We start from the raw sequence: 101,240 nt of genomic DNA, 5'->3' as shown, positions 1-101,240 counted from the left end.
CCGGGTTGGTCGGATTTTCCGGGTCAGTCGGTTTATCTGGATTTTCAGGATCTACCGGGTTGGTCGGATTTTCCGGGTCAGTCGGTTTATCTGGATTTTCAGGATCTACCGGGTTGGTCGGATTTTCCGGGTTACCTATAGAAATTACCTGATCACCAGATTCAGGTATTCCCGTGTTAACGTCAATAATTTGCGCGCTAATTCTCGAACCATCAGTCAAGGTACCAACTTTAATAATGACTTGATTCCCTTTAAAACTCATCAGGTTGGTATAATTTGAATACTTTGCTGCCATTCCGTCAGCAAGTTTCCAACCGCTGCCGTCAGGAACAAGTTCTATTTCAATATTTTTACTAGTAGCGCTGTCGTGAATAATGACATTTGCTTTTTTGTTTGCTGAAGCATCAGGAAAGGTGATCTCAACTGTACCGTGCTCATTAAGCTCTAATTCTGGCTTTGTTGATTTATTATCACCAGTATTACCATATCCCGGCGGTATTTCAGGTGCTTCTCCTTGATCAGGGTCAGTATTTTTATAAATCTCGTCGTGGGATTTGGGTTTATCGTCTTCGCCGTGCGTCTTGATAGCCAAACCACCAACAGCTGCCGCACCCACAGCAAAAGCCAAAGGTGGAACAGAACCCATTGCTGCTGATGCAGTTGTTGCAGCTGGCACCCAATTTGCGCTTACCAATGCCTCATCGGCCAATACTTGCGTTGCCAGTGCGTGCTCAGGTAAAGCCGTCAACGATTGCGCAGCATCAACGCCCGTATAGGCATGAAAAGAACCATCAGCTCCTTGCCCGACTAACTGCCCTTGCATGCCATTTGCGTAATAATTTTGAATAATCAAATCAGGCTGTGCAGCATTGCCGTCAAAACTGACATACAAATTGTCACCATTTCTGATAACGGAAATATTATTAGGACCCAAACCTGTTGCCTGATCGGTTAATTGATAATTAACGCCATTTTCAGCATTAACAACCAAAGGCGAAGCTTGGTTACTATCTAGGGTATAACGCGCCGCTGTTTGTGTAGCGGAGCGAACATTTAATGTAATCACTGCCATGGTAAACCCTTCATATATGAAACCTTATAAGTTAAAGACGTAATTCTTCGAAGAATTAAAGAAAAAAGAGATAGTTTGATCAAACCAACAATTCACTTAATCTTATATCACTACCTCCCGCAACTGATACCGCATCTCTCATCGGATCAAATACTAGCGAGCAATTTTTAAACATAACAGATAAATTACTATACGATTCAATATAATGAGTATTGCGAAATCTTGGCATAAACTACCATATTTCGCGCATTCCTGCGCGTTAAATTTCTAAAAATATGCTTTTACTTTGTAAAAAAACACCAAAAAAATAAGCGATTAGCGCTTAATTGATTATCACCATTTTCCGACGAATCGCCGCATTATTTTTCTGATTACGGTGATATTTATGAAATGAAAAAAAATATTAAAAATACTGCCCCGTTCATTAAAGGGTAGGGCAGCTAAACAACTCACAACTCCGTTCCGCTGCCTGCGCTCATACTTTGCAAAATGCGATGATTATCGCGCCAGTTATCGGCAACTTTAACAAAATTCCGCAGCATCACCTTTTGCTCCAAAATTTGCTCCAATTCCTCGCGTGCCGCTTGCCCAACCGCTTTCAACGTTTTTCCACCCACGCCGATAACAATCCCTTTTTGACTTTCGCGTTCAACCAAAATCGTGGCATCAATATGAACCGTTTTCCCAATTAATTGATATTGTTCAATAATAACACCCAATTCATAAGGCACTTCCTGATGCACATAACGAAATAACTTTTCCCGAACAATTTCCGCCGCCAAAAAACGCATACTGGCAGTTGTCACCTGCGATTGATCATATAAAAACGGCTGTTCCGGCAAAAGTGGCGCCAAAACGCGCAATAATTCCTCCAAATTTTGCGACCGCGCCGCGCTAACGGGCACAATTGCCGCCCAATTTGCAATACTTTGCCGCGCCTGCAATTCTGGAAATAAATCCGCTTTATCTTTTAACCGATCAATTTTATTGACCACATGCACCGCCGGAACCTTCATCTGCGCAATTTCTGCCGCAATCCGCGCATCATCTTCTTCCCAGCGTTTTACCTCGCTGACATGCAAAATTACATCAACATCATGCATCGATTGCCACGCCGCGCGATTCATCTGCCGATTAATCGCTTTTTTACCATCGCGGTGAATTCCTGGCGTATCCACAAAAACCATTTGCACATCATCTTCACTATAAATACCCAACAACGCCTGCCGCGTTGTTTGCGGTTTACGGCTGGTAATAGCGATTTTTTGCCCCAAAAGATGATTAATAAGCGTTGACTTTCCCACATTCGGTCGCCCCACAACAGCGATCATGCCCGCACGCGTATTCATGCTTTTCCTCCCTGATTTTTTCCGTGATAACAAGAAAAAAGTAATTCCGCCGCGGCTTGTTCGGCTTTTTTACGACTACTGGCGGTCGCGGTGGTACAAAAACGTTCACTTTTTGCTGAAATTGTAAATATTTTGGCGTGTTCTGGCCCTTTTTCCTCGACGAGTTCATAAACGGGCAACGGTAAATCGCGGCTTTGTAAATATTCCTGCAAACGCGTTTTAGGATCTTTGAGCGCTTCCACATCAGGCAACGCCGCAATTGCTGGCGCAAATAACGCCAAGGTTATTTGTTCGCAACGATAAAAATCGCTATCTAAATAAACGGCAGCAATAATTGCTTCCACGGCATCAGCTAAAATCGACTCGCGCCGTTTGCCGCCGCTTTTTAATTCGCCGCTGCCCAAACGCAAATAACGTCCTAAATCCAATTGTTTTGCAATCACTGCCAAACTCGAACTTTTCACAATCGCCGCGCGCAACCGCGTTAAATCGCCCTCCGGCGATTCCGGATAACGGCGATATAACGCAACGCTGATGACCGTTTCCAGCAAAGCATCGCCTAAATATTCAAAACGTTCATTATGATCAGCGCTAAAACTGCGGTGCGTCAGCGCGCGCTGCAATAATTCGGGATTTTGGAACGAATAACCAAGCGCGTGTTCTAAAAGTTGCCAATTAATTTTTGGAGCGTGACTCATTAGTAAATTCCTGAACCAATGCGCCGACAAAATCCTTTTCCGGTCACACAATCGCGGTTTAACCAAATAAATAACGCTTTGCCCACCAAATTTTCCTCCGGCACAAAGCCCCAAAAACGGCTATCTTGCGAATTATCGCGATTATCGCCCATCACAAAATAAGCGCGATCGGGTACGGTAAATTCGCCGGATAACATAATGCGTTCGCGCGCATTTTGTCTGAATTGAATGAAATGCGGCTTTTTATCGGGCATTTGTTCTGAAAAAACGTTGTACGATGCGCGATCATCATGTCCGACGGCAGTTTGTTGAATATTTAATGAAAACGCTTGCCCGTTAACCCATAAACGTCCTTCTTTAATGCGCACATGATCGCCGGGCACGGCAACCACGCGTTTAATGTAATTAAGCTTTGGATTTTTAGGATAACGAAAAACGATAACATCACCGCGTTTTACCGCGCCCACATCAAATATTTTTTGATGCGTTACCGGCAAACGAAAACCATAAGAAAATTTTTCCGTCAAAATAAAATCGCCCGTTTGCAACGTTGGCTCCATCGAAGCTGACGGAATTTGAAACGGTTCATATAAAAAGGAACGCACAAACCAAACAATAAACAATATCCAAAACATGCCGCCAAAAAATTCCCGAAATTTCTCGCGCGGATAAACGGGGTGCTTTGCCCAATAAAGTTCATCGCTGCTTAACGGTTGACGGTGATTAATATGCTTAATCGCCGATTGAATAATATCTCTGCGTTTTTGGCGCGTACTGCGATCGGAATCGACCACAAAAGCCAAACGCGCGGCATAGAGATTGCGGTCGTGATCGGTTTCATTGCCGCGTTTAAAAACGCGATAAAGCATATTTCTCACTTTTCTATCCTTAGAATCCAGCAGATAAAACACGAAACACACCACCACCGCCGCGGTTAAAATCAATTCAAAATTTTCCATCAGTGCATTCATTTTTGCTCCTTATTATTTTTCGTTGCCGTCAACTTTTAATACCGCGAGAAAAGCTTCCTGCGGAATTTCCACACTGCCGACTTGTTTCATGCGTTTTTTACCGGCTTTTTGTTTTTCCAATAATTTGCGTTTACGCGAAACGTCGCCGCCGTAACATTTAGCCAAAACGTTTTTACGCAACGCTTTTACCGTTGACCGCGCAATAATACTATTGCCAATTGCCGCTTGAATGGCGACTTCAAACATTTGCCGCGGAATGAGTTCCTTCATTTTGTCAACCAATTCCCGTCCGCGAAATTGTGCTTGTTCTTTGTGGACGATAATCGACAATGAATCAACTTTATCGCCGTTGATTAAAATATCTAAACATTGCAAATTTGCCGCTTCAAAACGTAAAAATTCATAATCCAAAGACGCAAAACCGCGCGAAACCGATTTCAAACGATCAAAAAAATCCAAAACAACTTCACTCATCGGCATTTCAAACGTCAATTGCACTTGCTGACCGGCAAATTGCATATTTTTTTGAACGCCGCGTTTATCAATGCACAATTTCATCACCGCGCCCACGTAATCCTGCGGCAGCAAAATGTGCGCTGCGATAATCGGCTCGCGTATTTCTTCAATATGATTGACCGGCGGCAATTTGCTGGGGTTATCGATGTGCAATAATTCGCCGGCAGTCGTGAGCACTTCATAAACCACGGTCGGCGCGGTCGTAATCAAATCCAAATCGTATTCGCGTTCCAAGCGTTCTTGAATAATTTCCATATGCAGCATGCCCAAAAAGCCGCAACGAAAACCAAAACCCAAAGCTTGCGAAACTTCCGGCTCAAAAAATAAAGAAGCATCGTTTAAACACAATTTTGACAACGCATCGCGTAAATTTTCATAATTATCTGATTCAACGGGGAATAATCCGGAAAACACCCGCGGTTGTACTTTTTTAAATCCGGGTAAACGTTCAGCCGTGGGACGCGCAGCATCGGTGAGCGTATCGCCGACGGGGGCGCCGTTAATATCTTTAATGCCGGCGATGACAAAACCCACATCGCCAGTATTTAATAATTCGCGATCGCAAGGTTTGGGCGTAAAAATGCCCAATTTGGTGATGACGTATTCTTCCCCCGTACTCATCACTTTCATCTTTTGCCGCAAGCGCAATTGTCCATCAAAAACCCGCACCAGCGACACCACGCCCACATAAGCATCAAACCACGAATCAATAATTAACGCGCGCGTTGGTGCATCGGGGTTGCCGCTGGGCGCCGGAATTTTAGCAACAATTTGTTCTAATAATTCCGTAATCCCGACGCCGGTTTTGGCGCTGACGTTTAAGGTTTCTGCGGTATCGAGTCCGATAATTTCCTCAATTTCTTGTTTGACTTTCTCTGGATTGGCAGACGGCAAATCAATTTTATTAAGCACCGGCAATACTTCTAAATTGTGATCAATTGCGGTGTAACAATTGGCAACGGATTGCGCCTCAACACCTTGCGCGGCATCAACCACCAACAAAGCGCCTTCACACGCATATAAAGAACGCGATACTTCATAAGAAAAATCCACGTGCCCCGGCGTATCAATAAAATTGAGTTGATAAGTTTGCCCGTCTTTTGCCGTGTAATTGAGCGAAACGCTTTGCGCTTTGATGGTAATTCCGCGTTCGCGCTCGATATCCATCGAATCTAAAACTTGCTCTGCCATTTCCCGTTCGGAAAGCCCGCCGCAAGTTTGAATAAAACGATCGGAAAGGGTCGATTTTCCATGGTCAATATGGGCAATAATAGAAAAATTTCGAATGTGTTGTTGCATAGTATTAGAAACTCAAAAACGCGAAAAGGCGTAATTATACCGAAAACTTGCCGCAATTTATCGCGCATTTTGCCGGCGTTATCTGTTTTTTTCTGGCGAAGGTATTTTGTATAAAACGCTTTTTATTCAAACTGATTGGGCGAATTGCTGCCAATTAAATTTCTCCCTTTTTTTCGTTATACTGGAAAAGCCGCAATCAGCGGAGGAGTAAAAGAGGAATAATTTATGACAGAACAACAACCTAAAAAAATCAGTATCGGCGCATATATCGCCTTGATATTTGCCATTATTTTCTTTTCGGGCATTACGGTTTCCAAACCCGTGCAAAACGTCGCCACGCAATTTGCTAACAGCATTCATGTGGCGCCGGAGAAAGTCCACAATATATTAAAAGTTTTAGATTTCAATACATTAAACGGTAGTTTTGGTGACGTTACCGCCGCGGTCACCGCAGAAAAAGCACCCGCAAAAACCACGTTCCGCGGTAAAGACGGCACCGGCGCACGCGATGGTTTTTTATTTGCTTTTTCCCTCATTCCCACCACTTTATTTGCTATGGGCATGGTTGCCGTTTTGGAGTTTTACGGCGCATTAGACGCGATGCGGCAATTGTTTAGCAAAATTTTGCGTCCACTTTTGGGCATTCCCGGAGAAGCCGGTTTGGCATTAATCGCCAGCTTGCAATCCACCGATGCCGGCGCAGCATTAACGCGCGCTTTGTATGACGAGAAAAAAATCACGCAACACGAGCGCGAAATCTTTTCCATGTTTCAATTTTCCGCCGGCGCCACGATTACCAATTTCCTCGGTTCCGGCGCGGCATTATTAGCGCTTACTGCCGCCAGCGGTGAAAAAGTGCCGGCAAGCATTGGATTGTGTTTTGCGGTGATGTTTATTTTTAAAATCGTCGGCGCCAATTTAATGCGTTTTTATTTAAAACTGTCCGATCGGAAAGTAGCCGCCGATGGCGCACCTGTTGCTGACGATTCCGCCGATAAAACTACAACTAAAGAGGAGCAATAACATGGCAGAGCAAAAAAAGATGGTGACTGACGTTTTCGTCGAAGGCGTGCGCAAAGGCTGGAATATTGCCGTTAACAGTATGTTGCCTAACGTTTTAATGGCGTTTGTGCTCATTTATATTTTGAATTTAACCGGAATTTTAACTTTGCTGGGAAAAGTGTTTGCGCCACTGATGACAATTTTCGGTTTGCCGGGCGAGGCAATGATGGTATTGCTGGCATCTTGGTTATCGATGGGTGGCGGCGTGGGCGTGGCATCAAGTTTGTTTGCAGCGGGCACGTTATCGCTCAATGATATTGCCATTTTAGCGCCGGCAATGTATTTGATGGGGTCGCAAATTCAATATATCGGACGCCTTTTGGGTGTTGTCGGTGTAGAAAGTCGTCATTACGTTGTCATGATTTTAATTTCTATTATTAATGCCTTTTTATCAATGGCAGTGATGGCTTTATTCGTTTAAGGAGAAAATTATGGATAAAAATACTTTTTTAAAACAATTAGAACCATTAGTAAACGTGGATTGCGGCACGCATTTAACCGCTGGCGTTGCCAAAATCGCAGATTTAATTACCGAAAAATATCAAAATCTTAAAGGCTGGCACATCACGCGCAAAGATTTGGGCGATAAAGTTGGCCCGGGATTGCTGATTACCAATCGCGAAAATCCAACGCATTATGATGTGATGTTAATCGGTCATTTGGATACGGTTTTTCCGGAAGGTACGGTTGCCGCGCGTCCATTCCGCGTTGAAGGCGATCGGGCTTATGGTCCGGGCGTTGCCGATATGAAAGCAGGCGTTTTATTGATGTATGCCGCGGTAAGCGAATTAGACGCGCAAGATTTAGATGCGTTGTCTATCGCTATTTTGCATAATCCCGATGAAGAAACGGGATCGGTTTATTCAGAAGCGTGGATTTTAGAAGAAGCAGCAAAAGCGGATTACGTTTTGGTTTGCGAGGCGGCGCGGGCGGACGGTTCTTTGGTGAAATTACGCAAAGGTTCTGGAAACTTTTTACTGGAATTTCATGGTGTTGCTGCTCATGCTGGCAATGATCCTGCCAGCGGTCGTTCGGCTTTGGTGGAAATGTCGCATTGGATTTTAGATTTGAAAAAATTCAATGAAAACGATATCGGAACCACGTTAACCGTAGGTTTAGCCTCAGGCGGCAACGCAACGAATGTGGTGCCCGATTATGCGCGAGCAACGGTTGATTTTCGTTTTTGGCAAAATGATGAATTACCGCGCTTAGAGCGTTATATGGAAGAACGCGTCAAAAATACTTTTACACCTGATATTAAAGTAAAAATTACGAAAACTTCCGAAAAACTGGCGATGCAAATGAGCCCGAAAACCGAGCAATTGATGGCTTTAGTTGAAAAAGCGGGCAAAGCCGTAAATCATGAAGTACGCTGGCAATCAGTTGGCGGCGGATCAGATGCCAATATTACGTCTGCGCACGGTATTGCTTCTTTAGATGGTTTTGGCCCTATTGGCGCTTGTTTCCACAGCGATAAAGAATATTTGGAAATCAACAGTATTGAACCCTGTTTGGCGTTTTTAAAGAGTGTTTTAAAACACATCGCCGCTCAAAAATAAATCTCGCAACATCAACTTGGGCTTTTTAAGCTCAAGTTGATTTTTACTTCTTCTTTCTTAACGACCGGCAAAGCTTGGAGGAAGCTTTTTTATGCGGAGAAAAGTCAGTTTTATCGCGCACAAAATGCAGATGCTTTTTTACCGTTTAACGCCTATGCGGCATTGGTATCAACGCATTACGCCGAAAAATGTGCAATATGACTTTTGGGCAGGGCTGACGGGCGCCGTGATGGTGTTACCACAAGGTATTGCTTTTTCTTTAATTGCCGGTTTACCGCCAGAATTCGGACTTTATAGCGCGATTGTGGTGCAAATTATCGCGGGATTTTGGGGATCATCTTTGCATATGGTCAGCGGGCCGACGATCGCGCTTTCTATCGTTATTCCCAATATCGTGAGTAATTACGCGGCAATGGGCAGTCCAGAATATATTGGATTATCGTTAACGCTGATGCTGATTGTGGGCGTGATTCAATTAGCGTTTGGATTATTTCGTTTGGGCGGATTGGTAAATTTTATCTCGCATACGGTGATTATTGGCTTTACCGCTGGATCCGGTGTGTTGATTATGTTGAGCCAATTGCCGACTTATTTGGGCATCGATATTGCCCGCGGTTTGAGTTTTATCGATAAATGGGGCGCAATTTATCAACAATTGCCACATATTCATTGGCATAGTTTTATCGTGGCGACGGTGACGCTGATCACGGCGATTTCTTTGCGGATTTATCGTAAAAAATTACCATTTATGTTGTTGGGCATGATTGCCGGCGCGGTCACGGCTTCGTTTTTAGGCGGTGAAGAAGCTGGCATTGCCATGTTAGGCGCGTTACCAGAAAAATTACCGCGATTTATCGCGCCGCCATTTGATATTTTAAAAATTTCGGCAATGATTCCTTCGGCATTTGCTTTGGCGTTATTGGGACTGATTGAAGCGGTTTCAATCGCGCGTTCTTTATCAATTCGTTCCCATCAACGCATTGACGGCAATCAGGAATTTTTTGGACAAGGTTTGTCAAACATCATCGGCAGCTTTTTATCGTGTTACGTGGGATCGGGTTCTTTTAACCGCAGCGCGGTGAATTATGATGCCGGCGCGAAAACGCCGTTTGCTTTATTGTTTTCTTCTTTAATCGTTGCCACGGTGATTATTACCATTCCTTGGATTACGCGCTATTTGCCGATGGCAGCGATGGCAGGCGTGATTATGTTAGCGGGCTACAATCTCTTTGATATTACTCATATTAAAATCATTGCCCGAACCAGTACGAATGAAACGGCAATCATTTTGGTGACGTTTTTATCCACTTTATTTTTAAATTTAGAATTTGCGATTTATGTCGGCGTGATTTTGTCGCTGGTTTTATATTTACAAAAAACGGCGCACCCGGTGATTGTGGAAGTTGATTTTTCCTCGATTACGCCGGCGGTTTTGCATCAAGATAATCCGCCTAAAATATCGGTGGTACAAATCAACGGTTCACTTTTTTTCGGCGCCATCGATCATATTCACCGCACGATGGAACAATACGCCGCTAATCATCAATGGCAACACGTCATCATCATGGCGGAAGGTATTAATTTAATTGATATTTCTGGCATTGAATTTTTGATTTCCGAACGAGAACGTTTGCTTAAATACGGCGGCGATTTATACATCATTGGTTTAAAACCGCATGTGCGCGAGGAATTGAGAAAAAGTCCTTATTGGCGCGATTTAGACGGTGACGAGAAAATTTTTGAAAGTACGTACAGCGCATTTCGTGATATTTGCAAAAAATTAGAAATTCAAAATTATCGCGATTTCATGAGACTTTTGTTTCATGATTACAACAAATTAGGACTCAATTGATACTTGAAAGCAGGGCAGGGCTTCAATAACATACCCGACCTATTTTTCTTGGAGAATTTCATGTTAAGCGGGAAAAAAGGTCAGATGGGTTTGGTTTTGGTGTTATTAAGCGTATTATGCGCGTGCCAAACTGCACCTGACGAGCAACCATCTCATCACAATCAGCAGCAGCGCAAAGCCAATGATTATGCTGCGGTGAAAAATGCGCGGCGAAAAGTGCATTGGGAAGGAACGTATCAAGGCATTTTTCCGTGCAGCGACTGCGAAGGTGTTGCGATGATGTTAACGTTAAATAAAGATTTAACATACAACATGCGCAGCCAATATTTGGGCAAGGAATTAATCGATCGCAAATCTTCCGGTTCCTTTGATTGGTCTGCCGATCAAAGCCACATTCATATTGATAACACGCAACCCAAACATTATTTTCGCGTGGGTAATGGTTTCTTAGAACTGTTAACGCCGGAAGGAAAATCCATCATCAGCCACGGTAAAGACGATTTCTTTTTAGATAAAACCTATTAATGCGCCAAACGTACTGCCGCTTCCAAAGCAATTGTGATCATGTCATGAAAACGCGTTTGCCGTTCCAGCGCCGTGGTGGTTTCTTGTCGCAAAATATGATCGGAAACCGTTAAAATGCAGCCGGCGCGCGCGCCATATTCTGCGGCAACGCCAAATAATCCTGCCGCTTCCATTTCCACGCCCAAGATGTGAAAACGTTTTAATAAATCCATTAATTCAGTATCCGCATGATAAAAAGAATCAGTAGAAAAAACGGTTCCTACTCGCGCGGTGATATTTTGCTGCGCTGCCGCGGCAATTAAAGCGGAAAAAATAGAATAATCGGCAGTGGCAGCAAAATCATAATGACGAAACCGCAGACGGTTCACGTTAGAATCCGTTGCCGCTGATAAAGCAATGATAACGTCATGCAATTTAATCTCATCTAACACGGCGCCACAACTGCCCACGCGAATCAGATTTTTTACGCCGTATTCGGTAATCAATTCTTTAGCATAAATCGAACACGACGGAATACCCATGCCGTGCCCCATCACGGATAATTTGTGCTGTTGATATTCGCCGGTAAAACCCAACATTGCGCGCACATTAGTGATTTCCTGCGCGTTTTTTAAAAAATGATGCGCGATAAATTGCGCACGCAGCGGATCGCCGCAAAATAAAACCGTTTCCGCAAAAGCCCCCGCCGGCGCATTGATATGAGGCGTCATTATCGATTCCTTAAAATGAAAAGATTTATTTTAGACGATCAATGCGTTTGCACGATAGCAGTGACGCGGTAGAATAGTTAACTTTTGTTGATGATAGGTGATTTTTTATGGCGGATATGCTTTCTTTTCAAGATATGATCTTGACATTGCAACGCTTTTGGATAAAACACGGCTGCGCATTAATGCAACCTTATGATATGGAAGTTGGCGCGGGCACTTTCCATGAATCAACTTTTTTGCGCGCGATTGGACCAGAACCGTGGCGCGCGATTTTTGTGCAGGCTTCTCGCCGTCCCAGCGATGGACGTTATGGCGAAAATCCCAATCGTCTTCAGCGTTATTATCAAATGCAAGTGGTGATAAAACCCTCTGCGCCCGATTTACAAGCGCTTTATTTGCAATCGTTATATGCCATTGGCGTTGATCCGGCAACGCAAGATATTCGTTTTGTGGAAGATAATTGGGAATCGCCAACTTTAGGTGCGTGGGGATTGGGTTGGGAAGTTTGGTTAAACGGCATGGAAATTTCCCAATTTACCTATTTTCAACAAGTCGGCGGCATTGAATGCAAACCCGTAACCGGTGAATTAACTTATGGTTTAGAACGCATTGCAATGTATTTGCAAAATGTGAACAGCGTTTACGATTTAATTTGGACGACAACGCCCGACGGTGTTTTAACCTACGGCGATGTTCATCAACAAAACGAGCGTGAGCAATCTTTTTATAATTTTGAATATGCCGATATTGCCGATTTATGCGCCCAATTTGATGCCGCCGAGAAAATGTCTTTATTGCTGGCGCAAAAAAAATTGCCGTTACCCGCATACGAACAGGCGCTAAAAGCATCACATTTATTTAATTTATTAGACGCGCGCCGTGCAATTTCAGTCACCGAACGTCAACGTTATATTTTGCGCGTTCGCGCATTATCAAAAGCTGCGGCGGAAGCTTGGTATGAAACGCGCGCCGCTTTAGATTTTCCGCTTTGCCGTCAACAAGGAATTGAGAAATGAACACCGTTACTTTACTCATTGAAATCGGAACCGAAGAATTACCCACGCGCGCCGTCACCGAACTAGCCAGCGCCGGCGCTCAATTATGGGATAACGTGCTCACAACGGCGTTGATTCCGCACGGCGAAATTGAAGCTTTTGGAACGCCGCGGCGTTTAGCGTGGCGCGTGCGGCAATTAGCCGTTAAACAAACCGATCAAAAAATCGAACGCAAAGGTCCATCACTGCAAGCCGCAAAAGATAAAAATAATGCTTGGACGAAAGCGGCGTTAGGTTTTGCGGCATCATGCGGCGTTGATGTGGAACAACTCGCTATTGAAACCACGGAAAAAGGGCAATGGTTGATTTTTCGGGGTGAAAAAATGGGGGAAAACGTTGCCGATTTGCTGCCGGATTTATTTGCCGAAGTGATGGATAAACTGCCGATTGCTAAACGCATGCGTTGGGGCGATTGCGATCATGCTTTTGTGCGTCCCGTGCATAATTTGTTAGTTTTAGCCGATGATAACGTGTGGGATTTAGAATTTTTTGGCGTTGCCTCGCAACATTTATCGCAAGGTCACCGCGTTCATCACGCCGAACCCGTTGCTATTCGTCATGCAAAAACGTATGAAGCCGATTTGGAAGCGGCGTATGTTATCGTTGATCACGAAACCCGTTGCAATCGTATTCGTGAACAAGTGCAGGCGCTCGCGCGCGATTTGGGCGGCAAAGCATTAATGCCGGAAGCGTTGGTAAAAGAAGTCGCTTCTTTAACGGAATGGCCGATTGCCATTGCCGGCGCTTTTGATCGTTCTTTTTTAAAGATGCCGCCGGAAGTTTTAATCACCACCATGCAAGATCATCAAAAAACGTTTGCCGTGATGGATACGTTGGGCACTTTGCTGCCTTATTTTATTGCCGTTGCCAATTTGGAATCGCGAAATGAAGAAGAAGTGCGCAAAGGTAATGAAAAAGTGATTCGTCCGCGCTTTGCTGACGCCGAATTTTTCTGGCAACAGGATTTAAAACGTCCATTAGAAGATTATTTGCCGCAATTGGAACGCGTGATTTATCAAGAAAAATTGGGAACATTGGCAGAAAAAACCCGCCGCGTGCAAACCATTGCCTGCGAATTAACGGCAATGACCGCCGCCGATAAAAACAGCGTATATACCGCGGCGCGGTTAGCAAAAAGCGATTTGCAAACGGCGATGGTGCAAGAATTTCCAGAATTGCAGGGCGTAATGGGACGTTATTATGCGTTGCATCAAGGTTTATCGGCAGAAGTTGCGCAAGCTTTAGAAGAACAATATTTTCCTACGGCTGCCGGCGATAAATTGCCGCAAACTGCCGTCGGCATTACGTTATCCATCGCGGAAAAACTCGATACACTCATCGGCGGATTCAGTATCGGCGCACAACCAACTGGCAGTAAAGATCCGTATGCATTACGCCGCATGGCAATTGGTTTGATTCGTTTATTAATTGAAAAGAAAGTGCCGTTATTATTGACGCCGTGGTTGGAAAAGGTGGCAGGGCAGTTTCATGATGCTTTGGGCGCCAAAAATTTTGTGATGGACGTGCGCGCTTATATTTTAGAACGTTTGCAAGCGTATTACCGTGAACAAAATATTGCGCCGGAAATCGTGCAGGCGGTCTTGGCATTAAATGGCGATAATTTGGTTGATATTGATCAGCGCGTGCGCGCGTTGGCGCCGTTTTCAAATAGTGATGCTGCTTTGAGCTTTTTTGCCAGCGCCAAACGTATCCGCAATATTTTGAAAAAAAATGGCACACAACAAACCGCGGTGCGAACAGATTTATTGCAAGAATCCGCGGAAAAACATTTGTGGCAACAATGGGAGCAGATGCACAACGCTTTGCTGGCGGCGGTTTCTGCCGGCAACTATGAAACAGCGTTGCAACAATTAGGATCGTTAGCGGAACCTTTGGAAGCGTTTTTTGCGCAAGTGATGGTGATGACGGAAAATCCTGACGTGCAAATCAATCGTCTTGCGTTACTGACGGCTTTACAAAAAGGATTTGAATTGATTGCTGACTTGTCCATCATCAGCAACTTATAAAATTTTTACGCTCGGTAAAAAAGAATAGCGGAAGAAAAGTCTATGCTACACTGCGGACGTTTTTCCAAAATATTGAGTAGCTTGCGTATACGCGCTACAACGAAAATGAGGATAAAATATGATTCATTTAGTGGTTTGTGGACATGGAGAATTTGCAACGGGTTTGCGTTCTGGAGTTCAAGCTTTAGGAAAAGATTTTTCTTTTTGTGAATTTATTAATTTTAAAAAGGAAATGAGCGCCGGACAATTGCGCGAGGCGCTCGATAATGCCGTTGATCACGCCGGCGATACGCCCGTTTTATTTTTGATCGATATTTTATCGGGCACGCCTTTTCGCGAATGCGTCATGATTGCCGAAGAAGGGCGGCGACAAATTGAAGTTGTCAGCGGCGTGAATTTGCAAATGTTGTTAGCCGCGGCAGCGCAATTTCAAGAAACCGATGATCCGCACGAATTAGCCGCTGATTTAATCAATAATACACGCGACGGCATCACGATTTTGTCGAAAAGAATGGTGAAGCAATCAAGCGCAGAACTTGAAATTGAAGTGGAAGAAGTCAACAGCGAAAAGGCTGAAGAAGATCATGGAACTGATTGATTTGCGCGCGCCTTTTCCTTGTTTGGGCAGCGGTGATCGGGTGCGGCAATTTCTTGCGCAACATGATTTGGCGCAAGAATCTGAAGGTTGTTATGAAATTGACGGCAGGAACTTTTTCGTCAACGTTTTTTCTTATGAAACGGCAACCGCCGCACAACGTATTTGGGAAGCGCACCAAGATTATATCGATGTTCATTATTTATTTACGGCAGAAGAGGGCATCAATCATGCTTTTTTAGCCGATTGCCGCTGCGGCAATTATGTTTCTGAACGCGATTTTTTGCCGGTGACACCGCCGGAAACGGTTTCCCAATTTATTTTTCGTCCACAACAATTAGCAGTTTTTTATCCGCAAGATGCTCATCAAACGGGCATTATCGTTGGTAACAGTAAAAAATTGCGCAAAGCTGTTTTTAAAATAAAAATACATCGTAACGCTGATAATCGTTGATTTTTAAAGGTTTTAAACATGAAAAACGTTATTCTCACCGTTGATATTGGTGGCAGTTTTATCAAGGCGGCAATTTATGATGAAGAAGGTCATTGCATTTCGCCGCTGCCGGAAGAACTGACGACGATTGGAAAAAATGGCAATGATATTGCCGGACAAATTGCGCGTATGTATTTTCATTTGTCGGGACGTTATCCCATCAGCGGCATTGCGCTTGCCAGCGCCGGCATTATTGATCCTTATGAAGGCGTTATTGAAATTTCAAACAATATCCCGCATTACAGTGGCACGCCACTCAAAGCGATGACGGAATCGTCTTGCGGTGTGCCATGTAGTTTAGAAAATGATGTGAACGCTTTGGCGTTGGGAGAATATTGGCAGGGCGCGGCGCGCGGTGGAAAAACTGTGTTATGCGTGAGCATTGGAACGGGTTTGGGCGGCGCGGTTTTATCAGACGGAAAAATATTGCACGGCAGCCATTTTACCGCTGGCGAAATCGGTTTATTGCCGCTTGCTGACGGTAAATTTTTAGAAGAAAAAGCTTCAACAACGGCATTGCTCGCAGATTACGCGCAACGCAGCGGTGAAGAAATTGACGGACGGCAATTTTTTGCGCGTTTTAGTGTAGGCGATCATCATGCCATGCTGGCTTTGGATCAAATGTTGGATCATTTAACCGATGGTTTATTGCCGGCGTTATATTTATTGGCGCCGGATATTGTGTTATTGGGCGGCGGCATCGCAGCGGCGGAAATTGTGGAATTGAAATTTCGCCATATGATTGCGGAAAAATTGCCGCTTTCTCGTTTTATGCCGAAAACGATTTGTTGCGCGGCTTTGGGCAGACAAGCAACGATGCTCGGGGCATTACGTTGGTTTTTAGACAGAAAAAAAGATGAGTTGGAATCATGAAAAAATTAGTATTAGTGCGCCACGGGCAAAGTCAGTGGAATTTAGAAAATTTGTTTACCGGTTGGACGGACGTTGATTTAACAGAACAAGGTCAAAAGGAAGCCGCGACAGCCGCGCAATTGTTACAAAAAGAGGGTATTTTTTTTCAAACGGCTTTTACTTCTTATCTAAAACGCGCGATAAAAACGCTCAATATTATTTTAGATGTGATGGATTTGGATTGGATTGATGTCCACAAAACGTGGCGCTTAAATGAAAAACATTATGGCGCGTTGCAAGGACTCAATAAAAAAGAAACCGCGGCGCAATACGGTCAAGAACAAGTATTATTGTGGCGGCGGAGTTTTGACACGGCGCCGGCAGCGCTGGAATATTCTGATGCGCGCGCGCCGCATAATGATCGCCGTTATCAACGCGTTGCGCGGCAGGATTTACCGCTGACGGAATCGTTAAAAGATACGATTGCGCGCATTATGCCTTATTGGGAAGTGGTGATAAAACCGGTTTTAATTGCGGAAAATACGGTTTTAATTGTGGCGCACGGGAACAGTTTGCGCGCGATTATTAAGCATTTAAAAGGCATTTCCGAAACGGAAATTACCGATTTGAATCTGCCAACGGGTATTCCTTATGTTTTTGAATTTGACGATGATATGAATCTTTGCGCGGATTATTTTTTAGGCGATGCCGAAGCGATTAAAAAATTACAAGAATCCGTTGCCAAACAATCGCAATAAATTTGTCGTTTTAAAAGAGATTGCTCTTTGGGCAGTCTCTTTTTGTTTTATAAATGATTTTTATGTTGCCGTTTTATCGGCTTTCTTGATTCCAAAATCCGCAAAAATGCGTTTACGGCATCGGCAAAATGTTATTTTTTATCCTAAAATAAGGAAATTTTTTCATCTGATTAATTTATGAACGATTCAGAAATACAGGCAGTTTTACGCGCCGCGGAAGTACATTGTCAGCAAAAAAAAGCAAAATTAACACCAAGTCGGCGGCTGATTTTATCGCTGGTTTTGCAACATAAAGAAGACGTTATCAAAGCTTACGATATTTTAGACGATTTGCGCAAAATCAAAAAAACGGCAGCGCCGCCAACCGTGTATCGCGCTTTGGATTTTTTGGTCAGCGTTGGCATTTTGCATCGCGCCGATGCGCTTAATGGTTATATTTTTTGTCAACATTTCCATCAAAATCACGTCAGTATCATTGTAAATTGCACGTCTTGCGGTAGAATTGAAGAAATTTTGGCAGAAAATATCCGCGAGCAATTAGTGAATTTTTGCACTAAAAACGGTTTTGCATTAGAAACGGCGGCGCCGGTTGTGTTTTCGGGCATTTGTCGCCACTGTCAATCGTGAGGTTTTTATGCATGTTGCTCTTTTTCACCCTCAAATTCCGCCTAATACCGGAAATATTATTCGTTTATGCGCTAATACGGGCGTAAAACTCCATATTATTCACCCCACGGGTTTCGTTTGGGACGATAAACGATTGCGCCGCGCGGGATTGGATTATGCAGAATTTGCCGAAATCACACATCACGAAAATTGGTCAGATTTTGCGCGTTATTTTCCAAAAGAATCATGTATTTGGGCATTAACGACGCGCGGAAAACGATGCGTTTATGATGCGGCATTTTCTCCAAATGATGTGTTACTTTTTGGCAGCGAAACTTCTGGTTTGACGGAAGAAGTTCATGCCGAAATTGCACCAGAACATAAATTGCGTTTGCCGATGCAAGCCTGTTCCCGCAGTTTGAATTTATCAAATAGCGTTGCGATTGTTTTATACGAAGCGTTACGGCAAACCGGTTTACCGCCCGATCCACAACTTGCTCAAATTTAAGGATAATTCTATGAAATATATTGCTTTATTACGCCCTAAAACCTTGCTGCTTGCTTTTTCCATTGTGGTTTGTGGAAATGCTTTAGCTTTTTATCAAGGAAATTGGCAAAATTCTGTTTTTGTTCTTAATTTATTAACTGCCGTGTTGCTGCAAATTTTGTCAAATATTACCAATGATTACGGCGACGGCATTCGCGGAACGGACGACGTGCGCGAAAATACGGCGCCGAAAAGTTTATTTATACGCGGCGTGCTTTCAAAAAAACAAGTTGAATTGGCAATTTTGATTTGTTTATTATGTTGTTTATGCAGCGGTTTTTTATTATTGATGGTGAGCACGACCACTTGGGCAGAAGCGTTTGGTTTTGCCATTTTGGGATTATTGAGCATTATCGCCGCAATTTTTTATACTTTTGGGCGGTTTGCTTATGGTTATTATGGTTTTGGCGAAATTTCCGTATTTATCTTTTTTGGTTTGATTGGAGTTTACGGAAGTTATGCGTTGCAAGTGGAAGATTTGTATTGGCAAAATATTTTACCGGCGTGCGGTGCAGGCTTTTTAACTGCGGCGATTTTGCATATTAATAATACGCGCGATATTCACGGTGATAAAATTGCCGGCAAAATAACGGTTGCGGTGCGGTTGGGTTTTAAAGGCAGTAAATTTTTTCATTTATTTCTGTTAACCAGTGGTTTTTTATGCTATTTTCTATTTGCGCTGATTGTGGATTGGAAAAGCATGTTGTGGGTGGTGACGCTGCCGTTTTTTACACAACATATTTCTTGTTTTATGCAGGCGCACGATGTAAGTACGATTGGCGCCGAATTTAAACGCGCAGTGTTGTTAATTTTCATTTTTCATTTGTTATTTTCGATCAGTTTAGTTTTTTTATGCTAAACGCAGCACAAAAAATTTGGACGGCAATCATAATAAAATTTTCCTTCCTATTTACACACATTATCTTTTGTAGGGACTGCCGTCTTTCATTTAACATAATATGCATTCTGCGAATATTTACAAACAACAGATAGTCAAAAAAATACTAAAAAACTTGCTAAAATTAATACTCATTTTTCGTAAACAATGAGGTCATTATGTTATTTTTCATACAATTTACCATCGTTTTGGTGTGTATTCTGATTGGCGCTCAAATTGGCGGAATCGGTTTGGGAGTTTTGGGCGGTGTTGGTTTAGCGATTTTATCTTTTGGTTTTGGATTGGAACCAACCAGTCCGCCGATTGATGTTATGTTGATGATTATGGCGGTTGTTTCCGCTGCTGCGGCGATGCAAGCTGCTGGCGGTTTAGATTATATGATTAAAATCGCTACTAAAGTTCTGCGCAAAAATCCCAAATATATTACGTTTATCGCGCCTGCCGTTACTTATACATTTACAATGTTAGCCGGTACCGGACACGTTGCTTATTCTGTATTACCTGTGATTGCTGAAGTAAGCCGTCAAAATGGTATTCGTCCCGAACGCCCGCTTTCTATGGCAGTTATTGCATCTCAATTTGCCATTGTTGCTTCTCCTATTGCAGCAGCAGTCGTCGCGGCAACCGCTTATTTGGAACCGCAACACGTTACTATGGCTGATATTTTGAAAGTCACAATTCCATCAACCATATTAGGTATTGGTTTGGCATGTATTTTCATCAATAAAATGGGTAAAGAATTAAAGGATGATCCTATTTATCAACAACGCATTAAAGAACAAAAGGTCGAATCCGATGCAACTACAGCTACCGAAGTAGAAATTGTTATCGGCAGCAAAGCAAAACTTTCCGTTTATTTATTCCTATCTGCCGCATTATTAGTCGTCATCATGGGCGCATTGCCCAGTTTGCGTCCGATATTTGACGAAAAACCCATGGGCATGGCGCATACAATCGAGATTGTGATGCTAGCTTGTGGCGCTTTGATCATATTATTTTGCAAACCCAATGGCGATAAAATCACCAAAGGATCCGTATTTCATGCGGGAATGCGCGCGGTCATCGCGGTATTTGGTATTGCATGGTTAGGTGATACATTGATGCAAGGTCATCTTGAAGAAGTTAAGGTATTCGTTTCCTCTTTGGTGGAAACAAAACCATGGACATTTGCTTTTGCGCTGTTTTTATTATCTGTTTTAGTGAACAGCCAAGGCGCGACCGTTGCCACCCTATTTCCCGTTGGTATTGCTTTGAACGTTCCCGCTCCGATTATTATTGGAACATTTGTTGCTGTAAACGGTTATTTCTTTATCCCAAACTACGGTCCTATCATTGCCGCTATTGACTTTGATACCACCGGAACTACAAAAATCGGGAAATATATTTTCAACCACAGCTTTATGCTACCTGGATTATTAAGTTTAGGATTTAGTTTAGCATTTGGTTTAACGCTTGCTAAAATTCTCTTATAATTTCAGGTTATTAACTAAAGGTACGGGGATTTTATCCGCTTCAGGATAACGTACCGAATGAAGAAACAATCCCGCAGCCGGTGCTGTTACACCGGCTTTTTTGCGGTCACCAGATTCAAGAACTTCTTTTAACCAAAAAACTGGTTTCCGTCCATCGCCGACCGGCAACAAACTGCCAACAATATTGCGCACCATATGATGCAAAAAAGCATTACCGCAAATATCAACGATAACCCAAGCGCCCTCTCGTTTAATTTGCACACTTTCTATAAAACGAAAAGGCGTTTTCGCCTGACATTCTGCCGAACGAAACGCGCTAAAATCATGTTCTCCCAACAAAAAATTTCCAGCACGCATCATTTTGTCGCAATCCAAAGGATAACGATGCCAATAACAATGGCGCCGAAAAATCGCGCTCGGTTGCGGCGCATTATAAATAAAATAACGATAATACCGCCGCTGTGCATCATGGCGCGCGTGAAAATCATTTCTCACACAAACCATTGTTTGCAAACGAATATCCTCGGGCAAATATCGATTTGCTCCCGTCAACCAAGCATATGTTGAACGAACGGCATGCGTATCAAAATGAATCACCTGCCCATAAGCATGCACGCCGGCATCAGTTCTGCCTGCACAAACCGTTTCTACCGAATGATCCGCAATTTGCGACAAAGCGCGCTCGACATGCTCTTGAATGGTATTACGAAAAAAAGGCTGGAATTGCCAGCCTGAATAAGCGCCGCCGTCGTATTCAACGACAACGGCATATCTTTTTTTCTCTATTTCAAATTACCCCAATTTTTTCAATAAGTTTTGCGCTTGTTCTTTTTGCGCATCAGTACCTTTTTCCAGCACTTCGTTCAACCAAATTCTCGCTTTTTCGGGTTTAACGCCGCTAGCGATATAAGTTGCCGCCAAATCGATATTAATCGCCATCGCTTGTTCATCAACTTCTGGCTCTGGTGCAACAACCGTTTCTGGAACTTCGGGCGCTATTGTTTCTTGAATAGCATCTAAATTAGAATCCAATTCTTCTTTTACTGCTGCATCGCTAAAGAAATCATCAGTCGCAGGCGCGGGCGTTTCTGCTACTTTTTCCGGTGCGGCAGTATCATCTCCAAATCCGAAATCTCCGCTGAAGAAATCATCATCAGTCGCAGGCGCGGGCGTTTCTGCTACTTTTTCCGGTGCGGCAGTATCATCTCCAAATCCGAAATCTCCGCTGAAGAAATCATCATCAGCTGCAGGCGCGGGTGTTTCTGCTACTTTTTCTGGTTCGGCAGTATCATCACCGAATCCAAAATCTTCACCGCTGAAAAAATCATCATCAGCTGCAGGCGCGGGTGTTTCTGCTACTTTTTCTGGTTCGGCAGTATCATCACCGAATCCAAAATCTTCACCGCTGAAAAAATCATCATCAGCTGCAGGCGCGGGTGTTTCCGCCACTTTTTCCGGTTCGGCAGCATCATCGCCAAATCCGAAATCCTCACCGCTGAAGAAATCATCATCAGCTGCAGGCGCGGGTGTTTCCGCCACTTTTTCCGGTGCGGCAGCAGTATCATCACCAAATCCGAAATCTTCGCCACTGAAGAAATCGTCATCAGCTGCGGGCGCGGGTGTTTCCGCCACTTTTTCCGGTTCAGCAGCATCATCACCAAATCCAAAATCTTCGCCACTGAAGAAATCATCATCAGACGCTGCTGGTATTTCTGCGATTTTTTCTGGTTTAGAAGCTTCATCTCCAGAACCGAAATCTTCACCGCTGAAGAAATCATCATCAGACGCTGCTGGTATTTCTGCGATTTTTTCTGGTTTAGAAGCTTCATCTCCAGAACCGAAATCTTCACCGCTGAAGAAATCATCATCAGATGCAGTTTCCACGCGTGCGCTAGAATGATCATCATCAGTGCTGGAAAAATCCTCGCCGCCGAAGAAATCATCATCATCGATCACAGATTCGGCGTCGGTAGATTTATCGTAATTATCAAATGAATGAGTTGATTCATCATCAGAATAGTCTTCATGTTTTTCTTGAAATGACATTTCATCTAAATCAGAAAAATCATCTTCGCCACTACTCACGGAAGCCGTTTTAACTTGCTCCCGTTCTTCCATTTCGGCAACCAATTCCGCGATTTGATCATCATAATCAACGAGTTCGGAATATTGTTCGTCATAATGATTGCCGCGGCGCTTACGAATCAACTTATAACCCACCAATCCGGCAAGTAACAAAGAAACTAATCCGAATCCGCCAAAGAGATACAGCTTCGGAATGCCAAAAATTTTATCCGAATCATCAGTTTTTTGCGCTTCATCAGCTAATTGAACCGGTTGTTTATTGGTTTCTACTCGAGGTGCATCATTTTTGGGTTTTTCAACAATAGCTTCCGGCGGTGCCACAGGCTCTTCCACTGGCGGCGTAATTTCGGGTTCTTCCACCGGTGGTGCCGCTGGTTCCTCAACTGGAATAGTGTGCGGATCATCTAAAGCCAGTTGTTCATCATTGGCTGGCAACGGTTCTTGCAGCGGCACTGCATCAGGTAATTCTGGCGCAATTTCTGCTGGAGCTTCTGGTTCTGTTGTAATTTCCGGCGCTTCGGTTTTCGCAACTTCCGGCTCATTTGGCGCCGGTGGTTCTATTTTTTGTCCGGTTGTCGGCAGTACTTCGGGCGTTTCTTCTGGTTTTAATTGCGCCACTTCCTCGGGTTTCATTTCTACAGGCACAACGGCGCTATTTTCCTCTTCTTCCGGAATATCAATTTGTGACGTAGAAGGAATATCACTCGATTCCGCCGCAGGCGTTTCCGGCGCTTCTTCCGTCGGTTTCGGCGGCTCTTGAACATTATTAACGCTTGGCGCGGTTGAAGTAACTGGTTTTTGCGGTTTTTTAGGAGTGGTTTTTGTTCTACCTGACGATACATTTTCCGCTGGTTTTGCACCGCTTGGCAACGTTAAAACTTCATTTTTCTTTAAACTGCTCAAACTGCTTGATGAAAAAGCATGACGGTTGGCAGAAAAAATCTGTTGCATCCATTCGTTAACGGAAATGCTTTCATTCGGACGCGTTGCAACAGCTATTGAATAAAGCGTTTCCCCTGCTTTAATTGGACCATACGTTCCGCCCTGATAGGCAGGAGCCGCGGGTTGCATTTGACCGCCCCACCCTTGTGTTTTTGGATCTGCCGGTCGAATATTTTTGGGCAAAGCCACCGCCGACATCGATTCAATGGGCGTCGCAATCAATCCCGCTTGCGCTGCCGGATCGGGATTTAAAAATACAGCATACTCACGATTTAACTCACTCGAGCCCGCATGAAAAGACAAAATAAAATTGATAAAAGGTTCATTAACAGCCGTATTTGTACTCACAATAACGCGATACTGATCACCGGTTTTACGAACGTAAAATTGCAATGCGCCTTGTTCTGGAGTTTTCGCGATTCCGCGCGCTTGATACGCAGCATTTTCTGCCAGTCTCACCTTAGCAGATTGGGCTTGGGCATCACTAATATCGGTTAAGATAATACTGGCTCTTAATGGTTGACCCAAATAAGAGTTTACCTGAATTGGACCTAAATTAACCGCTAATGCCGATTGGCTCAAACTCAATCCCATTGCCAATACGATTGCCGAGCGCAAAGAAGCAAGTTGGCGAGTTCCTTTCATGTTTTCTCCTTGAGTATAAGGCTGCATATATGAATACGAATAAACGAGGAAGGATTATATGCTTGCAACCATTTCCTCGCAAGATTAAGCGCCGCGCAAAATAGCGGCATTATTTAGCAAGAGGTGCTTATTTTCCCACAGTTATTGTCATTGATCACGATATCACACCGCATCTTCATTACTGCCGTTTAGTGCGGACATTGGCGCCTCTTCGGGAAGATACAACGCCCCTTTATTACCGCAGCCGTAAATACACATTATCATTATAAAAAATGTTACCCTCATCATTTTTAACAACCTCTGAAAAAACTATGACGCAACCTTTAGAACAAATCATTCATCTCTCCCAAAAACCTGCCACCCACGCCATTATTTGGTTACATGGATTAGGCGCCGATGCCGACGATTTCGCGCCACTTTTGCCGCATCTTGATTTAAAACCTACAACACGCGTTATATTTCCCAACGCTAACGTTATGCCCATCACGATTAATCAAGGAATGCGCATGCGCGCGTGGTACGACATCTCCGATATCGAAATGAAAAATGTTGATACCGTTGGCATTGAACGCTCTGCCGCACAAATAGAACTCATTTATAACGCGCAACGCGCCGACAACATCGCCGCCGAACGCATCATTTTTGCAGGATTTTCTCAAGGCGGCGTCATGTCGCTTCATTTAGGACTCAAAAACCCCTGCCGCGGCATTTTGGCGCTTTCTTGTTATTTGGCTGAAGAAAACAACATACCAGCGCCAACGCCATCATCGCCTAAAATTCTTCATATTCACGGCACGGAAGATAGCATTGTGATGCCGCAAGCCGGTTACCGCGCGCATCAAATATTATCGGCGGCAGGATATGACAGCGAATACATCAGTTATCCGATGGGACATGAGGTCTGCGCCGCGGAAATTGAAAAAATCAAACAATGGTTTCATCAATTAGGATTCTAATTCCATATTTTTCTGATCTTCTGCTGCCGCTGCTTCGAGCGTGGTCAGCAGACGTTCACTGATTTGGTTGACGGTAGAAACTTCGCGCGAAAATGTTTGTTGTTCCTGCAATAAATTAAATGCCATTTGCAATCCGCCGAGCATAAATAACTGTTCCAGCAACAATTTCGGATTTTTCTGCCGTAAATCTTCCAAATGCTGATTAAAAATTTCGGCGGCTTCTTCGAGTAAAAGCCGTTCATGCGGATCGCAAGTCATTTGATAATTTTTATTCAAAATGGTGAGCGTCAACTCAATGCTTTCCCGACTCATACTTCCACTCCTCGAATCCGCGCCATCATGACATTTTTAATCCGCCGTTCTTCTTCCAAATCTGCCTGCAAAGCCGCTACTTTTTGTTGCCAATCGTGTTCAACATTATCCAGCTGCGTTTTTATCGCCACCATATCGGCATCATATTTTTGCTGCCATTCTGTTTTCACGCGTTCTAAAGCGCTTTCATGTTCATCGCAAACGGTTTTTATCTGCATTTCATGGGCTTCTTTTAATTGCGCATAATCGCGAGACAACGCCGCATTTTGTTCATTAAGCGCCAAAAGATCTTTATTCATTTTTCGCCACGATTTTAAAAAAACCGTGATTTGCTTTTCAATTCGCCTTAATTCGTCGATACGTAAACGCTCCACAAAATCCATATTTTTTCACCATAAATCATTGAGATGAGCCAATTTCGCTCGGTCAGAGAAAAATTATTTCGCTATACTAGCATTTTTTTTCGAGATAAAAAGATGAGCACATTAGATTACGACCGTTTATCGCAATTGATTAACCAACAACGTTGGTGGTTTTGCGCTGCTGAATTGCACGGCATACTCACCGCCTTAATCGCCATCGATGCACAAAATCAAAGTTACGCCCTGCTCTCGTTAAACGCTCAAAATAAAATCGCCAGCGAACTCATTTCGCGCTTATCAAAAAACATTGAAGATTCATTAAGCGGCAGCGATCTTGATTTCGAGCTGCTTTTGCCCGAGGAAAAATCATTATCAGAACGCGCGGAAGCGCTCGCTTTTTGGGCGGAAGGATTTTATTTAGCACTGGAATATACGCAAAAAATCAACCAATTAGATGAAGACTGCCAGGATTTCATTCATGACATCAGCGAAATTGCGCGTTTAGATAGCCATTTATTTGCCAGTGAACAAAATGAACAAATGCTTGACACCCTCAAAGAACATTGCCGCATGGGCGCGCTAATGCTTTATGCCGCCTGCCACCGTTTACGATAAATAACGCCAGAAATCGTTTAACAACACAAATCCCATAAAGGTTAAAACAACAAATTGCCCAATTTTAAACACGACATTCATCGTCCGCTCGGATAACGGTTTGCGCCGCAGCATCTCTAAAGCGGTAAACAACATATGACCACCGTCTAACATCGGAATGGGCAATAAATTAATCGCCGCTAACGATAAACTGACGATCCCTAAAAAATTTAAAAAAACCGCCCAACCGATCTGCAAAGTTTGTCCAGCGGCATCGCCAATCGTTAAAGGTCCGCCGATATTTTCCAGCCCAATTTGCCCCGTTAACATGCGTCCAAACATGCTAAAAGTCAGATGAATGTAGTAACCCGTTTTTTGCGCGCCCTTTACCAGCGCGGGTAAAAAATCGTACCGTTCAACAATTTGATATTGTTCAAAAAAATCTTTATTGGGCGCCCGTTTCCATGTGACCCCCAGAAAACCATAAGTTTTTCCGCGAATTTCACGGCTGCCTAAAATGCCCGATAAATGCAGTTCTTTTTCCCCACGCATAACGGTTAAACGAATTTTCTGCTGCGCGCGGTTACTCAATTGTTCTGACAATTCAAAAATAGCGCGATCATCGGCAAGCGACATGCCGTCAATGGCAATAATTTTATCGCCAGATTGCAATCCCAACGCTTCACCAGCAAAAAACTGAACTTCTTTCACGCCTAAATCCGCCGCATTTTCTGCCGTAATCACGCGATCAACAATTGCCGGCCACCAATCATCAGCTAAATAAAGTCCCAAACGGTTAGGCATTTGTTGCTCATCGCCTGCGCGCAATGAAGATAAATTCAAAGTGGTTTGATAAAGCGCATCATCGCGCCGATATTGCACCGAAATGGATTTGCGCGGTGCGCCAACAAATGCAATATGCGCATCGGCAGCGAGCAAAATTTTATGATCATTGATTGCGGTTAATACATCACCGCGCTGCAATCCTGCTTGTGCCGCAAGACTGTGCTCTTGAACGTGTAATACCGTAGGCGAAATACCTTCCACGCCGGTCATAAATAACAGCGCAAAAATCAGCACCGCAAAAATTAAATTAATCGCGGGACCGGCAAAAATAATGAAAAAACGTTGCCACGCCGGTTTTGCCGTAAAAGTACGATGATAATCGAGGGCATTTTCTGACGATTCATGTTCTGATTCGCCATACATTTGCACAAAGCCACCCAACGGAATTGGCGCTAAAGTGTAACGCGTACCGTCTTTTTTGCCCGTCCAACTGATGATCGGCGAACCAAATCCTAAGGAAAAACGCAGAATTTTAACGTCAAAAAAGCGTGCAACAGCAAAATGTCCCCATTCGTGCACGCCGACTAAAATCCCAATCGTGACGATAAAACCTAAAATGCCCCATAAAATATTCATACACCCGTACCACGTATTAGTAACCAACACGCCCACAAAATTAATGTTGGCAACCAGCTATCAATTCTATCTAAAATGCCGCCGTGCCCCGGCAAACACCGTCCACTATTTGAAACGTGCGCCCGCCGTTTTAATACGCTTTCTAATAAATCTCCGAGCGCAGCATAAATCAAAATGATTTCTGTCACCATCAAAAAGGCAAAGTACGATTCAACGCCGCGAAACTCATGAGAAAAAATGAGAAATACCGCGCAAATCACGACGCCAGATAACCAACCGCCAATAAAACCTTCCCATGTTTTATTCGGGCTGATTTTGGGCGCAAAAGGTGTTTTGCCAAAGCGTTTTCCAACAAAATAAGCGCCAATATCGCAAGCCCAAACGGTAATAAATAAACCAAGCAAATGTACGCCGCCAATAAGTTGACGAATAACGGTGGTTGCCATAGAGCAACCCAAAAAAAGCACGATTCCCGCAATGGGCAACACGATATCCGCCCGTGGCACATCTTGAAAGCGGCGGTATTGTGTCAATAAAAACGGCAATGCCAATAACACGGCGAGCCCTAAAAGAAATAAAACGCCCGATAAAAATGCGGAAGCGGTATAACGCGTGGCAAGCATCATTGTTATCAAAGAAAGTCCTGCGACCACGGCGGCAAATTTTTGATTTCTCTCAAAAGAAAAACACAATAGCCGTCCCCATTCCCAAGCAGCGGCAGCAACGCCTGCCGTCCAAGCGAGATAAAAAATGAAGTTGGGCGCAAAACCTACTAACCATATAAAAATCGGCGCTGCGATCAAAACTGATATAATTCGTTGTTTTAACATTATTTTTCCTCTAATTTTTCCTCTGTATTTTGTGGTAATAAACCGCCATAACGGCGTTCTCTTGCCTGATAAGCACAAATGGCTTCGCGAAATAATGATTCATCAAAATCCGGCCATAGTGTATCGGTAAAAAAAAGTTCCGCATATGCAATTTCCCATAAATGAAAATTGCTAATACGCAATTCGCCGCTGCTGCGAATGAGTAAATCAACGGGCGGTAAATCGGGCATGGGTCGGGCGGCTTCAAAAACGGCTTCATCGATTTGCTCGGCGGATAAAGTGCCGGCGGAAACTTGTTTTGCTAAATGACGAACTGTCTCCAAAATGCCCCAATGACCGCTGTAATCAATGGCAAAAATGACTTGCATGCGCTGACAATTTTTTGTCAGCGCTTCTGCCCATTGTAAATTTTCTTGTAATGATGCAGATAATTTATCGCGTCTGCCCAAAAAGCGCAGGCGAATATCTTGACGGCATAATGTTTCTGCTTCATCAACGATACTGCGTTGAATCAATTCCATAATTAAACCGATTTCCATTGAGGGGCGCGACCAATTTTCGGTACTAAACGCAAACAAACTCAAGGTTTCAACGCCAGAATCAGCCGCCGCACGAATCGTTTTTTCAACACTATTTCGTCCTTGTCGATGTCCAAAAACACGCGGTTTCTGGCGCATTTTTGCCCAGCGACCGTTACCGTCCATAATTACGGCAACGTGGCGGGGAACGGGCAAAACGTCCATTTACAATTCCATTAATTCTTTTTCTTTAGCCATTAAAACTTTATCGATCTCGGCAACGAAATGATCGGTAATCTTTTGAATTTCTTCTTCGCTTTTTCGTTGTTCGTCTTCAGAAATTTCTTTTTGTGTTAACAACTTAGACAAAGATTGATTGGCGTCACGGCGAATATTGCGCACGGCAATTTTGGCTTGCTCGCCTTCATTTTTCACCACTTTTACCATTTCTTTGCGGCGTTCTTCAGTCAGCGGCGGCAAATTAATATGAATATTTTGACCAGCGGTATTTGGCGTTAATCCCAAATCAGAATTAATAATCGCCTTTTCAATTTTTGCCACCATATCGCGTTCCCAAATTTGAATGCTCAACGTGCGGTGATCGGTAACGTTAACATTGGCAGCTTGCGATAAAGGCACCATCGCGCCGTAATATTCCACTTCAATATGATCTAATAAACTAACATTCGCGCGTCCAGTGCGGATTTTCGTTAAATCCGCTTCCAACGTTTGAACTGATTTTTTCATTCTCGATTGCGTATCTTTTAAAATTTCTTGAGTCATAACTGCTCCTTATGCATGAACAATGGTGCCTACATCTTCACCAAAAACCGCGCGAATAATTTCGCCGGCTTTCGTCATATCAAAAACAATCAACGGCATATGATTATCGCGACACATTACGATAGATGTGGCGTCCATAACGCCTAAATTATCCGTTAACGCTTTTTGATAACTTAAATCGTGGTATTTTACGGCATCGTCATAACGGTTCGGATCTTTTGTGTAAATTCCATCGACTTTCGTCGCTTTAAACATCGCGTCTACTTCTAATTCAATTGCGCGCAAACTTGCCGCCGAATCCGTAGTAAAAAAGGGATTGCCCGTGCCCGCCGCGCTAATAACAACATTCCCTTTTTCCAAATGACGAATCGCGCGCCGGCGAATGTATGGTTCACAAATTTCATCAACGCGCAACGCCGAAACCGTGCGCACGGGAACGCCAATTTGTTCTAAAGCATCTTGCATTGCCAAAGAATTCATTAAAGTTGCCAACATGCCCATATGATCGCCGGTGACGCGTTCCATGCCGAGTGCTGCCAATTGCGCGCCACGAAATAAATTACCGCCGCCAATCACAATGGCAACTTGTACGCCGGCTTCATGCAATTGCCGCACTTCATCGGCAATCCGATTAACTACTTTAGGATCTAAACCAAATGCTTGATTGCCCATCAATGCTTCGCCACTCATTTTTAATAAAATACGGCGATATCTTGGCTTTGGTTTTGTGCTCATTTAAAACTCCATAAGATAAATATTGCGTGCATTATATCGAGATTTATCGCGGTATTTATGTTTCAAAATACCGAAAATTACCGTTTAATGACTATCATTTTGATGTATTTCTTCTAAAAAAAACCGCCGTCAAGCGGCGGTTTCATCGACGATGAAAAACTATTGTCCTTTTGCTTGCGCCATTACTTCGGCAGCAAAATCAGTTTCTTCTTTTTCAATGCCTTCGCCTAATTCGTAGCGAACATATTGAATAATCGTTGCTTTATGAGATTTGAGTAAATCCTCAATACTTTGTTCAGGATTTTTCACAAATTTTTGATTCAACAACACAACTTCAGAAAATAATTTCTTCATTGCGCCTTCGAGCATCATGTCAATCACATGAGCAGGTTTACCGCTTTGCTCGAATTTTGCGCGATGGATTTCGTTTTCTTTGTCCAGAAAATCTTGGGGCAAAGAAGCCGCATCAAGCGCAATCGGATTAGTTGCTGCAACATGCATTGCAATATCTTTAGCTAATTCAGCATCGCCGCCTTTGAGTTCCACCAAAACGCCAATACGATTGCCGTGAACATAATGCCCAATAATGCCGTCTTGAGAAGATAAAGTCACAAAACGACGCAACGCCATATTTTCACCAATTTTGGCAATCAATTCGCGACGGCGATCGTCTACCGTTTTACCAGCTTCATATTCAGCCGCTAATAATGCATCAACATCTGCAATTGCCTTTGCGCGCACGAGTTCTACCGTTTTACCCGCAAATTCTTGGAATTCATCGCCCATTGCTACGAAATCCGTTTCACAATTGGCTTCTAATAAAGTTGCCTGTTTTTGATCATCAGAGATTGAAACCACCAACGTGCCTTCTGCGGCAACACGGCTTGCTTTTTTATCAGCTTTTGCCATGCCGGTTTTACGCATCAATTCAATGGCTGCATCAATATCGCCGTTTGTTTCAGTTAATGCTTTTTTGCATTCCATCATGCCGGCGCCGGTGCGCTCGCGCAATTGTTTTACTAATTGTGCAGAAACTGCCATCTTCAAACTCCTTACTCAAATTCGTTTTCATTATCTGCCATATCATCTGGCAACTCTTCTGCCGCAGAAGGTTCTTCTTGAGAAATTGCTTCCGCTAATTCTTCTTCCGCATTATCGCCACCGCGCACAGCTGCTGCCGCTTTAGCGTGTTCAATCGTATCGGCTGCCGCATTTACATATAAACGAATCGCGCGCACAGAATCATCATTTCCCGGAATAATGTAGTCAACGCCTTCAATATCGTTATTAGTATCAACCACGCCAACTACCGGAATGCCCAATTTCATCGCTTCTTGAATTGCGATGCGTTCGTGCCCCACGTCAACCACGAATAAAACATCTGGCAAATGTTTCATAGAACGAATGCCGGTTAACGCGCGCGCTAACTTTTCCCGTTCGCGTTCTAAAACGATGACTTCTTTTTTAGATAATTTGTCATACGTACCATCTTCTGCCATTTTTTCAATTTCTTCCAAACGGCGAATGGATTGGCGAATGGTTTTAAAGTTGGTCATCATGCCGCCGAGCCAACGGAAATTTACATAAGGCATACCGCAACGGCTGGCTGCTTCAGAAATGGCATCGCTCGCGCTACGTTTTGTGCCTACAAACATGACGCGTCCGCCATTGCCCACAACAGCGCTTAAAAAGTTCAAAGCATCGTTTAACATCGGAACGGTTTGTTCCAAATTAATGATGTGAATGTCGCCACGTTTGCCATAAATATAAGGCGCCATTTTAGGATTCCAAAAACGGGCGCGGTGACCGAAATGAGCGCCGGCTTCAAACAGATCGCGCATGCTGACTTGTGTCATAAGTTACTCCAAAAAAATAGGGTTGTTCCTCCAAATACCCATGCTTCAACGCCGCAGCGCACCCGAAGCGATGTTTTGGTATTTGTGTGTTTTAATTGCCTTACGGCGGCGTGCTTTATATCATATTTGACCATTTTTACCAAAAAAAGCGCTATCAAGCGCTCAATACGTGCAAACGTTTCATTCAATCTTTCTAAGGAATTTTTTCATGAATATTTTATTAAAAGACGCGGCAGCGCTTGAAAAAATGCGCGTTGCCGGTCAATTGGCTGCCGATGTGCTCGATATGATTACGCCGCACGTTCAAGTCGGCATCACCACCGCGCAATTAGATGAATTGTGCCAACAATATATCGCGCAACGCGGCGCCGTTTCGGCTTGTTTGGGTTACGGTAATCCGCCTTTTCCAAAAGCAACGTGCATTTCGGTTAACCATGTGATTTGTCACGGTATTCCCAGCGATAAAAAACTCAAAAACGGCGATATCGTCAATATTGATGTAACCGTTATCGTCGATGGTTATCACGGCGACAGTAGCCGCATGTATGTTGCAGGAACGGCAGGCGTTTTGGCGCAACGTTTGATTGAAGTAACGTATGATTGTTTGTGGGCGGGCATTTCTGTGGTAAAACCCGGCGCGCGGTTGGGCGATATTGGTCATGCGATTCAAACGATTGCTGAAAAAGAACGTTTTTCCGTGGTACGCGAATTTTGCGGGCACGGCATCGGCGTGGGTTTTCATGAAGATCCGCAAATATTGCATTACGGCAAACCCGATCACGGAATTGTTTTAGAAGAAGGTATGACGTTTACCATCGAGCCGATGATTAATGCCGGACGCGCAGCGTTGAAAATTCTTCCGGACGGTTGGACGGCTGTCACCCGTGACCGCAGTTTATCAGCACAATGGGAACATATGTTGGCAGTGACGAAAACCGGTTATGAAGTTTTTACTTTAAGCGCAAAAGAACGCGCATCGGGAAGAAAAGCGTGCGGTTAAAAAAACGGCTGCACAAAATGCAGCCACTTAAAAAATGATGCGCTACGATTAACGTGCTTTACACATTTTATAAAGGATTTCGTTGCTCGGAGCGGTCAACATCATGAATGAATTGCGGTAAGTATCAACGGTCATTCCGTCGCCGGCGAAAACGTAGCCATCTTTAGTAAAAAATGTGCTGGCTTCGCTGGATTGGTCTAAATCATAAGGCAATTTTAATTTTGTTCCTTTGAAATTAACCAACGCATAAACCGGAATGCCGACTTCATTAAAACCGTATTCCACTTTCATTTTTTTGCCTTGTTGGCAAACGTAATTAGCTTGTTTAACGGAAGTAACAACGTTGGCATCAACAGACGGCGCATCTTCGCTCATCACCGGTTGAATCGTGCTCATCGCTGCAGAACAGTTTTTAAAGAGAATTTCGCTTTTCGGCGACATAATCATAATGCTAGAGCTATGATAATCATCGCGGGTGATAATGTTAGAGCTTAATTCATAACCGGCTTTGTCATTAAAAAAGCTGTCAACGTTATCAGAACGATCCATATTGTAATTTAAAACGCGTTTTTTCCCTTGAATCATCACTTCTGCTTTGGTTGGAACGCCAGCGCTGTTGAAGGAATAAACCACGTCAATTTTACGATCTTGATCGCAGCGGTAACTCATCAATTCCGCGTGCGCTGCAGTGGAAAATCCAAATACGAGCAACGCTGCCGCTAAAAATTGTTCTTTTTTCATCAGTAACTCCCAGATAAAAAAATAGAAAATTCTATTATTCATTAAATAAATCCATCGAAAACAAATATTCGATAGGTGTAATTAATCTTATCGCATCACAAAATTGATGTCTATTTTTTCAAACGACAAAAAACATCAAATCTATTAAACTTCTCCATCAACAAAAATTAAGGAAATCATTATGGATTGGAATAAAATCGCGATCGTTTTCGTAGTCATTTTCATACTTTGGCGACTTTATAAACACCCGCACGCCATCAAACAACTTTTTGACGAAAGCGCCGCCGCGCCGCAACATTGGGGCACGTTCATCATTTTAATGCTGGCGGTGATTTTATTTTGTATCTTTTTGATTAAATTATGAATCCGATCATCGATATTGGCTGCAATCTCACCAGTTCTCGGTTATATCCAGAAATTCCGCGTATTTTGGCAGAAGCACGCGCCGCGGGCGTTGTGCAACAAATCATTACCGGCAGCGATTGGCAAAGCAATGAATTGGGATTACAACTCACCGAACATTATCGCGAACTTTTTACCACCGCCGGCTTTCACCCACATCACGCCAGCCAATGGAATCCACAATATCACCCCGCTTTATTGCAAATGATTTGTCGAGATGAACGCGTAGTTGCCGTTGGTGAAATGGGACTCGATTATTTCCGCAATTTATCAAGCGCGTTGCAACAACAACGCTGTTTTCACGATCAATTAGCTGTTGCCAGCGCTGTACAAAAACCCGTTTTTTTGCATATGCGCGCGGCATTTCCTGATTTTCAACGCATTTTAAGCAGTTATCTGCCGTCCATTCCTAAAGCGGTGTGGCACTGTTTTACGGGAACACGTTCAGAACTGCATTGGGCGCTCGATCACGGTTTATATATTGGCATTACCGGCTGGATTTGCGATCCCAAACGCGGCGACAATTTGCGCGATATTGTTGCCGAAATTCCCGATGATCGCCTGATGATTGAAAGCGATGCACCATATTTAACGCCAAAAACACTGCTGCCCTGCCCGCTCAATAATGAACCCAAATATTTGCCCGAAGTGTTACGCGTGGTTGCCCAATGCCGTCAGCAAACGATGTCCCACGTTGCCGCCATCACAACGAACAACGCCCACGCTTTTTTCAACATAAAAAAGTGAACAAATTGATACGATTGCGCTATGATGCACCGCTTTTGGGAGTTTTTGATGCTCGAAAAACATTTTCAACTGAAGCACTATCAAACGACGGTTAAACAAGAAATTACCGCCGGTATTACTACTTTTTTGACGATGGCATATATCGTTTTTGTCAATCCCAGCTTATTAAGTCAAGCCGGCATGGATTCTGGCGCTGTTTTTGTAGCGACTTGTCTCGCAGCGGCAGCCGGTTGTTTTATCATGGGAATATACGCCAATTTGCCGGTCGCGCTTGCCCCCGGCATGGGATTAAACGCTTTTTTTACGTTTACCGTTGTTATCGGTATGGGACAAACGTGGCAAACCGCGCTCGGCTGCGTTTTTCTCTCTGGTTTATTGTTTATCGTAATCAGTTTATGCCACATTCGCGAATGGGTGATTAACGCAATTCCTAATCCGCTTAAAAAAGCCATCGCTGCTGGAATCGGCGGATTTTTAGCCATTATTGCGATGAAAGAAGCCGGCATTATCGTTGCGCACCCCGTAACGCTGACGCGCATCGGCAATTTAACGCATTATGTGCCCGCGATGACGTTTTTTTGTTTCTTGCTCATCATCATTTTTCAATCTTTTAAAATTTGGGGCGGAACATTATTAGCGATGCTCATCATCACGGTGATCAGTTTATGCACGGGACACAGTTCATATACGGGCATCATTGCGTCGCCGCCTTCATTGATGCCCACTTTTATGCAAATGGATTTAGCCAGCGCTTGTTCAACCAGTATGCTGAGCGTGGTTTTCGCCTTCTTTTTTGTGGATTTATTTGATACGGCAGGCACGTTAATCGGCGTGACGGGACGCGCTGGATTGATGACCGCCGATCAAAAAATTCCTAATTTAAAGAAAGCATTATTAGCAGACAGTACGGCTACCGTCATCGGCGCTGCTTTGGGAACGTCTAACACCACCAGTTATATTGAAAGTGCGGCGGGCGTCACTGCCGGCGGTAGAACTGGATTGATGGCGGTTGTTGTCGGCATATTATTTTTAGCGGCTTTATTTTTTGCACCGCTGGCTCATATGATTCCGGTTGAAGCCACCAGCGGCGTGATTTTATACGTTGCGGTTTTGATGATGTACGCTTTGGGCGATATTCATTGGGAAGATATCGGCGAAGCCGCGCCAGCAATGATCACGATATTGGGCATGCCGCTGACTTATTCTATTGCTGACGGCATTACTTTAGGTTTTATCAGTTATACCTTAATCGCCGCCTGCACCGGCAAAATAAAAACGTTAAATGTCGGCGTTTGGACGGTGACCGCGATTTTATTATTCCGCTTAATTATGGTTGGAATTAATTTTTCTTAAACGTAAAAAACCCCGCCGCGGCGGGGTTTTTAATTGATATTTTATAAAGTTAAATAGTTTTGTATTTCTATTACCGTTGCTTCCGCCTGCGGTTTATTTGAGCAGGCAAAATCAAAACTGGTGCCGTAACGCGTTTTAATAGTGAGCAATTGATTATGTGAACTGACTGATTCGATAATCGGGATTTTAACGTAAAGCACCATTTCGCCGGTATTAATATCAATCCAATGATTCAATGGAATATGAGATTGTTCTTGAATTTGATTAATACGATAAGCGACAACTTTTTGCGGTTTGTCACGGCAAAAATCTTTAGAATTCAAAGTAGAGCCATCGCTCATGCACACTGCCAAATCGTTTTCTTGTTGCACGATAATATCGGCGCGTTCAGGATTAATGGCGATGGTTTGCGAAATCCGAATCAGATTATATTTGCCACACAAAAAATCAAACATCTGATCCGCATCAAATTTATTACTATAATCCTTCTCCGCTTCTCCTTTTGAGGAAACCGCGGTGATTTTGTAAGTATGCCCTAACGCATCATCATTACTAACCCAATACACTCCTTGCGGAACTTCTACTTCAACCACATTCATTCTCCAGTACGCTAAAACTGCACAAAGTTATCATAATTTTACAATACATCACCACTTTCTAACAAAATCCAACGTTCGGTTAAACGATCTAATTCCTGCTGCAACACTTCTAATTGTTGGTAAAAAACATTTTGCTCTTGATGCGGTAAAGTAAAAAAATCGGGTTGATTTAATTGTTCGCTCAAAACGGCAATTTCTTTTTCTAATGCATCGATTTTTGCCGGCAAAGCATCGAGTTCGCGCTGATATTTGTAACTCAATTTCGTGCTAGATTTTGCCGCTGGTTTTGTTGCTTTGGGTTCTGCTGGCGGTAAAACATCTTCTTTAGTTGCTTTAGTAATCGGTGATAATTGTTCCAAACAACCGCCCTGCGCCAACCAATCCGAAAAACCACTGGGAACGTGTTCAATTTTTTGCTGCGCTTGATTAAAAACCCAAGAACGCGTCACCACGCCATCTAAAAAAGCCCGATCGTGGCTGACAATTAACACCGTGCCCTGATAATCAGAAAGCAATTCTTCTAATAATTCCAGCGTTTCAATATCTAAATCATTGGTTGGTTCGTCGAGCACGAGCACGTTTGCCGGTTGCGCAAATAATCTTGCCAACAATAAACGCGCTTTTTCGCCGCCCGATAATGCCGAAACTGGCGTTTGCCAGCGTTCGGGTGGAAATAAAAAATCCTGTAAATAAGCAGCAACATGTTTGCGTTGTCCCGCAATTTCCACGTAATCGCTGCCATCGCCAATACTATCGCGCAATGTTCGCGTTCCATCTAAAGCCGCGCGCAATTGATCAAAATAAGCAACGGTTAAATGCGTTCCCAATTGTACCGTTCCTTTTTCCGGCGCAATTTCGCCTAATAACAAACGGATCAACGTGGTTTTTCCTGCGCCATTTGCGCCAATTAACCCGATTTTTTCGCCGCGTTCAACAATATCGGAAAAATCCGCAATTAACGGCGGGTGTTGTGGATAAGAAAAAGAAACATTTTTCGCGACAATTACTTGTTTTCCCGAACGTTTTCCATCATCTAAATGAAAACGAACCATGCCTTGCTTTTCCACTCTTTTTGCATGTTCCAAACGCATGGCTTTAAGCGCCCGCACCCGACCTTCATTGCGGGTTCGCCGCGCTTTGATGCCCTGACGAATCCAAATTTCTTCTTCAGCTAATTTTTTTTCAAAACGAATTTGCGCTTCTCGTTCGGCATATTCTTTTTCTGCGATCGTTTGCAAAAAACGTTCAAACGTTCCTTTCACATCGGTTAAATCACCGCGATCGAGCGACCAAATGCGATTGGCAACGTGGTGTAAAAATAAACGATCGTGAGTGACGAAAATCACGGCGCCGCGGTAATTGCATAAAAATTGTTCTAACCACGAAATCGCCGCAATATCTAAATGGTTGGTGGGTTCATCAAGCAATAATACTTCTGGACGATCGAGCACTACGCGCGCAAGCCACGCGCGCCGGCGCCAACCGCCCGATAAATCTGCCATTTTTGCGGCGCCGTCTAAATCAAATTGCGTCAAAATGCTGTCGATTCGGTTTTCTAAAGTCCAACCGTCGGCGGCATGAATCAAAGCATCTAATCGCGTGAGTTCTTCGTGATGCTGCTGCGGTTTTGAAGATAAACGCTGATAATTTTCTAAAGCCGCAATTACTTCGGCATTACCCGCACGAATCACTTCGCGCACGGTTTTTTCATCAGCCGCTGGCGGATCTTGGGGTAAATAAGCAACGCGCACGCCTTCGGTAAACGCAATTTCGCCTTCGTCGGCAATTTGTGCGCCGCGAATAACGTTTAATAACGTCGATTTTCCCTCACCATTACGACCCAACAAAGCAATGCGATCGCCAGTCTCTACGCTCAACTGAACTTTATCCAATAATGCGCGCCAACCAAACGCGAGCGATAGTTCGCGGGCAGTAAATAATTGCATGACGACCCCATCAACTGAAAATGATTGTTCTAAAATAAATGCCGGCGGCGGTAAAATGCAAACGGTTTTTATGAAAACCAATAACGACTGACGTTTCTTATTATCGTTTTACAGAAACCATTTTGAAGCGCAAACAACAATTTCACTGTTACTTTTGCGGCGCTCAATCCGATTACCACGACGCACCCAATCCACTGATTCTACTGATTAAAATCAATTTAATTACGCAAAAACGAAAATGCGAGAAGTTTTAAGATTAGGTGGCGTCCCCTAGGGGGTTCGAACCCCTGTTGCCGCCGTGAAAGGGCGATGTCCTAGGCCTCTAGACGAAGGGGACAATAAGAGATATTAGAAATAGTTAAATTAAGTGGCGTCCCCTAGGGGGTTCGAACCCCTGTTGCCGCCGTGAAAGGGCGATGTCCTAGGCCTCTAGACGAAGGGGACGCATTTAAAAAACTCTTGGTGGAGCTAAGCGGGATCGAACCGCTGACCTCTTGCATGCCATGCAAGCGCTCTCCCAGCTGAGCTATAGCCCCGAACTCTGTTCGAGAGCGCGCATTCTAGCAGAGGAAATAATCTTGTCAATTAAAATCCCGCTTTCTTTGTTTTTTTCTTAATTAGCTACTGATTTTGCGTCATAAATTTTATTGCATATTGTAAACGTTGCAACGCATTTTCTTTGCCAATTAAAGCAAAACACAACGCCAAATCTGGTGATGGCAGTCCGCCCGTAATCGCTAAACGCGCAGGTTGCCCCATTTTTCCAAAACCAATATTGAGTTCGCTCACCACTGCCGCTAGCGCATCGTGCACAGTTTTTTCATCAAAATCCTGTAATGCTTGTAATTTGGTGATCAATAACTGCATGATTTGCGCCGTATCATTTTTAAAGGCTTTTTTCGCTGCCGCTTCAGGAAATGTTTCCGGCGCGCAAGCGACCCAACGCATCATTTCTGCCATTTCGCGTAACGTTTTCGCGCGTTCTTGATAATGCGGCACCACGGTTAATAATTGTTCCTGCGTGAGCTGATATCCTTGCGCGGCGCAAAAATCCGGCAATAAACGCGCTAATTCTTTAATATCGGTATGCATCAAATACTGTTGATTGAGCCAGCGTAATTTTTCCGTGTTAAAAGTAGACGGCGCGCTGTGAACGTCATCAATACTAAAATGCGTTAACAATTCTTCAATAGAAAAAATTTCCTGATCGCCGTACGCCCAACCCAAACGCACCAAATAATTAATAATCGCTTCCGGTAAATAGCCTTCTTTTTGGTAATCCAAAACATTCGTCGCGCCATGACGTTTGGATAAACGTTTACCGTCATCGCCTAAAATCATGGGCACGTGCGCAAATTCAGGCACTTGATAACCTAATGCGCGGTATAAATTGATTTGCCGCGGCGTATTGCTGACGTGATCATCGCCGCGAATCACCAAACCGATATCTTGCGCGTGATCATCAATTACCACACAAAAGTTATAAGTCGGCATACCATCGCTGCGACGAATAATAAAATCATCTAATTCACTGTTATCAATGGTCACGACTCCGCGAACGTGATCATGCCAACTGACCGTTCCCTCCAACGGATTTTTAAAACGCACCACCGGCGTGACACCATCAACCGGTTCACCGCCGTTGCGATATTTACCGTTATAACGCGGTTTTTCGCCGCGGGCTTTTTGTGCGGCGCGCATTTCTTCTAATTCTTCCGGCGTACACCAGCAATAATAAGCCAATCCTTGAGCGATCATGTCATCGATAACGGCGTTATAAATATCAGTCCGGCGACTTTGATAAATTACCTCGCCTTGATAATCCAAACCCAACCATTCCATGCCTTTTAAAATCACTTGCGTGGAAGCCTCGGTTGAACGCTCCAAATCAGTATCTTCAATGCGTAAACGAAATTCGCCGCCTTTTTGTTTGGCAACTAACCAAGAAAATAAAGCCGTACGAACACCACCAATATGAAGATCGCCCGTTGGACTGGGCGCAAATCGTGTAATAAGCATCGTATTTTCCTATTCAAAATGGAGCATTTTACGCCTTCTCGCCAATACAGTGAAATATCGCGCGTCTTTCAAAATCAACGAAAGCAAAAGATAATGAAGCGATTTTGTGAAAATCTTGACCCTTTTCCCGTTATTGATTGGAGAACAAAATGAATCAACACTTCCCCGCCCCGCCCGCGCAAACCGCCGGATTTACTCTGGCGCACCAAATGATTCGTGTAAAAAATTTGGAAAAATCGCTGGAATTTTATACGCATATTTTGGGCATGACGGTTGTGCGGCGCGCGGATTATCCAAACTGTCAATTTACTTTATGCTTTTTATGCCATTTAGCGCCCGATGAAAGCATTCCCGAAAAAGATGCCGATTTTAAACGCTGGCTTGCCACGCGCCGCGGCGTTTTAGAACTCACGCATAATTGGGGAACCGAACACGATCCCCATTTTTCATATGATATTGGTAACGGTGAGCGCGGTGGTTATGGGCATATTGCCATCAGCGTGCCGTTTAGAAAACGCCCTGAAGAAGGACGTATGAAAGATATTGCTTTTATTACCGATCCAGACGGTTATTGGATTGAAATTATTCAACAATAAATGTTTTCCTGCCCCGATTTTATCGGGGTTTTCTTTTTATTTACCGCCGTTTTTCATCGCGTAAAAAAATTCTTCATTCGTTTTGGTATTTTTTAAACGTTCCATTAAAAACTCAATGGCTTGCAATTCGTCCATCGGGTGGAGAATTTTGCGCAAAATCCACGTTTTTTGCAGCATATCGGGATCAATCATCAATTCTTCGCGTCGCGTTCCAGAAGGATTAATATCGATCGCAGGGAAAATGCGTTTTTCGGCAATCCGCCGATTGAGATGCACTTCCATGTTGCCAGTGCCTTTAAATTCTTCGTAAATAACCTCGTCCATTTTAGAACCGGTATCAATCAATGCGGTAGCAATAATGGTTAACGATCCCGCTTCTTCAGTATTTCTCGCGGCACCAAAAAAACGTTTCGGACGTTGCAAAGCATTGGCATCAACGCCGCCGGTTAAAATTTTGCCCGATGCCGGCGCAACCGTATTGTAAGCGCGCGCTAAACGCGTAATGGAATCGCACAAAATGACAACATCGCGTTTGTGTTCTACCAAACGTTTGGCTTTTTCCATCACAATTTCAGCCACTTGAACGTGACGTTGCGCAGGTTCGTCAAAAGTAGAAGAAACAACTTCACCGCGTACGGTGCGCTCCATTTCGGTAACTTCTTCTGGACGTTCGTCAATCAACAAAACGATTAAATAACATTCGGGGTGATTGATAGTAATTGATTGCGCAATGTTTTGTAACATCACGGTTTTTCCCGCTTTCGGCGGCGAAACGATCAAGCCGCGTTGTCCTTTACCAATCGGGCTGATTAAATCGATCATGCGCGCGGTAATATCTTCACTGCTGCCGTTGCCTAATTCGAGTTTTAATTGCGATTCAGCGTGCAGCGGTGTTAAATTTTCAAAAGGAATCTTATGCTTAGCAGCAGCGCGCGGATCGAAATTGATGGTATCAATTTTGGTGAGCGCAAAATAACGTTCATTATCTTTTGGCGGACGCAAATGTCCGGAAACGCTATCTCCCGTGCGCAAATTACACCGGCGAATAATGCTGGGGGAAACGTATAAATCATCGGGACCTGCTTGATAGGAATTAATCGCAGAACGGAGAAAACCATAACCGTCCGGCAAAAGCTCGAGCACGCCATCGCCTTCAATTTGTTCGCCATTTTGGGCGTGCGCTTTTAAGATAGAAAAAATCAGGTCTTGCTTACGTTTACGGGAAATATCTTCGAGTCCCATTTCTTCCGCAAGACTTAATAAAGCTTGCGGCGACTTTAGTTTCAAATCGCTTAAATTCATTGCGTATCAATAGATTATGTGAGAATAATTTGAGAGAGAAACCGGAAAAACCGGCGCATTAAAATGAAAACACCCGATAAGTCGGGTGTTTTGGATCATTAGCCCAAATGAGGAGCAACAAAATTACTTAATTGTGCTTTTGAAGCCAAGCCAACGATTCTGTCTACTTGTTGCCCATTCTTAAATAAGATCAAAGTAGGAATGGAACGGATACCAAATTGCGCAGCAATATCGCCGTTGTCGTCAACATTAACTTTAGCAACGGCTAATTTTCCCGCCTGTTCTGCCGCAAATTCTTCTAAAACTGGAGCTAAAGCGCGACAAGGTCCGCACCATTCAGCCCAAAAATCAACTAATACAGGAACATTGGCATCTAATACCTGTGATTGAAAGTCCGCTTCATTTACGGCAAACGGTTTACTCATAAATACTCCAAAGGAAAACCCGAAAAAAATTTAGGGAAAAAAACTGCCGCCAGAGAAGGGGCAACAAGACGCGGCGCAGTATATGCGGATTTTTAATAAATATCAATGTGACTGTTGCGCGCAGTTCGGTATATTTTCCCCGTTTAAAAACACATTTTTCGCCCTTTTTCTCTCTTTAAAGGACACATCATGCACACGGGTAAACTCACTTGTCAGCAACGCGCGAACCTTAATCTTAACGATAAATCGCGCGCTTTTAAACGGCATTTCAAATCACTTCAGGCTTTGTGGCAAATCATCGCGCACCCCGCGCGTTTTGCGCCGCCGCAGCCGTTACCCGTTGCACTTCCTGATTGGAATGATTTTTTTAATGCCCAACACGATATGCGTTTTATTTGGTTGGGACATTCTTCGCTACTATGTAGCAGCGGCAAAACCACTGTGCTCATCGATCCGATTTTTGCGCGTTATGCCGCACCAATTCCGTTTATCATCAAACGCTTCCAAAAACCGCCGCTCGCGATTACGGAACTGCCGCCCATCGATTGGATTTTGATCACGCACAATCATTATGACCATTTGGATAAAAAAACCATTCGCTACTTCAGTAAACACACCACCAAATTTGTCATACCGCGAGGATTAGAAAACTTTTTTATCCGTTTAGGCATTCAACGGCAACGCATTTTCGCGTTAAATCATTGGGAATCTTTAACTTTAAATGATATTACGCTGCACAGCGTACCGGCGCGACATTATTCGGGGCGCCACCTTTTTGATCACAATCGATCATTATGCGCCGCGTATGTATTGCAAACGCCTTTTGAAAAGTTCTTCTTTTCAGGCGACACCGCTTTTGGCAACGGTGATCATTTTCGCGCGATTGCCGCGCGTTTTGGTGCCTTTGATTTCGTTTTTATGGAAAACGGGCAATACCATTGCGCGTGGCATAATCATCATCTAATGCCTGATGAAACCATTGCCGCGGTCAAAATATTACAAGCACGCTGTTGGACGCCCATTCATTGGGGCGCTTACGCCTTATCAACGCATCTTTGGCATGAATCCGTTTCCCAAACGTGGGCGTTAACACAAAAAACCTGCTTAAAAATGTGCACGCCGCGGCTCGGCGCCGTATTCAGCCGCACTCACGAAAGCGATAAATGGTGGTAATCTATATCTTCTTTATTCGTAAAACTTTGAGGACTTTTTCATGAAAATACAATCAAAACAAATTGATAATCTCTGTTTTATCGCAACTAATGACAGCGGTCACGGCGTGGTGATGGAAGGACAACCGCCAGAAGGTCACGCTAAACGCGGCGCTAATCCGATGGAATTGGTGTTAATGGCGGCGGCAGGTTGTTCCAGCATTGATGTTGTCAGTATTTCGCAAAAACAACAACAAAAAGTCCGCGATTGCCAAACCACTGTAACGGCAGAACGCGCGGAAACCGAACCTGCAGTTTTTACTAAAATTCATATTCATTTCACCGTATACGGTCAAGATTTAAAAGAAAGCGCTATTGAACAAGCGATTAATTTATCTGCAGAAAAATATTGTTCTGTAGCAATTATGTTGGGAAAAACGGCAAAAGTGACCCATAGTTTTGAAGTGATCAATGAAGCGTAATTGTCTTTTAAAATACATTAAACATCTCTGATATTTTCGACCCTTCTCCTTTTGGAGAAGGTTTTTTCTAAGGTTTTTTATGGTGCAAGCATTTAAAAATGAACTTCGTCCCACATTGTCATTAGCATTGCCGATGATTTGCACGCAATTGCTCAATTACGGTCAGCAAATTATTGATACCGTGATGGCAGGACGCCACACGCCGCTCACGTTGGCGGGCGTTTCTTTAGCAAATCAATTATTCGCCATTGTTTATTTATTTATGATTGGCATCGGCGTTGGTTTTTCGGCGCTCATTTCACGCCGGCACGGAAATGATAGCCACGTCACCATTCGCCGCGAATTTCAACAAGGATTTTGGCTGTTTAGTCTTTTGGGTATTTTGATGATTTTTGCCGTGATTGGCTGCGCTTATTTGCCCCAAATTATCGGTAGCGAAAAAAGTATTGCCGAAGAAAGTAAACGTTATTTATTGGTTTTAGCGCTGCCGGCAGGTATTTTTTTGTTGGGACAACTCGCCCGCTTTTTTTTAGAAGGTATGGCAAATCCCCGACCTATTAATTACGTTCAAGCCGCATTGTTGCCGGTTAATATCGTTGGTAACTGGTTTTTCTTAACGTTTACCGATTTAGGCGCTGCCGGCATGGCAATTTCTACGGGATTTTGTTATGTCCTTTATACCGGCGCTTTATTATGGATACTGGCAACGCGTCCGCGCTGGCGCCGTTACCGTTTATTCCACAAAATGAGCGCATTTAATTTGCCGATGATTAAAGAATTATTGTGGGTTGGATTGCCCATCGGCGCCGCAATGGTCATGGAAGCGGCAATGTTTTCTTATATCGGTATTATGGCAAGCCGCGAAAATGCCATCATCACCAGCGCCAATCAAATTGCCAGCAATTATTTGAGTATTATTTTTATGGTGCCTTTGGGCATTGCATCGGCGTTAACCATTCGCTGCGCGCACGCTTTGGGACGTAGAGATTGGACGGCAATTCGTTATCGCGCGTATACCGGCATGATTTTTTCCGGTGGATTTATGTTGCTATCGAGCATCGTTTTGATTCTCGCGCGCTATTACATTCCACTTTTTTATACCGATCACCCAGAAATCATTGCCATTGCCGCGAAAATTTTATTTGTGGTGGCATTTTTTGAATTTATTGACGGCATTCAAGTTTCCTGCGCGGGGATTTTGCGCGGCTTGGGCGATACGCGAATTTGTTTGTTGTACGCATTTATCGGTTATTGGATTATCGGCATTCCCACCGGCACGATCATGGCATACGGCTTTGATTGGGGCGTTTATGGACTTTGGGGTGGTTGCGCGTTTGGATTAGGAACTTTTGCTGTGCTCGGCGCGCGCCGCGTTTTTTATCATACGCATCGCAAAAGGACGTTACATGCCGAAGCCTAAAATACATTTAATTGCCGCGCAAACTTTAAACCGCGTCATCGGAAAAGATGGCGGTATGCCGTGGCATTTGCCGCGCGATTTGCAGCATTTCAAACAACGCACCAGCGGACATACCATCATCATGGGGCGCAAAACGTTTCAAAGTTTAAAAAAGCCATTGCCCAATCGCAAAAATATTGTCATCAGCCACAGCGGGCAACCGTTGCATGCTGATGTCGCCGTTTTTCCTGCTATTTCAGAAGCATTGGCTTTTTGTTGCAATGATGAAAAAGTATTTATTATCGGAGGCGGTAGTTTGTATGCGGCAACGATTGATGAAGCGGATTTTTTAACGATAACGTGGATTCATACCGAACTGTTGGGCGATACTTTTTTCCCCCCGATTCGACCTCAAGATTGGCAAGAAACGCACCGCAGCCATTTTGCCGCGGACGCGAAAAACGCATTTGCGCTCGATTTTGTCGATTATCAACGGCGTTAGCGGTTGACATTAGACTTCATCAGCCAATACAAGTTTTTAATAGTAGAAATGGCATTGGTTAAATCCTGTTCGGAAGTTGACGTGCAGTGCTGGGCGATTGCTTGATGATAATTAAGGAAATATTCCTGATGGCATTGCTCGCCCAACGGCGTTAAATGAAGCCAAGTGACGCGTTTATCCATATCGTCAGCACTTTTTTGAATCATGCCCAGCATTGTCAACTCATGAATCAATTTGGTAATTCCAGGTTTGGTCACGCGCAAATTATCGCTGACGTCCGATATTTTCACCGCCCTATTTTTTTGTGATAACTCATGAATTTTATCAAGAATGTAAATATGACGCGGCGTTAAACCAGCAGGTAATTGCGGCATTATTTGGGTCATTTCTTTTGCCAAAAAACACGCATCAAGAAATTCTTTAATTAATGCTGATGAAATCATATAAAACCTTTAAAAAATGATGTATTGATATAATTTCTGAAATAAGAAAACCGATTATCAATTAATTAATTGAGCAGAATCTCATTCCTTTTAACATCAATAAAAAGATGCGCCAACATTTCAATAATTTCTATTATTTTTCTAATAAAAATAATATGCGTTAATTGCTTTTCTGCCGCTAAAATTATTGAATGTTTTTTTAAATAAGAAAAACCGCCCGTTTTATTAAACGTCATACATAATTTCATTGAAATTTATTCCTCTTTTGTTTGGTGAAAAGAAAGATAATTACTCGATTCATCATGCTAAAAACAATAGCGCTTTTATTTGATAATAATCAACAAAATTTTAATCTCCGTAAATAATGAATGAGTAGAATTATCAGAAAATCATTTATTAATCAGTATATTATTTTTATGTATTAAATATTGCGATGATAAAACGAAGAAAAATCTTAAATATTATTTCGCGCTGCCGTCAGATGCATACCATAATAAAATATGAAGAAAAACTCAAATAAATTTAACGATCAAAAATAGCGCCGCGATTTAATTACTCATCTAAATTTTATTACTTATATAATTTTTATTTTGAATATAGGTATAATTAGTTTGTATAAATAACAAAGAATTTAATAATAAATAAAAAATAATACTTATATGGTGACTCAAAAAGGCATTTGTTAAAGAAACCACCATAAAACAACAATTAATCGCAATGCCCTGCCAAGCAATAGATGGAAATTGTGCCAACATCACGAAATATAAAAATAATGCGCCACAATAAATAAATAAAAAATTGAAACAGCCCACAATGCCGTAACGAACGCCGATATCAATATAATCATTATGCAAATGATTAAAAGGCGCAATTGAAAAATGACAATCATTGCGCGCAATTAAACGCGCTTTTTCCGCTTGCATGCCCACGCTGCCCCACCCCATCAACGGCTTTTCCTGCCACATCAATCGGGCGCAGCGCCACATTTCCAAACGCATTCCTTGAGACGTGGCAACGGTTCCTTGGCGATAATGATCGAGATCCGAAAAAACGCCCCGCACGCGCGCGGCAACGCCCGTTTGAGGAATGCAATATAAAGCAGAAAAAAACGACAAGAGTAGAAAAAATCCCAAAGCGGCGTTTTTCAGCGTCACCCGTTTACGCATCATTATGAAAAATAAAACCAATATCGGCGGCACGATTAACCAACTGCCGCGTCCGCCACCCAAAGCTGCCGCGCAAACACCGCAAAACAGCGCTACGATTAAAATAAAACGTTGCCAACGTGTTTTGGCGTACGGCAACCGAAATCCCGAAAATACGGCAAAAATCATCGAAATACCGGAAAATTGAATGTGATGCTGATAGCCGATCGCGCTGTCGCCGCGATATCGCGCCACTAAAACCATCAATAAAGCCGTTAAAGTCCCCGCTAATAACGCCCAACTATAATATTTTTCCGCCGGCGGATAACGGCTTAAACCGTATAAAAGAATAATCGATAAACCATAACGGCTTAAATTATCGTAGGTAGATAAAGGTTCGCCGTGTAACAATCGCAACGTCAGCGAAATTGCGCTAAAAATCAATAAAAACGCAATCCAGCGGCGCTCAAAATACGATAATCGATGCGGCGATTTTTCGGCAATCGCAATGATGCCGGTGATGAGTAACGCCAGCATGCCGTAGTTATAACCGCCGGGAATCAAAAAGGTGCATGAAAAAATGGTGACTATAATGCCGCCTTGTATCGTATTTAATTTCACTTTTTCACCTTGATTTTTAAATCGCCATAACCTGCGGCGTCCATTTTTGACCACGGAATAAAGCGCAAACTGGTTCCATTGATGCAATAACGTTTGCCGCTTGGAGACGGTTCATCAAAAAAAACGTGTCCCAAATGATTATCGGAAACGGCACTTCTCACTTCAATGCGCTTTTGTCCGCCTTTAAAATCAGCATGATAAGTAAGCGCTTCTTCCGTTAACGGTTGCGAAAAACTCGGCCAGCCACAACCGGCATCATATTTATCATTAGAACAAAACAGCGGTTCTCCGCTTAATAAATCAACGTAAATCCCCGCGGCGAATAATTGATCATAACAATGCGAAAAAGGCGCTTCGGTTGATTGTTCTTGCGTGATAGCAAACTCTTCTTCCGAAAGGATTTTTTTCAATTCAGCAAGTTTTGGTTTTTGCCAAAAAGCGTAAAGTAATTGACGTTCTTCAGCGGAAAAAGGTTCATTTGCCTGCCGCGGTGGTTCCAGCGTTGAAAGCGGCGCATTTTCTGCGGCAAAAAAATTATCAAGCGCGGCAATTTCAATTGTGATCGGATTTAAATGGCGTTTTTGCAGCGCCGTAACTGCCGCGCGCGCTAAATCTCGTTCTTCCGAAAAGACGCTATAAATACCGTGGCGTTGGTGATGCGGTTGATATTGAAAAAGAATGGGTTCGAGCAGACGAAAGAAATGCAAAAAGACTGCCGAAAGCGAAAGAATATGCGGTTGATACGTCAACGCAACGGCTTTAACTGCGCCCGTTTTACCGCTACAAACTTGCTGATAACTCGGCGCCGGCAACGCGCTATTAGCGTAACCACAAACCACGCTAACCGCCCCCGTGAGCGCATGAAAATAAGCTGCTACGCTACGCGAATCTCCGCCTGCCAGATATATTTTTCTCATTGTGAAGTGACTGTATTGTGATAAAACTGCCCACAATTATGGCACAAACCCTCAGCGCCACGAGAAACAAATTTAAGATGCGCCCGAGACCAGAATCGAACTGGTAACCTTTCCCTTAGGAGGGGACTGCTCTATCCATTGAGCTACAAGGGCAAAAAGATGAGTTCACCGATAAGCCGGGTTCTGTCGTGGACAATCATTCCTCTGCGACTAACATTACTGCCAGCCTCTAGCGACCTACCCAGAATCACGACGGGCCGCCGCATTGATTCTCTATTTGGTCTTGCTTTAAGCGGGGTTTTCCCTGCCATTTACGTTGCCGCAAATGCGGTGCGCTCTTACCGCACCATTTCACCCTTACCTCAATCGAGGCGGTATCTTTTCTGTGGCACTTTCCGTCAGCTCACGCTGCCTGGGCGTTACCCAGCGCTTTGCCCTATAAAGCCCGGACTTTCCTCCAACTTTCGTCAGCGATTGTCTGGCAAACTCAAGCGGCAAATTGTAGAGAAATTAAGGGGAAATGCAACTATTCCCCGTCGGTAAATAAAATATTTTGCAAGACCAGAAATAAAAACTGATAAAATTCTTTCATTTTAATTTTAGGAGTTTACGATGATATTTATCGCTGTTTTAGCCATCATTGGAATCGCCGCATTATTTTTAATTCGGATTTATAACCAACTCGTTCGCGCACGAAATGAAATCCATAACGCTTTTTCTCAAATTGATGTGCAGCTGCATCGCCGCCACGATTTAATTCCTAATTTAGTTGCCGTTGCTCAAAAATATTTGCAACATGAAGAACAAACCTTAACGCACGTTATTTCCGCCCGAACCACCGCCGTCAATGCCTTAAAATCCACACAAATTGAACAAATTGCCCCAGCCGAAAAAGCGCTCGAGCAAGCCATGAAAGGATTTTATGCCTGCATTGAATCCTATCCCGAATTAAAAGCCAATGAACAAATGCAAACGTTGCAAGAAGAAATCAGCAGCACAGAAAACCGCATCGCGTTTGCGCGGCAATATTTCAATGAAATGGTGACGATTTATAACGCCAGCGTTGAACAATTTCCCCAAAATATCATCAGTCAATTATTTGGATTCCGTACACAATCTTGGTACGAAATTGAAGAATCCGTGCGCGCTTGCCCAACCGTCAGCTTTGATAAAACGCTTTAATCAATCATGAGCGCTACCCATTTTCGTTTTCATCATCAGGAAGCGCAAATTGCCAGCCGGCGTTTGAAAACACAATTTTATACCTGCATTTTATTGAGCAGCGTTATTTATGCGGTCAGCGTTTATTTATTGCTTGTTCTCATTTATGCCTTTTTTAATGGATTTAATTCAGATGCGTATTCGGTCGGATTTTGGTACCACATTTTCAGCGAACACCACGGCGAAATGAGCAAAATCAGCCTAATCACCGCGGCGCTGGTGAGTTTTATTGTTTTAACGGAATACGTTATTGCGTTAAAACATTACCGCCAACACAGCGCCCGTCTTTTAGCCCAAAAAATGGGTGCAAAACCGTTTCCGATGAACGGGTTACCCAGAGAAATGGCAAAATTTAAACAAATGCGCAACGTCGTTGAAGAATTATCCGTAGCCGCGCATATCAAACCGCCGGAATTATTTTATCTACCCAAAGATGACACGATTAACGCGTTTGTTGTTGGCGGACAAGCGCGCAGCACGGTTTTAGTCGTTTCCCAAGGCATGATGAATATTTTGCGCCGCGATGAGCAACAAGCCGTAATCGCGCATGAAATCGCGCATATTGTTGATGAAGATGTTTTTTTATATGCGCAATTAACCGCGATTCTGGAAGGTTTTTGGGTAATGAGTCAATGGCGCGAAGAACCGATTATTAAAGCCGCACCGGAAGGTTTTTTATATCATTCGCTTTCTTATCAATTGTATTTACAACGCTTTTTAGGCGTAATCGGCTGGATTTTGTATTTATTCGGGCGCTATATTCAAAGCGCATTTTCGCGGCAACGCGAATTGATGGCTGACGCCAAAGCGGTGGAATATACGCGTTATCCCGAAGCGCTGGTGAGTGCTTTAAAAAAAGCGCTGGCGCTGCACTATTTGAAAAAACAGTCTTATAAACCGCGTCCGCAAAATGCGCATATTTTATTTATCAATTATTTTAATTCCGTTCATTTTGCCACACACCCGTCATTGGAAGAACGCATTGCGCGCTACGGCGGCAAAATTGATAAACGCGAACTCGATGCTTTAGCTTATGAACTCGATCACAGTCAATATACGCCCAATATTGAAGAGCAACATTTAACCTATCGGCATGCTTTTGAGAAATATACGTTTTATCCCATTAATTTCATTAAAAATAAACAAAATGCAGCAATTACGCTTCCAGATTTAACGCCGGAAACTTTATGCGCGGCAATCAACAGTTTTTTTATTTATCACAGCGGTTTGAGCATTTTTGAACTGCAACAAAGTTATCCCAATTTAGCGGTGATGCCGTCCGCGCCTTTTTTGGAACAATTAGAGCAAACGCACCCGCTGCTTCAACCGTTATGGTTTAACCGTTATACAAATCGCGCGCGCGAACTATTAAACGCCGAACAACAAAAATCGTTAAAACAAACAATTATGCGTATGATTCGCTTGGATAATATGGTTTCTTTTTATGAATGGTGTTATTCGGTGTTACTCGATGATGCATTCGGCGCGCCGCGCGGCGATGCGCCCGATGAAGCAACCGAACGCGCGATATACGTGCGCATCGTGACGTTTATCGCTCAACACGCTTTTGGCGAAATCGGAGAAGATAACGAGCAAATCGCGCTTCAAAAAACGTTATATCGCCAGCTTTTGCGGCAAATTTCGCCCTATTTTTTAAAAAACGATCCACCGCCGTTTGCGCCGCATCATTATCAGCCGTCCACATTTAAGATTTTGTTTCAAGATATGAAAATGCTGCGTTTTCTTTCCTCGGGACGCCGGCAAAATATGCAAACAGCGCTCGATCAAGAATGGGAAAAACGCATGCAAATGAGTTTAAATGAAGTTTATTTGCGCTACACGTTGACGCAGATTTTGCACACCGCGTCGTAAAAATCGCTTCAAACCGCTGAAAAAACTGCCGCAATTAGGGGTTTTATGGCAAGATAGCCCCATTTTTCGCTCAATTTGGAGTGTGGCTGATGAACATTCAAAATAAACTCGATCCACAATTGGTTCTCCACCGCATTCATGATCTGATCAGTCGTCATGAAATCGAACGCAAACTCGCGCTGGCACAAACCGGCGAAAAGCAGGAAGTCATTGAAAGCCTTTTGGCGCGCCAACATCAAAACGATATTCATAAAGCGTTAACGCATTTGCATTACGCCGATATCGCCGACTTATTGGAAGGTCTTCCATTAGAAGAACGGCTTTTTATTTGGAATATGGTCAACAGCGATATTGACGGCAGAGTATTGCTGGAAGTATCGCCATCGGTGCGCGAGTCGTTATTAACGCATTTAAAACACGACGAATTAATCGCCATTTCAACGCAATTAACCTCCGATGAACTCGCGGATATTACGCCCTATTTAAAACCCGAAGATGTGCACGAAATCATCAACGCGCTTGATGAACAAGCCCGACGTGAATATGAAAACGCGCATCTTTATCTCGACAGCCAAATTGGTTCCGTGATGGATTTTGATTTTTTAAAAGTCCGCGGCGATGTTTCTTGCAAAGTGGTTTTTCGTTATTTGCGGCGATTTGAGGAATTGCCCGAGCACGCCGATAAAATTTTTGTGGTTGATGAATACAACACGTTATTAGGCGTTTTGCCGATTCGTAAACTGCTCACCAGCAATACGCGCGATATGGTGCGCGATTTAATGAATCCCGACGTTTTTACGTTTCACCCCACCGACGATTTGGAAGAGGTTGCTAACGCTTTTGAACGCTACGATTTAATCACCGCGCCCGTTTTAGATAATAAACACCGTTTAATCGGCAGAATTACCATTAATGAAATGGTGAACGTGATGCGGCACGCCGGCGCTGAAGATATGTTGAGTTTGGCGGGGGTTAGCATCATGGAAGAATTATTTTCTCCCGTTTGGCAGGCTTTTAAATCGCGCTGTTTGTGGTTAATGATTAATTTGTGCACGGCATTTATTGCATCGCGCGTTATCGGTGCTTTTGAGGAATCGATTTCAAAAATTGTGGCGCTCGCGGCGCTGATGCCAATCGTTGCTGGCATCGGCGGCAATGCTGGCAATCAAACGATTACGATGCTGGTGCGCGCGATGGGACAACAACAATTTTCTTGGCAACAAATCCGCCGTTTACTCATCAAAGAACTAAGCATTGCCATGATTAACGGCATTTTATGGGGCAGCACGCTTGCCGTTATCACCACGCTTTTATATCACAACGCTATGCTGGGTTTCGTCATGCTGATGGCGATGACACTAAATCTGCTATTGGCAGCATTTATGGGCGTTATGATTCCCGCGGTTATGCAAAAACTCAATCGTGATCCTGCTTTAGGATCGAGTGTCCTCATTACGGCTTGCACGGATTCCGGCGGCTTTTTTATTTTTCTGGGACTCGCAAGTTTAATGCTGCTTTAAGCATGCGGCGCGATAAAAGCAAAATTGCTATACTGCCGCCTCGTTAAAATAAGCTTATTTCTCATTATGGTAGATTTTTATCCCCACGCCACGCCGATCCCAACGCATTGGATTGGTCCGGTATCGATCAGTGGCAACGTCATCGAAGAAGAATCTTGTTCGATTCCTTTGGCAACTTATGAAAGCCCGCTGTGGGCATCGTGCAATCGCGGCGCCAAAATTTCGCGTTTAGCGGAAAACGGTATCCGCGTAACGATTACCCACGAAATGATGACGCGCTCAATTTTAGTTTATACCGATAACGCCGCCAGCACGTTTGCCGTTTTACGCTCCATTTATGCGCAAAAAGAAATTTTAAAAAATGTTGTGCGCGACACCAGCCGTTTTGCACAACTTATTGATATTCACGATGAAATCGTTGGAAATTTATTATTTTTACGCTTTTCGTTTCAAACGGGCGATGCCGCTGGACACAATATGGTCACCAAAGCCGCTGATGCTTTGTTGCACTATCTTTTGGAACATTATCCCCAATTGCATTACGGATCTGTTTCCGGAAATTATTGCACGGATAAGAAAGCCAGCGCCGTCAACGGTATTTTAGGACGCGGAAAACACGCTATTGCCGAAATACTGATTCCAGATGCAATATGTGCGCGGCATTTACGCAGCAGCGCGGAAAAAATAAGCACACTCAATCTGCAAAAAAACCTTATCGGCAGTACGCTCGCCGGCAGTATTCGTAGCGCTAACGCGCATTTTGCCAACATGTTGCTTGCTTTTTATTTAGCCACGGGACAAGACGCTGCCAACATTATTGAAGGTTCGCAAGGTATGGTGCACTGCGAAAACCGCGCCGGCGATTTATATTTTTCCTGCACGTTGCCCAATTTAATCATCGGCAGCGTCGGCAATGGAAAAAATGCGGATTTTGCCGTCGTCAACGATCATTTGGAAAAAATGGGCTGCCGCGCGGAACGTTCAACGGGCGAAAATGCGCGCCGTTTAGCGGCATTGTGCGCGGCGGTGGTTTTATGCGGAGAATTATCATTACTTGCCGCGCAAACGAATTTAGGCGAATTAATGCGAGCACATTTAGTATTGGAGCGCAAATCTTGATGGATCGAGAAATCAACGATCGCAAAATCGAACACCTCGCCGCGATCGAACGCGACAACGGCATTGAACGGTACAACAGCGGCTTTGATCGTATTCAATTAATCCACCGCGCGTTACCGGAAATTGATTACGGCGATATCGATACGCGGTGCACCTTTTTGGGGAAAACGCTATCGTTTCCGCTCATTATTTCTTCAATGACCGGCGGCGATAATGAAGTTTTGCGGCGCATTAACCGCAATTTGGCAACAGCAGCGCAGCAATGCCGCGTGGCGATGGCGGTCGGTTCGCAGCGCGTCATGATGCGCAATAAAGACAGCCGCGATAGTTTTGCTTTGCGCCCTTTTGCGCCCGATGCGTTATTACTGGCGAATTTAGGCGCGGTGCAGTTAAACGCGGGTTTTGGGATTAAAGAATGCCGGCAAGCGGTCGATGTTTTGGAAGCCGACGGTTTATATTTTCATTTAAATCCGCTGCAAGAAGCCGTTCAACCGGAAGGCGATACCAATTTCGCGCATTTAACTGAAAAAATGGCAGCGATTAACCGCGAGTTAAGTGTGCCGCTTTTGCTCAAAGAAGTAGGCTGTGGTTTGAGTCCGGAAGATATTGAATTAGGCATCAGCGCAGGCATTCGTATATTTGATATTGCCGGACGCGGCGGCACGTCGTGGAGCCGGATTGAATACCATCGCCGAACGCACCCCGATGATGATTTAGGTTTAGTTTTTCAAGATTGGGGACTTTCTACCGCGCAAGCTTTGAAATTAGCGTATAAAACGCACCCTGAAATGACGTTTGTCGCCAGCGGTGGCATTCGTAGCGGTATTGATATGGTTAAAGCGGTGGTTTTGGGCGCGCAAGTTTGCGGCGTAGCAGCGCCTCTTTTGCCGTTTGCGATGCAATCGGCAGATGCGGTGTGTCGTTATATTCGCCAATTGCAACGCGAATATCGCACGGCAATGTTTTTATTAGGCTGCAGCCAAAACGATCAACTGCGGTGGCAGGAAAAATTTATTATTCGGGATTCATTATGATTGCAGTTGGCATCGATAAAATCGGGTTTTATATTCCAAAATATTATATGGAATTGAGTACGTTAGCACAGCGCGACGGCGTAGAAGCTAAAAAATATCATGAAGGTTTGGGGCAAATGCGTTTTGCGGTGGCGCCGCACGATGAAGATATCGTGACTTTGGCGAGTAATGCCGCTTTTGCGCTGATTGATGAAGACGATCGGCAAGCAATTGATAGCGTTATCGTGGCGACGGAAACGGGCATTGATCAATCAAAATCCGCGGCGGTATACGTGCATCGTTTATTAAATTTATCGCCGCGCTGCCGTGCGGTGGAATTAAAGCAAGCGTGTTATAGCACAACCGCTGGTTTGCAATTCGCGTGCAGTTATGTTGCAGCGCACCCAAACCGTAAAGTTTTATTAATTGCCAGCGACATTGCGCGTTACGATTTACACAGCGCTGCCGAAGTAACGCAAGGTTGTGCGGCGGTTGCGATGGTTATTGCTGCTCATCCGAGAATTGCCGTTTGGCACGGTTTAAGCGGTATTTATACGGAAGAAGTGATGGATTTTTGGCGCCCAAATCATCGTCATACGCCGCTGGTTGATGGCAAATTTTCCACCACGGTTTATCTGCGTGCCGCGCAAAATGCGTTTAACGATTACCAAAATCAAGGCGGCTTGGCGTTTTCTCAATTTTCCCAATATTGCTACCATTTGCCGTTTACCAAAATGGGGCTTAAAACGCATCAACGCTTATGCCGCTTCAATCATATTGATTACGCGCCCGACCGCCTACTTTCCGGCATGATTTATAACCGCGAAATCGGCAACAGTTATACCGCGTCTTTATATTTAAGCTTGTGTTCGGCACTCGATCACCGCGATGATTTAGCCGAAAAAACGCTGGCAATGTTTAGTTACGGTTCGGGTTGCGTGGGGGAATTTTTTGCGCTGACGATTGCGCCGCATTATCAAAATATGCGGCAAAAAGCGCGTCATCAGCAATTACTCGCTCACCGTACGGCATTAAGCGAAGAACAGTATTATCAATTCTGGCACCGCGGTGATATTGGTGCCACTGATATTGAATTTGAACGATACAACACCGCTCAATTCCGTTTTACGGGCATTTCGGCGGCGCAACGCCAATATTGCGCGCAACCATGAATCGTTATTGCGCGCGCGCGCCCGGAAAACTCATTTTAAGCGGCGAACATGCGGTGGTTTACGGGGCACCGGCGATCGTTGTTGCCGTTGCGCGTTATACGCGCGTATGTTTTCAACCCTTTCACCGCGGCAGCAGTTTGTGCACGGCTTTAACGGGCATTACCCGCGGGCGGCGTTTACCGTTATCTGCATTGGATAGATTGCGGCAGAAATTGGATCAACGTTTTGAGGCGTTTTTAGCGGGACAATTATCCGTTAATACGATTTTGCAGCGTCCCGATGATTTGATTTTGTACACTTTGGCGCAGTGTGCAAAACACGTCCCCGTGGTTGGACGCACAAAAACGCAGTCGCCGCTGGCGGCGGGACGTTTAAAAACGTTTTCTGATTTACCGCTGGGAGCGGGCATGGGATCATCAGCGGCAGCGATTGCTGCGACAATGGTTTTGTATGAACATTTATTAAATAGACCGCAAACTTTGGCGCAACGTTTTGAAAAAGTTCGTTTTTGTGAACGTTTGCAGCACGGAAAAGGCAGCGCGATTGATGCCGCGGCGGTGACGTTTGGCGGAATGCAATTTTTGCAGGAACAAAATCCTTGCGCGCTCGATTTGTCGTTAAAAAATTGGTATTGGATTTTATCCGGCATTCCTGAATGCAGCACGGGCGAATGCGTGGCTTTTGTGCGCGAACGGCATAAACAGGATACGGCGTTGTGGCAGGCGTTTTCTGATTGTACGCAAGCATTAAAATCTGTTTTAACTTCCGAGCAATCGCCCGCTGATGTGATGAAAGAAAATCATGATTTATTGACGAAAATCGGCGTTGTTCCCGAAAAAACACGGTTTTTTATTGAGCAAATGAATCGTTGCGGTGGCGCGGCGAAAATTAGTGGCGCGGGCGCGATGCGCGGTCATCACGGCGGTATGATTTTAGTTTGGCACCCCGATTATGAAGCGTTGCATCATTTTCTGATGCAGAATTATCCGGCGCTGGCGTGGGGAAAGATTGAAGTGGCTGATTGCGGCGCGGCGCTTTGCGATGATGAACAATAAAATTGCGGTCAATTAAGTTAGAATAGAGTTTTTTAACAACACAAGGAGTTGCTAATGGCACGTTTAACTGTTCATACTCAAGAAACGGCTCCCGCTGGAGCAAAACCCTATCTTGAAAAAATTCATGAAATGATGGGTATGGTTCCAAATGTTTTTGGTGTTTTTGCAAATGCCCCAGTGGCGCTTCAATGCTATCAAGAGTTGAATCAAATCAATGCGAAAACGCAATTTTCACCAGTAGAAATTGAAGTGATTCAAATTACAACGGCTGCTTATAATCAATGTCAATTTTGCCTCGCGGCGCATAGCGTGATGGCAAAACAAAAATTGGCTTTTGATGATGATTTTTTAACGGCGCTGCAAACCGGAAATCCCGTTGATCATAAAAAATATGCCGCTTTACAAGCGTTTACGCGCGCAATTTTGGAAAATAAAGGCAATATTTCTGATCAAGAATTAGCAAACTTTTTTGCCGCTGGTTATACGCAACAACACGTTTTAGAAGTTTTTGTGGGCGTTTCTTTAGCAACATTAACGAATTACGTCAATAATTTAGCGCACCCCGAAATTAATCCCGAATGGACGGAATTTGCCGCTAATCTCCCTGAAACCGATCCTTCTGCGCCCAAAGCGTATTATCTTTAATTAAAAATAAACTCCCGAAAGGGAGTTTTTTTATCAGCGAATTATTTTAAAATCCGCCGCAATTGTTGATATTCTTGTGATTGTTTGAGCAAAACCGCCGCCGCTTCTTTTAATTGATTGATTTCTGCTGCCGACAATTTAAACGTTGTAGGAATATTCAGCACTTTTTCTCGCAATGCCGAATCTGGCAAATCTTGCAAATTTAAACTCACAAAATGCACCGTAACGGGCTGTCCGCGGCGATTGTATAAAGGTTTTTGATTTAATTCGTCAACCAATTTATGAAATTGCCGCAAAGATTCTTTGGAATAATGATCGATGGGCACATTAATCACCGCATTAATCATTGCAACGGTATCCGGAACGGCTGCCGATAAATCAATATCGCTTTTTAACTGATTTTGCGCATTAACGCTGATGATCACAAGATGGCGCACATTTTCCACTAATGACGATTGCCGCGATAAATCGCCGTACATCTCGCTGATATCCAAAATATGGCGCAACCCGAGATTATCCGTCAGTCCGCCGTCTAACAAATGCAAATAAGGACGTTCATGGCTATTTTCATAATGTTTTGCGGTTTCTTGCAAAGAAATTGGCGGCTGATAATGACAACGTCCACCGTGATTATTTAGGGTGATGGGCGTAAAAATAATTGGCACGGCGCTGGAAGCGGCAACGGCGCGCGCAATCGGCAAATCGCCTAAATTAAGGCACATCACATCAAAAAAATCTTGAGTAAAATCAATTCTAACTCCAGAATTCATTTCTGTTGCCGAAATGACGGCAAAAGGTCCTTTGCGCTTTTTCGCTAATTCGGCAAAAGTAGTTTTACCAAATAATTCCTTTTCAAATTGTTCCTGCAATAAATCGCCGCGCCCAAATTCGGGGGAAAATAACCGCGGCATATTTGCCAAAGAAAAAACGCGGTCGGTGACGGCGCCTTGAAAATTTTGTTTTAAAAATTTGCGCTCAAAATTGGGAATTGTCTCCGCGCCGTACAAAGAAAAATATGCCGCTAAAACTGATCCGCCCGAAACGCCAAATACCACATCAATGCGATCTAATAAAGATTGTCGCCCGATTTTTTCCTGCGCTAATGCGTTTAATACACCGTAACCTAACGCCGCCGCGCGCGTACCACCACCGGAAAAAGCAATCATCATAAAAACGTCGTCTTTGCCGGATTTTTGCACGATTTGCTCGAGACGATACCCTTTATTTTTATTAATCGTATCAATGGGTTCAATCGGTTGATAACGCACTAAAGAGCAAGCGGATAAAATAGAAATTAATCCTAAATTTATTACGAAACGAGAAATATTCATTCCAATCTTTTTCCTTGGCAATGCGCCGTTTTGATTAAAAATCGCGTCAGAATAAACAAAGCAATTGCCGCGTTGCTTTGCTAAAATGACCGCCTTTTGTTCTTTGAAAATTTAAAGGAAATTCCTATGCATCCCATGCTGACTATTGCCCGTCGCGCGGCTGAAGAAGCCGGAAAAGTCGTTAAACGCGGTTATCGAGACGCCAGCCGTCTTCATTTTCGAGAAAAACGCATTGATTTTGCGCGTGCGGTCAATCAAAGTGCAGAACAAGCAATCCGGCAGATATTAAACGAAAAATATCCCGATTACGATATCATCGGTCAGGAATATGATGATCAAAGCGTTCAAACAACGGAAAGTGAATATCAATGGTTGATTACGGCGATCGACGGCGGGGAAAATTTTTTGCGCGGATTACCGCATTTTGCGGTTTCCATTGCCGCCAGCAAACAAGGAAAATTAGAAATTGGTTTGGTTTATAACCCGCTTACGGAAGATTGGTTTTTAGCAGCGCGCGGTCAAGGTTCGCAACTCAATGGGCAAAGAATTCGCACCAATACTATTCGCGAACCCACGCGGGCAATGATTGCTACTCATTTTACTGCGTCAGATTATTCATCGGAGAGCGCACGCACGCATTCAGTTTTACAAAATATTAGTGAGCTTCGTTGTTTAGGCGCGGCTTCTTTGGACTTATGTTTTGTCGCGTGCGGACGATTAGACGGCTATTTTGCCAGCAAATTAAATAACTGGGATATTGCCGCCGCCGTATTAATCGCGCAAGAATCTGGCGTTATCGTCAGCGATTATGAAGGAAATAATGCGATGCTAGAAACTGGAACCGTTATTGCTGCAAACGCACAATTGCACCCGTCATTGAAAAAAATGATTCATGAAACGCAAATAACCGCAACCGCCGCAGAAAATTAAAACTGCGGTTTTAGTGCGGACGGTATATTTTAACGGGCGGTGGAGATGAAGGCGTTTCCTCATTTTTGATTTCATTACGGCAAACATCTGTGCAACCACACGCTCGTTTTACACCCACGGAAGCTAATCCACCGCAACTGCCGCTGATGGGTTTGCGTCCAAATAAAACGCCTACCGCCATCGCCAGTATCACCACGGTAAACATCACAAAAGCAATAATAAAAATTTTAATCATAATTGCCCGTTTCTTTTAAAAATTGTTCGTATTGCATACTTTGACGCACGATAAAAGCGCCGTTATTTTTAGGATCAGCAAAAATAAATAACACGGCGAGTTTGTGTTGTTCTGCAAATACCGGCGCTTTTTCAGCGCCCAAAGACATTAATGCCGTAGCGTAACCATCGGCTAACATAGTGTTTTCCGCTAAAACTGTTACCGATAACAAATGAGAAGAGACGGTTTGCCCCGTTTTGGGGTTAACGGTATGCACCAAATGCCGTCCATTAATATCTTTAAAATTTCGATAATTGCCTGATGTTGCTAAAGATAAAGTGCGATTCTTTATTTTAATGACCGATTGCACGTCGCGTTGTGTGCTTTTCGGCGTTTCAACACCAATGCGCCATTCTTTATCAAAACGGCTACCATTTGCGCGAATTTCGCCACCAATATCAACCAGATAATCATTTAATTGATGTTTTTCCAATAAAGCAGCAATTTGATCGACGGCGTATCCTTTGGCGATGGACGAAAGATCGACAGCGATATCCGGACGCGATTTGATTAATCCAGATGGAGTTAAAGTTAACCGTTGATAGCCTACCCGCGCCAATGCTTTTGCGATTTCAGCATCACTGGGCAAAGTTTCTTGTTTTTTAGGTCCAAATCCCCACAGTTCCACCAAAGGCTCTACGGTTACGTCATACATACCATTGCTTTGCGCGCTGATTTTCAAAGCCGCTGTTAACACGGTGCGCATTTCATCGCTGATGGGAATAGCCTCGGCGCTGGCGTTGCGGTTTAACTGCATCAATTCAGAATCAGGACGATAAGTAGACATCAACTGATTAATGGCTTCCAAGCGATCTTCAATTGCTTTTTGCAACGCGGGAACTGTTTGGCTCGCAATATTGACTTGCCAATAAGTGCCCATCGTTTTTCCGCGCAAAACCGTTGGCTGCAAAGGTTGGCAGGAATTTAAAAAAAATAATGCCACTGCACTCAGCAGTGGCAAAAGTATTTTCTTAACCACCGAAGTCGTCCAACAAAATGTTGCCGTCTTCCACCCCAAGATTATGCAGCATATCAATGACTGATTTCGTCATAATCGGGGGCCCGCACATATAAAATTCACAATCTTCCGGCGCTGGGTGATCTTTTAAATAGTTTTCATAAACGACGTTATGAATAAATCCGGTATATCCCGTCCAATTATCTTCCGGCAAAGCATCAGATAAGGCGATATGCCATGAAAAATTAGGGAATTCTTTAGCTAATTGATCAAAATCTTCAGCATAAAATAATTCCCGTAAAGAACGCGCGCCATACCAAAAAGAGATTTTTCGCGTGCTGTGCAGACGTTTTAACTGATCAAAAATATGCGACCGCATCGGAGCCATACCCGCACCGCCGCCGATAAATACCATTTCGGCATCGGTTTCTTTCGCAAAAAATTCACCAAAAGGTCCGGAAATTGTGACTTTGTCGCCGGCTTTTAAATTGAAAATGTAGCTCGACATTTTACCGGTAGGCGCATCAGGTTTTTGTTGCGGCGGCGTAGCAATCCGCACGTTCAACATAATAATGCCGCGTTCTTCCGGATAATTTGCCATGGAATAAGCGCGCGTTAAATGTCCTTTGTTAACGGATTCGAGTTTAAATAAACCATATTTTTCCCAATCATCACGATATTTTTCGGAAATATCAAAATCGCTGTATTTAATATGGTAATCATCACATTCAATTTGAATATAACCGCCCGCGCGGAAAGGAACAGATTCACCGTCTGGAATTTGCAATACCAGTTCTTTAATGAAAGTTGCTACGTTTTTATTGGAAACAACCGTGCATTCCCATTTTTTTACGCCAAAAACGGATTCATCAACCACAATTTTCATGTTGTTTCTAATTGCAACTTGACAAGAAAGACGTTCGCAAGCGCGCGCTTCACGTTTGGTAATGTGATTGAGTTCTACCGGCAGAATTTCACCGCCGCCTTCAAAAACTTTTACTTTACATTGCCCGCAACTTCCACCGCCTCCGCAGGCAGAAGAAACATAAATGCCATTATCAGATAATGCATTGAGTAATTTACCGCCAGCAGGTACTTCAATTTCTTTTTCGTTATTTACCAAAATTTTGACGTTACCCTGCGCGACCAGCCAACGTCGAGCCACCAAAATAATCACGGATAACAGCAAAACTAAACCGGTAAAAACGCATACACCAAAAAAAATTTCCATTTTTGCCTCGATTACAGTTGAATGCCTGAAAATGACATAAAACCTATTGCCATCAAACCAGCGGTGATAAACGTAATTCCTAATCCTTCAAGACCTTTAGGAACATCAGCGTAACGCATTTTTTCGCGCACGCCTGCCATCACGGCAATAGCCAACGCCCAACCAACACCGCTCCCTACTCCATAAACCATGGATTCTTGGAAAGTGTAATTTCTTTCAACCATAAACAACGAGCCAGCAAGAATCGCGCAATTGACCGTAATCAATGGCAGAAAAATTCCTAAAGCAGAATACAAAGCCGGAACGTATTTATCCAAAAACATTTCTAAGATTTGCACCACGGCGGCAATCACGCCAATGTAAGCAATTAATCCCAAAAAGCTGATATCAACGTTGACGCCTAAATGTTGCCATAAAATGGCGTTATCTTTTAATAAGTACACATAAAGCAAATTATTCAGCGGCACGGTTAAAGTTTGCACCACAATAACAGCAGTACCCAAACCGATTGCCGTACTAATTTTTTTAGAAACCGCTAAAAAAGTGCACATTCCCAAGAAAAAGGAAAGCGCCATATTTTCAATAAAAATCGATTTAATCAGTAGACTGAGATAGTGTTCCATCATTTATCTCCTACTTGGTCAGGGTTAGATTCGTAAAATAAGGGTTTTGCGGCTTGCGCTTCAAGATATTCACGCGCTTCATTTTGTTCTGGTTTATAAGTGCGCAACGCCCAAATTAATAAACCGATGACGAAAAACGCGCTTGGCGGCAAAACCATCAAGCCGTTAGGTTGATACCAACCGCCTTGATCGATTGTCTTTAATACGGGTAAACCAAACCAGGTACCGCTTCCTAAAATTTCCCGAATGGTACCAACAACCAATAACATTGCGCTGTATCCCAAACCGTTTCCAATACCATCTAAAAAACTTGGTAGCGGTGGATTGCTCATAGCAAAAGCTTCTAGACGCCCCATCACGATGCAGTTGGTTAAAATTAATCCCACATAAACGGAAAGCTGCTTAGAAAGTTCAAAAGCAAAGGCTTTTAACAATTGGTCAACCACAATCACCAAAGAAGCAGCAACTGCCATTTGCGCGATAATCCGAATACTGCTGGGAATATTATGCCGAATCATGCTGACGAATAAATTGGAAAATGCTGTAACAAAAGTCAAACCAATACTCATCAAAAAGGCGGTTTTCATACTGCCGGTTACCGCTAATGCAGAACAAATACCCAGCACTTGCAAACCAATCGGGTTGTTCATCAATACGGGATCAAACAGAATATTCCAATAATGATATTTTTTATCACTCATTTGCTTTCTCCGTTTTTGAGGCGGTGGCAGTTTTTGCTGCCGTGCGCAACTGTTCGGCGGTAATATCACCCGATACTACTTTTTCGATAAACTTTTGATAAGCTTGCGTGCCAAGCCAAAAATTCATCATATATTCCACACCATTACTGGTTAAAGTAGCGCCGGCAATGGCATCAACTTGATTTTTATGGTGCGCATCTCGCTTTTTCACCAGATCGACATGCGGTTGCCACGTTTGTCCATAAGGTTCAACGCCCTGCCATTTTTTCAACCAATCAACTTCAACGATTCTTCCGCCCAAACCTGGAGTTTCTGCATGTTTATAGAAAGTCAACCCATTGATTTCAATCGGTTGTTTTTCAAGAGACAGCGCAGTAAATCCATACATTGTTGACCACAAACCATAACCTTGCACCGGCAAAATTAACTGCGAAACTTTATCTTCCTTGAGAATCACATAAACCAATCCATTCTTGGCAATTCTTTTAATGCTTGCCGGATCGTCTTGCAATTCCTCGCCATCTTGTTCACTGCGCGCTGCGGCATACATATCATATGTAAGAGGATTTTTATCAGTAACCAATTCCCCACTTTGCAAATGAACAACAACCGGAATAACTTGCTTAAATTTTTCTGCCAGTTCGGAATCTGATAATTTTTCTTCCACACTTGCCAAACCTGCTGCACGTAATACGTTGATTTTCATTTCATTTTCTGCATTTCGTTCTTGAAAGCTTCGTAATGAAACCGCAGCAGTTGAGACCAAAAGCGAACAAATTAAACACACAATCGCCGCAAATTTTAATACCGCGATCGCACTGGATTTTTTCTCATTAGACATGGGTTCTCACTTTGCGACGTTTTATATTCGCATTCATCACAAAATAATCGATTAACGGTGCAAACATATTGGCAAACAAAATGGCTAGCATGATGCCTTCTGGAAATGCAGGATTAACAACCCGAATTAATATGGTCATAACCCCAATCAGAGCACCAAAAATATAGCGCCCCACATTAGTAACCGACGCCGAAACGGGATCCGTTGCCATAAAAACGGTACCGAAAGCAAAGCCGCCTAAAACAAAATGCCACCAAAAAGGAACCGCAAACATGGGATTAGTATCGCTACCCACCCAATTAAGCAGCAAAGAAGTTGCCGCTGCGCCAGCTAAGACACCAACAACAATTCTCCAAGAAGCAATACCCGTAACGAGTAAAAATATTCCACCCAAAACAATAGCAAACGTTGAAACTTCGCCAATTGCCCCGCCCATATTGCCCCAAAATGCTGCCCACCAACTGATATTTTCACGCATGACGTCAAAACCATCAGCGGTAATTGTAGCCAGTGGTGTTGCGCCTGAAAAACCATCAATCCATGCATGACCTTTTACCGAGGCAATCCAAACATCACCAGACATTTGAATGGGATAAGCGAAATACAAAAAAGCGCGTCCGGCTAAAGCGGGATTAACAAAATTTCGCCCCGTACCACCAAAAACTTCTTTACCGATAACGACTCCAAAACTAATCCCCAAAGCAACTTGCCAGAGCGGAATAGTTGGCGGCAGAATTAATGAAAAAAGAATCGATGTAACAAAAAAACCTTCGGATATTTCATGTCTGCGAATGAGTGCGAAAAGAACTTCCCAAAAACCACCCACCGCAAAAGTCACTAAATAAATTGGCAAATGCACGCAAGCGCCCGCAATTAAATTGGCAAAAAAACCGCGTTCAATTCCTGCGGCATGGGCGGATTGAGCGCCGACAAAATACCAACCAAAAAACATCGCCGGAAATGCTGCCAGCCACACAAAAATCATAATTCTTTTAAAATCAATAGCATCACGAACATGAGCAGGACGCGCAGTAACGTATCGAGGGCTATAGAGAATGGTCGCAACCGCTTCATAGATCGGATAAAAGTAGGATAATTTTCCTCCTTTCTCAAAAATCGGTGCTATTTTTTCCACAAAATTTTTCTTTGCCATGATTTAGCTTTCCTCTTCGATCTGTTGCAAATTTTCCCGCAAAATGGCGCCGAAATCATGTTTTCCCGGATCGACATATGTTAACAATGCAACGTCTTCCTCAACCAATTCTAAAGCGCCTAATTGCACCGCGGTATCCGTATCTTTTACAACCAGCGCTTTTAATAATAAAGTCGGCAAAATATCCAAGGGCATGACTTCTTCATAGATACCAAAAGGCAAAATAGCGCGCGCGGAACCCTGCACCGCGGTGGTAAATGGTAACGGTTTCTTTAAAAAACGACCGAGATAAGCTCTTGTTTTAGAATAACGATTTTCGCCGAGTCGCATGAATTCCAAAAATACAGAATCCCTACCTTCCGGCAATACGCTGATTTGTTGATCATAATTGCCTAAATAGTTGCAAGACACTAGAGAACGTCTACCAGAAAAAACAGAACCGGAAATTATGCGTTGCGCTCCAGAAAGCAAGTTATCTTCGAGCAATTCATCTAAATTTGCCCCTTTAACTGTGCGCACCAATTCTGGTTTTTTAACTCCAGGTCCAGCAATAGCAACGATTCTTTGCGTGTCCAATGTTCCGGTGCGGAATAGATGACCGATTGCCAATAGATCTTGCAAACCAAGATGCCAAACCGTTTTTTGACTGCCGACGGGTTCAATAAAGTGGATATGCGTTCCTACTAATCCCGCAGGGTGAACACCAGAGAAAGTATGATATTTCACTTTCTCATTTTCCACGGCAGGCAATGCGCCGCCTTCTTTAAAGCAGACGTGAACGTTGCCAGCGGTCAGTTTACTGATAACGGCTAAACCCATTTGATAATCTTCTTCGCGACCGCTTAATGCTAATAGCGGATCAAACGACAACGGGTTAGTATCCATTGCATTGATAAATATAGCAAAAGCGGTGGCGTCAAAGCGTGGAATTTTATCAAACGGACGTTGACGAATATTGACCCATTGCCCAGAAAGGCGCAGTTGTTCGCGGATTACGTCTTCTGGTAATTCCTGAAGTTCATTTACCGAAAAGGACTTAAATGGAACGGCTTCATCGTCATGTTGAACTTCAATAATGACAGACAACAGTTTTCGCCGTTCACCGCGTTTAATGCTTTGAATTCGACCAGAAACAGGAGCACAGACAACAACATTAGGATTTTTTTTGTCCTCAAATAGAGCTTGTCCTTTTTTAACAAGTTCCCCTTCTGCAACGAACATAGTAGGTTTTAAACCCAAATAATCGGAACCAATAACGGCAACTGTATTTTGGGGTACAAAAGAGCGGATACTGAAATCTGTGATCGCGCCAGAAATGGGCAAATCGATACCTTTTTTAATGAGAATCATGCGCTTAACACCTAGTTTCCTGTGAGATTAAAGCTAACAAATCATTGTTAGCTTGATAACTATGGTTATGGTGCCGATGGCGAGAGTCGAACTCGCACGAGCTAGGCTCACTACCCCCTCAAGATAGCGTGTCTACCAATTCCACCACATCGGCGTCATCTGCAAAAACTCAACTTACTTTTTTGTTGAGTCACTGGTTGGGATACCAGTATCAGAAGCGGGAGACGCATTATCCTTACCTGAAACCGGTACGTCAATCTCTGCCGCGTCTTTTTTTATTTCTAATTGAGTTTGTTGCAAAATACTTGTACCAGTTACTGATCTATTTTGCATATAACTCATCATCAGCGCGCTGATAAAAAAAACAAATGCTAAAAAGCGCGTTAATTTATATAAAAACGAACCAGCACCTTTAGCGCCAAAAACCGTTGCCGAAGCACCCGCGCCAAATGAAGCGCCAAGACCAGCGCCTTTTGATTGTTGCAAAAGAATGAGTATGCTTAAAGCAATTGCTGTAGTAATAAAAATAATTTGTACAATTAGAGTTGTCATTTCATCGTCTCAATAATCTTTGTAAACAAACCAACATCTAAGGAAGCGCCACCGATTAAAAAACCATCAATATCGGCTTGACAGATGAGCAAACCTGCGTTGTCGGGCTTAACACTACCGCCATAAAGCAGCCGCATTGCGGGCGCTATACTAGCATAATTTTGCGCAACGATTTGCCGAATCATTTGATGAACATGTTGCGCGTAATCTGGAGTTGCAGCTTTGCCAGTGCCAATTGCCCAAACGGGTTCATAAGCGATAATCGTTTTGTGATCAACAAGATTTTCTTCCAAAATCGGGCGCAATTGACGCTCCAACGCTTGCTGAGTTGCGTGCGCATCATATTCCGCCTGCAATTCGCCGATGCAATAAATCGGAGTGATCTCGGCTTCTTTTAATCGGCGCCATTTTTCAATCAACAATGCTTCATCTTCATGATGGTACTGCCGCCGTTCTGAATGACCAATAATGCAATACTGACACCCCAACATTTTAAGCATTGATGCAGAAATTTCGCCCGTAAACGCACCTTTTACTTGCGCGGAAACATCTTGACCCGCCAAAGCGTTCAAACCCAACTTTTGTGCCCGATCGAGCAAAACTGACGGTAACGCAAAAATCGTTTCACATTTATCTGACGTTATATTGGCTTGAGCAAAATCATCTAATAAAGAAAAATCGCCATTCATCTTCCAATTTGCCGCAGCAATGGGTTTACGCATGAGTTTTCTCCTGTTCTTTAATTGTAGCGATCAATTCATTGACCACATCATTAAGCAATGTTTCATCATCGCCTTCTGCCATCACCCGAATTTTAGGTTCCGTACCCGATGGACGCAATAACAACCGCCCGCGGTTACGCAATTTTTCTTCGGCATTTTGAATCGCGGTTTGCACCGCTGCACTATTGATCACCGCATCACGTTCAACAACGGTCACACTTTTTAAAACTTGCGTCGTCAACGCCAAATCAGCAATTAAATCCTCGAGCGTAGTTTCCATTTCTAAAATGGCTGCCAAAACTTGCAACGCAGCAATAATGCCGTCACCGGTGGAATTACGATCAAGACAGATAATGTGCCCCGAATTTTCGCCGCCTACGCGCGCTTGCAATAACTGCAATTGTTCCAAAACGTAGCGGTCGCCAACTTGCGCGCGGTGCAAAGTAATTCCCATTTTGCGCAACGATTGCTCTAATCCCAAATTCGTCATCAGCGTGCCAACAATGGTGTTGAGTTGTTCACCCTTAAATGCACGATATTTAGCGATAATGTACAAAATCGCATCGCCATCGATAATACGCCCGCGCTGATCCACCATAATGACGCGGTCGCCATCGCCATCAAAAGCAATACCGATATCGGCTTGTTCTTGACAAACGCGTTGTTGCAACGCTTCTGGGTGCGTAGAACCGCAACCATCATTAATGTTGCAACCATTAGGCGCGGCATTGGTCACGATCACTTGCGCGCCGAGTTCCCGAAAAACATCGGGCGCCACGGCATAAGTTGCGCCGTGGGCACAATCTAAAACCAATTTTAAACGGTGAAAAGGCAAATTAAGCGGAATCGAATTTTTACAAAATTCAATATAACGCCCTCTCGCTTCGGCAACGCGATAAACTTTTCCCATTTTCGCCGGCGCAACCAGCGTCATCGGTTTATCCAAATAGGCTTCGATTTGTTGCTCGGCGCTGTCGGGCAGTTTATAACCGCCCCGCGCAAAAACTTTTACGCCATTATCGCTAAAAACGTTATGCGACGCGCTCACCACCACGCCTGCCGCCGCGTTAAAAGTGCGCGTAAAATAAGCAATGCCCGGCGTGGGCATCACGCCTAACATGTGCACTTCCATGCCCGCGGCTGACAATCCAGCGATGATCGCGTTTTCAAACAAATAACCCGATAAACGCGTATCTTTCCCTACCAGCACCTTTTCGCCGGCAAAACCGTTATCGCATAAAACGCTACCGACCGCCCAAGCAAGATGCATGACCCATTGTGGTGTCATCGGTTCTTTTCCGACTTCACCACGAACGCCGTCTGTACCAAAATATTTTCGAGAAATCATAACCATTATTGAGATACTGATGTTCCGGTTTCAGCTTTTGCCGCACCGGTAATAAAACGTAACCAACAATAACCTAAAGTCGCCGCGGTTAATGACGCCGCTAAAATTGTAATTTTAGCTTCAGCTAAATGTTGAGCTTGTCCGGAAAAAGCAAGTTCAGATACGAAGATCGACATCGTAAACCCAATTCCCGCCAACATACCAATCCCCAAAACTTGTTTAAAGGTAGCATCAGCTGGCAACGCTGCAATTTTCAGTTTGACACAAATCATAATCGCAGAGACAACGCCAATGAGTTTTCCAAAGACTAATCCAAAGAAAACGCCTTTTAAAACGGGACTATGTAATAGAGCATTCAAATTATTTAATTCAACGTGTACGCCAGCATTAAATAAAACGAACAGCGGAACAATTAAGAAATAAACCGGCGTATTTAATATGTGTTCCAAACGTTGCAACGGTGTTTGGGTTTTTTGAATGCCGGTTGAGAGCTGTTGCAAAAGATCGTTGAGTTCACGCGAATGTGCCACTTGAGTTTTGCTGTCGGGGTGCGCATCAAATTCATCTAATAATTGCCGCGCTTGAGTGCTAAATTCTGTTGGCGAATAAACTGCATTCATCGGTGTTGCCAGTGCGGTTAATACGCCAGCAACCGTTGCGTGAACGCCGGAAAATAACATAAACACCCACATCAAACTGCCGATGGCAATATATGCCCATAAAGCTCTAATACCGCCGCGGTTTAAAAGTAGTAATACCGCAAAGCATAAAAACGCCGCAATCAGCGGTGACCACGCCAAATTATCCGTATAAAAAATGGCGATAACAATCACGGCGCCCAAATCGTCAACAATCGCTAACGCAACCAGCACCGCGGTTAAAGATGGAGACACTTTTCCTTTTAACAATAATAAGATGGCAATGGCAAAAGCGATATCCGTTGCCATGGGAATTCCCCAACCGCTAACGGTTTCACCTTGCGAGTTGAAACTAAAATAAATTAATGCCGGAACTATCATGCCGCCGAGCGCCGCAAAAATCGGTAAAACCGCCCGTTTTAAAGAAGCGAGCCGTCCGACTTTCATTTCATATTTAATTTCCAAACCGACCATTAAAAAGAAAAGAGTCATCAAAGCATCGTTAATCCAATAATGGATCGTCATATCAATTTTAAAAGAGCCCATTTGAACGAGTAATTGTTGATTTAAAACGCGTTCATACCATTCACGGCAAGACGTATTGGCAAATACCAATGCAACAATGGTTAAAAAAACGAGCAAAATGCCACTGCCGTTTGCGCTGTTCATGAAACGGTTAAAAGGCGACAACATTTTTGCAACCGTCTTCTCCCACGGTGTTGCTGCCGTTAATTCGTGTTTTTCCCGAGTAAAATATGACATAAAATAATATCCCTTTTTCAATGATGAATAATTTTTAACTACTATACCATAATCACTTTTCTGTACGACAACCGTCATGGTATATAATCATTTTTTATTGATCATTACACTGGAAAACATATGGATTTACAAAACACTATTGAAACAGCGTTTGAAAAGCGTAGTGAGATTTCACCCAAAACGGCTGATAGCGCCTTAGTGACCGCTGTCAATGAAACGCTGGCTTTATTAGAAGAAGGAATGATACGCGTTGCCGAGCCGACGCCCGAAGGTTGGAAAGTGAACGAATGGATAAAAAAAGCCGTGATTTTATCGTTTCGTTTATATGATAATCACGTCATTCCGCACGGCTATACCCATTATTTTGATAAAGTTGCCAGTCGTTATGCAGATTATGATGAAGTGCGTTTTAACGCTGACGGCGTGCGCGTGGTGCCGCCGGCTGTAGCCCGCCGCGGAACTTTTTTAGGAAAAGGCGTGGTGCTCATGCCGTCTTATATTAATATCGGCGCTTTTGTTGACGAAGGAACGATGGTTGATACTTGGGCAACGGTAGGATCTTGCGCGCAAATCGGAAAAAACGTGCATTTATCAGGCGGCGTCGGCATCGGCGGCGTTTTAGAACCGCTGCAAGCATCGCCCACCATTATTGAAGATAGCTGTTTTATCGGCGCCCGTTCTGAAATTGTTGAAGGCGTCATCGTTGAAAAAGGCGCCGTGGTTTCGATGGGCGTTTATATTGGACAATCAACCAAAATCTATAATCGTATGACCGGAGAAATCACTTACGGTCGCGTTCCAACAGGTTCCGTTGTTGTTTCAGGCAGCCTGCCGGCAGAAGATGGCAGCCACAGTTTGTATTGTGCTGTTATCATTAAACAAGTTGACGAAAAAACACGCAGTAAAACCAGTATTAACGAACTACTCCGCTGTTAAAAGTCACTTTCTTGCGGTGCTTTTAAGCACCGCTTGTGGTTCGAAAACTTCCCACACTAAAAAACTAGGAAAAATCATGTTGACATTATTTTTATTCACGTTTCGTGGCGATAATTTATTGTGCTTTTTTAAAGGGGATAAACGATGAGAACCCCGCAAGAATGCGCTCAAATCACCTTATTGGGCAAACAAAAATCAGATTATCCCACGCATTACGATCCTTCAATTTTAGAAGCGTTCGCTAATAAACATCTCGAAAACGATTATTTCGTACATTTTATTTGTCCGGAATTTACCAGCCTTTGCCCGATCACGGGGCAACCGGATTTTGCCACGATTCATCTTGCTTATTTGCCGGATCAATTGCTGGTTGAAAGTAAATCCCTCAAATTTTATTTATTCAGTTTTCGCAACCACGGCGATTTTCACGAAGATTGCGTCAATATCATCATGAAAGATCTCATTACCTTAATGGCGCCGAAATATATTGAAGTTTTGGGGTGTTTTACGCCGCGCGGCGGCATCGCTATTCACCCGTACGCCAATTATGGTCGCCCGAACACAATTTATGCCGAAATGGCGCAACAACGTTTACAAAATCACCGCATCGCTTCTTAAAATTAAAGGATTTTTATGACAACTCATCTTTTATTAACCGCCGAACAGCATCAAAACGCTTTACGCTGGCTGGTTTTTTGGCATATCGTCGTTATTGCTTCCAGCAATTATTTAGTGCAAATTCCCTTTTCGGTATTTGATTTTCATACCACTTGGGGCGCTTTTACGTTTCCGTTCATTTTTTTAACCACGGATCTCACCGTGCGCATATTTGGCGCTCTTCCCGCGCGCCGCATTATTTTTTGGGCAATGTTTCCAGCATTAATAATTTCTTATTTCATCGGCGTTTTATTTTCTGACGGGCAATTTAACGGCTTTGCGCAATTGATGATTTTTAATACATTTGTTGGACGCATCGCGCTCGCCAGTTTTTTAAGTTATATCGTCGGTCAACTGCTGGATATTACGGTATTTAATCGTCTGCGGCAGTTAGAACAATGGTGGATTGCGCCGCTGGCTTCAACCATTGTAGGTAATGCTATTGATTCTTTAGTGTTTTTTACCACGGCATTTTATCGATGCAGCGATGAATTTATGGCAACGCACTGGGTTGAAATTGCCGCACTCGATTACGGCTGGAAAATGTTTATCAGCGTTACCTTTTTCCTACCCGCTTACGGTTGGCTATTGAAAAAATTGACGGCAATGTTATTGACCGTGCGCACTAAAACCACAAGCGTTACTTATTAATTTTGTGGCTCCATTTCGCGCTTTATTACGCGCGAAATGGGCAATTCAATGGTAAATAACGATCCCAAATCCACTTTTGATTTAATCACCAAACGTCCGCCGTGAATTTCCGCACCGTGTTTTACAATCGATAAACCCAATCCCGTTCCCGTCACGCGCAATCGTCCGCTATCAACGCGATAAAAACGTTCGGTAACGCGTGAAATATGTTCCGGCGCAATGCCGATGCCGTCATCGTTTACTGCAATTAAACACCATTCTTCCGTACACGCCGCATTGATTTCAATCGGATTTTTACTGTGCGCGTACACCAAAGCATTTACCAATAAATTACTGATCATGGATTGCAAAATTTCGGCGTTTACTTGCAGCGTAATGTGCTCAACATAACCAATTTTAATTCCTGTACTTTCAGGATATTGCGGCAATAAACTGGCTACAATTTCTTCAATAAACGGCAGTAATAATACTTCTTCCGTTTTCACCGCTGATTCCACTTCTTCCAGCGAAGCCAGTTTCAACATATCTTGAACCAACCCGTGCATTCTTTCGATTTGTTTCACCATTTCCCGCATCGGCACTTGCATATATTCCGGCAAATTTTGCGCCGATAATAATTCCAAAAAACCGCGAATTACGGTAATTGGCGTTTTTAATTCATGTGAAGCATTATCAATAAACGCTTTACGTTTTAAATCTAAATCAACAATCCGCGTCATATCGCGCGCGATGACCAATATTTTTCCCTGCGATAACAAGATGATATTAAATTCTAACCAATGACTGTCATCAACAATGAGTCGCGTCATAAATAAATGATTTTGTTGAATATGTTGCCAAAATGAACCAATACTTTCCGTGCGGATAAAATGATCGATGGGACGATTAATATCAGTACGATGATTTAAATGAAATAATAATTGCGCGTGATGATTAAAATCCGCCAATCGCCCTTGTTTATCAATCACAAATGCCGCGTCAGGCATCGCATCAATGAGTTCACGAAATAACGAAATATAGTTATTGAGGCGCTTTTTGTGTTTTTTGGTACGCTCAAAACGGCGATAAGAAAGTCGCGAAATTTCATCTAACGGCGCGGGTAAATCAGGAGGCAATTCTTGCGGGCGATCGCGCAACCAGTCCAATAAATTTTGTTCAACACGCAAACGATACATTATGACGACCAATAAAATGGCGGCTAATCCCCAGCCGCCAAAAATCAAAAAATTCATACGTACATTTGCTTTTATATAAAATGAATTGCCAACGCTGCTAACGCCATCACAACGCCCAAACCGCCGCCGCCCAACGCTATTTTGAGCTGCCGTTCCATATCTGCCAGTTTGCGTTGTGCAAAAACTAAATCCAAACGTTGACGTTCCAAAGCATCTTCTAAATGCGCATTATTATTGCGTTCTTGAGAAGATTGACGATTTTCTAAATCATCAATTCTCCGTCTCAACGTTAAATCAACCGCTGGTTCTGGACGATAATTTTCCAAAGCTTCAATTCGGCGTTTGATTTCTTTTAATTCAGCGTTGGAAATGACAGGCGCTGCGGGTGTTGCGGTATTAAATGAAATTTCTGCAGCAACGGGGTGCGCGGGATCGAAAGAAATGGTTTCGCGCGCCGCATGCGCGGTTGTCGTTTTTGTCGGTTCTGGAATTTCTTCGGCAAGCGATTCAACAGTCGCATCATCGGTTTCTTGACTGCCCAAACGTTCATTGAGCGCATTAATTAAATGCGCCAAACGATTGGAGTCCGCCGGTTTTGGCAAATAACCAGTGGCACCGTTATCGCGCGCTTTTTTGCGCGCTTCTTCAGAAATATCCCCCGAATACATAATTACGGGAAGATCTCGGGTTTCAGGATTTTTACGCAGACGAGCAAGTCCTTCAAATCCATCTAAATCCGGCATCATCACGTCCATAAAAACGAGGTCTGGCAAAAGATGGTTGACAATCCAACGTTCAGCATCAATAACCCCGTCCGCTTCGTTTACTTCGATATGATGTGCTTCGAGTAATTTCTTTAACGTCAGTCGCGCTAAACGAGAGTCGTCTACAATTAAAGCAGTTTTAAGCATTTAAAAAACCTCAAATTTTACCAGTCTCCAGTTTCGCGCAGAGAAATCACCTGATTGCCTGCCACAACGAAATGATCCAATAAACGCACGCCCAAAGGTTTCAAGAAGTTTTCAATAAATTTTGTAGTTTGCAGGTCAGATTCAGATAGTTCCGTAGATTGCGCGGGGTGATTATGCACCAAAACCACCGCGGCTGCATCTGAATCAAGAACGGATTTCACCAATTTCCGGCACGATACATTCACTTGGCTTACTTCCGAACCAAAAGCCTGCCCGATTCTTTCGTACGCCAAATATTGATTTTTTTGATTGAGCAACAAAATGGCAACTTCTTCAAAACCCAGCCCTTTATAATGCATCAATAAAAAGTTTCTCACGTCATCAGCCGATGAAAACTGCCATTCTGGTAATTGCAAATCGGCGGCGATAAAACGTTTACATAATTCTGTTACCGCTAAAATTTCGGCAGTTTTTGCTTGACCAATGCCTTTGATGGGTAATAAATGTTCTTTACGGCTCGTTAATAAACCAACCAAACCGCCGCGAGAAGCAATTAATTCTTGTGCAAACGCTAAAACGGGTTTACCAATAACGCCCGTGCGCAACAAAATTGCCAATAATTCCGCATCAGATAAAGCACTCGCGCCGAGTCGCAAAATGCGTTCGCGCGGCATATCCAATGATGGATCGCTGGTGATATTTTCTTCAACCAGCGCTTCTTGAGAAGATTCGTGAACTGTTTCTGCTTGATGAACCGTTTCTTGAGCTGCCGGCATTTCGGGTTTTTCCACCGCAACAGCGGGTTCTTCGTGCGCGGGCTGCGGCGCGGGCGCTTGCGCTTCGTTGTGATGAACATGTTTTGCCAGCGCGGTAACTAAAATATTCAATCGCTCCGGTTCAACTGGTTTTGGCAAATAACCCGTTGCGCCGTTTTCTTTGGCTTTGCGTCTGGCTTCTTCGGAAACATCGCCGGAATACATAATCACGGGTAGAGCGTGTGTTAATGGATTTTTGCGCAGACGAGCAAGCCCTTCAAAACCATCTAATTCTGGCATCATGACGTCCATAAAAACGACATCGGGAATTGCCTGATTAAAAATAATCTTCTCACCTTCCAAAACACCTTGCGCTTGACTGACTGTAATACCATGTTTTTCGAGCAAGAGCCTTAGCGTATGTCTTGCCAAACGGGAGTCATCAACAATCAAAGCAGTTTTAATCATCTAAATAACCTCAAATTTTTTGTTTTTTACCAGCATCGGCTCCACCCAAAAAGGCTGATCGATTTCCGTTTTTCTGGCATAAGACCGTAGAATACAATCACTGTTTATAATTGAGCGGTTTTCACCTGCGTGATCATACAGGGATTATTGTTATCGCGCTAATCTGGGAAAAACCGGCCTAATTCTACCTTTGAGCAGGGGACAGATTCAACATTAAGGATATTGAAACATGAGCCAAATCATACTCGGCATTTGTGGCGGCATTGCTGCTTATAAATCAATTTTACTCGCTCGAGAACTGAATAAACAAAACCACCGCGTTCAGTGCGTTTTAACCGAATCCGCGCGCACATTCGTTACCGAAGAAACTCTACAAGCGATAACGGGACTTGCACCGCGCCACGATTTATTCGATGCCAATGCAGAAGCGGCGATGAGCCATATCGAACTCGCTCGCTGGGCAGATATTTTGTTGATTGCGCCGGCAACGGCAAATACCATCGCCAAACTCGCGCACGGCATCGCTGATGATTTATTAACAACGCTTTATCTTGCAACCGATGCAGAAATCGTCATCGCGCCGGCAATGAATCATATGATGTGGCATCACCCCGCAACTCAGGAAAATATTGCCATTTTGAGTCGTCATCCCAAACATCACGTATTACCCGTTGCTTACGGCGAACAAGCCTGTGGCGAAAGCGGTTTGGGCAGAATGTTAGAACCCGAAGAAATTATTGCCGCTTTACCTCATTTAACCGCGCAAGATTGGCAAAACATTCGTTTGACGATTACCGCCGGCGCCACGCGCGAACCCATCGATCCCGTGCGTTATATTTCTAATCATAGTTCGGGGAAAATGGGCTACGAATTAGCCAAAAACGCCCTCGCCCGCGGTGCAAAAGTAACGTTAATCAGCGGCATCAGCAATGTAGCGCCGCCCAAACAATGCCGATTGATTACCGTAAACACCGCGCTGGAAATGTATGACGCGGTGCATTCTGTTTTAGCGGATACGGATATTTTTATCGGCGCGGCAGCCGTTGCCGATTATCGTGTTGCGCAGCCGGCAGCGGAAAAAATCAAGAAAAGTGTACACGGTCTTGCGCCGCTGACTTTAATTGAAAATCCGGACATTATTGCCAGCGTTGCCGCTGCCGCAAATCGTCCTTTTACCGTTGGTTTTGCCGCAGAAACGGAGCATTTACTCGATTATGCGCGCGCCAAAAAACAACGTAAAAATTTAGATATGATTATTGCCAATGATGTTCGTCAACACGTTTTTGGAAGCGATACCAACAGCGTAACGATGATTGGCGCCGGCGGCGAAATAACGCTGCCCACTCAATCTAAAGCATTAATTGCGCAACAAATTTTAGATTATATTTTAACGTGTTACCAAAAAAATGATTGCAGTTCCCTATAAAATTTTAGATCCGCGTTTAGGCGGTGAAATTCCGTTACCTACTTACGCGACAAGCGGCAGCGCGGCGCTGGATATTCGCGCCGTTTTTGCAGAAGAATCCATTGTGCTGGCGGCTGATGAATGCCGTTTAATCGGCAGCGGTTTGGCGTTTCACATTGCCGATCCGAATTATTGCGGCATCGTTTTACCGCGTTCGGGTTTGGGTTATAAACACGGCATTGTTTTGGGAAATTTGGTAGGACTGATCGATAGCGATTATCAAGGAGAATTAAAAATTCCGTTGTGGAATCGCAGCCAAACGCCTTATACCGTCACTTTGGGCGAACGTATCGCACAATTATTATTTCTGCCGATTGCTCAAGCGCAACTTTTTCCGGTGGAATCGTTTGATCAAAAACAATCAACGCGCGGCAGCGGTGGATTTGGTCATACGGGGCGTTTTTAATACGACGTTCAATCTTTTTTCATTCGTGCGCGCTTTTAGCAAAAGTTCGCTGCGGCGACGCGCGCCTTGATTTTTTAATTTTTATCCTCAAACATGAGGGGCAGTTATTTCATATTTATTTAAATCACGCATAAGGAATTGATCATGCACGACCCAAAAGAATCGCTTGAAACAAATATTCAAGAAACAGAATCACAAGAAAAACTTCCAGAAACGCCGATTATCGAAGAAGAACCTATTTTAACTTTACCCGATGATCAAATTAATCAATTACAACAGGAAGTTGCAGAACTCAAAGACCAATTAATCTGGCAAAAAGCAGAAAATGAAAATCTGCGCAAACGGCAAGCGCGGGAACTGGAAAATGCTTATAAATTTGCCAGCGAACGTCTATTAAAAGATTTATTGCCCGTTATTGATTCCTTGAATTTGGGTTTGCAAGCCGCACTTGATACGGAAAATGAAGCCGTTAAACAATTTATTACCGGATCGGAAATGACGCTGACGATGTTCCAAGAAACATTAGCGCGCCACGGCATTGAAGAAATTAATCCCGTCGGCGAAAAATTTAATCCGGAATTACACGAAGCCGTCACCATGACGCCGTCAGAAGCACACGAACCTAATACCGTCATTCAAGTAACGCAAAAAGGTTATCTTTTAAACGGTCGGACGGTACGCGCCGCGCAAGTGATTGTCAGCAAATAATATTTTTTAATTTATGAACTTCCGGTCATGATGACTTGTTTTTTTTAAAAGCCGTACCCATTAAGGCGAATAATCAGTGATTTTACGTTTAAACGAGGATTAAATATTATGGGAAAAATTATTGGAATTGATTTAGGAACTACGAACTCTTGCGTTGCGGTGATGGACGGCGATTCTGCCAAAGTGATTGAAAACTCTGAAGGAACGCGTACCACCCCTTCCATTATTGCTTTTAGCGATGGTGAAGTTTTGGTGGGACAACCGGCAAAACGTCAAGCTGTTACCAATCCTAAAAATACGCTTTACGCCATTAAACGCTTGATTGGTCGGCGTTTTGATGAAAAAGAAGTGCAAAAAGATATCAATTTGGTTCCGTATAACATCGTCAAATCAGATAACGGCGATGCTTGGGTTGAAATTGATGGCAAAAAAATGGCGCCGCCGGAAATTTCTGCGCGCATTTTGCAAAAAATGAAAAAAACCGTTGAAGATTATTTGGGCGAAACCATCACCGAAGCCGTGATTACGGTTCCCGCTTATTTTAATGACAGTCAACGTCAAGCAACTAAAGATGCCGGACGCATCGCCGGTTTGGAAGTTAAACGCATCATCAACGAACCAACCGCGGCAGCGTTGGCATACGGCATTGATCGCGGCGCGAAAGATGCAAAAATCGCGGTTTATGACTTGGGCGGCGGTACTTTTGATATTTCTATTATTGAAACCATTGATTTAGATGAAGAAGGTCAACAATTTGAAGTATTAGCCACCAACGGCGATACTTTTTTAGGCGGGGAAGATTTTGACCGCAGAATTATTGATTATCTCGTCAATGAATTCAAAAAAGAACAAGGAATTGATTTAACAAGCGATTCTTTGGCTTTGCAACGTTTAAAAGAAGCGGCAGAAAAAGCCAAAATTGAATTATCATCAAGTCAACAAACCGATATCAATTTGCCGTATATCACCGCTGATGCCAGTGGCCCTAAACATATGAATTTGAAATTAACGCGGGCAAAATTGGAATCTTTAGTTGCTGATTTAATCGAACGCTCTTTGGAACCCTGCCGCATCGCGATGAAAGACGCAGGTTTATCCAATAGCGACATCACTGATGTGATTTTGGTCGGCGGACAAACCCGCATGCCCAAAGTTCAAGAAGCGGTGAAAAATTTCTTTGGTAAAGAACCGCGTAAAGACGTAAACCCTGATGAAGCGGTCGCGATGGGTGCGGCGATTCAAGGCGGCGTTTTGGGCGGTCAAGTAAAAGATGTTTTATTGTTAGACGTTACGCCGTTGTCTTTAGGTATTGAAACTTTAGGCGGCGTGATGACGAAATTAATTGAAAAAAATACGACGATTCCAACCAAAGCATCTCAAATTTTTTCAACGGCTGAAGATAACCAATCAGCGGTCACCATTCATATTTTGCAAGGTGAACGTCAACAAGCGTCCGCTAATAAATCTTTGGGACGTTTTGATTTATCGGATATTCCGCCGGCACCGCGCGGCATGCCACAAATCGAAGTTTCTTTTGATATTGATGCCAACGGTATTTTGAACGTTTCGGCAAAAGATAAACAAACGGGCAAAGAACAATCCATCATTATCAAAGCCAGCTCTGGTTTATCCGATGAGGAAGTTGCGCGCATGGTGAAAGATGCCGAAGCGCACGCCGAAGAAGATCGGAAATTCCAAGAACGGATTGAAACTAAAAATAGCGCTGAATCGATGATTAACGGCGTTGAAAAAGCCATCAGCGAATTGGGCGATGAAGTAACCAGCGACGAAAAAGAAAAAACAGAAGCCGCAATTAAAGCGTTGCGCGAGGTGATGAAAGGCGAAGATAGCGACGCCATTAAAGAAAAAACCAATGCGTTAATGGAAGCTGCGAGTTCAATCATGCAAAAAGCGTATGCCAAAATGACGGAAAAACAACAATCCGATGACGGCGCAGGCACACAAAACGCAGATCATAAAGAAGATGATGTTGTCGATGCTGACTTTGAAGAAGTTAAAAGCGACAAAAAAGATTAATTTACTTCTTTTCGGGAGACTTATAGGGGCGGTAGCCGCCCCTTTTTAAATCTATGGCAGATAAAGATCTATACGCAATACTCGGTGTAAGCCGCACGGCAAACCAAGATGAAATTAAAAAAGCCTATCGCAAATTATCGATGAAATGGCACCCTGATCGTAATCCGAATAATAAGGAAGAAGCCGAAGAAAAGTTCAAAGAAATCAATAAGGCATATGAAATTCTTTCCGATAGCCAAAAAAGAGCTTCTTATGACCGTTTTGGTTTCGATGCTGCCAATCAAGGCGCTGCCGGTGGCGGATTTAGCGGCGGTAATTTCTCTGATATTTTTGGTGACGTTTTTGGCGATATTTTTGGCAATGTGCGGCAAACAAACGGCGCGCGCCAAACGCGTGGTCATGATTTAGCTTATAAAATTGAATTATCCTTGGAAGAGGCAATTCACGGCGTAGAAAAACAAATTCGCATTGCCACTCAAGTGCGTTGCGGCGAATGTCACGGCTCGGGCATGAATGCAAAATCCAAGAAAAAAACCTGCCCCACCTGTAACGGCGCCGGACAAGTCAGAATGCAACAAGGATTTTTCTCTATCGCCCAACCTTGCCCTACGTGCCACGGTCGCGGTGAAATTATTGAAAATCCGTGCAATAAATGCCAAGGAACGGGACGCGTTAAAGATACGCGCGTTTTAACGGTCAATATTCCCGCCGGCGTTGATAACGGCGATCGCATTCGTTTAAGTGGCGAAGGCGAAGCGGGAGAATTAGGCGCACCGGCTGGCGATTTATACATTGAAATTTTCGTCCGCGCTCACCCCATTTTCGAAAGGCAAGGTAATGATTTATATTGCAAAATGCCTATTAGTTTTACTACGGCTTGTTTGGGCGGCGATTTGGAAGTGCCTACGTTAAACGGACGCGTAAAATTAAGCATTCCCGAAGAAACGCAAACCGGCAAAACCTTTCGTTTGAAAGGAAAAGGCGTGCAATCGGTGCGCAGTAACAGCGTTGGCGATTTATATTGCACGGTTACGATTGAAACGCCGATCAATTTATCCAAAGCGCAAAAAGAGTTATTGATGAATTTTGAGCAAGCGCTCAATGAAGGCGGAAAAACGCATACGCCTCAAGCTAAAGGCTTTTTTGATAATATCAAGCAATTTTTTGATAATTTGTAAATATTCGCTCTCATATGTGGTCTAGCAGTTTATTTAGACCACATTTTCTTTAAAATTTGTTTATAAATCACTAAAAACTGAATCTTTACGATCAATTTGTTCATTATTTTATGCATATAAAATATATGAATTTCAATGTATTAAAATTATACTCAATCATCATACGAAAAAATAAATTTACCGCTGCGTTGTTTTTGTAGAATAATCATTAAGTTCAATATGTTAAAACAACAAAGAGGAGTAATAACATGATGAATGCACTTTCTGCTTTTGCAGGTTGGCTGTGGGGAACGCCGCTGTTAACGCTGGTTGTCGGCGGCGGATTGATTATTTCGATTCGAACCCGTTTTTTTCAATTGCGCTATTTGCCTTTTATTTTGAAACAAACATTCGGAAAAATGTTTGGCAAAAATGATCGAGGCGAGGGAACAGTTTCCGCGTTCCAAGCGATGACAACGGCTTTAGCCTCATCAATTGGCGCGGCAAATATTGTGGTAGTACCAACGATTATCTTCGCTGCCGGGCCCGGCGCCGTATTTTGGATGTGGGTTGCCGCGATTATCGGGCAAGGAACAAAATTCGCGGAAGTGGCGCTTAGTATTAAATATCGGGAAAAAAATGCTTTTGGTGAATACGTTGGCGGTTGTAGTTATACGTTAAAAAACGGTCTTAAAGGCAAACTCGGCAAAGTGATGGGTATGTTGGCAGCGTTTTTCTTCATGGTAGAAATTTTGCCTTCTATTACTTTGCAAACGCTTTCCGCCGTGAGCCCCGTCGTCAGTATTGCCAACGAATTTCATTTAAATCCCGATATTGCAAGAACAACATCAATTATCGCCATTTTCGTGATTGTGGGATTAGTCGTTTTCGGTGGCGTCAAAATGATTGGACGCGTTACCGAAAAAATGGTTCCTTTTATGGCGTTACTTTATGTAACCTTCGGTTTACTGATTATTTTGATGCATATTGATGCGGTTCCTGAAGCTTTTCGTTTAATTTTTGTCGGTGCTTTTAATCCGCAAGCCGTAGTGGGCGGTTCGGTAGGTGCCGTGATGAAAGACGCGATTTCAAAAGGGGTTGCTAGAGGTGTTTATTCCAACGAAGCAGGTATGGGTTCTGCTGGATACGGTCACGCCGCTGCCACTACCGACCACCCTGCCCGACAAGGATTGTGGGGGTGTTTTGAAGTTATCGCTGATACGATTGTGGTTTGTACCATGTCAGCATTAGTGATTTTAACCGCTGGCGTTTGGCACCCTGGCATGACAGAAGCCGAAATTTCATCAGTAGCATCTGTTGCCGTAGAACGCGCATTTAATACTGCTTTCGGTAATTTAGGTTCATTGATTATTTCCGTTTGTTTATTTTTATTCGTGCTCTCAACGATCATCGTTATCGTTTTTTATTGCGAAAAACAAGCCGAATATTTATGGGGCAGTAAAGTAGGCATTGTCTTTAGAGGCATTGCTTCATTGATGATCCTTTTAGCCTTATTTATTTCATTTGAAAACGCCGGCGTTTTCCTTGATATCGCATTGGGACTCATCGTTATCCCCAACATGATTGGTTTGATTTTATTAAGCGGTGAAGTGCAAGAAATTTATGAAGATTTTTTCCACAATCCCAAATATTTTCCAAACGCCAAAGTAAAATCCGCGCCGGAAAATAAATCGTAATCAATGTTCTTTTGAAAAAAGCCATTTTTGAGATGGCTTTTTTATTTTAGAAACAACCGCTAAAGACTTTGAAATGTGAAAACGTGCCGTAATCGGTAAAACGAATTGCTTTTAAAGCCGCCATATCATCAGCGCTGATCGTAAAATCCAATTCTCGGTTATTTTTCATATGCGCAGGATTTTCTGCTTTCGGCAAAACCACCGTATTCAATTGCCACGCATAACGAATGCATAATTGCGCCACGGAAACTTGATATTTTTCTGCCATCGCCACAATTGCCGCACTTTTTCCCGCTTCTCCGTGCGCAATCGGTGAATAAGCTTCTACAACAATTTGATGTCGTTGACAAAATTCAAGAAGTTCAAACGGCGTATTGCCGATATGCAATAAAATTTGGTTGACCATCGGGCGAATGTGGCAAGTTTCAAACAAAAATTCCAAATCCGATATCAAAAAATTAGAAACACCAATCGCTTTTAATTTCCCCGCCTGATACGCCGCTTCCAATGCCTGCCATACAGCTTTATTTTCCGCAATATAACGTTTTTCGGGGTGACGCCATTCGTCCCACGGCTGCGGACTATGAATCAGCATTAAATCCAAATAATCCAAACCCATTTGCGATAGCGTTTCATCAATTGATCGCGCCGCATCATCATAAGATTTCAATTCCGCAGCAACTTTGCTCGTAACAAAAATATTTTCCCGCGGAATTCCGCTATTTTTAATGCCCGCGCCCACACCCGCTTCATTTTCATAAGCTTGCGCGGTATCAATATGACGGTATCCCAAATCCAACGCATGTTGCACCGCTTTTGCCGCGTTTTTTTGCTCAATGCACCACGTTCCCAAACCTAATCGCGGAATTTCAATGCCATTTTGTAAACGATAAGTTGGTTCTACAAACATCTTCCACTCCTTCGTGTTGACATAACGGGCGCGATCCTAGCATTTTTTTGACAGCAAAATGATGAGGTTTTAAGCTGTGGAACGTTTTGATCGCAAAATGAGGACAAAAAATGAATTCCGAAAAAAAACTTGAACGCAGCGAACCTCAAGGTGAATTGGTATTGCGCAGTTTAGCGATGCCCGCCGATACCAATCCTAATCAAGATATTTTTGGCGGCTGGATTATGTCGCAAATGGATATGGGTGCTGGCATTCTTGCTGCAGAAATCACACGCGGTCGCGCGGTCACCATTGCCGTGCAAGAAATGACTTTTATGCACCCCGTGCGCGTTGGTAACGTAGTTTGTTGTTATGGTCGTTGCGTGCATATTGGGCGAACGTCTTTGCAAATTAAAATTGAAGTTTGGGTGAAAATATTTGGGCAAAGCGGTTTTGAAGAGAGCCGAAAATTGGTTACTGAAGCGATTTTTACCTACGTTGCCATCGATGAAAACGGCAATCCGCGTCCGATTCCCAAAGAAAATAATCCGAAACTCGCTGATGTGAATTTATAAAATACAAAAAAAACAAGCCGCCGGATCCTAAAAATCCAGCGGCTTAGTTAGTTAATTAGCGTATATAAATAATTACAAATTATATTTTGTTTTCAAAGTGTCGAAAGTACCGTTTTTCTTCGTTGCTTCCAAACCGTCTGTAATTCTTTTCGCTAAAGCAGCATTATCTTTTTTCGTTGTGTAGTTAATAGAAATACTTTGTACGTATTCTTTAGGCACGTCTAAAATTTGGAACTCGTGATCTTTATAGCTTTTTACCAAATAATTGATTTCAGAAATCGGCGCCAACATCACTTCTGATTTATCCATAAATAAATTTTTGAGCGCTAAAAAGTTGGTATCTAAAGCGGCAATTTCTAAATTAGGATATTTGAGTTTTTTCACGGCTTGCAATTGTTCATCTTGCGGTGACAAACTGATCACGGAAACTTTTGTATTTTCAGAAATTGGTTCCATATCAGATTTTTTCAAACGAATAAATTTAAATCCGTCGTCGTGAATATGAATCATGTTATATAACTGACTACGTTCTTCGGTGCCGTAAACGTGTCCCACAAAATCAAACTCGCCTTTTTCTAATCCCGGCAAAGTGCGTGAGAACATAATCGGTTCGATTTTAACGTCAAATCCTGCTTCTTTGCCAATTGCTTGAATTAATTCGATTTCAAAGCCGGTTAAATTGCCGGATTCATCTTGATAACTATACGGCGCTGCCAAATAGTTAATTCCCATTGTTAACGTTTCAGCATTTGCTGCTGTTGCCATACCCATAACGAGCGCGATTGCCAATGAAGATTTTTTAAATAAAAACATCAGAACTCCTTTAAATAAAGGTATAAAAAAAAACAACGATTAAGTTCACTTGCAAAACGTTTTAAATCATATTCAAATCAATTTTTGCTCGTAAACTCATCATTTCCATCGTCCACGGCGGATCCCATACCATTTCCACCGTGCAGTCAGAAACTCCATCGACTTTTTCTATCGCTTCTTTTACCCAGTCTGGCATCACACCTGCGACCGGACAGCCCGGAGCTGTTAGTGTCATATAAACTATGACTTTTTTTGCCACGGTATCGCAGTCAATGTGATAAATCAAACCTAATTCATAAATATCTACTGGAATCTCCGGATCATAAACGCTTTTTAATGCTTCAATAACCGCACGTTCTAAAGGAGATAACGCCGGATCCTCAATATCCTTATAAAAAGGAACGTCCTGAAAATCCATCATCACTCCGTTTTAACCAAATTTTTATGATGCAACGCTGCGTCTAACGTATGCCACGCTAAAGTCGCACATTTTACCCGCGCCGGATATTGCCGAACACCGGCAAGCGCCTGCAATTTTCCCACTTCTTGAGGAATGGGATTTTGCGTAGTCGCAATATAATGAAATAAATCATAGAGTTTTTGAAATTCCTCCAATGTTTTTCCCATCGCGAGCTCCGTCATCATCGACGCTGAAGCTTTTGAAATCGCGCAACCATCGCCCACAAAACTCAAATCCGCAATCACGCCTTCATTGAGTCGTACAAAAACCTTTAAATTATCACCACACAAAGGATTATGACCCGTTGCGCTGTGCGTACACGGCGTTAACGCATGAAAATTGCGCGGATTTTTGCTGTGATCAAGAATAAGTTCTTGATATAAATCAGATAAATCATTCATGCAAACATCTCCTGCGTTGCTCGTACCGCTGCCAATAATTGCGCCACATCTGCTTCATCGTTATAAACAGCAAAAGATGCGCGAATCGTTGCCGGAATATGAAAAAACCGCATCACCGGTTCCGCGCAATGATGCCCAACGCGAACGGCAACACCTTGAGCATCAAAAATCGTGCCAGCATCATGCGGGTGAATGCCGTTTAAAGTAAACGAAATCACTGCCGCTTTTTCCGGCGCCGTGCCATAAATCCGCACACCCGAAAAATCCATCAATGCTTTTTCCGCCTGCGCATGCAATTGCTGTTCCCAATTTTGAATGGACGATAATCCCACCGACTGCACCCAATCAATCGCCGCGCCCAAACCAATCACTTCCACAATCGGCGGCGTTCCGGCTTCAAATTTATGCGGCGGCGGTGCATAAGAAGTCTTTTCAAAACTAACCGACAAAATCATATCGCCGCCACTTTGATAAGGCGGCATCGCTTCTAATAAATCATAACGACCATACAACACGCCCACCGCAGTTGGTCCATATAATTTGTGCGCTGAAAACGCGTAAAAATCACAACCCAAATCCTGCACATCAACCGGCAAATGTGCGACCGCCTGCGCGCCGTCCACAATACACACAATATCCGGATTAAAAGCTTTCACCTTTTGAATCAATGCTTTTACCGGATTAATCGTGCCCAAAGCATTTGAAACTTGCGTGATTGAAAAAATCTTCACACCAGATAATAAATCCGGCAAATGTTGCGCCTCTAAAACGCCGCGCTCGTCCATCGGCAAAACCACCAATTGCGCACCTGCTTTTCGGCATGCAATTTGCCACGGAACAATATTGGCGTGATGTTCCATTGCAGTGATTAACACTTTATCGCCTGATTTTAATAACAATTCTGACAAAGAAGAAGCCAATAAATTCAAGCTATCGGTTGTGCCTTTAGTGAAAATAATTTCATCGACACGTTCAGCATGCAAGAAACTTGCCACTTTTTCGCGCACCGTCTCATAACGTTGCGTTAATCGTTGCGAAAGCCAATGCACGCCGCGATGAATATTGCTGTATTCCTTTTTTAAACACTGATCCATCGCCGCCATCACGGCTAAAGGTTTGTGCACGCTTGCGGCATTATCCAAATAAGCCAGCCGTTTACCGCCGTTTTTTTCCTGCAAAATGGGAAACTCTGCGCGAATATCAGCATTCATCTTCAGCTCCTTGCGATCCAATCGTTTGCAACGCCTGCACAAAATCGCCGCGCAACGCATCTTGCGTTAATACCACGGCTTCTTGCACAAAACTCATCATTAATAACGACCGCGCCGTCGCCAAATCAATGCCACGCGTTTGCAAATAAAATAACGCCTGCGCATCTAAAAAACCCACCGTTGCGCCGTGCGCACATTGCACGTCATCGGCATAAATTTCTAACCGCGGCATCGATTGCGCCCGCGCCTGCGGCGATAACAATAAATAACGGCTATCCTGCCGACCGGCGGTTAATTGGGCATCTTGTTGAACAAAAATCAACCCATCAAAAAAGCCCTGCGCCTGATCATTTAATACACCGCGGATAATTTGCTCACTGCTACACGCTTCATTTAAATGCCGCACTTGCACGTGATAATCATGAATTTCCTGCCGCGCTGCACTTTGCACGCCGCCAAAAGAAAATTGCGCCGATTGACCGTGTAAATCCGCATGCATATCAACGCGTGCTAACGCGCCGCCCGTGATTGCGGCATTGATAGCCAGCCGCGAATGATGATCTTGTTGACTGTGCAAAAAAACAGTTTGCGCGGTTGACGATTGATCTTGCGCGTTTAACCAAACAACCGCTTCCAATTCTGCCGCTTCCAAAAGAGAAAATTGCACGAGCGGCACTTGTGCGGCGTTGTTTTCCACGCCAAAATCCAGCCAAAGCGCCGCTTTTGCCCCGCGACCAACCACAACTTCTAACCGCGAAAATTGCCAAATGTGCCCCAAAGCATCGATATGAATCGTCATAACGTCTTCGCAAACGGTTTGCTCGGGAATTTCCAGCAATAAAGTTTCATCATGCAACGCAATATTGAGCGCGGCAAACGGCGCATTTTTATCTTCTAAAACGCCAGAAAATGCTTCGCGTCCGCAAGAAACTAACCAATCTTCCGGCAAATTATATTGATAATCGGCATCAGCAATTTTGCGCGACAATTGTAACGATTGTAACGGCAACCAGCGCCACGCTTCCTGACGATTCAACGCGCCATATTGCTGGCAATAATCCGCTGCATCTTTGGCTAAAGGATCGGAAGACGTTTGCGCCAATAACGGCGCCAATAAACTATCTGTCATCTCGACTCTCCTCTAGCGCCGCGATAATCTTGATAACCGCTGGCTTCGAGTTCCAAAGCCAATTCTTTACTACCGCTTTGCACAATTTTGCCGTCAACTAATACGTGCACCACGTCCGGCACAATATATTCCAGTAAACGCTGATAATGCGTGATCACTAAAAACGAACGTTTGCCGTCCATTAATTGATTAACGCCATCAGCAACCACCCGCAAAGCATCAATATCCAATCCGGAATCCGTTTCATCTAACACGGCTAAATCCGGCTCGAGCACGGACATTTGCAATAATTCATTGCGTTTTTTCTCGCCGCCGGAAAAGCCGACGTTAACCGCGCGTTTTAAAAAATCTTCGCCCATTTTGATTTGTTGCAAACGTTCCATCACGAATTGATGAAAATCTATCGCATCTAACGGCGGCAGATTATGATGTTTGCGTTTGGCGTTTAATGCGGTTTTAAGAAAATAAAGCGTACTGACGCCGGGAATTTCCACCGGATATTGAAACGCTAAAAAAACGCCTTCGCGGGCGCGTTCTTCCGGATCCAAAGCGAGCAAATCCTGATCTTTAAACCAAACATTGCCGGCGGTTACTTGATAATCAGGATAACCAGCAATCACGTTTGCCAAAGTCGATTTTCCGGAACCGTTTGGTCCCATAATGGCATGCACTTCGCCGGCGGGAATATGGAGATTTACTCCGTTTAAAATGCTTTTTTGCTCAACTGAAACATGTAAATTTTCAATACGTAACACGATAATGCCCCAAAAATATAAATAAAAACGTTAACCTACGCTGCCTTCTAGTTTTAAATCGATTAAACGCTGCGCTTCAACCGCAAATTCCATTGGTAACTGGTTATAAACTTCTTTACAAAAACCATTGACGATTAAATTCACCGCATCTTGTTCGGATAATCCGCGTTGTAGACAATAAAAAATTTGATCGGCGCCAATTTTTGCCGTGGTCGCTTCATGCTCAACATGCGCGCTGGCGTTTTGCGTAATTAAATAAGGAAAAGTATGCGCGCCGCATTGGCTGCCGATTAACAAAGAATCGCATTGGGAAAAATTGCGCGCGTTATCAGCGCTCGGCAAAATTTTCACCAAACCGCGGTATGCATTTTGCGCATAACCTAAAGAAATGCCTTTGGAAACGATGGTGGATTTTGTATTTTTTCCGATATGAATCATTTTGGCGCCGGTATCGGCTTGTTGATAATCGCGCGTTAACGCCACAGAAAAAAATTCACCAACCGAATCATCGCCTTGCAAAATAACGCTCGGATATTTCCACGTAATCGCTGAACCGGTTTCCACCTGCGTCCAAGAAATTTTGGCAGCGCGCGCGGCAAGTCCGCGTTTAGTAACAAAATTATAAATACCGCCCTTGCCTTCTTTATCGCCGGGATACCAATTTTGCACCGTTGAATATTTCACTTCCGCTTCTTCTTGCGCAACGATTTCAACAACCGCCGCATGCAATTGATTTCTATCGCGTTGTGGCGCCGTGCACCCTTCTAAATACGACACATAAGCGCCTTTTTCTGCCACGATTAACGTGCGTTCGAATTGCCCCGTATTTGCCGCATTAATGCGGAAATAAGTGGATAATTCCATCGGGCAGCGCACACGTTCGGGAATGTAACAAAAAGATCCATCGGTAAAGACTGCCGCATTTAATGCCGCAAAATAATTATCATCAGCGCCTACCACCGTGCCTAAATATCGGCGCACCAAATCCGGATAATTTTGCACCGCCTCCGAAAAAGAACAGAAAATAATGCCGTCTTTTGCCAAACGTTCGCGGTAACTCGTCGCCACAGAAACCGAATCAAAAACCGCATCAACTGCCACGCCCGCCAATAATTCCTGCTCTTCAATTGGAACGCCTAACTTTTTATAGGTTTCCAAAATTTCCGGCTCCACTTCTGCCAAACTTTTCGGCGCATTCGTTTGCGATTTGGGTGCGGAAAAATAAGAAATTTCCTGATAATTAATTGGCGCGATGGTTAAATGCCCCCAATCGGGTTGTTCTAAAGTTAACCAAATGCGATACGCTTCCAAACGCCAATTCAATAACCAATCGGGTTCTTTTTTCATGCTGGAAATATGGCGAATCACCGATTCATTTAATCCCGCCGGCAAAGTCAACTGCTCAATATCTGTTGTAAAACCAAAGCGATATTCACTTTGCGCCATGTCTTTTAACGCCGCATTTTTCTCTTTTTCTTCACTCATGAATTTCTCCCAGAACATATATTTTCATCGCGCTGCATATCTGCCAACGTTTTTGCTGCGAGCATCGTTTCAATCGCTTGATTCATCTGTTGCCAAAAAGGACTGATGGGACAATTGCTTGATAAATCGCAATTTTTATTCTGATCCACACATTCCACCAATTCCGGCATCCCTTCGATTACGGCGACCACTTCCAAAGCCGTAATCGTTTCAGCCGCTTTTGCCAAACGATAACCGCCGTACGCGCCACGCACCGATTGCACAATATCGCCTTTGAGCAAACGTTTTAACACTTTGCTTGCCATCGGCGCGGCGATTCCGGTTTTTTTCGCTAAAACTGCCGCACTTTGGGCGCTTTCTTCAGAAAGTAATACCGATAACAACAAAAAAGCGTATTCACTTTCTTTGGTAATCCGCAACATAAAACGCTCCAATATAGAACTAATGAAGTACTATATTCGCTTCACCCAATAATAACAAGACATTTTCAGCCGATTAAAGCGCGTGCAAAATTTGCCGCAATGCCGCGCACACAAATGCCGGCTGTGCGGGCGCGGTCGTTTTACCATAACGCAGCGTTTCATAAGCATTTGCGGCGTCACCCCATTGTTTTTCCGGTATTTTCGTTGCCGCCGTTGCCATATTGCGCAAAAATACGCCAAACGGCATTGCCGGCGCCTTCACAAAACCCCGTTTTTCCAATTTAATTAACAATTGATGCGCCATTTTTGCTACGGCATCATCGGACGACAACTGCCGTTGCCAAAAATAATAACCCGCCAACAAAATCCCCGTTGAAATGGCAATTGCCGCCGCTAAAACATAACCCAACGGCACCGCGCCCAATCCCAAGTGGTTTAATAAAAATTGTTGTTGACGGCTGTCCATTTGAATAATCCAATCTTGCCAAAAACTGCGCCCCGCATCTAAAGCGTTACGCAACCACGCAATCGTAGCAACGCGTTCAGCGAGCCGCGAACTCAAAGCGCGACCGTCCTCGCCGTGAGCAAAAACTTCTGACGACAATCCACCGCTGCGAATGCGATGCGGTGCAACGGCTGCCGTGGGATCAAAACGCGTCCAGCCGTTTCCTTCCAACCATAATTCCACCCAAGCATGCGCTTGCTCTTCCCGCACCACCCAATCGCCGCTGAGGGGATTAAACGTTGCGCCTTGATATCCCAAAACAATGCGCGCGGGAATATCAACCGTGCGCGCGGCAATCGCCATCGCCTGCGCATAATGTTCACAAAATCCGATCCGCTGCTCGAATAAAAAACGTTCCACATTGCCGGCACCGGCTAACGGTTCCAAAGAATAATAAAATTCTTCCGTTGTTAAATAATTTAAAAATGCCGCCGCAAATCCGCGCGCATTTTGTCCATTTTCATCAAATAAACGTTTTGCCAGCGCGCGCGTCCGCGTTAAATCAACGGTTACCGGCAACGCGGTAGCCGTTTTTCGTTCCAAATAAGTTAACGATTCCGGTGCCAAACGATACTCGGTGGCAGATTGTGCTAAAAAACGGTAATTGCGTGGCGCATTATCGGGTAAACGAATTTGCCACGCCGCCGCGATCGAGAGCCGTTTTTGCGGCAATTCAATCGGCAATTCTAAAAGCGTTAACCAATGCATATTGGGTTTAACTTGCGTCCATTCGTACGCGACCGTGGCATTTTTTTGATAAAACATCGGCTCGCGCGGACGATACGCATCGCGTCCCCACTGCGTCCAATTTTTGCCATCAAAATGCCACAATACGGGACCACGCCAATAAAGTTTTTGCCGCGGCGGCACCGCGTTATTTAAAAACCGTACTCTAAAAGTAATTTCATTTGAACGCGCCAAACCTGCCAAATCGCCCATAGACATTTCATCGGGCAAACCTGTTACTTGTTTTTCGGGGATTTGCGGCATGCGCCAAATCGGATTGATGCGCGGCACAAAAATAAATAAAACCGCGGCAAAAGGAAAAGCAAACAATAATAAAAATGCCAGCGTGCGGCGGTTATAAACTGATTGTATGCGGCTGTGGCGTTGCATCGCGCGCATCAACATAAAAAAATTCGCCACGATTGCCAGCAAAAGAAATAAAAATGCCCACGGCGATTGGGTATACATCAAAAGCGCGAACAACAAACACCAATGCAACTGAAAAATCACTTTAATATCATTGATATTGCGCGATTCCAGCATTTTACACATCGCCATCAACACCAAAAAATGCACAAAAACAAAACTCACGCCCTGTTGTTGTTTCCACACAAAACCCAATAAAACGCAACTCGTTAAAAAAATCGGCACAATTGCCCACAACGAGAGCGACATTTTTTTAATAAATAACGCTAAAAAGCGAATTGCCAGCGCGCAAATGATTAATACCGTTGCCGGCGTCGTCAGAAAAAATAATAAAGGCAAAACAAATAACGCGCTGATGGCAAGTTGTATCCACCATACGGTTTGAGGAATAAAATCTTGATGATTTTGTGCGGAAACTAAACGGATTAATTTCATGGCGTATTCCTTTATGGCGACTCATATTCGGCTAATCGTTGCAAACAGCGGTCGCGGTGTTCTTTTCCGGAAGAAAAATCAAGATAATAATGTTCTAAAACAAATGAATAACTTATTTTTTGCGCTTCACAATCCAAAATCCACTGCGCCATTTGCGATAAACGCGCCTCCGTATCGCCGCGCGTTTTGGCAAAATCTAATACGACTTTTTGCGCTGCCGCACCGGAAAAACGTTTAATTAAACGCTCTTTACTGCGCGCCGATTGTTTCCACGCCACGCGTGATAACGGATCGCCGGCGCGATAAACGCTCAAACCAGCCAAATCTTCTTCGCCTTTTCCGGATAATTGCAAGGTTCCCTGCGTTTGCGTTTGAACGTCGTAAGGTAACGGTTGATTGCCAGCAGGACGCGGATAAACCAGTACCCGCGCCGAACACCGCAACCATTGCCAAGATACAAAAAGCCCAAAAGGCAATGTGCTGTACATTTGCAAAAAGTCGAGCGTTTGCCAGCCGCGTTTTGTTGTTTCTTGTTTGAAATATTCCACTTTTGTTGCACCGGCAGCGATGCCGTCGCACCAATGAAGTTGCATTTTCTGCGAAATCCACAATCCCGCCCGCGGTTTTTGTGCTAATTCTGTGATGTATAACGGAAAATATGCCGGATCACCTGCCCAAACGGGCGGCGCATCAGCAACGTAAATTTTAAGTTGCGCCAAAGAATGCGCGGTTAATACCGCGCTTAATAACATGATCATCAGCAAAAGAAAAATCAGCGCATAACCCAAATTCAACCGATGATTGGCTGACCAAATAAATAACATGCCGAGCAACATAAAAAATCCCAAACCGTAATGAGTCGGCACGATGGGCATTTTTCGCGCAACAGTAAAAACATATTCGGCGCGCGCCGGCATACGCGCTAAACAATATCGGCGAACGGCGGCAATCGTGCGGCGCACTATCATAACGGCACCGGAACTTGTTCTAAAATTGCCGCTACTTTGGCGCGCCGTTGAGAAAGCGGCTGTTCCCACAACGGTAAACGATGTTGCACCACGGCAATAAATACTTTTTGCACGTGTTCGGGTAACACAAATGCCGATTGTTTTAATAAAGCGTAAGCACGCGCGGCTTGAATTAATGCGAGTCCGGCGCGCGTGGATAATCCTTGCGCAAAATGGCTGCGGTCGCGGGTAAACGCTAAAAGTTGTTGCACGTAATGCGCCAGTGTTTTAGAAACGGTGATGCTGGCAGCAGCGTGTTGTAGTGCCAAAATATCGTCGGCGCTTAATAAAATTTTCGCGGTTTGTAACAGCGTTTGCCGCGGTTGTCCGGATAACAACGCAATTTCTTGTTCTGGGCTGGGATATCCCAAAGATAAACACATTAAAAACCGATCGAGTTGCGATTCGGGCAAAGCAAAAGTGCCGATTTGTTCCTGTGGATTTTGAGTGGCAAAAACAAAAAACGGCTGCGGCAACGGATAAGTTTTCCCTTCAATGGTTACTTGACGCTCTTCCATCGCTTCTAAAAGCGCTGACTGACTTTTAGGCGAGGCGCGGTTAATTTCATCGGCAAGCAATAATTGGGTAAAAACCGCGCCGGCGTGAAAATGTAACGCGGCATTGTTGTCCAACGTTGAAAAACCCAAAACGTCCGCCGGCAGCAAATCTGCGGTAAATTGAATGCGGTGAAAATCAAGTCCCAACGTTGCGGCAAAAGCTTTGGCTAACGTTGTTTTACCAACGCCCGGCAAGTCTTCTAATAACACGTGACCGCGCGCGAGCAAACAACAAAGCGCCAATTCAATGGTTTCTTCTTTGTCTAAAATGATGCTGTTTAATTGTTGCAATGCTTGCTGTAAACGGAGATGGAGATCGGGGTTTAACATAAAACGTCCTTTTATTTTCGGGTTCTTGTCGCGCACGACAAAATCAGGGAAATCAGTTCTTCATCAATGGTTAATTCATCGCTTAATACGATGATTTTTTCTTGCCAAAATGCCGACCAGTTTTGTGTTTTTACTTGATCTTTTGTGGTCATTAAAATCAAACCATCGGCGGCAAAAGTCAGCATACTTTCGTGAAGCATGGCGTGATCGGCAAAAATTTTGCTGATGACGGGCGAAATGCCCAACGCGTGCAACCGATTTAAAAAACGTTCTGGACGCGCAATTGCCGTGACCACGTAAAGCGGATTTTCTTTGAGCGTTTCGATGCTGATGCGTTCACCGTTACTGCGGTAAAACTGATCATTTTTAAAAGTGGTAACAAATTGTGGCGCCGAAATTGGTAAAGCGGTAGACATTTTGCCGGTGGTGATGATGGCATCAATCGTTGCAAACGGCGGCAGCGGTTCGCGCAGTGCCCCCGCCGGTAAACAAAAACCATTGCCCAAACCAAAATCCGCGGCAATCGCTAATAAAGCGCAATCATATTGCAATGCATAATGTTGCAAACCGTCGTCGCTGATGATGAGTTCGGTTTCTGGAAAATGCATTAATAAATTTTCGATGGCGCGCTGCCGGCGATAATAAACCGAAACCGGCGCACGGGTTTTTTGATGAATGAGTAGCGGCTCATCGCCAACGGTGCGCACGTCGCTTTTTTCGTTCACTAAAACGGGTTTTCGCCGGTTGCCGCCATAACCGCGGCTGATAACGCCCACTTTCCAACCTTTTTCTTGTAACGCGTTGACGAGCGCAATCACTAAAGGCGTTTTGCCGTTGCCGCCGACTGTGACGTTACCCACAACGATAACTGGCACTGGCGCGCGGTAAGAAGCAATCACGCCCAAACGGTACAATTGACGGCGCAATAAAACCAGCGCCCGAAAAATCAGCGATAACGGCAATAACACCCACGATTGCCAGCAGCGTTTCCGCCAAAAAAAAGGAATATCACGCAGCATTATTATTTCCATGAATCAAAATCAAAAACAGGCAGCATTGTAACGAGCTTTTACCAAAAAAGAATCAAAGCGCTGCTTTCTTCATGTTGGGGATTTTAGTAGGATAACGTCGCTTTTTTAAATCATTTCCTTATTGCCATGATGACTTTATCCCATTTGATTGCTGCCGCGAATACGGCTCACCCTGACTATTATCTGCGTTTATATTTTGGCGATGTTCCGGTGGGATTAATTCATCGTCAGGCGCCGAAAACTTTGGAAAAATACGGTTTTTATCTCGTTTCTCATGCTTTGGGCGTTCAATGGCGCGATGCAAGCGCGAATTGCGCGCGCAATTCAGAACACTTAGCACAAATTACGGCAAATATGCGTGCCGATAGTTACGTTACGGGTTGGCGCGATGAATTATTTGCGTTGTCTCCGTCATATTACCACGCGCCTCAAGCGTTGATTGAACGCGCGGCGATGCCCATTTTTGGCGGTTGTGGTTACGGCGTTCATATTAATGGTTTGGTGCGCAGAAAAAACGGTTTGGCAATGTGGTTGGGGCAACGTGCACCAAATAAACCGACCGAACCGAATAAATGGGATCAAATCGCCGCCGGCGGTTTGCCATACGGGATTTCCGCTTTTAACAATATGCAAAAAGAATGCCGCGAGGAAGCCAATATTCCCGAATCGTTAAGTCAAACGGCGCAATCGGTGGGCATGGTGAGTTATTGTTGGCAACAAAATAATGGCATTCGCGCTGATGTGTTATTTTTATACGATTTATTTTTGCCCGCCGATTTTGAACCGCAGAATACGGACGGCGAAGTGGCGCATTTTATTTGTGTTCCGCTGGAAGAGATTCCCGAAATGTTACGCGAGGGCGACGTAAAAACGAATTCGGCGCTCGTAATGTTGGATTGCTGTATTCGCCACGGCATTATTACGCCTCAAATGCCGGAATATGAAACGTTATGCCACGGTTTGCAGATGCGTAATCATTGGTTATCGCGCCTAAAAAATAAATAATATTTCAAATGGTTGGCAAAAAATTTGCTGATAAACTTGCATCAAACATAATTTTAACTATAATGCACTCCCTCTTGAGCGCATAGGGAACATTGATTTTTAAAAAATCAATGTTGAAGAGTAAGTTTATCGTCTAAACGTTATTCGGGTCGTTAGCTCAGCGGTAGAGCAGTTGGCTTTTAACCAATTGGTCGAAGGTTCGATTCCTTCACGGCCCACCATTTTTGCTGTTTCAATCTCTTTTTAATGATTTCTTGGGTCGTTAGCTCAGCGGTAGA

At 43.7% G+C, this 101,240-nt stretch carries 102 protein-coding genes, 6 tRNA genes, 1 other RNA gene, 1 pseudogene and 1 riboswitch; of the genes and pseudogenes, 47 read left to right on the top strand and 63 right to left on the bottom strand.

Translation table 11 applies throughout. The features are described 5' to 3' along the window. The 5 genes and pseudogenes from AKG33_RS07545 to lepA form a co-directional block, all read right to left on the bottom strand. Positions 1 to 1,072: pseudogene (locus AKG33_RS07545) on the bottom strand (hypothetical protein); the annotation flags it as partial. Between the two features lie 449 nt (positions 1,073 to 1,521). Further along, a complete protein-coding gene (gene era, locus AKG33_RS07045) occupies positions 1,522 to 2,421 on the bottom strand; it encodes a GTPase Era (RefSeq protein ID WP_012031024.1) in 900 nt (299 codons plus the stop codon). Next, positions 2,418 to 3,119, bottom strand: coding sequence for a ribonuclease III (gene rnc, locus AKG33_RS07040; protein ID WP_012031025.1), 702 nt, complete (start codon positions 3,117 to 3,119; stop codon positions 2,418 to 2,420). Before rnc ends, era begins: the two co-directional genes overlap by 4 nt. Then, positions 3,119 to 4,090: a signal peptidase I gene (lepB, locus tag AKG33_RS07035; protein WP_012031026.1), complete on the bottom strand. Its 972-nt coding sequence runs from the start codon at positions 4,088 to 4,090 to the stop codon at positions 3,119 to 3,121. The genes rnc and lepB overlap by 1 nt, the downstream gene beginning before the upstream one ends. 12 nt (positions 4,091 to 4,102) lie before the next feature. Then, a complete protein-coding gene (lepA, locus tag AKG33_RS07030; RefSeq protein WP_012031027.1) occupies positions 4,103 to 5,905 on the bottom strand; it encodes a translation elongation factor 4 in 1,803 nt (600 codons plus the stop codon). Positions 5,906 to 6,130: 225 nt separating this feature from the next. Between lepA and AKG33_RS07025 the strand changes: the two genes are divergently transcribed. From AKG33_RS07025 to AKG33_RS07005, 5 genes are all read left to right on the top strand, one after another. After that, positions 6,131 to 6,928 (top strand): nucleoside recognition domain-containing protein, encoded by a 798-nt coding sequence (locus tag AKG33_RS07025; RefSeq protein WP_012031028.1) that lies wholly within the window; start codon positions 6,131 to 6,133, stop codon positions 6,926 to 6,928. A 1-nt stretch (position 6,929) separates the two neighbouring features. After that, the gene (locus AKG33_RS07020; RefSeq protein ID WP_012031029.1) at positions 6,930 to 7,388 is read left to right on the top strand and encodes a YjiG family protein; all 459 of its coding nucleotides are present in this window, start codon (positions 6,930 to 6,932) and stop codon (positions 7,386 to 7,388) included. Positions 7,389 to 7,398: 10 nt separating this feature from the next. Next, positions 7,399 to 8,526 (top strand): M20 family metallopeptidase, encoded by a 1,128-nt coding sequence (locus AKG33_RS07015; RefSeq protein WP_012031030.1) that lies wholly within the window; start codon positions 7,399 to 7,401, stop codon positions 8,524 to 8,526. 91 nt (positions 8,527 to 8,617) lie between these two features. Beyond that, positions 8,618 to 10,378, top strand: coding sequence for a SulP family inorganic anion transporter (locus AKG33_RS07010; protein ID WP_012031031.1), 1,761 nt, complete (start codon positions 8,618 to 8,620; stop codon positions 10,376 to 10,378). Positions 10,379 to 10,438: 60 nt separating this feature from the next. Further along, complete coding sequence (locus tag AKG33_RS07005) at positions 10,439 to 10,903, top strand: copper resistance protein NlpE (protein ID WP_012031032.1); 465 nt, start codon at positions 10,439 to 10,441, stop codon at positions 10,901 to 10,903. Here AKG33_RS07005 and deoD read toward each other — a convergent pair. Next, complete coding sequence (gene deoD / locus AKG33_RS07000) at positions 10,900 to 11,613, bottom strand: purine-nucleoside phosphorylase (protein ID WP_012031033.1); 714 nt, start codon at positions 11,611 to 11,613, stop codon at positions 10,900 to 10,902. The genes AKG33_RS07005 and deoD overlap by 4 nt on opposite strands. A 116-nt stretch (positions 11,614 to 11,729) precedes the next feature. Here deoD and glyQ point away from each other — a divergent pair, with 116 nt between their 5' ends. The 10 genes from glyQ to AKG33_RS06945 all read left to right on the top strand — a co-directional run bounded on the left by glyQ (position 11,730) and on the right by AKG33_RS06945 (position 20,916). After that, positions 11,730 to 12,629, top strand: coding sequence for a glycine--tRNA ligase subunit alpha (gene glyQ, locus AKG33_RS06995; protein ID WP_082203975.1), 900 nt, complete (start codon positions 11,730 to 11,732; stop codon positions 12,627 to 12,629). After that, positions 12,626 to 14,695, top strand: a complete 2,070-nt coding sequence (gene glyS, locus AKG33_RS06990) for a glycine--tRNA ligase subunit beta (protein WP_050708054.1) — start codon at positions 12,626 to 12,628, stop codon at positions 14,693 to 14,695. The genes glyQ and glyS overlap by 4 nt, the downstream gene beginning before the upstream one ends. Before the next feature lie 118 nt (positions 14,696 to 14,813). After that, positions 14,814 to 15,293 (top strand): PTS sugar transporter subunit IIA, encoded by a 480-nt coding sequence (locus AKG33_RS06985; protein ID WP_012031036.1) that lies wholly within the window; start codon positions 14,814 to 14,816, stop codon positions 15,291 to 15,293. Further along, a complete protein-coding gene (locus AKG33_RS06980) occupies positions 15,280 to 15,744 on the top strand; it encodes a YhcH/YjgK/YiaL family protein (protein ID WP_012031037.1) in 465 nt (154 codons plus the stop codon). Before AKG33_RS06985 ends, AKG33_RS06980 begins: the two co-directional genes overlap by 14 nt. 18 nt (positions 15,745 to 15,762) lie before the next feature. After that, on the top strand, positions 15,763 to 16,656 hold the full coding sequence (locus AKG33_RS06975) for an ROK family protein (RefSeq protein ID WP_012031038.1): 894 nt from the start codon (positions 15,763 to 15,765) through the stop codon (positions 16,654 to 16,656). Next, positions 16,653 to 17,393 carry a 2,3-diphosphoglycerate-dependent phosphoglycerate mutase gene (gpmA, locus tag AKG33_RS06970; RefSeq protein WP_050708053.1) on the top strand — a complete coding sequence of 247 codons (741 nt, stop codon included), beginning with the start codon at positions 16,653 to 16,655 and terminating at the stop codon, positions 17,391 to 17,393. The genes AKG33_RS06975 and gpmA overlap by 4 nt, the downstream gene beginning before the upstream one ends. 177 nt (positions 17,394 to 17,570) lie before the next feature. After that, positions 17,571 to 18,020: a transcriptional repressor gene (locus AKG33_RS06960; RefSeq protein ID WP_012031040.1), complete on the top strand. Its 450-nt coding sequence runs from the start codon at positions 17,571 to 17,573 to the stop codon at positions 18,018 to 18,020. Positions 18,021 to 18,027: 7 nt separating this feature from the next. After that, positions 18,028 to 18,507, top strand: a complete 480-nt coding sequence (locus tag AKG33_RS06955; protein WP_012031041.1) for a tRNA (cytidine(34)-2'-O)-methyltransferase — start codon at positions 18,028 to 18,030, stop codon at positions 18,505 to 18,507. 10 nt (positions 18,508 to 18,517) lie between these two features. Then, a complete protein-coding gene (gene menA, locus AKG33_RS06950; protein WP_012031042.1) occupies positions 18,518 to 19,405 on the top strand; it encodes a 1,4-dihydroxy-2-naphthoate octaprenyltransferase in 888 nt (295 codons plus the stop codon). Between the two features lie 197 nt (positions 19,406 to 19,602). Continuing rightward, positions 19,603 to 20,916, top strand: coding sequence for an anaerobic C4-dicarboxylate transporter (locus AKG33_RS06945; RefSeq protein ID WP_012031043.1), 1,314 nt, complete (start codon positions 19,603 to 19,605; stop codon positions 20,914 to 20,916). Here AKG33_RS06945 and truA read toward each other — a convergent pair. The 3 genes from truA to lptM form a co-directional block, all read right to left on the bottom strand. Next, on the bottom strand, positions 20,911 to 21,702 hold the full coding sequence (gene truA, locus AKG33_RS06940; RefSeq protein WP_041729514.1) for a tRNA pseudouridine(38-40) synthase TruA: 792 nt from the start codon (positions 21,700 to 21,702) through the stop codon (positions 20,911 to 20,913). The two genes, AKG33_RS06945 and truA, sit on opposite strands and share 6 nt — an antisense overlap. Positions 21,703 to 21,708: 6 nt before the next feature. Next, complete coding sequence (locus AKG33_RS06935) at positions 21,709 to 24,588, bottom strand: FimV/HubP family polar landmark protein (RefSeq protein WP_012031044.1); 2,880 nt, start codon at positions 24,586 to 24,588, stop codon at positions 21,709 to 21,711. A 162-nt stretch (positions 24,589 to 24,750) separates the two neighbouring features. Beyond that, on the bottom strand, positions 24,751 to 24,873 hold the full coding sequence (gene lptM, locus AKG33_RS07540) for an LPS translocon maturation chaperone LptM (RefSeq protein ID WP_407712508.1): 123 nt from the start codon (positions 24,871 to 24,873) through the stop codon (positions 24,751 to 24,753). A gap of 26 nt (positions 24,874 to 24,899) precedes the next feature. Here lptM and AKG33_RS06930 point away from each other — a divergent pair, with 26 nt between their 5' ends. After that, positions 24,900 to 25,544, top strand: coding sequence for an alpha/beta hydrolase (locus AKG33_RS06930; RefSeq protein ID WP_050708052.1), 645 nt, complete (start codon positions 24,900 to 24,902; stop codon positions 25,542 to 25,544). On the opposite strand, the gene AKG33_RS06925 is transcribed toward AKG33_RS06930, so the two are convergent. Both AKG33_RS06925 and AKG33_RS06920 read right to left on the bottom strand, forming a co-directional pair. Then, entirely contained in the window at positions 25,533 to 25,856 is a 324-nt protein-coding gene (locus AKG33_RS06925) for a cell division protein ZapA (RefSeq protein ID WP_012031046.1), read from the bottom strand. The genes AKG33_RS06930 and AKG33_RS06925 overlap by 12 nt on opposite strands. Then, positions 25,853 to 26,155, bottom strand: a complete 303-nt coding sequence (locus AKG33_RS06920; RefSeq protein ID WP_123962258.1) for a hypothetical protein — start codon at positions 26,153 to 26,155, stop codon at positions 25,853 to 25,855. Before AKG33_RS06920 ends, AKG33_RS06925 begins: the two co-directional genes overlap by 4 nt. Before the next feature lie 177 nt (positions 26,156 to 26,332). On the opposite strand from AKG33_RS06920, the gene AKG33_RS06915 reads away from it, so the two are divergent. Beyond that, a complete protein-coding gene (locus tag AKG33_RS06915; protein ID WP_041729516.1) occupies positions 26,333 to 26,833 on the top strand; it encodes a UPF0149 family protein in 501 nt (166 codons plus the stop codon). On the opposite strand, the gene rseP is transcribed toward AKG33_RS06915, so the two are convergent. The 7 genes from rseP to rpsB all read right to left on the bottom strand — a co-directional run bounded on the left by rseP (position 26,825) and on the right by rpsB (position 32,956). Then, positions 26,825 to 28,234 carry an RIP metalloprotease RseP gene (gene rseP, locus AKG33_RS06910; RefSeq protein ID WP_135325906.1) on the bottom strand — a complete coding sequence of 470 codons (1,410 nt, stop codon included), beginning with the start codon at positions 28,232 to 28,234 and terminating at the stop codon, positions 26,825 to 26,827. The two genes, AKG33_RS06915 and rseP, sit on opposite strands and share 9 nt — an antisense overlap. Beyond that, the gene (locus AKG33_RS06905) at positions 28,231 to 29,064 is read right to left on the bottom strand and encodes a phosphatidate cytidylyltransferase (protein WP_012031050.1); all 834 of its coding nucleotides are present in this window, start codon (positions 29,062 to 29,064) and stop codon (positions 28,231 to 28,233) included. The genes rseP and AKG33_RS06905 overlap by 4 nt, the downstream gene beginning before the upstream one ends. After that, complete coding sequence (gene uppS, locus AKG33_RS06900; protein WP_012031051.1) at positions 29,064 to 29,807, bottom strand: polyprenyl diphosphate synthase; 744 nt, start codon at positions 29,805 to 29,807, stop codon at positions 29,064 to 29,066. The genes AKG33_RS06905 and uppS overlap by 1 nt, the downstream gene beginning before the upstream one ends. Continuing rightward, positions 29,808 to 30,365 carry a ribosome recycling factor gene (gene frr / locus AKG33_RS06895; RefSeq protein ID WP_012031052.1) on the bottom strand — a complete coding sequence of 186 codons (558 nt, stop codon included), beginning with the start codon at positions 30,363 to 30,365 and terminating at the stop codon, positions 29,808 to 29,810. Positions 30,366 to 30,374: 9 nt separating this feature from the next. Beyond that, a complete protein-coding gene (pyrH, locus tag AKG33_RS06890) occupies positions 30,375 to 31,100 on the bottom strand; it encodes a UMP kinase (RefSeq protein ID WP_012031053.1) in 726 nt (241 codons plus the stop codon). A gap of 159 nt (positions 31,101 to 31,259) precedes the next feature. After that, positions 31,260 to 32,141 carry a translation elongation factor Ts gene (gene tsf, locus AKG33_RS06885; RefSeq protein ID WP_012031054.1) on the bottom strand — a complete coding sequence of 294 codons (882 nt, stop codon included), beginning with the start codon at positions 32,139 to 32,141 and terminating at the stop codon, positions 31,260 to 31,262. Positions 32,142 to 32,152: 11 nt separating this feature from the next. Beyond that, positions 32,153 to 32,956 (bottom strand): 30S ribosomal protein S2, encoded by an 804-nt coding sequence (gene rpsB / locus AKG33_RS06880; RefSeq protein ID WP_012031055.1) that lies wholly within the window; start codon positions 32,954 to 32,956, stop codon positions 32,153 to 32,155. A gap of 208 nt (positions 32,957 to 33,164) precedes the next feature. On the opposite strand from rpsB, the gene map reads away from it, so the two are divergent. Next, positions 33,165 to 33,956, top strand: a complete 792-nt coding sequence (map, locus tag AKG33_RS06875; protein ID WP_050708051.1) for a type I methionyl aminopeptidase — start codon at positions 33,165 to 33,167, stop codon at positions 33,954 to 33,956. Positions 33,957 to 34,004: 48 nt separating this feature from the next. On the opposite strand, the gene AKG33_RS06870 is transcribed toward map, so the two are convergent. After that, positions 34,005 to 34,697: an ACP-like domain-containing protein gene (locus AKG33_RS06870; protein ID WP_012031057.1), complete on the bottom strand. Its 693-nt coding sequence runs from the start codon at positions 34,695 to 34,697 to the stop codon at positions 34,005 to 34,007. A 181-nt stretch (positions 34,698 to 34,878) separates the two neighbouring features. On the opposite strand from AKG33_RS06870, the gene AKG33_RS06865 reads away from it, so the two are divergent. Genes AKG33_RS06865 through AKG33_RS06855 form a run of 3 tightly spaced genes read left to right on the top strand, consistent with a single transcriptional unit; the run spans position 34,879 to position 37,199 of the window. Next, on the top strand, positions 34,879 to 35,061 hold the full coding sequence (locus tag AKG33_RS06865; protein ID WP_012031058.1) for a hypothetical protein: 183 nt from the start codon (positions 34,879 to 34,881) through the stop codon (positions 35,059 to 35,061). Then, positions 35,058 to 35,846, top strand: a complete 789-nt coding sequence (locus tag AKG33_RS06860) for a TatD family hydrolase (RefSeq protein WP_012031059.1) — start codon at positions 35,058 to 35,060, stop codon at positions 35,844 to 35,846. The genes AKG33_RS06865 and AKG33_RS06860 overlap by 4 nt, the downstream gene beginning before the upstream one ends. Before the next feature lie 48 nt (positions 35,847 to 35,894). Continuing rightward, positions 35,895 to 37,199, top strand: coding sequence for an NCS2 family permease (locus tag AKG33_RS06855; RefSeq protein WP_050708056.1), 1,305 nt, complete (start codon positions 35,895 to 35,897; stop codon positions 37,197 to 37,199). Between the two features lie 41 nt (positions 37,200 to 37,240). On the opposite strand, the gene AKG33_RS06850 is transcribed toward AKG33_RS06855, so the two are convergent. The 6 genes from AKG33_RS06850 to gltX form a co-directional block, all read right to left on the bottom strand. Beyond that, positions 37,241 to 37,798, bottom strand: a complete 558-nt coding sequence (locus AKG33_RS06850) for a cupredoxin domain-containing protein (protein ID WP_050708050.1) — start codon at positions 37,796 to 37,798, stop codon at positions 37,241 to 37,243. A 38-nt stretch (positions 37,799 to 37,836) separates the two neighbouring features. Beyond that, entirely contained in the window at positions 37,837 to 39,744 is a 1,908-nt protein-coding gene (locus AKG33_RS06845; protein WP_012031062.1) for an ATP-binding cassette domain-containing protein, read from the bottom strand. Between the two features lie 261 nt (positions 39,745 to 40,005). Next, positions 40,006 to 40,081 (bottom strand) — tRNA-Glu (locus AKG33_RS06840). Positions 40,082 to 40,112: 31 nt separating this feature from the next. Beyond that, positions 40,113 to 40,188 (bottom strand) — tRNA-Glu (locus AKG33_RS06835). A 16-nt stretch (positions 40,189 to 40,204) separates the two neighbouring features. Further along, positions 40,205 to 40,280: transfer RNA gene (locus tag AKG33_RS06830), tRNA-Ala, on the bottom strand. An 85-nt stretch (positions 40,281 to 40,365) separates the two neighbouring features. Next, on the bottom strand, positions 40,366 to 41,763 hold the full coding sequence (gene gltX, locus AKG33_RS06825) for a glutamate--tRNA ligase (protein ID WP_012031063.1): 1,398 nt from the start codon (positions 41,761 to 41,763) through the stop codon (positions 40,366 to 40,368). Between the two features lie 149 nt (positions 41,764 to 41,912). Between gltX and gloA the strand changes: the two genes are divergently transcribed. Continuing rightward, the gene (gloA, locus tag AKG33_RS06820) at positions 41,913 to 42,359 is read left to right on the top strand and encodes a lactoylglutathione lyase (protein ID WP_012031064.1); all 447 of its coding nucleotides are present in this window, start codon (positions 41,913 to 41,915) and stop codon (positions 42,357 to 42,359) included. A gap of 36 nt (positions 42,360 to 42,395) precedes the next feature. On the opposite strand, the gene rho is transcribed toward gloA, so the two are convergent. Together rho and trxA are read right to left on the bottom strand one after the other, a co-directional pair. After that, positions 42,396 to 43,661 (bottom strand): transcription termination factor Rho, encoded by a 1,266-nt coding sequence (rho, locus tag AKG33_RS06815; RefSeq protein ID WP_012031065.1) that lies wholly within the window; start codon positions 43,659 to 43,661, stop codon positions 42,396 to 42,398. 98 nt (positions 43,662 to 43,759) lie between these two features. Beyond that, entirely contained in the window at positions 43,760 to 44,086 is a 327-nt protein-coding gene (gene trxA, locus AKG33_RS06810) for a thioredoxin (protein ID WP_012031066.1), read from the bottom strand. 189 nt (positions 44,087 to 44,275) lie between these two features. Between trxA and AKG33_RS06805 the strand changes: the two genes are divergently transcribed. From AKG33_RS06805 to AKG33_RS06790, 4 genes are all read left to right on the top strand, one after another. Continuing rightward, positions 44,276 to 45,259 (top strand): MBL fold metallo-hydrolase, encoded by a 984-nt coding sequence (locus AKG33_RS06805; RefSeq protein WP_049752495.1) that lies wholly within the window; start codon positions 44,276 to 44,278, stop codon positions 45,257 to 45,259. Positions 45,260 to 45,299: 40 nt separating this feature from the next. Next, entirely contained in the window at positions 45,300 to 45,719 is a 420-nt protein-coding gene (locus tag AKG33_RS06800; RefSeq protein WP_012031111.1) for an OsmC family protein, read from the top strand. Between the two features lie 79 nt (positions 45,720 to 45,798). Beyond that, a complete protein-coding gene (locus AKG33_RS06795) occupies positions 45,799 to 47,139 on the top strand; it encodes an MATE family efflux transporter (protein WP_012031112.1) in 1,341 nt (446 codons plus the stop codon). After that, a complete protein-coding gene (locus tag AKG33_RS06790; RefSeq protein WP_012031113.1) occupies positions 47,126 to 47,620 on the top strand; it encodes a dihydrofolate reductase in 495 nt (164 codons plus the stop codon). Before AKG33_RS06795 ends, AKG33_RS06790 begins: the two co-directional genes overlap by 14 nt. On the opposite strand, the gene AKG33_RS06785 is transcribed toward AKG33_RS06790, so the two are convergent. From AKG33_RS06785 to rnpB, 6 genes are all read right to left on the bottom strand, one after another. After that, positions 47,617 to 48,063, bottom strand: a complete 447-nt coding sequence (locus AKG33_RS06785; RefSeq protein WP_012031114.1) for a MarR family winged helix-turn-helix transcriptional regulator — start codon at positions 48,061 to 48,063, stop codon at positions 47,617 to 47,619. The genes AKG33_RS06790 and AKG33_RS06785 overlap by 4 nt on opposite strands. 65 nt (positions 48,064 to 48,128) lie before the next feature. Then, positions 48,129 to 48,299: a hypothetical protein gene (locus AKG33_RS07410; protein WP_161802473.1), complete on the bottom strand. Its 171-nt coding sequence runs from the start codon at positions 48,297 to 48,299 to the stop codon at positions 48,129 to 48,131. A gap of 324 nt (positions 48,300 to 48,623) precedes the next feature. After that, on the bottom strand, positions 48,624 to 49,829 hold the full coding sequence (locus AKG33_RS06775) for an O-antigen ligase family protein (RefSeq protein WP_050708049.1): 1,206 nt from the start codon (positions 49,827 to 49,829) through the stop codon (positions 48,624 to 48,626). Next, positions 49,826 to 50,746, bottom strand: a complete 921-nt coding sequence (gene msrB / locus AKG33_RS06770; RefSeq protein WP_012031117.1) for a peptide-methionine (R)-S-oxide reductase MsrB — start codon at positions 50,744 to 50,746, stop codon at positions 49,826 to 49,828. Before msrB ends, AKG33_RS06775 begins: the two co-directional genes overlap by 4 nt. 80 nt (positions 50,747 to 50,826) lie before the next feature. Then, positions 50,827 to 50,899: transfer RNA gene (locus tag AKG33_RS06765), tRNA-Arg, on the bottom strand. Between the two features lie 3 nt (positions 50,900 to 50,902). Next, positions 50,903 to 51,236, bottom strand: an RNA gene (rnpB, locus tag AKG33_RS07055) — RNase P RNA component class A. 122 nt (positions 51,237 to 51,358) lie between these two features. Here rnpB and AKG33_RS06760 point away from each other — a divergent pair. From AKG33_RS06760 to AKG33_RS06725, 8 genes are all read left to right on the top strand, one after another. Beyond that, on the top strand, positions 51,359 to 51,928 hold the full coding sequence (locus tag AKG33_RS06760; protein WP_012031118.1) for a LemA family protein: 570 nt from the start codon (positions 51,359 to 51,361) through the stop codon (positions 51,926 to 51,928). 6 nt (positions 51,929 to 51,934) lie between these two features. Further along, entirely contained in the window at positions 51,935 to 53,839 is a 1,905-nt protein-coding gene (locus AKG33_RS06755; protein WP_012031119.1) for a M48 family metallopeptidase, read from the top strand. 89 nt (positions 53,840 to 53,928) lie between these two features. Continuing rightward, the gene (mgtE, locus tag AKG33_RS06750) at positions 53,929 to 55,359 is read left to right on the top strand and encodes a magnesium transporter (protein WP_012031120.1); all 1,431 of its coding nucleotides are present in this window, start codon (positions 53,929 to 53,931) and stop codon (positions 55,357 to 55,359) included. A gap of 66 nt (positions 55,360 to 55,425) precedes the next feature. Next, on the top strand, positions 55,426 to 56,478 hold the full coding sequence (locus AKG33_RS06745) for a hydroxymethylglutaryl-CoA reductase (protein ID WP_012031121.1): 1,053 nt from the start codon (positions 55,426 to 55,428) through the stop codon (positions 56,476 to 56,478). Continuing rightward, positions 56,478 to 57,512: a type 2 isopentenyl-diphosphate Delta-isomerase gene (fni, locus tag AKG33_RS06740; protein ID WP_012031122.1), complete on the top strand. Its 1,035-nt coding sequence runs from the start codon at positions 56,478 to 56,480 to the stop codon at positions 57,510 to 57,512. Before AKG33_RS06745 ends, fni begins: the two co-directional genes overlap by 1 nt. Continuing rightward, positions 57,509 to 58,663 (top strand): hydroxymethylglutaryl-CoA synthase, encoded by a 1,155-nt coding sequence (locus tag AKG33_RS06735; protein WP_012031123.1) that lies wholly within the window; start codon positions 57,509 to 57,511, stop codon positions 58,661 to 58,663. The genes fni and AKG33_RS06735 overlap by 4 nt, the downstream gene beginning before the upstream one ends. Further along, positions 58,660 to 59,718 (top strand): mevalonate kinase family protein, encoded by a 1,059-nt coding sequence (locus AKG33_RS06730; protein ID WP_012031124.1) that lies wholly within the window; start codon positions 58,660 to 58,662, stop codon positions 59,716 to 59,718. The genes AKG33_RS06735 and AKG33_RS06730 overlap by 4 nt, the downstream gene beginning before the upstream one ends. Before the next feature lie 54 nt (positions 59,719 to 59,772). Further along, complete coding sequence (locus AKG33_RS06725) at positions 59,773 to 60,363, top strand: carboxymuconolactone decarboxylase family protein (protein WP_050708048.1); 591 nt, start codon at positions 59,773 to 59,775, stop codon at positions 60,361 to 60,363. A 41-nt stretch (positions 60,364 to 60,404) separates the two neighbouring features. Here the strand turns inward: AKG33_RS06725 and AKG33_RS06720 are convergent, their stop codons facing one another. After that, positions 60,405 to 61,694, bottom strand: a complete 1,290-nt coding sequence (locus AKG33_RS06720) for a patatin-like phospholipase family protein (protein WP_012031126.1) — start codon at positions 61,692 to 61,694, stop codon at positions 60,405 to 60,407. Positions 61,695 to 61,820: 126 nt separating this feature from the next. Between AKG33_RS06720 and AKG33_RS06715 the strand changes: the two genes are divergently transcribed. Then, complete coding sequence (locus tag AKG33_RS06715) at positions 61,821 to 62,624, top strand: inositol monophosphatase family protein (RefSeq protein WP_012031127.1); 804 nt, start codon at positions 61,821 to 61,823, stop codon at positions 62,622 to 62,624. A gap of 10 nt (positions 62,625 to 62,634) precedes the next feature. Here the strand turns inward: AKG33_RS06715 and nqrM are convergent, their stop codons facing one another. The 13 genes from nqrM to nhaA form a co-directional block, all read right to left on the bottom strand. After that, entirely contained in the window at positions 62,635 to 62,856 is a 222-nt protein-coding gene (nqrM, locus tag AKG33_RS06710) for a (Na+)-NQR maturation NqrM (protein ID WP_119185625.1), read from the bottom strand. Continuing rightward, a complete protein-coding gene (locus tag AKG33_RS06705; protein ID WP_123962259.1) occupies positions 62,852 to 63,778 on the bottom strand; it encodes an FAD:protein FMN transferase in 927 nt (308 codons plus the stop codon). The genes nqrM and AKG33_RS06705 overlap by 5 nt, the downstream gene beginning before the upstream one ends. A gap of 91 nt (positions 63,779 to 63,869) precedes the next feature. Then, positions 63,870 to 65,087, bottom strand: coding sequence for an NADH:ubiquinone reductase (Na(+)-transporting) subunit F (nqrF, locus tag AKG33_RS06700; RefSeq protein ID WP_012031130.1), 1,218 nt, complete (start codon positions 65,085 to 65,087; stop codon positions 63,870 to 63,872). 11 nt (positions 65,088 to 65,098) lie between these two features. Continuing rightward, positions 65,099 to 65,710, bottom strand: a complete 612-nt coding sequence (nqrE, locus tag AKG33_RS06695; protein ID WP_012031131.1) for an NADH:ubiquinone reductase (Na(+)-transporting) subunit E — start codon at positions 65,708 to 65,710, stop codon at positions 65,099 to 65,101. Then, positions 65,710 to 66,411 (bottom strand): NADH:ubiquinone reductase (Na(+)-transporting) subunit D, encoded by a 702-nt coding sequence (locus AKG33_RS06690; protein WP_012031132.1) that lies wholly within the window; start codon positions 66,409 to 66,411, stop codon positions 65,710 to 65,712. Before AKG33_RS06690 ends, nqrE begins: the two co-directional genes overlap by 1 nt. Continuing rightward, a complete protein-coding gene (locus AKG33_RS06685; RefSeq protein WP_012031133.1) occupies positions 66,404 to 67,252 on the bottom strand; it encodes a Na(+)-translocating NADH-quinone reductase subunit C in 849 nt (282 codons plus the stop codon). The genes AKG33_RS06690 and AKG33_RS06685 overlap by 8 nt, the downstream gene beginning before the upstream one ends. Next, the gene (locus AKG33_RS06680; protein WP_012031134.1) at positions 67,245 to 68,405 is read right to left on the bottom strand and encodes an NADH:ubiquinone reductase (Na(+)-transporting) subunit B; all 1,161 of its coding nucleotides are present in this window, start codon (positions 68,403 to 68,405) and stop codon (positions 67,245 to 67,247) included. Before AKG33_RS06680 ends, AKG33_RS06685 begins: the two co-directional genes overlap by 8 nt. 3 nt (positions 68,406 to 68,408) lie before the next feature. Next, positions 68,409 to 69,755 (bottom strand): Na(+)-translocating NADH-quinone reductase subunit A, encoded by a 1,347-nt coding sequence (locus AKG33_RS06675; protein ID WP_012031135.1) that lies wholly within the window; start codon positions 69,753 to 69,755, stop codon positions 68,409 to 68,411. Between the two features lie 68 nt (positions 69,756 to 69,823). Next, positions 69,824 to 69,909, bottom strand: a tRNA-Leu gene (locus tag AKG33_RS06670). Between the two features lie 20 nt (positions 69,910 to 69,929). Beyond that, a complete protein-coding gene (gene secG, locus AKG33_RS06665) occupies positions 69,930 to 70,307 on the bottom strand; it encodes a preprotein translocase subunit SecG (protein ID WP_012031136.1) in 378 nt (125 codons plus the stop codon). Then, a complete protein-coding gene (gene tpiA, locus AKG33_RS06660) occupies positions 70,304 to 71,029 on the bottom strand; it encodes a triose-phosphate isomerase (protein ID WP_012031137.1) in 726 nt (241 codons plus the stop codon). The genes secG and tpiA overlap by 4 nt, the downstream gene beginning before the upstream one ends. Continuing rightward, positions 71,022 to 72,374: a phosphoglucosamine mutase gene (gene glmM / locus AKG33_RS06655; RefSeq protein ID WP_041729907.1), complete on the bottom strand. Its 1,353-nt coding sequence runs from the start codon at positions 72,372 to 72,374 to the stop codon at positions 71,022 to 71,024. The genes tpiA and glmM overlap by 8 nt, the downstream gene beginning before the upstream one ends. Positions 72,375 to 72,382: 8 nt before the next feature. After that, positions 72,383 to 73,777: a Na+/H+ antiporter NhaA gene (nhaA, locus tag AKG33_RS06650; RefSeq protein WP_012031139.1), complete on the bottom strand. Its 1,395-nt coding sequence runs from the start codon at positions 73,775 to 73,777 to the stop codon at positions 72,383 to 72,385. Between the two features lie 120 nt (positions 73,778 to 73,897). On the opposite strand from nhaA, the gene dapD reads away from it, so the two are divergent. From dapD to AKG33_RS06635, 3 genes are all read left to right on the top strand, one after another. After that, positions 73,898 to 74,713, top strand: a complete 816-nt coding sequence (gene dapD / locus AKG33_RS06645; RefSeq protein ID WP_012031140.1) for a 2,3,4,5-tetrahydropyridine-2,6-dicarboxylate N-succinyltransferase — start codon at positions 73,898 to 73,900, stop codon at positions 74,711 to 74,713. A 29-nt stretch (positions 74,714 to 74,742) separates the two neighbouring features. Beyond that, a riboswitch (PreQ1 riboswitch) is annotated at positions 74,743 to 74,787 on the top strand. A gap of 70 nt (positions 74,788 to 74,857) precedes the next feature. Further along, positions 74,858 to 75,331: a preQ(1) synthase gene (gene queF, locus AKG33_RS06640; protein WP_012031141.1), complete on the top strand. Its 474-nt coding sequence runs from the start codon at positions 74,858 to 74,860 to the stop codon at positions 75,329 to 75,331. 15 nt (positions 75,332 to 75,346) lie between these two features. Continuing rightward, the gene (locus AKG33_RS06635) at positions 75,347 to 76,021 is read left to right on the top strand and encodes a 7-cyano-7-deazaguanine/7-aminomethyl-7-deazaguanine transporter (RefSeq protein ID WP_012031142.1); all 675 of its coding nucleotides are present in this window, start codon (positions 75,347 to 75,349) and stop codon (positions 76,019 to 76,021) included. On the opposite strand, the gene AKG33_RS06630 is transcribed toward AKG33_RS06635, so the two are convergent. From AKG33_RS06630 to radC, 3 genes are read right to left on the bottom strand one after another with little or no spacing between them, the layout of a single operon-like run. Further along, positions 76,018 to 77,253, bottom strand: a complete 1,236-nt coding sequence (locus AKG33_RS06630) for an ATP-binding protein (protein WP_012031143.1) — start codon at positions 77,251 to 77,253, stop codon at positions 76,018 to 76,020. The genes AKG33_RS06635 and AKG33_RS06630 overlap by 4 nt on opposite strands. 14 nt (positions 77,254 to 77,267) lie before the next feature. After that, positions 77,268 to 78,107, bottom strand: a complete 840-nt coding sequence (locus tag AKG33_RS06625) for a response regulator (protein WP_012031144.1) — start codon at positions 78,105 to 78,107, stop codon at positions 77,268 to 77,270. Positions 78,108 to 78,124: 17 nt separating this feature from the next. Further along, complete coding sequence (radC, locus tag AKG33_RS07535; protein WP_012031145.1) at positions 78,125 to 79,330, bottom strand: RadC family protein; 1,206 nt, start codon at positions 79,328 to 79,330, stop codon at positions 78,125 to 78,127. 229 nt (positions 79,331 to 79,559) lie between these two features. Here radC and coaBC point away from each other — a divergent pair, with 229 nt between their 5' ends. The 6 genes from coaBC (at position 79,560) to AKG33_RS06590 (ending at position 86,800) form a co-directional block, all read left to right on the top strand. Further along, positions 79,560 to 80,756, top strand: coding sequence for a bifunctional phosphopantothenoylcysteine decarboxylase/phosphopantothenate--cysteine ligase CoaBC (coaBC, locus tag AKG33_RS06615; RefSeq protein WP_012031146.1), 1,197 nt, complete (start codon positions 79,560 to 79,562; stop codon positions 80,754 to 80,756). Further along, a complete protein-coding gene (gene dut, locus AKG33_RS06610; protein ID WP_012031147.1) occupies positions 80,737 to 81,201 on the top strand; it encodes a dUTP diphosphatase in 465 nt (154 codons plus the stop codon). Before coaBC ends, dut begins: the two co-directional genes overlap by 20 nt. 144 nt (positions 81,202 to 81,345) lie before the next feature. Beyond that, a complete protein-coding gene (gene grpE, locus AKG33_RS06605; protein WP_012031148.1) occupies positions 81,346 to 81,909 on the top strand; it encodes a nucleotide exchange factor GrpE in 564 nt (187 codons plus the stop codon). Positions 81,910 to 82,017: 108 nt separating this feature from the next. After that, entirely contained in the window at positions 82,018 to 83,946 is a 1,929-nt protein-coding gene (gene dnaK / locus AKG33_RS06600) for a molecular chaperone DnaK (RefSeq protein WP_012031149.1), read from the top strand. A 53-nt stretch (positions 83,947 to 83,999) separates the two neighbouring features. Then, complete coding sequence (dnaJ, locus tag AKG33_RS06595; protein WP_050708047.1) at positions 84,000 to 85,124, top strand: molecular chaperone DnaJ; 1,125 nt, start codon at positions 84,000 to 84,002, stop codon at positions 85,122 to 85,124. Between the two features lie 248 nt (positions 85,125 to 85,372). Further along, positions 85,373 to 86,800 carry an alanine/glycine:cation symporter family protein gene (locus tag AKG33_RS06590; protein WP_012031151.1) on the top strand — a complete coding sequence of 476 codons (1,428 nt, stop codon included), beginning with the start codon at positions 85,373 to 85,375 and terminating at the stop codon, positions 86,798 to 86,800. 46 nt (positions 86,801 to 86,846) lie between these two features. Here AKG33_RS06590 and AKG33_RS06585 read toward each other — a convergent pair whose 3' ends face one another. Then, the gene (locus tag AKG33_RS06585; protein WP_012031152.1) at positions 86,847 to 87,710 is read right to left on the bottom strand and encodes an aldo/keto reductase; all 864 of its coding nucleotides are present in this window, start codon (positions 87,708 to 87,710) and stop codon (positions 86,847 to 86,849) included. Between the two features lie 110 nt (positions 87,711 to 87,820). On the opposite strand from AKG33_RS06585, the gene yciA reads away from it, so the two are divergent. After that, entirely contained in the window at positions 87,821 to 88,264 is a 444-nt protein-coding gene (yciA, locus tag AKG33_RS06580) for an acyl-CoA thioester hydrolase YciA (RefSeq protein WP_012031153.1), read from the top strand. A gap of 72 nt (positions 88,265 to 88,336) precedes the next feature. Here yciA and AKG33_RS06575 read toward each other — a convergent pair whose 3' ends face one another. The 12 genes from AKG33_RS06575 to lpxK all read right to left on the bottom strand — a co-directional run bounded on the left by AKG33_RS06575 (position 88,337) and on the right by lpxK (position 99,957). Then, complete coding sequence (locus AKG33_RS06575; RefSeq protein ID WP_012031154.1) at positions 88,337 to 89,077, bottom strand: ABC transporter substrate-binding protein; 741 nt, start codon at positions 89,075 to 89,077, stop codon at positions 88,337 to 88,339. 61 nt (positions 89,078 to 89,138) lie between these two features. Continuing rightward, on the bottom strand, positions 89,139 to 89,495 hold the full coding sequence (locus AKG33_RS06570; RefSeq protein WP_012031155.1) for an SUF system Fe-S cluster assembly protein: 357 nt from the start codon (positions 89,493 to 89,495) through the stop codon (positions 89,139 to 89,141). Between the two features lie 2 nt (positions 89,496 to 89,497). Next, positions 89,498 to 89,938 (bottom strand): Fe-S cluster assembly sulfur transfer protein SufU, encoded by a 441-nt coding sequence (gene sufU, locus AKG33_RS06565; RefSeq protein ID WP_012031156.1) that lies wholly within the window; start codon positions 89,936 to 89,938, stop codon positions 89,498 to 89,500. Then, positions 89,935 to 91,149 carry an aminotransferase class V-fold PLP-dependent enzyme gene (locus AKG33_RS06560; RefSeq protein WP_012031157.1) on the bottom strand — a complete coding sequence of 405 codons (1,215 nt, stop codon included), beginning with the start codon at positions 91,147 to 91,149 and terminating at the stop codon, positions 89,935 to 89,937. The genes sufU and AKG33_RS06560 overlap by 4 nt, the downstream gene beginning before the upstream one ends. Continuing rightward, positions 91,139 to 92,278 carry a Fe-S cluster assembly protein SufD gene (gene sufD / locus AKG33_RS06555; protein ID WP_012031158.1) on the bottom strand — a complete coding sequence of 380 codons (1,140 nt, stop codon included), beginning with the start codon at positions 92,276 to 92,278 and terminating at the stop codon, positions 91,139 to 91,141. Before sufD ends, AKG33_RS06560 begins: the two co-directional genes overlap by 11 nt. Beyond that, positions 92,275 to 93,033: a Fe-S cluster assembly ATPase SufC gene (gene sufC / locus AKG33_RS06550; protein ID WP_012031159.1), complete on the bottom strand. Its 759-nt coding sequence runs from the start codon at positions 93,031 to 93,033 to the stop codon at positions 92,275 to 92,277. Before sufC ends, sufD begins: the two co-directional genes overlap by 4 nt. A gap of 30 nt (positions 93,034 to 93,063) precedes the next feature. Beyond that, positions 93,064 to 94,518, bottom strand: a complete 1,455-nt coding sequence (sufB, locus tag AKG33_RS06545) for a Fe-S cluster assembly protein SufB (protein ID WP_012031160.1) — start codon at positions 94,516 to 94,518, stop codon at positions 93,064 to 93,066. Continuing rightward, positions 94,515 to 94,940, bottom strand: coding sequence for an SUF system Fe-S cluster assembly regulator (locus AKG33_RS06540; RefSeq protein WP_012031161.1), 426 nt, complete (start codon positions 94,938 to 94,940; stop codon positions 94,515 to 94,517). The genes sufB and AKG33_RS06540 overlap by 4 nt, the downstream gene beginning before the upstream one ends. 73 nt (positions 94,941 to 95,013) lie before the next feature. Further along, positions 95,014 to 97,032, bottom strand: coding sequence for a transglutaminase family protein (locus AKG33_RS06535; RefSeq protein ID WP_050708046.1), 2,019 nt, complete (start codon positions 97,030 to 97,032; stop codon positions 95,014 to 95,016). An 11-nt stretch (positions 97,033 to 97,043) separates the two neighbouring features. Further along, the gene (locus AKG33_RS06530; protein WP_012031164.1) at positions 97,044 to 98,000 is read right to left on the bottom strand and encodes a DUF58 domain-containing protein; all 957 of its coding nucleotides are present in this window, start codon (positions 97,998 to 98,000) and stop codon (positions 97,044 to 97,046) included. After that, positions 97,997 to 98,926, bottom strand: a complete 930-nt coding sequence (locus AKG33_RS06525) for an AAA family ATPase (RefSeq protein WP_012031165.1) — start codon at positions 98,924 to 98,926, stop codon at positions 97,997 to 97,999. The genes AKG33_RS06530 and AKG33_RS06525 overlap by 4 nt, the downstream gene beginning before the upstream one ends. 11 nt (positions 98,927 to 98,937) lie before the next feature. Beyond that, positions 98,938 to 99,957 (bottom strand): tetraacyldisaccharide 4'-kinase, encoded by a 1,020-nt coding sequence (lpxK, locus tag AKG33_RS06520; RefSeq protein WP_081423592.1) that lies wholly within the window; start codon positions 99,955 to 99,957, stop codon positions 98,938 to 98,940. A 126-nt stretch (positions 99,958 to 100,083) separates the two neighbouring features. Between lpxK and AKG33_RS06515 the strand changes: the two genes are divergently transcribed. Together AKG33_RS06515 and AKG33_RS06510 are read left to right on the top strand one after the other, a co-directional pair. Next, entirely contained in the window at positions 100,084 to 100,962 is an 879-nt protein-coding gene (locus tag AKG33_RS06515; RefSeq protein ID WP_049752498.1) for an NUDIX hydrolase, read from the top strand. Between the two features lie 146 nt (positions 100,963 to 101,108). After that, positions 101,109 to 101,183, top strand: a tRNA-Lys gene (locus AKG33_RS06510). The last annotated feature ends 57 nt before the right edge of the window (positions 101,184 to 101,240 follow it).

The sequence above is a fragment of the Dichelobacter nodosus genome (assembly GCF_001263335.1).
In the GTDB taxonomy this organism is placed as follows: domain Bacteria; phylum Pseudomonadota; class Gammaproteobacteria; order Cardiobacteriales; family Cardiobacteriaceae; genus Dichelobacter; species Dichelobacter nodosus.
Note: the sequence above shows the minus strand (reverse complement) of the source record. Positions and strands in the feature narration are given on the sequence as shown.

Excerpts from the sequence above, each read along its gene's own strand:
- AKG33_RS06705 (WP_123962259.1), bottom strand. The coding sequence starts at position 63,778 with ATGGGCACTTATTGGCAAGTCAATATTGCGAGCCAAACAGTTCCCGCG.
- fni (WP_012031122.1), top strand. The coding sequence starts at position 56,478 with ATGGATCGAGAAATCAACGATCGCAAAATCGAACACCTCGCCGCGATC.
- glyS (WP_050708054.1), top strand. The coding sequence starts at position 12,626 with ATGAACACCGTTACTTTACTCATTGAAATCGGAACCGAAGAATTACCC.
- dut (WP_012031147.1), top strand. The coding sequence starts at position 80,737 with ATGATTGCAGTTCCCTATAAAATTTTAGATCCGCGTTTAGGCGGTGAA.
- AKG33_RS06755 (WP_012031119.1), top strand. The coding sequence starts at position 51,935 with ATGAGCGCTACCCATTTTCGTTTTCATCATCAGGAAGCGCAAATTGCC.
- AKG33_RS06860 (WP_012031059.1), top strand. The coding sequence starts at position 35,058 with ATGAATCCGATCATCGATATTGGCTGCAATCTCACCAGTTCTCGGTTA.
- lepB (WP_012031026.1), bottom strand. The coding sequence starts at position 4,090 with ATGAATGCACTGATGGAAAATTTTGAATTGATTTTAACCGCGGCGGTG.
- AKG33_RS06530 (WP_012031164.1), bottom strand. The coding sequence starts at position 98,000 with ATGATAGTGCGCCGCACGATTGCCGCCGTTCGCCGATATTGTTTAGCG.
- AKG33_RS06985 (WP_012031036.1), top strand. The coding sequence starts at position 14,814 with ATGATTCATTTAGTGGTTTGTGGACATGGAGAATTTGCAACGGGTTTG.
- AKG33_RS06865 (WP_012031058.1), top strand. The coding sequence starts at position 34,879 with ATGGATTGGAATAAAATCGCGATCGTTTTCGTAGTCATTTTCATACTT.
- AKG33_RS06855 (WP_050708056.1), top strand. The coding sequence starts at position 35,895 with ATGCTCGAAAAACATTTTCAACTGAAGCACTATCAAACGACGGTTAAA.
- tpiA (WP_012031137.1), bottom strand. The coding sequence starts at position 71,029 with ATGCGTAAACCCATTGCTGCGGCAAATTGGAAGATGAATGGCGATTTT.
- gloA (WP_012031064.1), top strand. The coding sequence starts at position 41,913 with ATGAATCAACACTTCCCCGCCCCGCCCGCGCAAACCGCCGGATTTACT.
- radC (WP_012031145.1), bottom strand. The coding sequence starts at position 79,330 with ATGATTAAAACTGCTTTGATTGTTGATGACTCCCGTTTGGCAAGACAT.
- msrB (WP_012031117.1), bottom strand. The coding sequence starts at position 50,746 with ATGAGAAAAATATATCTGGCAGGCGGAGATTCGCGTAGCGTAGCAGCT.
- era (WP_012031024.1), bottom strand. The coding sequence starts at position 2,421 with ATGAATACGCGTGCGGGCATGATCGCTGTTGTGGGGCGACCGAATGTG.
- coaBC (WP_012031146.1), top strand. The coding sequence starts at position 79,560 with ATGAGCCAAATCATACTCGGCATTTGTGGCGGCATTGCTGCTTATAAA.
- AKG33_RS07005 (WP_012031032.1), top strand. The coding sequence starts at position 10,439 with ATGTTAAGCGGGAAAAAAGGTCAGATGGGTTTGGTTTTGGTGTTATTA.
- secG (WP_012031136.1), bottom strand. The coding sequence starts at position 70,307 with ATGACAACTCTAATTGTACAAATTATTTTTATTACTACAGCAATTGCT.
- AKG33_RS06720 (WP_012031126.1), bottom strand. The coding sequence starts at position 61,694 with ATGAATATTTCTCGTTTCGTAATAAATTTAGGATTAATTTCTATTTTA.
- AKG33_RS06625 (WP_012031144.1), bottom strand. The coding sequence starts at position 78,107 with ATGCTTAAAACTGCTTTAATTGTAGACGACTCTCGTTTAGCGCGACTG.
- uppS (WP_012031051.1), bottom strand. The coding sequence starts at position 29,807 with ATGGACGTTTTGCCCGTTCCCCGCCACGTTGCCGTAATTATGGACGGT.
- AKG33_RS06635 (WP_012031142.1), top strand. The coding sequence starts at position 75,347 with ATGACAACTCATCTTTTATTAACCGCCGAACAGCATCAAAACGCTTTA.
- AKG33_RS07010 (WP_012031031.1), top strand. The coding sequence starts at position 8,618 with ATGCGGAGAAAAGTCAGTTTTATCGCGCACAAAATGCAGATGCTTTTT.
- AKG33_RS06920 (WP_123962258.1), bottom strand. The coding sequence starts at position 26,155 with ATGAATAAAGATCTTTTGGCGCTTAATGAACAAAATGCGGCGTTGTCT.
- mgtE (WP_012031120.1), top strand. The coding sequence starts at position 53,929 with ATGAACATTCAAAATAAACTCGATCCACAATTGGTTCTCCACCGCATT.
- rho (WP_012031065.1), bottom strand. The coding sequence starts at position 43,661 with ATGAATTTAAGCGATTTGAAACTAAAGTCGCCGCAAGCTTTATTAAGT.
- tsf (WP_012031054.1), bottom strand. The coding sequence starts at position 32,141 with ATGGCAGTTTCTGCACAATTAGTAAAACAATTGCGCGAGCGCACCGGC.
- nqrE (WP_012031131.1), bottom strand. The coding sequence starts at position 65,710 with ATGGAACACTATCTCAGTCTACTGATTAAATCGATTTTTATTGAAAAT.
- lepA (WP_012031027.1), bottom strand. The coding sequence starts at position 5,905 with ATGCAACAACACATTCGAAATTTTTCTATTATTGCCCATATTGACCAT.
- AKG33_RS06955 (WP_012031041.1), top strand. The coding sequence starts at position 18,028 with ATGCATGTTGCTCTTTTTCACCCTCAAATTCCGCCTAATACCGGAAAT.
- AKG33_RS06925 (WP_012031046.1), bottom strand. The coding sequence starts at position 25,856 with ATGAGTCGGGAAAGCATTGAGTTGACGCTCACCATTTTGAATAAAAAT.
- lpxK (WP_081423592.1), bottom strand. The coding sequence starts at position 99,957 with ATGGAAATAATAATGCTGCGTGATATTCCTTTTTTTTGGCGGAAACGC.
- pyrH (WP_012031053.1), bottom strand. The coding sequence starts at position 31,100 with ATGAGCACAAAACCAAAGCCAAGATATCGCCGTATTTTATTAAAAATG.
- AKG33_RS07410 (WP_161802473.1), bottom strand. The coding sequence starts at position 48,299 with ATGACGTTTAATAAAACGGGCGGTTTTTCTTATTTAAAAAAACATTCA.
- yciA (WP_012031153.1), top strand. The coding sequence starts at position 87,821 with ATGAATTCCGAAAAAAAACTTGAACGCAGCGAACCTCAAGGTGAATTG.
- AKG33_RS06525 (WP_012031165.1), bottom strand. The coding sequence starts at position 98,926 with ATGTTAAACCCCGATCTCCATCTCCGTTTACAGCAAGCATTGCAACAA.
- AKG33_RS06785 (WP_012031114.1), bottom strand. The coding sequence starts at position 48,063 with ATGATTTCATCAGCATTAATTAAAGAATTTCTTGATGCGTGTTTTTTG.
- dapD (WP_012031140.1), top strand. The coding sequence starts at position 73,898 with ATGGATTTACAAAACACTATTGAAACAGCGTTTGAAAAGCGTAGTGAG.
- dnaK (WP_012031149.1), top strand. The coding sequence starts at position 82,018 with ATGGGAAAAATTATTGGAATTGATTTAGGAACTACGAACTCTTGCGTT.
- AKG33_RS06845 (WP_012031062.1), bottom strand. The coding sequence starts at position 39,744 with ATGCAATTATTTACTGCCCGCGAACTATCGCTCGCGTTTGGTTGGCGC.
- AKG33_RS06980 (WP_012031037.1), top strand. The coding sequence starts at position 15,280 with ATGGAACTGATTGATTTGCGCGCGCCTTTTCCTTGTTTGGGCAGCGGT.
- AKG33_RS06975 (WP_012031038.1), top strand. The coding sequence starts at position 15,763 with ATGAAAAACGTTATTCTCACCGTTGATATTGGTGGCAGTTTTATCAAG.
- AKG33_RS06850 (WP_050708050.1), bottom strand. The coding sequence starts at position 37,798 with ATGAATGTGGTTGAAGTAGAAGTTCCGCAAGGAGTGTATTGGGTTAGT.
- lptM (WP_407712508.1), bottom strand. The coding sequence starts at position 24,873 with ATGAGGGTAACATTTTTTATAATGATAATGTGTATTTACGGCTGCGGT.
- AKG33_RS07025 (WP_012031028.1), top strand. The coding sequence starts at position 6,131 with ATGACAGAACAACAACCTAAAAAAATCAGTATCGGCGCATATATCGCC.
- AKG33_RS06735 (WP_012031123.1), top strand. The coding sequence starts at position 57,509 with ATGATTGCAGTTGGCATCGATAAAATCGGGTTTTATATTCCAAAATAT.
- AKG33_RS06760 (WP_012031118.1), top strand. The coding sequence starts at position 51,359 with ATGATATTTATCGCTGTTTTAGCCATCATTGGAATCGCCGCATTATTT.
- AKG33_RS06935 (WP_012031044.1), bottom strand. The coding sequence starts at position 24,588 with ATGAAAGGAACTCGCCAACTTGCTTCTTTGCGCTCGGCAATCGTATTG.
- AKG33_RS06745 (WP_012031121.1), top strand. The coding sequence starts at position 55,426 with ATGGTAGATTTTTATCCCCACGCCACGCCGATCCCAACGCATTGGATT.
- AKG33_RS06945 (WP_012031043.1), top strand. The coding sequence starts at position 19,603 with ATGTTATTTTTCATACAATTTACCATCGTTTTGGTGTGTATTCTGATT.
- AKG33_RS06680 (WP_012031134.1), bottom strand. The coding sequence starts at position 68,405 with ATGGCAAAGAAAAATTTTGTGGAAAAAATAGCACCGATTTTTGAGAAA.
- nqrF (WP_012031130.1), bottom strand. The coding sequence starts at position 65,087 with ATGGAAATTTTTTTTGGTGTATGCGTTTTTACCGGTTTAGTTTTGCTG.
- dnaJ (WP_050708047.1), top strand. The coding sequence starts at position 84,000 with ATGGCAGATAAAGATCTATACGCAATACTCGGTGTAAGCCGCACGGCA.
- sufU (WP_012031156.1), bottom strand. The coding sequence starts at position 89,938 with ATGAATGATTTATCTGATTTATATCAAGAACTTATTCTTGATCACAGC.
- AKG33_RS06795 (WP_012031112.1), top strand. The coding sequence starts at position 45,799 with ATGGTGCAAGCATTTAAAAATGAACTTCGTCCCACATTGTCATTAGCA.
- rseP (WP_135325906.1), bottom strand. The coding sequence starts at position 28,234 with ATGAATATTTTATGGGGCATTTTAGGTTTTATCGTCACGATTGGGATT.
- gltX (WP_012031063.1), bottom strand. The coding sequence starts at position 41,763 with ATGCTTATTACACGATTTGCGCCCAGTCCAACGGGCGATCTTCATATT.
- gpmA (WP_050708053.1), top strand. The coding sequence starts at position 16,653 with ATGAAAAAATTAGTATTAGTGCGCCACGGGCAAAGTCAGTGGAATTTA.
- AKG33_RS06630 (WP_012031143.1), bottom strand. The coding sequence starts at position 77,253 with ATGAATTTTTTGATTTTTGGCGGCTGGGGATTAGCCGCCATTTTATTG.
- AKG33_RS06790 (WP_012031113.1), top strand. The coding sequence starts at position 47,126 with ATGCCGAAGCCTAAAATACATTTAATTGCCGCGCAAACTTTAAACCGC.
- AKG33_RS06540 (WP_012031161.1), bottom strand. The coding sequence starts at position 94,940 with ATGTTGCGGATTACCAAAGAAAGTGAATACGCTTTTTTGTTGTTATCG.
- rnc (WP_012031025.1), bottom strand. The coding sequence starts at position 3,119 with ATGAGTCACGCTCCAAAAATTAATTGGCAACTTTTAGAACACGCGCTT.
- map (WP_050708051.1), top strand. The coding sequence starts at position 33,165 with ATGAATATTTTATTAAAAGACGCGGCAGCGCTTGAAAAAATGCGCGTT.
- trxA (WP_012031066.1), bottom strand. The coding sequence starts at position 44,086 with ATGAGTAAACCGTTTGCCGTAAATGAAGCGGACTTTCAATCACAGGTA.
- AKG33_RS06905 (WP_012031050.1), bottom strand. The coding sequence starts at position 29,064 with ATGTTAAAACAACGAATTATATCAGTTTTGATCGCAGCGCCGATTTTT.
- rpsB (WP_012031055.1), bottom strand. The coding sequence starts at position 32,956 with ATGACACAAGTCAGCATGCGCGATCTGTTTGAAGCCGGCGCTCATTTC.
- AKG33_RS06690 (WP_012031132.1), bottom strand. The coding sequence starts at position 66,411 with ATGAGTGATAAAAAATATCATTATTGGAATATTCTGTTTGATCCCGTA.
- AKG33_RS06725 (WP_050708048.1), top strand. The coding sequence starts at position 59,773 with ATGGCACGTTTAACTGTTCATACTCAAGAAACGGCTCCCGCTGGAGCA.
- nhaA (WP_012031139.1), bottom strand. The coding sequence starts at position 73,777 with ATGTCATATTTTACTCGGGAAAAACACGAATTAACGGCAGCAACACCG.
- AKG33_RS06515 (WP_049752498.1), top strand. The coding sequence starts at position 100,084 with ATGATGACTTTATCCCATTTGATTGCTGCCGCGAATACGGCTCACCCT.
- AKG33_RS06730 (WP_012031124.1), top strand. The coding sequence starts at position 58,660 with ATGAATCGTTATTGCGCGCGCGCGCCCGGAAAACTCATTTTAAGCGGC.
- AKG33_RS06560 (WP_012031157.1), bottom strand. The coding sequence starts at position 91,149 with ATGAATGCTGATATTCGCGCAGAGTTTCCCATTTTGCAGGAAAAAAAC.
- queF (WP_012031141.1), top strand. The coding sequence starts at position 74,858 with ATGAGAACCCCGCAAGAATGCGCTCAAATCACCTTATTGGGCAAACAA.
- AKG33_RS06805 (WP_049752495.1), top strand. The coding sequence starts at position 44,276 with ATGCACACGGGTAAACTCACTTGTCAGCAACGCGCGAACCTTAATCTT.
- AKG33_RS06685 (WP_012031133.1), bottom strand. The coding sequence starts at position 67,252 with ATGTCTAATGAGAAAAAATCCAGTGCGATCGCGGTATTAAAATTTGCG.
- AKG33_RS06960 (WP_012031040.1), top strand. The coding sequence starts at position 17,571 with ATGAACGATTCAGAAATACAGGCAGTTTTACGCGCCGCGGAAGTACAT.
- AKG33_RS07015 (WP_012031030.1), top strand. The coding sequence starts at position 7,399 with ATGGATAAAAATACTTTTTTAAAACAATTAGAACCATTAGTAAACGTG.
- deoD (WP_012031033.1), bottom strand. The coding sequence starts at position 11,613 with ATGACGCCTCATATCAATGCGCCGGCGGGGGCTTTTGCGGAAACGGTT.
- AKG33_RS06585 (WP_012031152.1), bottom strand. The coding sequence starts at position 87,710 with ATGTTTGTAGAACCAACTTATCGTTTACAAAATGGCATTGAAATTCCG.
- AKG33_RS06575 (WP_012031154.1), bottom strand. The coding sequence starts at position 89,077 with ATGTTTTTATTTAAAAAATCTTCATTGGCAATCGCGCTCGTTATGGGT.
- AKG33_RS06590 (WP_012031151.1), top strand. The coding sequence starts at position 85,373 with ATGATGAATGCACTTTCTGCTTTTGCAGGTTGGCTGTGGGGAACGCCG.
- glyQ (WP_082203975.1), top strand. The coding sequence starts at position 11,730 with ATGCTTTCTTTTCAAGATATGATCTTGACATTGCAACGCTTTTGGATA.
- AKG33_RS06715 (WP_012031127.1), top strand. The coding sequence starts at position 61,821 with ATGCATCCCATGCTGACTATTGCCCGTCGCGCGGCTGAAGAAGCCGGA.
- AKG33_RS06535 (WP_050708046.1), bottom strand. The coding sequence starts at position 97,032 with ATGAAATTAATCCGTTTAGTTTCCGCACAAAATCATCAAGATTTTATT.
- AKG33_RS07020 (WP_012031029.1), top strand. The coding sequence starts at position 6,930 with ATGGCAGAGCAAAAAAAGATGGTGACTGACGTTTTCGTCGAAGGCGTG.
- frr (WP_012031052.1), bottom strand. The coding sequence starts at position 30,365 with ATGACTCAAGAAATTTTAAAAGATACGCAATCGAGAATGAAAAAATCA.
- AKG33_RS06870 (WP_012031057.1), bottom strand. The coding sequence starts at position 34,697 with ATGAAAAAAGAACAATTTTTAGCGGCAGCGTTGCTCGTATTTGGATTT.
- sufD (WP_012031158.1), bottom strand. The coding sequence starts at position 92,278 with ATGACAGATAGTTTATTGGCGCCGTTATTGGCGCAAACGTCTTCCGAT.
- sufB (WP_012031160.1), bottom strand. The coding sequence starts at position 94,518 with ATGAGTGAAGAAAAAGAGAAAAATGCGGCGTTAAAAGACATGGCGCAA.
- AKG33_RS06930 (WP_050708052.1), top strand. The coding sequence starts at position 24,900 with ATGACGCAACCTTTAGAACAAATCATTCATCTCTCCCAAAAACCTGCC.
- AKG33_RS06675 (WP_012031135.1), bottom strand. The coding sequence starts at position 69,755 with ATGATTCTCATTAAAAAAGGTATCGATTTGCCCATTTCTGGCGCGATC.
- AKG33_RS06800 (WP_012031111.1), top strand. The coding sequence starts at position 45,300 with ATGAAAATACAATCAAAACAAATTGATAATCTCTGTTTTATCGCAACT.
- AKG33_RS06570 (WP_012031155.1), bottom strand. The coding sequence starts at position 89,495 with ATGGATTTTCAGGACGTTCCTTTTTATAAGGATATTGAGGATCCGGCG.
- AKG33_RS06915 (WP_041729516.1), top strand. The coding sequence starts at position 26,333 with ATGAGCACATTAGATTACGACCGTTTATCGCAATTGATTAACCAACAA.
- menA (WP_012031042.1), top strand. The coding sequence starts at position 18,518 with ATGAAATATATTGCTTTATTACGCCCTAAAACCTTGCTGCTTGCTTTT.
- grpE (WP_012031148.1), top strand. The coding sequence starts at position 81,346 with ATGCACGACCCAAAAGAATCGCTTGAAACAAATATTCAAGAAACAGAA.